This is a genomic window from Sphingomonas sp. PL20, assembly GCF_017875905.1.
Classification (GTDB): Bacteria; Pseudomonadota; Alphaproteobacteria; order Sphingomonadales; family Sphingomonadaceae; genus Sphingomonas; species Sphingomonas echinoides.
Map to the genome: position 1 here is coordinate 2,076,094 of NZ_JAGINH010000002.1, position 115,343 is coordinate 2,191,436.

Consider the following 115,343-nt stretch of genomic DNA (forward strand, 5'->3'; position numbering starts at 1 on the left):
GCCGCCCATGTCAGGCCGCGCATGGTGAAGATGCCGGCACCATCATAGACTGAAAGTTGCACATCGCGTGCTTCGCTCGCGGGGTCCGTGGCGACCGCGTCGGCTGCGCTGACCCCGCCCGCCGCTTCCACGCGCCGGATCAAGGGTTTTGCCAAGATGCGGGCCCCCGCCGGCCCAGCCCCAGCGGCCCCGCCTTCCTGGATCAAGGCGAAATTGTAGTAAGCCCGTGGCCCGCCATTGAGCATGGGAGCGGAGGTGCCGACGATCGTGCCGAAGCTGAAAATCCAGTCCACCCAATCGCCGTCCGCCGCCAGCGCCTGCAATCGGGCAATCGTGCGCTGGACATCGTCGGTCTGATAGGCCTGCCGGGCGCTGTAAAAGAAATATTCAGGTGCCATGAACACCTTCAACACCGGGCCCGCCGACGGTGGCGGGGTCGCAGCCAAGGCATCGCGGGCAGTTTGCATCGCGCGCGCCATCAAGGCGCAGCGTGCCTCAACATCGCGGATGGAACCGTCCGAGGATTGAATTTGAAGGTCATCGCTTTCAAAATCGGACTGCACCGTATTCGTAACGTAGGACACAAACTGAACGCCACTATAATGCATTTTAAATACCCAAAATAACATTATTATCGTTATTACGTAATGATCACATAAACTCTGCGATTTTTATAGTATTGATCCGCATATTACGTAGCTTAAGTGGTATAGGATTGATTGTCGTTGGTTCCAGCGATGACAACGGGATCACCGTGACGCATATCCGTACGGTCCGATCGGCCACTTGTCGGGAAACGCACCCGATCTGCGCTTTGCTCGGTCAGCGCCACACTCGGGCAGGCAACCATGCCGCCGTCGAAATGAAACAGATGCTCCTGCCCCGGCTGTCGATAATAGATGTCGGCAAAAATCGTGAGGCAAGGCGTTCCGTCGATGCGAATATCGCCGATTTGCCGCAGCGTGCCGTGCACATGGTAGCCGGACGAAAAATCGACCGCGAACCAGCTTGGCCGATCTTCGTAAATCGCGACCTCATGCCGCTCATCGAGCGATGAGGCGCAGCGTACGATGGCGACGGCAGGCGGATCGAGATCACCCGCACGCCAAGCGCGATCGAAAATGATCTCGAAGACGAGGCAGCCATCATTTGCGGTCCAGAACCGGGTTATGTTGCGAAGCAACGGCAGCCCCTTCCCGCGCGAGATTTGTGGATCGCTACTCACGCCATCACGACGTTTTGCAGGGAAAAGCGAAACGGCGTGGCCAGGACATCCCCGCCGCCGCCGCTCATCACAATGTCGGCACTGGCCAGCCCGAGGAGCGACAGCTCCGTTTTGACGTTTGAGAGCGTTTCGGGGTCAAGCGCCTGCCCTTCCGAAACCGCCGCTGCCGCGCCCACCCAAAGCGAGGGCTTGAGCTGGAATACCGCCATTTGCTGCGGCGGGACGCCCGCCTTGACGGCCAGCAGTCTGCCGTCGCGGAAGATGTTTGCCGTAATGCTGGTGTCCGGCAAGGCGTTGCGAACCTGAACCTCGCCGGCAGCCGCTTCCGCCGCGCCGAACGCCGCTGCGGACTCCGCGCTTTTTGGCCCGACGACGAAATAGTGCGAGTCCCAGCCCGACACCGGGCCGGCGATCGCGCCTTCGGCATCGGTGGCGACCACGTCGATCGTGGTTGGGAAAACAAAGCGATGGGTCAGGCCTGGCGCGCTGTCCGGAATGACCTTCCACGCAATGGGCGCGTCGTCAGCCGCGCTGGCAAGGTTCTTCTGGAAGAGAACAATGGCGGATTTGTTCATATCGTTGGAATTGTTGATGAAATTCAATTCTATCGCCACCGCGCTTCCCCGCATCGACCCGCAGACGCCGATGGCCGACAGCGGTCACGCTGCAGCATCGGCGGGAGCGCGGCCCGTTGAGCAGGTACGGGGGAATCGGGCAAAATATGCATGTCGAACCCCCTTCCGTCGTCCGGGCAACCGGCCGTTCGAGAACACGATCTTCTGGGGGTCCCGTGCCTGTTACGGCAACGAAAGGATGTGCAAAATCACACAGATTTCGCAGCTATCTCGCGTAGCTCCGCATATCGCCTCGCTCGCGACGCACGAGATTGAAGATCGAAAGCGGGTCGAAGTCGCGCCGTGCTTTGGTCCGCCCGACATAGCCACAACGGAAGCGATCCGCGTGAAAGGTCGCGAGCGCACCGGCCAAGGCTTCGCTGACATAGACCGATCCGGGGGCGACATTCGGTTCGATCCGTGCAGCGACGACGACATGCGCGCCCACCACGGCTTGCGTGCCCAAGATCGGGTTCATCAACAAGTGCACCGGGCCGTAATGCCCGCCGATCCGCAAGGCGAGCCAGCGCGGCAGCCCGTGCGCGCGCAAGTTCAACCGGCGATGCGATGCCAGGATCGTCAACGCCGCCTCTGCGGCGTCGGCCGGCTGGTCAAACACCAAGAACACCCCGCCCCCCCATGTCTCGACATGTTCAGGCGGGTGGGCGAGCTTCATGACCGCTTGGGCGATCTGCGCCATCACCACGCTGAAAAAGGCCGGAATCTGATCGTCGCGCAAGCTGCCAAAGCCGCGCACATCGACGAACAGCATGGCTTTCATCACGGTGGGCGGACGCGCGGTCTGCGCCCGCGGCACTGGTCGAAGCGGCGCTCGGTCGAGCGTCAGGATGATCTGCCGTCGCGGTGCGCCCGCCCAATATGCCAGATCGGCAGCGACCGTCGATTGCGCGTCTCCGCCGGAGACGGCCAGCTGCACCGCTTCGGTTGCCAGCGCCTCGGCGCGCAGGATGGCACAGCCGATCGCAAATTGACTCGAATAGGTGAACACCTGATCGTCCCCGGCATAGGGATCTTTGGTGGCCAAGCGAACCGACTGGGCGCACGCCAGACACGCCTCGAAGCGCCGCACCCAGGCCTGGCCAAAGGGCGCGACCGATGTGGCGACGAACGACGCCACGGCAGTCGGCAACACGACATGCAGTTCGGCGCCACACGCAATCAGCGCCTCCGCCCACAAAATGTCCGCGCCTGCCGCCAGGCCGCCATAAGCAAAACCGACACGATTGCTTCTCAAGACACTCTGCATTTCCGCAGCAAGTGCTGCGGTGCGGCGCGTGCTGGGATCGGCTCGCTGATCGGGCGATTCAGGCCAGTTGAAGATACGCCCCGTGAAATGCGCGACTCGTGGCGGACGCAGCGGGTCCAGCCACGCGTTGGAACCGCCCAGTTCCTGCAAAATAATGTCGATCTGGCCAAGCGTCGACGCGTGCGCGGTATAGTCCTGAGGAGATCGCGCGATCGCCTGCGCCAGGGTTTCTGCCGCTGCCTCCGGCGCGCCGAGCAAGACCTGAGCTTCGGCGCGACTGGCCAACGCATAATAGGATTCGGTGGCGTCGCCCTCGTCGACCGTGCTCGACAACACCTTTTCGGCCGCCCGGCGCGCGCGCTCGCCGTCGCCCGCGATCAGACTCATCGTGGCGACATTGATCGCGCTGTATAAACCGCCATGGCGCGCGTTGCTCGCCGCGTAGCGCAGCGCCGACGCGCGAGCGAAAGCCCGGCGCCGTGCGCCCGACGACGCCAACGCCACGTCCTTCAACAGGCGCGCGCCAAGCGTTACCGCCTCCGCATCATCCGGGTCACCGCCAAGCCGCCAGCGCGCATATTCAAGCCGCGCAAAATCCGTGGCTCCCGATCGCGCCAGACACAAAACCGCCGCATGGGCAACGGCGGGAGAAACGCCATCCCGCTCGATCCGCCGATAGGCCAGATCGTATGCGGCAAGATGCTCGCCGCGCCGGATGAGTGCGGCGAGACGAGCATCCTCAATACCTGCATCACGCAAAAGCGGTGGCCGTCTTACTGACCGCCGCCATTTTCAATCTTAGGGTCCAGTCCGATTTTTTGGCCATGGCTGTCAACGAACATCAAGCTATATTCATAGATACCAAGGCGCGCGCATTGAAAAACGATACGAAATTTGGACTTGGGGGCAGGAGCGTCGCCGACGCTGTTTTCAAGCCAGCTATAGCTGGAGAAATTGATACTGTAATCGGCACCCACAACGAAAGGCCGATCCTGAAACATCCAACCGGAATTGATCAGATCGTCTTTCAGAGAAAAGATAATCGTCGTCGGCTGGTCTAGTGAAAGGACCAAAGGAACCGGATTTTCCGGATCGATATAATTCATAAAATTATAGGTCGAATCGATTCCGACAACAATTTCTGTCGTCAGCGCAGGCCAAACTTGAGTCATAATGATCCCCCCTTTTCACTGACTGACAGTTAAACCCGATTTCTTCCAAAAGGCAAGAAACTCCGGCCGCCGATACCCTGAATTATACAGGCTGCGCGCGGTTTGCTGCGCATGAGCCGCATCGCCGCGTTTCAGCCATGCCCGCGCGAGGGTGTCGCGCCCTTCGGGTAGCAGAACGGATTCAAGCGGGGCCAAGGTGGCGATCGCCAGATCGGCTTCCCCGCGTGCGAGCCGCGCGAAACCGACCAACATGGCGACTTGCCCGGGCTCCTTACGCAGCGGATGCGCTGCGGCCTCGACCAACAGCACAGACGCCGCACGCGAAGCCCCGCCCGAGTCGCCCACGCGCTGTGACCGCTCAATCGCTTGCCGCTGCCATCGCCCCTCAATCAGTGGCTTCCAGCGCCACGTGGCTCCGCCAATCGACCGTAACCTGGCAATCCGTTGCCGGGCCAGGTCATGCGCCACCCGCGCGCCGGTAACATCTCCCCTGGCGATCGCAAGGTCGACCGCATCGAGATCCGCAAGCGCCGCATCCGCCAGCCACACTGCGTTGCCGGGATCAAAGGCGACAAGCTTGGCAAGCCCCGCTCGTGCCCGCCCCAATACGGCTGCACTCTCGTCCAGCTTGCCAAGGTCAAGCGCCCGCCGCGCCAAAGCGAGATCGGCCGCATACACCTTCTCTTCCAAAGGGCGATTGGCCGAATCGCTTGCGAATTGGGTGTGCAATATCGTCGAGGCGGTCGCGCGCTCGACATAGGCCTCGCGCACATTGCCCAGCAGGAATTGGGCGTCGGCAACCCAGTTTTGCGCGTCGACCAGATCGGCCAAGCGATCGCTGTCCCCGGGTGCCTTTTGGCTTGCGTCCTTAAATCCCGCGCGGGCCACCTCAAAAGCGGCAAGCCCATCCCGATATCGCCCTTGCTCAAGCAGGAGCGTCCCCAGATTGCTCCGCGCATAAGCGGGCTCCAGCCGCCAGTCCGCACGCTTGGGGTCGATCTGCACCAACATGTCGGCAAGCCGGGCATATTCCCCGAAACCATGCTCTGCCGCCGCGACATGATCGAGCTTCCACTCTACGAACGCCAGCCAGTAGATGTTCTGCGCATGGTCAAACAGACGAGTGCCATCCTGCGGCGCACGCGCGACGAGCCGCGCCGACGTCGCCGCCGCGTCGGTGAAGGCCTGCGCGGCACCTGGCAAGTCCGCTCGTTTGACCCGGATCGAACCGATCAGCGTCAGCGCCTTGGCTTGCTGCGCCAGCGCGGGATCATCCAACCGGTCATCGTCGAGGCGGGCATAATGATCGAGCACTTTGCGACCGACTCCGTCGAGCACATCCAGCCGCCCAACCGGTTCCAGCTTGCCGCGCAGATCGCCCAGCATGAACGCCACCAGGTCCTCACTTTCGGCGGCTTGCCGCTGGGCGAGCCGCCGCGCGTCGATCGCGGCGAGCGCCAGCGCGCCAAAGGCGACGCTGAGCAGCATTGCAGCTGCGGTAATCGCCGCCATCAGGCGCGTGCGACGCCGGGCATCGCGCTGGATCAGAAGATCGAGCCCCACGCCCAGCAATCCCGCCGCCAGTTTCAAACGCGCGAGACGCCGCCCATCGCCTCCGGGGCGCAAATCTGCGGCGAGCGGCTCCTGCCCGGCCGGCAGCGCCTCGCGCAGTGCTTGCGGCAGGCATTCCAGCAGCGACAGATCCGGTTGCGCCTCCCCGACAAGGACGCACAAAACGCGGTCCGGCGAATGCGTCGTCAGAAAATGCGCCAATTCCGCATTGACCCAGCGCGACGCAAGCGCGGCGGGAGAACACAGCAAAATCAGATAGGAAGAGCGATCGAGCGCGCTTCGGATCGAATCGCCAAGATCCGGGCCGGCCGAGAGTTCGGCCTGATCGCGAAAGATCGGACGCAGCCGCGTCGGCTTGCCCGGATCTGCGCCCAGGCGGCGCGGCGGCCGATATCGTTCCAGCGCGCGATGCAGCCACTCCGCCCAGTAACGATCACTATGGCTGTAACTGATAAACGCTATATAGTCCGCAAACTGTGCCACGTACTCGCCCCCCGGCTGGCCAACGCAGAATGCCTAGGGCATTGAGCGTTTGATGCAAGATGTTGGTGGATCGAAACAAATCTCGTCGGCCGCCATGGCGGCCGTGGAGCGCTGTGCGCTGTTCCGCCACATGAGCCAGGCGGAACGCGCGCATGTGGCAGCGCACACTGTGTGGCGGATTTATCAACGCGGAGAACAGGTTGTGCGGGCGCAGGAACCCGGCGAAGACGTCTATATCGTTGCCGCCGGAACCCTGTTGGCGAATCAATTTTCGCGGGCGGGACGTGAAATCGGGTATCGCCGATTGGAAGCGGGGGCGCACTTCGGTGAACTGGCCGCGATTGACGGTGCCCCGCGATCGGCCAATGTTTTCGCGCTGAGCGTGGCGGAGATCGGACGGCTGCCCCAAGCGCTCGTCAAGACGCTGCTGTCCGAGTGTCCGGGCTTCACCCAAGCGTTGCTCGAAGATCTGACCGCGATGGTCCGCAGCCTGAGCGCGCAAGTCTTCCGATTGGGTGCGATCCCCGCCCCCTGCCGCTTGCAAATGGAATTGCTGCGAATGGCGCGAGCGAGCGGGGTCGCGGAGGACCAGGCCCGCATTACCGGCATCCCCACCCATGCCGAAATGGCCGTCTTGGTGGGAACGCAACGCGAAGTCGTGAGCCGCGAGTTTGCACGACTGGCCGCGCTTGGCCTGATCGCTCGGACCGGGAGGGATCTCCTGATCACCGCCGTTTCCGCGCTCACCGCAGAAATCGAGCGCCAGGGCGGCGACCCTTCTTTGTCCGAATAGCCATGTCCGAAACTGCGCGCGGCGGCGCGTCCCCTTGTCCACGGTCCTGTTGCGTGCCGCGGTCGGCCTCATGGGAAGAGGAACCCGCCGAGACAGGCTAGATCACCCGATCATCCCGTCGCCCGCGCCTTTGGCGAGCATCCGGCCGATCGCATCGAAGAGCGAATCCATCGCGACGGGTTTGAACAAGACCTCGTCAGCCCCTTGGGCGATGCACCGTTCGCGCAAATCGACCGCAGTATCCGCCGTCACGACGATCACCGGCAAATGGGCCTTCGCGTCGCTGCGCGCCCGGATGTGGCGCAGCGTTTCAAACCCATCCATCCCCGGCATCCGCAAATCGAGCAGAACAATCTCGAAATCCTGCGCGTCGATCAGCGCCAGTCCGATTTCCCCGCTTTCCGCGCCCGTCATGGTCGCGCCAGCCACGTCGAGCATGTCTTTCACGACGCGCCGATTCATCGGGTCGTCTTCGATGAACAGGATGTTCACCGGGGGCAATCCGTTATGGAATCACGAGAGGAAAAATACGCCATGATGTGCATCTCTATCGTGTCATGCCGCTTGCGTTACAAGCACCTCCGATGCGGATTTCGCAGCCGGTACCGCGTTGCCGAACATCGCCGCCGCCAACGCCGCGCCCGCGATAGGCTTGGCGATCACGCGGTCAATCCCCATCGCCGCGAAACGGGCGCAATCTTCGGCACTCGGCGCGCGCCATAGCAAGGTCGTTATCGCATCGCTCGCTCCCAGCGCGGCCAGGCCAGCGTCCACATCGCTCTCCGCTTGTGCCGTCGCATCGTCGATCAGGACGCGGGTAACGCCGCCCTGCACGATCCGGGCGACAGCCTCGTCGACACTCCCCGCGAACAGCACCACGCCAGCGCGCGCTTCGAGGACCGCGCGCAACATGCTGCGCGAGATTGGGTTGCGATCCAGGATCAGCAATGCGTCTGGCGTGGCCTCGGCGGAGGCCATGGTGACGGTTGGAGCCGGTGCCAGCGCCAATGGCAGCGAAAGCGTAAAGGTCGTTCCCGTGCCCACCACGCTCTGCACCGTCACATCGCCGCCCATTGCGCGCGCGAGATTCTGACAAATCGCCAAACCAAGCCCGGTGCCACCATATTTGCGCGTTGTGCCGGCATCAACTTGGCGAAACGATTCGAAAATGATGCCGATTTTGTCGTGTGGGATGCCGATCCCGGTGTCGTTGACGCTGATCCGCAGCGCCGATCCCTCGCTAAAAGCGCGGACGGTGATCTGGCCCCGCTCGGTGAATTTCAAGGCGTTGGAGAGCAGGTTGAACGCAATCTGCCGCATCCGCGCGGGATCGCCTTCGATAAAATCGGGGCAGGCTTCAAGATCAAGGACAAAGCCCAATCCCTTGCCCCGTGCCTGCTCCTCCCACATCCGCGAAACATCGCGCAGCATCGCTTTGAGGTCGAACGGCACCTGTTCGATGGTGAGGTTGCCCGTCTCCATCTTGGCGACGTCCAGAATGTCATCCACCAGCGCGCGCATCGTGACGCCCGCGCTGTGCACCACGCCGATGCGATCGCGCAGCGGTTCCTCCAGGCTGCGATCCGCCAGCATCACTTGCGTCATGCCAAGAATGCCGTTGAGCGGCGTGCGGATCTCATGGCTGGTGGTGGCGAGGAACTCGGTTTTGGCGGCCAAGGCACGCCCCAGCGCTTCGTTGGTTTTTGCGAGATCGACGTTGGCCGCGCGCACTTCGTTGCGGCTGCGCCGGATCGTAATCAAGCCGAAGGCAAGCATCGAGACGATGATGACTGTCGCCACGGCCAGCCCGCCAAAGATGGTTTGCTGGGTCCGCGCACGATTGCGCGCATCTTCGATGTTGCGGAGCAACTGAGCGCGCTTCAGCTTTTCGATTTTCAGCTCCTGGTTCGCGAAATCGAAGCGGGCGGCGGCGAGCGCGGTGTTGGCCGATGCGGCGAGCTTGGAGGTTTTGTCGTCGACCTGTTTTAGAGCCTCCAGATGGACCAGGGCCTTGGCTTGGTTGTGAGTCTCTTTGTAAATATCGTACGCAACGAGATGCCCCTCCCGCATGTCGAGCGTGGAGGCGTTGGGGTCGACATTGGCGAACGCCCGCTCAATCAGGCGTTGGGCCTCGGGCAGGTTGCCGCGCAGCCGAGCCGCCCAAGCCGAAAGCACCAGAAAATGGTTTCGTGACGCCGCCGCATCGGCTCCGCGTTCGGCCTGCAACCCAAGCGCGATGCTGCGCTCGGCGGCGGCGCGTTGCCCCGCAAACAGCTGCGCCCGCGCGATATTGCGCAGCGTACTCGCTTCCAGGGTTGGGGTCTTCAAATCGTGCGCCAGCGCCAGCGCCTTCCGAAACGCTGTTTGCGCTTGTGCGATTTTATTGAAATCCATCAAGCAGATGCCGCGGTTCGTGTAGATCGAAAACAAAAGCCGCTGATCGCCTTTGTAAATATCCGCCGACTGATCGAAATATCGCAAGGCGCTCTTAAAATCGCCCGCTTCCTGATACAGGAAACCGATGCTGACGATGGCGATCGCGCGGCTGCGCGCCTCGCCAATGTCCCGGAAAATGTTATGCGCTTGTTGGTAGGATGCGAGAGCGCCCGCCACATCGGCTTCGGCCAGTCTCAAGCCGCCCCGCGACAGCAAGAGATCGCCGTACAGTTTTGTCGGCTGGGCAGGTTTCGCAACCAGCGCGAGCGCGTGTTCGATCAGCGGCTCGGCACGGGCCGTGTCGTTCAGCCGCAAATAGGCTTCCCCCTGCAGCCATTGCGCGGTTGCCACGGCCGTGTTTCGGCGCGCCGGCGCGAGGTGATCAGCGATCCCCTCGGCCGCCCGCGAACGATCAATCGCGATCAAGGGGTCGCCAAACATCTGCGCTTTGGCATCCGCCACCAGCGCATCATAGCGAACGTCCCATTGTGCCGAAGTTTGGGCGAATGCCGGTCGAGCAAGCCCGCACGCGCTAAGCGCGATCAGGAACAGCATCACGATCCGACGGAACATCAGGTGCCTCATGGCACCACTCCTGTCAGAACAGTCCTTAAATTCGCGCTAATTCGTCAAAAATAGCGCTCAGGCGCTTTTCCAAAACGTCGCCGGCCGCTTGAACATCGATTGCCGCGCATCCTCTGCGGGGCGCGCGCGGTATTCGTGCAGGAAGCGCCGAAAAGCGTCGATCGAGATCGGTCGGCTGATCAAATATCCCTGAACCATGTCGCAGCCCATCACCGAAAGCAGCGCCATTGCGGCTTGGGTCTCCACGCCCTCTGCGGTCACTTCCATATCCAGCGCATGGGCGAGATCGATGGTGGAGCGCACGATCAGCGGATCGCGATTGCTGCTCGTCAATTGCAGCACGAACATCTTATCGATTTTCAGTTCCCGCGCGGGGAGTTGCTTGAGATATGCGAGCGAGGACAGACCGGCCCCGTAATCGTCGCTCGCGATGACGATACCACGATCCGCGAAAATCTGAAGGTTGGCGATCGCGCATTCCGGATCGCGGATCACCGCCGTTTCGGTAATTTCAAATCCGATTTTTGCACCGCAATTGTGGATCTTGGCGCAGGTCGCTTCGACAAAGTCTTTGTCGCTGAGAAGCTGACCCGAGATATTGATGAAGATCGTCAGGTCATGTCCGTCCGTCGCCAGGATCTTTTGATCCCGGATCACCTCGTCGAGCGTCCAGAGCGTCAGCGCGGCAATTTGCTGCGCCTGCTCTGCCACCGTGATGAAATCCCCCGGGAGGATCAGGCCGCGTTTAGGATGCTGCCAGCGCACCAGGGCTTCCGCGCTGGAAATCTGTTGTTCGCGAACGTGCACTTTCGGCTGATATTGCAGGAACATCTCACCATTGACGATCGCCGCGGGCATCTCACGCGTGAGCGTCTGCCGGTCGAAGGTCGGGGTGCACACCGATAGATCGCGCACCACCGGCTGATGCGCCGAACGCGCATCTTCCAAAGCACCTTCAGCTTCTTCGATCAGCCGCACATTTTCGATCGTTCCGAACGGTGCCGCCGCACCGCCAATAACGATTTGAAAAGCGCACGCCTCCTCCAAATCGGGCGGACCATCGGCAGCGCTCCGCAGCGCGGCCAACGCCGTTTCGAACTCGCCAAAACTCGCCCGCTCGAACGATACCTCAATCACCGTGCGGCTGACGACCATCGTCGAACTGTCGGGCAGGATCGCGCCAATGCGCCGTTCCAGATCAAAGCCCAGGCTGTCCGCGCCGACCCGCCCGATCTTGCGTCGCAGTGCCGAGAAATTCGCGATTTCGACCAGGCAAACGATCTGCCACGCGCTTGATCCGCTCGCTCGCCGGGCATTTTCCAGACCGCGCTGTAAGATTTTGCCCGGCGCATCGGGCACACCCTTTCGCTGCTCCGGAGGGCGACGACGCGGATTCGGGGGTTGCACGGCACGCACCATAGATTTCGAGGTAAACGGGAGCATTAAACGAACCGTTAATCGTCCCCGCCCGGGCTCGTTGCGTCGCCGAAACGCGATTGCATTATCGTTAAGATTCAATTAATAACCCCGAGCACCCAACTGGGTGTGTAAGGGAGAAAACGTGATGTTGAGCTTCATCCTCGATGTGGTTTACGGCGAGGGCAGCCGCCCCTGGTAAATCGTTCTATCGACCCGATGCGGGGGTGATCCGTTCGCTATTTGAGTGGGTTAGCTCCGTGTCGGGTCGGTGTTTTACCGAGACCGCTCGAAACGTTCCTGTCAGCGGCATTACGCGCACAGGGTTTCGCTGTCCCGATTCGGGACTGGGGCAGTGTGTCCCAATATGGTTAAGACGGCTATGCAAATAAAAGAGCGGCACCTGACAGCGTAATCAGGTTTATCGTTACGCCATTGCCTCAACCAGCCGCGCCATAAACGCCGCGCCGCGTTCAAATTGCGCGATTTCCAGATATTCGTCCGGCTGATGCGCCTGCTCAATCGAGCCCGGCCCGCAAATCACCGTCGAAAATCCAGCCCCCTGAAACTGGCCGGCCTCTGCGGCATAGGGTACCGCGCGCGCAGGCCCGTTATCGCCAGCCAGGCGGCGGGCGAGTGTTTCGGCGGCTCCGTCCGCCTCGGGCGCAAAGGAAGGTGTTGCCGATCGCCGCACGACCGCCACCCCGGCATCGGCAAAACGCGCGCGCAACGCGCGGTCCTCGCGGGTGCAGGCCTCGAGAAACGGGGCGATGATGCGGTCGGGATCCTGGCCGGGCGGTGTGCGCAGATCGAACACGAAACTGCATTCGCGGGCGAGAATATTCACCGCCGTCCCGCCCTGCATCAGCCCGATCGTCAACGTCACATGCGGCGGGTGATAGAGCGATGCGGGGTCGCCATGCTGTTCGAGCGCCTCTGCCAAGGCGCGCAGCTGCGCCATAAGGCCGATCGCAACCATATTGGCCGACACACCCAGATGCGTCAGGCTCGAGTGCGCTTCGTGCCCCTTCACCGTCACCCGCCAGGTCGAGATGCCTTTGTGGCCGCTGACCACCTCCATATTGGTCGGCTCCCCAACGATCACGGCGAGCGGTGCGGGAAGCTCGGAGACGAGTTCGCGAATCATCGACGGCGCGCCCAGGCACCCCACTTCTTCGTCATAGGAAAAGGCCAGATGCAACGGCCGCGCGGCAGCGCCGGTTGCAAACCGCGGCACCACCGCCAGCGCGAGCGCGAGGAATGCCTTCATGTCGCACGTTCCGCGACCATAAAGCCGCTCACCACGTTGGGTCAGGACGAACGGGTCGCTGGTCCAGGCTTGCCCGTCGACGGGGACGACGTCGGTATGGCCGGAAAGCACCACGCCGCCTGCCACCGCCGGGCCAATCGTCGCGTACAGATTGGCCTTGGTCTGGTCGGCATTTGCTACCCGTCGACTGGTCACGCCGTGCCCACGCAGAACGTCCTCAACATACCCGATCAGCGCAAGGTTCGAATCGCGCGAGGTGGTGTCGAAGCCGATCAGCGTTTCCAGATGCCGCAGACCGGCGCTTTTCAAGTCATCGCTCGGGGTCATGTAACGCACCTTAGGCGTACCTGCGCGCGCTTGCCAATCACCCGGCGACTGAGTCCTCCCATCCGCCGCCAATCGCCTTGAACAACGCCGCACTGTCCTGCCGCAATTGCGCATCGCTCGCGACCAGCTGCTCGCGCGCGCTGAGCACCGCGACTTGCGCATCGATCAAGCTGTTCTGCGCGACAAAGCCGGTGCGATACTGCGCCTCGACCGCGTGCGCGGTCGCTTGCGCGTCGGCGACCGCGCGCTGCAACGCCGCATTGCGGCGACGCTCGGCATCTATCCGCGCGAGCGGATCCTCGACATCGCGCAACGCCCCAAGCACGGTGGTGCGATAGCGCAGGTACGCTTGTTCCCGGTCCTCCTTGCGCAGGCCGACCGTCGCCTTGCGCCGCCCCCAATCGAGCAAGGGGAAGGTTACCCCCCCTACCCCCGTCGCCTGGATACTGTCGCCGGACACGAGCGATCCAAGCGAGGTGGAGATGAGTTGCGCCATCCCGGTCAGTTTGAATTTCGGGTAGAGGTCGGCCACCGCCACGCCGATATCTGCGGTCGATGCCGCCAATTGGCGCTCGGCCGCGCGAATGTCGGGGCGGCGGCGCAGCAGATCCGACGGCAAACCGGCGGGAATGACCGGCACCGGCTGCAATGCCGGGAGCGGCCCGGTCAGTTCAGCCGTCAGACTTTCCGGCTCGGTCCCCAGCAAAATGCCCAGCGCGTGAATCCGCACCCGCACATCCGCGCGCAACGGCTCAAGCCGTGCCTCGATGCTGGAAATAGACTGCTGCTGTCGTTTCACGTCGATTTGTGGACTGAGCCCGACCTTGGCGACATTGCCCGCGATCTGCAGCGCGCGCCGCTGCTGGCCGAGTTCGTCCTCGACCACGGCAATTTGCGCCTGGTCCAGTCGTAGCGCGAAATACGCTTGGGCGACTTCGGCCCCCAACGTCACCGCCGCATCGCGCTGGGACCAGATCGCCGCGTCGGTGCGTGCCAGCGCACCCTCCACACCGCGTCGCCCGCCGCCGAACAGATCGATCTCCCAACTGGCATCGAACCCGGCGGTGTAGGTGGTAATTCCGCTACCGGGCAGCGCAATGCCGCCGCTCGAGCTCCCGCCGCTGCTGCCACCCGAGAACAGGCTGGCGAGCGATGAAAAGCCGGCATTCTTGCTGAATTCGACATGCGTCACATTGCCAGTGGCGTCGACGGTCGGCTTGCCCACGGCATGCGCGGCGATCTCGTCCAGCCGCGCCTGCCGCACGCGCGACGCCGCGATCGCGATCGTCGGGCTGTCCTTCAGCGCCCGCTCGACCAGCGCCGTCAGCGTCGAATCGCCAAAGGCGGTCCACCAACGGGCAGGATCGATCGCGGCACCCGGCACACCGGTCTGCGGCTCGGCAAAGGCCGCAGGGACCGCCATTGCCGGCGCATGATAATTGGGGCCGACGGTGCAACCGCCAAGCAAGGTTGCGCCAAGCAGCGCCGCCGTAACGAGAGAGCGGGTCAATGCGCCATGCCTCCACCACCGCCACCGGATTTGCCGGAGCGCATCAAGAAAACGACGGGCGCGACGCACAGCACCACGACCATCAACGAATGAAACACGTCGAGAAAGGCAAGCATCGCCGCCTGCCGCTGCACCTGGCTGTAGAGCACGGCGAGCGGCGTGATGGTGTCGCCCGGCCCGCCAAAGGTGCTTCCGGCCTTGGCTAGCCAGTCGTTATAATTGGGGTTGAGCGGATTGAGCCCATTGACCAGATCCGACTGATGCCGCTGCAGGCCCGATGCCAGCATCGTTTGCGATGCGGAAATGCCAATCGATCCGCCGAGATTGCGCGCCACGTTCAACATGCTCGACGCTTGCGCGGTCTTGTTCTGCGGCAAGCCGACATAGGCGACCGCGCTGATCGGGACGAACAGGAACGGCAGCCCCATCGCCTGATACAGCCGCGCCACGCCCGCATCGAGGAAGGTGATGTCGGCGTTGAGATGCGTCATGTTCCACAAGGCGAATGCCTGGACGAGCAAGGCCGGAAACAGCAACAAGCGCACGTCGACGACGCCCGACAGCCGCCCGGCAAACGGCACAGCGACCAGCGTCGCCACCCCGCCAAAAGTCAGCGCCAACCCGGCCTGGAACGAGGTATAGCCAAGCACCTGCTGCAACATTTGCGGGATCAATTGGGTGGTGCCGAACAGGATCATGCCGGTCACGCCCATCACCAGCAGCGTCAGCGAGAAATTCCGGCTTTTCAGGAGCTTGAGATCGAGCACCGGCTCGGGATGCCGCGTTTCCCAAAAGCCGAGCGCGATCAGCGACACGGCCGAAATCGTTGTGGTCGCGATAATCAAGCCGCTCGCAAACCAATCCTCCCGCTCGCCGCGATCGAGCGTAAGTTCGAAGAACCCCAGCCCCAATGCGATCAGGATGATGCCGATATAATCGACCCGGATGCCGCGCTTGAGCAGCTTCGCGCGGTCATCCTTGATCGCCTTGGGTTCGTCGACGAACAGGTTGACGAGGAATAGCGACACGATGCCGATCGGCACGTTGATGAGAAACACCCAATGCCAGCTCGAATTCTCGGTGATATAGCCGCCCAGCGTTGGCCCGAGCACCGGCCCCACCACCACCACAATCGCAAATGCCGCAAACGCCATCCCGCGCAATCGCGGCGGGAAGGTATCGGCGAGCATTGATTGCTCGACCGGGGCCAGTCCGCCGCCGCCAATTCCCTGCAAAACGCGCGCTATAACGAGCGTCGAAAGGTTGGGGGCGAGACCACACATGAGCGAGGACAGCGTGAACAGCGCGATAGAGATCATGAAATAGCGCTTCCGCCCGATCACATCGGACAGCCAGCCGCTGATCGGGATGATGATCGCGTTGGCGACCAGGTAGCTGGTCAGCACCCACGTCGCCTGATCGTTCGAAACCGACAGGCCGCCCGCGATATGATCAAGCGCGACGTTCGCGATCGACGTGTCGAGCACCTCCATGAAGGTCGGGATCGAGATGATCGCGACGATCAGCCACGGGCTGAAACTGCCCGCTGCGGACCGGGTCGGATCCCATCCGTCCGCGCGCGCTGCGGCGCTCGCCATCTTAGCGAACCTTGACCGTGGGGATTACCGACATGCCAGGCCCCAGCGGATATTTGCGGGGATCGGGCGCATTTTTGGTATCGAACTCGATCCGCACCGGCACGCGCTGCACCACTTTGACATAGTTTCCGGTCGCGTTCTGCGGGGGCAGCAAGGCAAATGCCTGGCCCGCGCCGCGTTGGATCGAGTCGACATGGCCCTTGAACTTGACGTTGGGATAAGCGTCGACCTTGATGTCGACCGGCTTGCCTGCGGTCATGTCGCGCAGCTGGGTTTCCTTGAAATTGGCGGTCACCCAGATGTGATCGGGCACAATCGCCATCAACTGCGTGCCCGGCCCGACATAAGACCCGATATTGACCTGACGATTAACCACTTGCCCCGCGACCGGCGCGACCAGCCGGTTGTCGCCGAGCGTGACATTGGCCTGCCGCACCGATGCCTGCCGCGCCTCGATCACCGCACGTGCGGCGGCAACCTGGCGGCGCGCAACCGCGATATTGGCAGCGGCGCTATCGATCTGCTGCCGCGCCGCCGCCGCTTCTGCAGCGGTGGAACGCGCCGTTGCCCGTGCCGCATCAAGCTGCTGCCCGGCAACGGCGGCAGGGTCGATCCGGCGTAGCGCTTCGTAACGCACGAGATCCTGCTGCGCCTTGGCGGCGGTGGCGATCGGTGCCCGCGCTTGTGCGACCGCCTGATCGCGCGTGGCCTCCGAGGCCAGAACTTGCGCCCGCGCCTGCTCGAACTGGGCTTGCGCCTGCTTCACATTGGCGTCGGCCTCGGCGACCTGCGCTTCGGGCCCTGACGGCTCGATCACGGCCAGCACCTGGCCTGCTTCGACATGGCGGTTATCGATGTCCGCGACCGACTTCAGCGTCCCGGCGACTTTCGGCGCGATCCGCACGATATGCGCATCGACAAAGGCATCGTCGGTCGACTCATATTGCCGTGCGTCCAGATAATATAGCACCGCTGCGATCACGATCGCGCCGACCACCAGGACGAAAATGATCCAGAACAGCGGCTTGCTGAAGATCGACGGCTTTGCGGGTTCTTCGGCTGCCGAGGGATCCTCCCCGGATTTCGCTTCGGGCTGGGGCGTGTCGCTCATGAAAGCTCCTGTCGTTCGGCGATCAGTCGGTCGAGAATGGCATCGGTATTGGCGGCGATCCGGCCCCCAAGCGCGGAGATCGCGGAGGCATCAAGGTCGGGGCACTGCATCAGCTTAAGAACCGTCGCGCGCGAAGCCCGCAGCGTCACGACCTGCCCAATCAAGGTGACAACGGCCACGCGTGCCGTATCGCCATCGTCGCGACCGGTTGCGATCTGGACAAGGTGGGCAAGCGTGCGGAGCATGGTCCCCAGCATCCCGCCATAAATGCGCTCGAATGCAGCGGTCGGCTCCATCTGCTCGCGCATGATAAAGAGCGAGTAGGACGTGTTTTTTTGACCCGTCATCTTCTCGACCAGACTGGCCAGGATGGCGTGGATCAGCGTGCGGGCGGCCGCTGGCGTCATGCCTTCGGGAACGCCGCCGTCAATCAGATGCGAGAGCGTACCGCCCATTTGCGCGGCAATATGGTCGGCCGCGGCAAGGTATAGCCCTTCCTTGCCACCAAAATGATAGGTGATCGAGGACATCGCCGTGCCTGCCGCAGCGGCGATGCTGCGCGTGCTCGCGCCTTCCAGCCCCTTGCTGGCAAATTCCGCGATCGCGATTTCAAGGAGTCGTTGCTGGACCACGCGACGCCGATAATTCGTTCGAACGAACAAGGCAATCTGCAATTTGTGCAACGCCGCAAAAACGCGGTTCTTGCGGTTAGGTTGCGTGGCTCACGCGTTTATCGTGTGCTGCGTCGCTTGGGCGGCTTCGGGAATTGCGGGATTGGAAAACTCCATCCCGTCATCGACCGATCCGTAGCGCAGCGCGAGCAAGTCGCGCGCATAATTTTGATGGACGCGCCACGGCGTCTTGCTGCCCTGCTTCGGGAATTTCTCCATCGCGCGGGTCACATAGCCCGAGCTGAAGTCCAGAAACGGCGCTGGCGTTAGCGCGGCATCGCCAACGCGCGGGGTTGCCTGTCGCAACCCGCGCTTCTTCATGGTGTTGAGCAGCCGACAGACATAGGCGCAGGTCAGATCGGCCTTCAGCGTCCACGAGGCATTGGTATAGCCGAACGAGGTCGCCATGTTCGGCACGTCCGAAAACATCATCCCTTTGTAATTGAACGTCTTTGAGAGATCGGCCGGGGCACCGTCCACGCTGAACGCCACGTCGCTTAGCAATTGCAATTCCAGCCCGGTCGCGGTCACCACTACGTCGGCGGGCAGCTCCGCGCCCGATTGCAACGTAATGCCGTCGCGGGTGAAATGCGCGATCGTGTCGGTCACCACCGAAGCCTTCCCGCTCTTGATCACCGCGAACAGATCGGCATCGGGCACCAGGCATAGCCGCTGGTCCCACGGATTGTAGCGTGGGGTAAAATGCGTCGCGACGTCGTAATCGGCACCAAGCTCGCCCCGCACCATTTCGATGAGCCGCTCCTTGGTCTTTTCCGGGCGCTTGCGGGCAAGGTTGAAGAAGAACATCTGGAACAGCACGTTGCGCCAGCGCACGAGGCTATAGGCCAGTTTCGCGGGCAATTTGGCGCGCAGCCAGTTGGCCGTCGCATCTTCGGCCGGTCGCGACACGACATAGGTGGGCGAGCGTTGCAGCATCGTGACGTGCGCCGCGCTCTCGGCCATCGCGGGCACCAGCGTCACCGCAGTCGCCCCGCTGCCGATTACCACCACGGTCTTGCCCGCATAATCGAGATCGGCGGGCCAGAATTGCGGATGGACGATCCGGCCGCCGAAATCCTCCATGCCCGGCCATTCCGGTGCATGGCCGCGCGCGTAATTGTAATAGCCGCTGCACATGAAGAGGAAATTGCAGGTGAAAGCGACGGGCCCGTCCGGCCCCTCCGCTTCCACCGTCCAGCGCGCCTCTGCCGTCGACCAGGCCGCGCGCTTGACGTGATGGCCAAAGCGGATGTGGCGATCGATACCATAGTCGCGCGCGGTGTCGCTAACATACTTCAAAATCGAGGGACCATCGGCGATCGCTTTCGCCTCGGTCCACGGCTTGAACGCATAGCCCAGCGTAAACATGTCCGAATCCGAACGGATGCCGGGGTAGCGGAACAGGTCCCACGTCCCGCCCAATGCCGCTCGTCCTTCGAGAATCACATAGCTTCGGTCGGGGCATTGGGTTTGCAGATGATAGCCCGCGCCGATCCCGGAAATCCCCGCACCGACAACGACGACGTCGAAATGTTCCATGCTCATAATCGCTCTCCGTAGGATACCCGATATTCGATTTTCGGGCTCACGGGAAGCGATCCGTTGCGATTAGAAATCTTTCTTGTAGCGCACCGTGACGTTGGACCCACCGAACGACCCGGCTTGCGACAGCACACTGAGCGCCTTGGTCAGCGAAACCTCCAATTGCGTGGCGGTGAAGCCGCGCGCATCGGTGATTACCTCCACATAGATGTTGTTGGTGATGTATTTGCCCGCCGCCAGCGACGTGCTGCGCCCGGTGGCGCTGTCCGCCCCGAGAATGCGCAGCCGATCGATCCCGGCGACCGAGCGCAATTTGCCAAGCGGGTTGAGCCCGCCGCCGGAGCCGCGCAACGAGTTGAGCGCGGCGGCGAGCTGGATTGCCTGGATCGCCGACAAATTGGTGACCGAGCTGCCGAACAGCAAGCGGCTGAGCACCTCATCCTGCGGGAGAGCCGGCGTCGAGTTGAACGCGATTTGCGGCTTCTGGCCCGTGCCCGAGACATCGATCACCACCGTGATGCCGTTGGTGGTGGTCGTGGCACTCAGCGCGATTTGCGGATCGATTAAAGCGCCGCCGTCGAAACGGATATCGCCCTTGGTTACGTCGAAGCGCTTGCCGGCGAAAGAGTAGGTGCCGCGCACGATCTCGAGATTGCCGGTTACGCGCGGGGCGAGCGAAGTGCCGACGACGCGCAAATCCGCTTGCCATTCGGATTCGAGCCCCATGCCCGACACGAACAACTGATTGTCCGCACGCACGCGCAGGTCGAGCTTGAACAGCCCGGCCGGTTCGGCAGGCGCGGTCGCCTGCGCATTGGCCTTGGTGAGGTCGCTCTTGCGGCGCACCCCGGTCAGTTCCGCAACATCGGCCTGCCCCTGGCGAATGATCTCATAGCGCGCATTGGGGATGCGCAAATCCCCCGTGATCAGGCCGCCATTGGCCTTGCTGTTGGTGATCGCGATCGTGCCGGTCGCAGTCGCGCCGAGCGCGTCGCTGCTAGCGAGGCGCGCATTGTTGAGCGTCGCGCGGACATCAATCGGGAAGCCCGCTGCCGCCGAGAAGCCGACCGATCCCTGCCCCTGCACGGTCCCCTCGCCCGCCCGCGCCGACAGCTGCGTGATCTCCAGCCGGTCATTGGTGAAGCGCCCGGCGAGCTTCATCTGGGTCAGCCGCGTGCCATAAACTTCATTGTCATAGGTCAGCGAATCCGCCCGGAGCAGGCCGGTCAGTTGTGGAGCATCGACGGTGCCTGCAAAATCGGCCGCCACCGCGATTGGCCCCGACAGTTGCTGCCGCGACAGGCCCGCAAAGGAGAACAGCACGCCCGACGGACCATTATAACGAATGCCGCCCGACAAGGGGGCCGCCATCAGCCGCTGCGTCCAATCGCTACCGCCGCCGAGCGACCCCAGCGTGACGACCAACCGCCCGATCGTGGTGCCCCCTCGCTGCACCAACGCGCGCAGATCGCCGCCATTGGCGTTCAGGCCGATCTGCGTGACCAGATCGACGGGTTCGGAGACGCTCGCCAGGCTCGATCGGGTGAACCGCGCGACGCGGAATTGCCCGGCGATGGTCGGCACAGCAGCCCCGCGCGGCTGGGTATAATCGAGTGCGCCGGTGGCCGATCCGCCAAGACCGAGATCCGGCACGATCGCGTTGGCGACCGACAGATCGAGCGCATCGAGCCGCAGCTTGGCAACGAGCCCCGCACCATAATCGGCGGCAATGCGCGCACTGCCCTTGTCGAAATCGATCCGCGTCGGCTGGAGATGATAGGTCCCCCGCTCGATCGCGATCCGCGCAGGCGTGCCGGTCTTGAAGCCGATGCCGTTGGCCTGCCCCTGCGCCGCGACCAGCCACAAAGTCGGGCTCAGCCGCGCATTGGCGGCAATATGGAACGGCACCCCGTTCGAGCCCGATGCCACCGCCTGCGCGGTGCCATTGCCATTGACGTAATTGATCTTCGCGCGTGCGCTCGACAGCACCGCCGCGCCGTAGCGCAGATCGGCAACTTGCGCGTCGGCAACGATCTGCGGCGCGTTGGGGTAGAGGATCGCCTGTGCATTGACGATCGCGCGTCCGATCGTGAAGTCGACCGCGCCCGGAACCTTGGCGTTGCTCGCGCGGGCGGCGACATCGATGCGCTGCACCTTGCCCTGCGCGGCGAGCAGCGCAGCACCGCTGATGCCCGATCCGGCGAACTGAACACGCCCGGCGAAAGGCCCGGCCGGAAGTTGCTGCAGCTTGCCGGTGAAATCGACCCCGGCGAAACGCGCCTTGCGGATGTCGACCGTCAATTGCGTGCCGGGCGTGACGTTTAGGTCGGCGGTGAACGGGCCATATTGCGTGCCGCCCTTGGCGAGCACGGCATAAGACGACCCCGTGCCGCGCACCGTCGCTTCCAGATCGACCAGCCCCACCCCAACGCCGGGGCGCGGCGCGCGCAGCAGCACGACCGGCTTGGTCGCAGTGCCCGTGACGCGGGCGAAGAGCGGGCCATATTGCGTCGAATACGCGTCCGCTTCGACCAGTAATGGGCCCTTTGGGTCATAGCGCCCCTGCCCGCGCGTCACGCGGAATTGCGGCGCGGCCAAATGCAGGTTGCGGAAGGTGACGATGCCGTTCGGGTCATAGCCGACATCCGCCGTCACCACCGCATTTCCACCGAGGAAACTGCGCGCGCCGTCATTGAAGATTTGCGAGGTCCTGGCCGCGACATGGCCGGTGATGCCGAAACCGCCGCTCGCCACCGTCACCACTTTGGCGTCGGTGCGCAGCGAGACGATGCCGACGCCATCGATCCGGTAATCATTCACCCGCCCGTTGAGCGCACCGCGATAGAGGCCGGTCTTCAAATTAGCGACGACCAAGGCGGTCGCGTCGATCTTGTTCGAACGGATCCGCAGATTGTCCGACAGCAGCGTATTGCCGGTGATGGCAATATCGCCATTGATCGCGACAGTGTCGAACAGGCCACCCGCCGCCGCATTGAGTCCGGTCACGCGCGCAGCGCGGGCGGAGAGCGGCACGATGATATGGTCGGCATTCACCCGCGCCAGCCCCGACGCGTAGAGCTTCTCAACCTGCGTCTCGCCAAAGCCCAGCACGGCGGCCGTCACGACATAATTGACGGTTGGCGTCGCGAATTTTCCATCGAGCACGACGCGCGCCGCCACATCGCGCCCGCGCAAATTGGGGGCGATCGCGCCGGGGGTCAGCAACTTCGCATCGACCGCGAATTGCCCAAAACGGCTCTCGGCAAGGTCGAGCAGGCCCTTGGCATTCAGCGCCAGCGCATCGGAGCGCAGCGCCCCCGACAGCGTCACGCGCCGCTGATCGAGCGTGGCGGTGAGCGCGACCTGCACGCGCGGCGCGGTCAGCCGGGCGAGCGGATTGGCCGCGCTCGCCTCCGTCTTGGGCGCGCCGCCGGGATACAGGCCCGGATTGGCGAAGCCGCGCACGGTGAAGGTGCCGCTGTTCGCGGTCAGCGCCAGATCGGTGAAGGACGCGCCGCCCAGCGTGCCGGTCGCCTTGCCCTGCCACGCCTTCCAGCTACCCTTGCCGCCAATGCTGAAATCGAGCGGGGCCTTCAGCCCGCTCATGCTGGCGACCACGCCGGTTGTCGGGGCAACCAGATGCGCATCGAGGTCCAGCCGGTTTGCATCGGGCACGGCGTCGAGCTTGAAGGTCAGCCGATCGCCGCCCGCAATACCGCGCCCGGCCAGCGCCGAGACGCTGGCGGTCACTTGCGCGCGCCGCTCGGCAATGTGGGTCGCGCCGTCGATCTTGAGGATGTGGACCGCCCCCGTCACCGGTTGCGCGAGCACCATCCGCGCGACCGTCAGTCGCCCGATATCAATGTCCAGATCGGGCAGAATCGGCGCATTGGGGTCGGTCGGCACCGCCTTGAACGCCGGGGAGCGTTGCATCGTCACCAGCGCCGCCTGCGCCGAGCGCACGTCAATATGGTTGTTCAGATAGGCGAACGGCCGCCAATCCACCGCGATGCGCGGCGCGGTCAGGAACACGCCCTTGGGATCGCTGACGCGCACATCGGTCAACACCATTGCGCCGTACAGCGAACCTTCGATCCGCCCGACCTTGATGTTGAGGCCAGACGCCGTGGTGTACCCGCCCAGTGAATTGGCGATGATCCGGCGGCCCGGCGCGGTGTTGAGACCAAGCACCAGGAGCCCGGCCAGAACGATCAGCCCCAACAGCGTGAGCCCAACCCATTTCAGCGCTCGCTGCCAGAGGGGTGCACGCGCGATGACGACAGTCTGTTCGGTCATCAAAAGGCCTGCCCAATGGAAATGTAGAGCGCGATCTTGCCGTCGCCCTTGCGCGGGTTGAGCGGCGTCGCGACGTCAAAGCGCAGCGGCCCGAAATTGGTATAGAAGCGCCCGCCAATCCCGGCCCCGAAGCGCAAGTCCGTCGCCTTGGGCAAGACGCTCTCATAGGCATTGCCGCCATCGAGGAAGGGCACGATCCCGAAATTGCCGAAGCGGTAGCGCGCCTCAAGCGCGAATTCGTTGATCGAGCGGCCGCCGACCGGATCGCCATTGGGATCGAGCGGCCCGAGCCGCTGATAGCCATAGCCGCGCACCGATCCGCCACCGCCGCCATAATAACGCCGCGACGGTGCAAGATCGTCGCGATCCGTCCCAGCAATCGACCCGGCGCGCACCCGCCCGGCCAGCACGATACTGTCGCCGATCGGATAATAGCCGCTCGCTTCGACCAGCGTTCGCGCATAGGGGCGCACCGCGCCGCGCACCGAAGTTTCGGGGCTGAGGCTGAGCTTCAGGCGATAACCCTTGGTCGGGTTGAGCAGGCTGTCCGAACGATCAAATTCCACCTGCCCGGGTAGTGCCGCGATAAAATAGGTCGCGCGCCGCCGCGCGCCACGCCCGAAATCATAGACGCTTTCATTGGTGCCGGTCAGCTCGAACCCATAAGCGTAGGTAAACTTCTTCTGCCAGATCGGCGTGGAGTCATACGAAATTCTCCCCGAAAACGTGGTCGTGAAGGCGTCGAAGGCGTCGTAATTGGAATGGTCGGCCCCAGCCGTGAAGGTCACCGTCCGGTCGCGCCGCCCGGCATTGGAGCGGCGGAAGGTGGCAGTGGCCCCTTGCTCCTGCGTGCCCGCTACCGCCGTCACGATCAGCGCGCCTTCGGGCGGGAACAGGTTGCGATGCGTGAACGATCCTTCCAGCCGGATGCCCTGCCCGGTGCTGTAGCCGCCGCTGACCGCCATCGAACGCGCCGGCCCGCGTTCCTGCTCAACCAGCAGATTGACCTGCTCGGTCCCATCGGGGCCGATATTGCCGGTGCGGACCGGCTCCACCGACACGGTCGAGAACAACCCCGTCGCGACCAACGCCGCGCGCAGATCGTCGACCTTGCGATTGTCATACAGGTCGCCAGGCTTGAAGCGCGTCAGCACGCCGACATGCGCCGCGCCGAACGCCAGCCGCCCCTCAGTAGTAAAGGTGCCGAACGAGGATCGCGGGCCGACATCGACCGGCAAGGTATAATCGCCCGTTCCCGCAACGTCATCCAGCAGGATGTCGCGCTGCCCGACCTTGGCAAAGGGATAACCCCGCTGCGGCAGCACCAGCGCAACATTGGCTTCCGCGCCCTGCACCCGCTCGGCCTCGATCGCTTCGCCGGTGCGCAGCGGGAGCAGGCTTTCGACCAGTCCAGCGGGAAGCGTCGGTGCCGCCTGCACCGTAATCGTGCCGAGCTTATACTGTTTGCCCGGCGTGGCGGAGACGATCGCGCGGACGCGTGCGGTGTCGCCGGGGATCTGCTCGATCGTCGAGATGGCGGTGCCATCATAATAACCGAGCGACTTCATCAGGCGGATCGCCAGATCTTCATCCTCATGCCCGCGCGCCGAGACCACCGTGGCATTGGCCGCCTTGCCGTCGCCGCCCCTGAGCGCCGACAGGCCGTTGAACTTGCCGGTCAGCCCGAGCGTATCCAGCCCGCGTATGACAGTGTCGTAGCGGATGTCCGGGGCCTTTGCGTCCTTGACGGTGACATCCACAAGCGGCGTCGAGTCGAACGCCTGCAACGCCGGTAGCGGCTGCGTTAATTCGGGCGGCACCGCTTCCGCTGGAGCAGCCAGAGTGGGCATGGCGATGGGTGAAAGTGGTTCCAGCGGGGCGTTGATGTCGTTCGACAGCGGCGGCAGCGCCTTGTTGAACGTATCATCCGGGACGATCGGCGGTTCGGCGGTTTGCGGATCCCCTACCTTCGGCATTGGGGCGGGAACAGCGGACGGCGCTTGCTGCACGCCGCCAGCGGCCACAGCGATCAGTCCCGTTGAAAATAGCAGCAAACCCAAAACCCGCGCTTCCCCGCTTCATGTCAGAGGGTCTCGCGATCCCAGCCCCCGCCTTACCGTCTAACGCGCAACGGCGAATAGGTTTCCCTAAACCGCCTTCGCCCGCAATCGATAGGCGTGCAGCAACGGCTCCGTATAGCCATTGGGCTGGTCAATCCCTTCAAACACCAACGCGCGCGCCGCCTGCCAGGCGAGGCTTTCGGGGTGCCCGCTCATCGACCGGTACAAAGGATCACCGGCATTTTGCGCATCGACCTTCGCCGCCATGCGCGCAAAGGCTCCATCGACGTCTTCGGTTGTCGCGACACCGTGCAGCAGCCAGTTGGCGATATGTTGCGAGGAAATCCGCAATGTCGCGCGATCTTCCATCAGGCCGATATCGTGGATGTCGGGCACTTTCGAACACCCCACCCCCTGATCGATCCAGCGCACGACATAGCCGAGAATGCCCTGTGCGTTATTGTCCAACTCGGCGCGCACTTCCTCGGGCGTCCAGTTGCGGCCGACCGCGACCGGCACGGTCAGCAGCGGCCCCAGCCCTGGGACAGCCTCCTTGGCAATTTCGCGCTGCCGCGCGAACACATCGACCTTGTGGTAGTGGATCGCGTGCAGCGTAGCCGCCGTCGGCGACGGCACCCAGGCGGTGTTCGCGCCCGCCATGGGATGGCCGATCTTCTGCGCCATCATGTCGGCCATGCGATCGGGTGCGGCCCACATGCCCTTGCCGATCTGCGCCTTGCCGCTCAGCCCCGCCGCCAGCCCGATGCGGACATTGCGATCCTCATAGGCCTTGATCCAATCGCTCGACTTCATCTCGACTTTGGGGATCATCGGGCCCGCACGCATCGCGGTGTGCATCTCGTCGCCGGTGCGATCGAGGAAACCGGTGTTGATGAAGACGATGCGATCCTTCACCGCCGCGATGCAGGCGGCGAGGTTCGCCGAGGTGCGGCGCTCCTCATCCATCACGCCAACCTTGATCGTGTGCCGCGTCAGACCCAGCAGATCCTCGACCGCATCGAACAGGGCGTTGGTGAAGCTGCACTCGGTCGGCCCGTGCATCTTGGGCTTGACGATATAGACCGATCCCGCGCGGCTGTTGCGGAAGGTACCCAGCCCGCGCAAATCGTACAGCGCAATCGTGCTGGTGACGATCGCGTCGAGAATGCCCTCGGGCGCATCGCTACCATCAGCGAGGCGGATCGCCGGCGTCGTCATCAAATGCCCGACATTGCGCACGAACAACAGGCTGCGCCCGGCGAGCACCAGCCCATCGTCATAGACGCGGTCGGGGTTGAGCCGCCGCGTCACCGACTTGCCGCCCTTCTCGAACGTGTCGGACAGATCGCCCTTCATCAGCCCGAGCCAATTGGCATAGGCCGCAACCTTGTCCTCCGCATCGACCGCCGCGACCGAATCCTCCAGATCGCAAATCGTGGTCAGCGCGGATTCAAGGATGACATCGGCGATGCCAGCCCGATCCTCGCGCCCGATTGGATGATCGCGGTCGACCACCACCTCGATATGCAGCCCATGATTGACGAACAGCCACGACGCGCCCTTGCGCCCCACCAATTGCGCAGGATCGCGCAACACTGGCTCCGCATCGTGAAAATCCGCCCAAGAGCCCGCCGCCAGCGGCACAGCCTCATCGAGAAACGCCTTGGCGGCCGCGACCACTTGCCGCCCGCGCACCGGATCGTAACCGCCCGGCACTGCCATGCCCGGCAACGCATCGGTGCCGTAAAAGGCATCGTACAGGCTGCCCCAGCGGGCATTGGCGGCGTTGAGCAGGAAGCGTGCGTTGAGGATCGGCACCACCAGTTGCGGCCCGGCCATCGTCGCCACCTCGGCATCGACATTTTCGGTGCCGATGGTGAACGGCGCAGGCTCGGGCACAAGATAGCCGATCTCGCGCAGAAACGCCTCGTCCACCGCTCCGCCTGCCTGATAGCGCGCGTCGATCTGCGCCTCCAGTGCATCGCGCACGCCCAGCAACGCACGGTTTTGCGGGGCAAACGCCTCGTAGATCGCGGCGACGCCCTGCCACCAGCCGCCGGGTTCAATGCCGAGCCCCGGCAACACGCGCTCCTCGATGAAACCAGCCAGCGGCGCTGCAACCGAGAGTCCAGCGCGGTCGAGCATGGCGGGGACGGGCGAAGCGGTCATGGGAACATCCTCCTGAAAAGCGTCTCGGCCTGGGGAGGGCTATGCCGCGCTTAGGCCACGAGCCCCCCGCCCTTCAACCCCCATCGTTCACCCGCGATCCGCATCGAAGGGTGCCGCCGACGCCTCGATCCGGTCGAGCATCTCGCGAAAGCTGGCAATTTCCTCCGCCGTGAAACCCTCGAAAACCTGCGCTTCCAGTTCGAGCGCCTTGGGCGCGACATCCTCGTACAGCGCCCGCCCGGTGCTGGTCAGCATCAGCAGATGCGAGCGCTGGTCGCCCGGATTGGGCCGCCGCGCGACCAGCCCGCGCTCGACCAGCGCGGTCGCGGCGCGGCTCACCGTCACCTTGTCCATGCGCGTCGCAACGCCCAGCGCCTGCTGCGTGATCCCGTCATGCTCGGCGATGATCGCGATCAGCCGCCACTCGGGAATCTTCAGTCCGAACAGTGCCTGGTACGTGCTGGCGATCGCTGCCGACACGCGGTTCGACGCGATCGACAAGCGATAGGGCAGGAAGTGATCGAGCTTCAGGCCTGTCATGCCGGGCCCTTGGCGGTCGCCACACCGAACAGCACTTCACCCCGAAAAATCGTAAATACCGCCAGCGCGACCAGAACCGCCGATGCGATCCACAATCCGCCAAAGCCGAGCAGCGGGAAGGTCGCCGCGCCCGTGATGGCACCCCCGACCAATCCGATCCACAGATAGAAATGCGGAAGCCATGCCCAGCGGGGACCGCCCTGTAACGCCAGCGCCAGCCTTTGCCCCAATTTGACCAGCGTCCCGGTCATATACGTCAAACCGAGCCGCACCTCGCCATCCTCCTCGAACACGGTGTTTTCCGCGCCCATCGCCAGCGCCATCAGGCTCGCCGCCGCCCACACCGCGCCGGATTCCCCCGCCGTTCCCGCCAGCGCGAGCAGCACCGCCATCCACGCCAGGATCAGCGGGTGACGATACCGCCCCGCTATCCGCCCGATCATCGATCCGATGACCACGCCGCCGACAAAGGTCGCGATCAATTGCAGCGCCAGCAAAGCCGCCGCGTGATGCTGCGCAACCCCGACCGCGAGCCGGGTCGAGTTGCCGCTCATGAACGACACGAAAAAACCGCCGGTCGTAATGAAGCCGATCGCATCGACAAAGCCCGCGAGGGCGGACAGGCAGACGGCAAAGCTGCGTTGGCGGGCATCGTAACGGATCACCGGCTTTGTGTATCGGTCCGGCGCGGCCCCGTCATCCCCCGCTGGACCTCGCTTCCGATCATCGGTATAGTTTCATTTGTTACCAGTTTCTCCGGAGCAGCACCGATGACGACACCTGAGACCAAGCCCGAAAACCCGATGGGCCTGAATGGCTTCGAATTCGTCGAATTCACCTCGCCCGATCCGGAGGCGCTCGCCGATCTGTTCGTCAAGATGGGCTTCACCCACACCGGCACGCACAAGTCGAAGAACGTCCGCCGCTATGCGCAGGGCGACATCAACTTCCTGCTCAACATGGACGAGGCCGGCCAGGTCGCGGGCTTCCGCAACGCGCACGGCCCCTCGGCCAATGCGATGGCGTTCCGCGTCGCCAATGCCGAGGCTGCGTTGAAGCTCGCGCTGGAGCGCGGTGCGACGGCGGTGTCGGGCGCGCACGGTCCGGGCGAGCTCGAGATTCCGGCGATTGAGGGGATTGGCGGGGCCAACCTCTATCTGGTCGACAAGCATGGCGACGAGACGATCTACGACACCGATTTCGTGCCGACCGGCGCGACCGCTGAAGACCATAGCGTCGGCCTGCACACGCTCGACCATCTGACGCACAATCTCCAGCGCGGGCGGATGGACTATTGGGCGGATTATTACGAGCGGATCTTCAATTTCCGCCAGATCCGCTATTTCGACATTGAGGGGCAGTCGACCGGCCTATTCTCCAAGGCAATGACGGCGCCCGACGACAAGATCCGCATCCCGCTCAACGAAAGCCAGGACGAGCATTCGCAGATCGAGGAGTTCATCAAGGATTATAAGGGCGAAGGGATTCAGCACCTTGCACTGTCAACCGACGACATCTTCGCCACGGTCGACGCGCTGCGCGCCAACGGCATCCGCTTCCAGACGACGCCGCAAACCTATTTCGACCTGATCGACAAGCGCTTGCCCGGTCACGGCCATGACGTCGCCGAAATGCGCAAGCGCGACATTCTGATCGACGGCGCGCCTGAGACGGGCGGGGGCCTGCTGCTGCAGATCTTCACCGAGAATATGGTCGGGCCGATCTTCTTCGAGATCATCCAGCGCAAGGGCAATGACGGCTTTGGCGAAGGCAATTTCAAGGCGTTGTTCGAAAGCATCGAACTCGACCAGATCCGCCGCGGCGTGGTGCCGGGCAAGGTCGAGGCGTAAAACTTTCTCCCTCGCCCCTGGACAGGGGAGAGGGATACCGCAGCTTGGTCCCGCTTCTTCAGCGGGGCCTAGCGAAGGTTGGGAGAGGGGTCGATCGCGCGAGGCCGCACACTTTGCCGCCCCTCTCCCCAGCTTCGCTAGGCAGCAAGCTGCCAAGCTGCGCTACCCTCTCCCCGCCGGGGCGAGGGAGAAAGGGAGATGATGACCCACTACATGACCGGCTTCGGCAACCATTTCGCCACCGAGGCGGTGCCCGGTGCCCTCCCCATCGGGCGCAATTCACCGCAGCGCCCGGCGTTCGGGCTCTATGCCGAGCAACTGAGCGGCACCGCCTTCACCGCGCCGCGCCACGAAAATCGCCGGTCGTGGCTCTATCGCCTGCGGCCTTCCGCCGCGCATCCCGCTTTCACCCGCTATAACGGTGCCCCGCTGTTCGCGACGGCTCCTTCGGACGCCCCGCTCGCACCCAATCGCCTGCGCTGGGGGCCGCTCGACGGCGTGGATGCCGACTGGCTCGATTCGCTCACCACGATGATGGTCGCGGGCGATGGCCCGCGCGCGCAGACCGGCGTCAGCATGCACCTCTATCGCTGCGCCAAGGACATGGTGGACCGCGCCTTCGTGTCGGCCGATGGCGAATTGCTGATCCTGCCCGAGCAAGGCGCGCTGACGCTGCTCACCGAACTCGGCCGGATCGACGTCAAGCCGGGCGAGATCGCGCTGATCCCGCGCGGCGTGCGCTTCCGTGTCATCCTGCCCGATGGCCCGGCGCGCGGCTATGTCGCCGAGAATTTCGGGGCCCCGTTCCGCTTGCCCGATCTCGGGCCAATCGGTGCCAACGGCCTCGCCAATCCGCGCGATTTTGCGACGCCGGTCGCCTGGTATGAGGATGTAGAGGGCGACTATCAGCTCGTTCAGAAATTCCTCGGCACGCTCTGGCAGACCGATCTCGGGCGCTCCCCGCTCGACGTGGTCGCCTGGCACGGCAATTACGCGCCGTGGAAATATGATCTGGCGACCTTCAACACGATCGGCAGCATCAGCTTCGACCACCCCGACCCCTCGATCTTCACCGTGCTGACCTCGCCCAGCGACATGCCCGGCACCGCGAACGTCGATTTCGTGATCTTCCCGCCGCGCTGGCTAGTGGCGGAAAATACCTTCCGTCCGCCCTGGTTCCACCGCAACACGATGAGCGAGTGCATGGGGCTGTTGCAGGGCGCGTATGATGCCAAGGTTGGCGGCTTCGTGCCGGGCGCGCTGTCGCTGCACAATCAGATGAGCGGGCACGGGCCGGATGTCGCCAGCTGGCAGGGCGCAAGCGCAGTTGATCTCGCCCCGCACAAGCTGAACGACACAATGGCCTTCATGATCGAAAGTCGCTGGGTGTTCCGGCCGACCGATTTTGCGCTGGAGGCAGGCGCGCTGGACGCCGATTACGATGCGGCGTGGGGCGGCTTTCCCAAGGCGGTCCTTCCCTGATGGCTTGATCCCGATCAGTAGGATTTTCGGGAACTTAGCGGGAGGTTTGCTCGTCTTGACGGGCATGCCAACGCCCATCACCCCCTTATTCCCCTGGCAGCACCGCGCGCAGGGAGATTTCCAGGCCCTGCTCGACGCGCATGTCGCGGCGGCGGACTTTCCCTGTGTCGGGGCCAAGGCGGCGCTCGCCAAGGGCACACTCTCCGTGCTGGCCTGCGACCGGATCGACAGTGCTTGGGACGATCTGCGCATCCATGACGGGTTGCTGCATTTCGCCAAGGCGTATCGCGAGGATCCTGGGCTGTTCCGCAGCTTTGCGGTGATTTTCGACGGGCCCGACGCTTTGTCCGAGGAAGCGTTCGAAGCGGCGCTGTGGGAGCGCGCGCAATCCTTGTCCGACAAGGATGTATGGCGCGGCCAGGGCTATGACACTGCGGTCAGCGCCGACCCGGAAAGCGCCCATTTTTCGCTGAGCTTTGGTGGCGAGGCGTTCTTCATCGTCGGGCTGCACCCGCGCGCCAGCCGCCCGGCGCGCCGCTTTGCGCGACCGACCATGGTGTTCAACCTGCACGACCAGTTCGAAACGCTGCGTGCGCAAGGCCGCTATGAAGGCATGCGCGAGAAGATTCTGGTGCGCGACGAAGCCTTGGCCGGATCGCGCAACCCGATGCTCGCTCGCCACGGGGATAGCAGCGAGGCGCGGCAATATAGCGGGCGCGCCGTCGAAGACGGGTGGAAATGCCCGTTCCAGTATTCGGGATCGCCCGAATGAGCGCAACGATCGAAATTCCCGAGCGAAGCGGTACGGCCTTCCGGCTCGCCGAAGGCCAAACGCTGACGGTGATCGACCCGCGTGGGCGCCAAGTCGCCGATTTGCTGGCGTTCAACGCAGCCGATGTTGACGAGGTAATCTCCTCGGGCCGGACACTCGATTATGCCGAGACGATCTACCTCACCACCGGGCACACGCTCTATTCCAATCGGTCGAACCCGCTGCTCGAGATCATCTCGGACACGGTCGGACGCCACGATTTCCTGCTGACCCCCTGTTCGCACGACACCTTCAATCATTTCTATCCTGATCTGCCGACGCATCGCGGGTGCTTCGGCAATTTGGCGGAGGCGCTGGCACCGTATGGCGTGACCGAGGATCGGATCCCGGTCGCGTTCAATTGCTTCATGAATGTGCCGGTGAACGGCACGACGGGGAAGCTCGAAGTGCTGCCGCCGATCAGCCAGGCGGGTGACCACATCGTGTTTCGCGCGGCGATGGATCTGGTGATCGGCCTCACCGCCTGCTCGGCCCCGGCGAGCAATGGCGGGAGTTTCAAGCCGATCCATTATCGGGTGGATTGAGGGGGGCGAGAATAGGGACTGGCCTGGCCGGGGCCTGCTACCCCCGGGTCCGAGTTAGTGGCCGCCCCCCAACCGTTCGTTTCGAGCGAAGTCGAGAAACCCGTCACAGCGCAGGTTTCTTGCATGTTGCGGCTGGCCTGATCTGGTGATCCAGAAGGGTTGACCTGCAGGGGTGGCCGCCCCTGCAGGTCGGACGGGCGGGACCGTGGGTTTCTGGGCTATGTGCCGCAGTCGAGCGTGGTCCGTCCGTCCTCTTTGTCTGGCCTGAACAGATGATGGGGAGCAAGACCCGAATGCAAGAAAAGGCCGAGGCAACGCCGACGATCCATGTCGGCATCGATGTGAGCAAGGCGCATCTCGATGTGCATCTGCACCCGCTGGGCGAGCGGTTGCGCGTGACCAACGATGCGCACGGCCACCGCCACCTTGTGGCGCTGCTCACCCAGCACGCGGTGGCGCTCGTGCTGATGGAGCCGACCTCGCGCTATCACCGCGCCGTCCATCGTCGGCTGCATGAAGCCGGTCTGCCGGTCGCGCTCGCCAATCCGCTGCGCGCGCGGCTGTTCGCCCAGGCGTCCGGCACGCTCGCCAAGACCGATGCGATCGATGCCGCGATGCTGGCGCGCATGGCCGAGCGGCTTGGCCCCGATCCGGTCGCCCCGCCGACACCGGCGCAAGAGGAGCTTCAGGAACTCGCCAGCGCCCGCCAGGCCGCAATCGCTGAACGCACCGCGCTCGGCAATCGTCTCGCCGCTGCCACCAGCGCCTTCCTGCGGCGCGAACTCGCCACCCGCCTGCGCATGCTCGAGCGCCATATCGCCCGGCTCGATAGCACGATCGACACCATGATCCGGGCCGATCACGAGCTCGACCGCAAGGCCCGTATTCTGCGTTCAATCCCCGGCGTCGGCCCCGTCACCTCGCTCGTCTTCCTAGCCCAGCTCGGCGAACTCGGCCGCATCACCGCCAAGCAGGCCGCAGCCCTTGCCGGGCTCGCCCCCTTTGCGCGGGATAGCGGGACATCCCAGCCAAAGCGCCGCATCCATGGCGGGCGTGCCCAGCTCCGCTGTGCCCTCTACATGGCGGCGCTGAGCGCCAGCCGCCGCAACGCCGATCTCAAACGATTCTACCAAGGCCTCATCGAACGCGGCAAACCCGCCAAACTGGCGCTCGCTGCCTTCGCCCGCAAAATCGTCGTCCTTGCAAACACCCTCATCACTGAAAATCGACACTGGACGCAAGTCACCCCTTGACCGACAACACAGATGCTCGACTTCGCTCGAAACGAACGGATGGGGCGGGTAGCCATTCTTGAATCGCGGCACACACCGCGAGCCGCTCACTTCATCTGCCGCTTCACGCTCGCCATTGTTGCCTTGCCATAAGGCGGCTTGAGGCCTGCCAGTTTCGCGACATCGAGCTTGGCTTGCTTGAACACCGCTTTGCCGTGGCTGAAGGTCTTGAAGCCGTCAAAGCCGTGATACGAGCCCATGCCCGATGGCCCGATGCCGCCAAAGGGTAGCTCTTCCATCGAGACATGGAACACCACGTCGTCGAGCGTCACCCCGCCCGAAATCGTGCGATCGAGCACGCGCCGCCGCTCCGTCTCGTCCGGCCCGAAATAATAGAGGCCGAGCGGGCGGTCGCGGCGATTGACCTCGGCGATCGCGCTGTCGATGCCGGTGTAGCGGCGCACCGGCAGGATTGGTCCGAACAGTTCCTCCTGCATCACGATCATGTCGTCGGTCGCGTTGCGGACGATGTGGAGCGGCATCTTGCGGGCGTTCGACCCGGCGAAATCCTCGCCCGCCGGGTTGACCGTTTCGACCGTCGCGCCCTTGGCGCGCGCATCCGCGACCCAGTCTTGCAGGCGCTGGTGGTGACGGTCGTTGATGATGGCGGTATAATCGGGATTAGCGAGCAAGGTCGGATACATGCTCGACACCGCCGCTTTCAGCCCGTCGACCACTGCCTGCTCCTGTGCTTCCGGCACCAGCATGTAATCGGGTGCCAAGCAGATTTGCCCGGCGTTGAGCATCTTGCCGATCGCCACGCGCTCGGTCGCGCGCGCGATGTCGGCGTCCTTGCCGATGATGACCGGCGACTTGCCGCCGAGTTCCAGCGTCACCGGTGTCAGATTGTCGGCCGCGGCGTGCAGGATATGCCGCCCGATCCCGGTCGCGCCGGTGAAGATCAGATGGTCGAACGGCAATTCGGAAAAGGCCTTGCCCACCTCCGGCCCGCCGCTGAAGAACGCCAGTTCCTCGGTTGCGAAATATTTGGGGCTCACTTCTTCGAACAACGCCGCCGTGCGCGCGGTGAATTCGCTGGTCTTGACCATCGCGCGGTTGCCCGCCGCGAAGATGCCCGCGATCGGCCCCATCACCAGATTGACCGGGAAATTCCACGGCGCGATCACGCCGACGACGCCCTTGGGCTGATATTCGACCCAGGCGCGCGCACCGAGCAGCCCGAGCGGAAATTGCACCGCGCGATTGTCGCGCCGCGTCCAGCGATCCAGCGATTTGATGGCGTGCTTGATCGGCGCGATCGACGAAGCGATGTCGGTCAGCATCGATTGTTCGCGGCTGCGATGCCCGAAATCCTCGCTCAGCGCGTCGCAAAAGGCATCGGCATTGTCAGCGATCATCGCCGCCGCGCGCGCGAGGCGATCCTTGCGCACCGCCAGCCCAACCGGGAGTTCGGCCATGAACGCCGCGCGTTGCCGCGCCAGCACATCCTGCATCGTCATCCTCATCCCCCTTTTGGAGTGTTATCGTGTCACGTCGCGCAGCCGATCAAACCTCCGACCGGAACCACCACCGTATCCTGCCCGGCGCGATCCAACTGCAGCAAGCCTTCGGTTACCACCGCGCCACTGCTGATCGACTCGCGCGTCTCGATCTTCATCGTCAGCTTGGCAGATATGCCCGCGGCACCATAGTCATTGCTCTCGCCAAAGCCGAAGCCGCCCGCCCCGCTCTGGGCACTGCGGTCGAGATCGGTCATCGTCCCGCCGATCGACAGCCGCAGCCGCCCTGGATCGGCCTGCGCCATCGCCACCAGCGCGCGCGTGCCGCTGACGGTCCACAGATAGGCAGCACAGCCCTTGGCCGGGAGATCCTGCCGAGGGATCGCGCCCAGCGGCAAACCATCGATCGACGACGGCAGCGGAGTCGGTGTCGGGGCGCTTTGCGGGGCGGCGGCGAGCAGCAACGGAGCGAACGGGAGAAGCGCTTTCATGGCGCAGAGCCTAACAGGAACAGCCACGCCGGGTAAGCCGCGATCGCCAGCAGCGCACCGAACGGCAACCGATCGCCAAGCGCGGCGGTGCGCCCGCGCATCATCCCCAACAGCACCGCCGCCAACCCGGTCAGCGCCGCCAGCAACACCACCACCGGCAACATCCGCCAGCCGAGCCACAGCCCGATCGCGCCAAGCAGCTTGGGGTCGCCGCCGCCCAGCCCGTCGCGGTGGCGCAGCGCCTTATAACCAGCCCCGACCATCCACAGAGCCGCGAACCCGCCGAGCCCACCGATCAGCCGATCGGCCAAAGACGGCGCAACCCCCAACAGTCCGGTGGCCAGCCCCGCCCCCGCCAGCGTCGCGGTCAGCGCATCGGGCAGCCAGAAGGCGGCAATGTCGAGCGCCGCCAGCGTCAGCAGCAACCAGCCAAACACCGCTCCGGCCAGCCCCACCGGCCCCGGTACGGCGAGCCCCGCCAAAACGCCGATCACGACGCAGCCAAGCTCGATTTGCCAGTGCCGCGAGTCGATCGAAGCACCGCAGGCGCGACACCGTCCGCGCGCGAGCGCCGCGCTCAGCAACGGGACCAAATCGCGCGGGGCCAGCGTGACTCCGCAGGCGTCGCACTGCGACCGCCCGCGCGCGACCGATCGCCCCTCCGGCCAGCGCACGACGATCGTGGCCAGAAAGCTCCCGACGAGCGCGCCCAGGACGCCCAATGCCAACGGCCAAAGCCAGTCGGTCATGGGATCGCGTCGGATCCGGGCATAGCGGCCCTGCACCGCCACGCCCGCTGCTCGGTTGGCTCCATGCTCACAACGCTCGGGTGAAATAGGTGGAGAAGGCGACGTCGCTATAGCCGTTAAACGGCCCGCACACGGTAAAGCCAGCGCGTCCATAGAGCGCGCGTGCCGCCGCGAATGGCGCGTTTGAGCCCGTTTCCAGGCTCAGTCGCTGATAACCGCGCCGCCGCGCCGCCGCGATGACATGATCGAGCAGCGTGGCCGCAACGGCACGGCGCTCGTGCCCCGGTGCGGTGCGCATCGACTTCACCTCGCCATGCTGTGTATCGAGTTCCTTGAGCCCCGCCATGCCAAGCAGGTCTTCCTGTTCCCATGCCGTCCACAGCGTCACATCAGGGTGCCGCAAACCGCTGAGATCGAGCGCGAACACGCTCCCCGGCGGGGAATTTTCGTGCGCCGCGCGCAAATGCAGTTCGATCAGCGCGATCACAGCGGGGTTCGTCAGATCATCCTGGACGATCCGCCACGTTGACCCGGTCTCGCTCAATTCAGCGTCTCGCCCGGCTCCACGCCCCACAAATGCACCGCCTCGACAAAGCCGCCGCGGCCGCGCACGTCGAAATAGCACCAGCCCTGCGCGCATTTGCTGATCCGACCGACCACGCCCGGCGCTGCACGCCACAGCACGCGCCCGGCATCGCGCGGCGAATCGCGTAACTCGGCGACGGTGCCCATCACCAGCGCCGTCCGCGTCTCGCGGATCAGCGTGCCCATCATCCAGCCCTGCGTACCGTCCGGATCTTCCACCTTATACCATTGCCCACGACCATAGATGTCGAGCACCTTCACCGGCAGATCGGCACGCTGGTACAGCCAGCTTGAGGGATAGCTGCGCGCCGGCCCGGTCCGCATCCGCGCCTTGCCCGCGCCAATCGAGGCGAAAAAGGGCGGCTTCTTCTGCACCAGCCCCGCCACCGACGGCACCGCCAGCGCAATCCCCATCACCGCCAGCAAAATCCTGGCTCGAAACCGCATCTCAGTCCCCCACAAAATCCATCGTCGTTTACAGTGGAAGCGCGGCGCGCTTCAACACCCGTTGACGCCGCCAGACACCTCCGCCAAGCCTTCACCATGCCCGAAATGACACGTGCCGCGAACCCGAGAGTGCCCAACCCAAAGGTTTGGGTGACTCGCGAATTGCCCGCTGCGGTAATGGACCGCATGGAGCAATTGTTCCACACCAGCATCCACCGCGGCCCCGCCGCGCTCACACGCGAGGAGCTCGCCGCCGCGATGGCGGAATGCGATGTGCTGGTGCCGACCGTCACCGATGAAATCGATGCCGAGTTGATCGCGGGCGCTGGCCTCGCGCTGAAGCTGATCGCCAATTTCGGCGCGGGCGTGAACCATATCGACCTGAAGGCAGCGCGGGCGCGCGGCATCATCGTCACCAACACACCGGGCGTGCTGACCGAGGACACCGCCGACATGACGATGGCGCTGATCCTGTCGGTGCCGCGCCGCCTGGCCGAGGGCGAAAAGCTGGTGCGATCCGGCGAGTGGAAGGGCTGGACGCCGGGCGGGATGCTCGGCCACCGCATCGGCGGCAAGGCGCTCGGTATTCTCGGCATGGGGCGGATCGGCCAGGCGGTTGCGCGGCGCGCGCGCGCCTTTGGGCTGACGATCCATTATCACAACCGCCACCGCCTGCCGAAGGTGGTCGAGGCCGAACTGCAGGCGCAGTGGCACCCCAATCTCGACGAGATGCTGTCGGCGATCGACATTCTGACGATCCACACCCCGCGCAACCCCGATAGCGAAGGGCTGATCGACGCAGGGCGGATCGCGCTGTTGCGGCCGCATGTCTATGTCATCAACACTTCGCGCGGGGGGATCGTCGACGAAGCGGCGTTGATCGCTGCGCTGGAAGGTGGGCGACTGGCCGGGGCTGGCCTCGATGTGTGGCAGCACGAACCGCAAATCGACCCGCGCCTGCTGGCCTTGCCCAATGTCGTGATGACCCCGCACATGGGCTCCGCCACCTTCGAGGGGCGGCTGGCGACAGGCGAAAAGGTCATCACCAACATCCGCATGTGGGCCGACGGCCACCGCCCACCCGACCAGGTGCTGGAAGGGTGGGCGTGACGCTTTACTGCAGCGGCAGGAACAGATCGGTGATCGCTTCATGCTCGGGCACATCGGGGAAGAACCTTACGCGCTGGGCATAAAGCGGAAAATCACGCAGCTCTTCCCCGCTCGCCGGTAGCCAGGTGCCATAGAGAAACGCAGCGGCGGGCCGCAGATCATCGCTCCCGCCAACGATGCGCAACACCGCACACCGCCCGGCCGGAATAAGCCCGGCCTCGATACCGCCGTCGGCAGCGGTGATCGTCCGGTCGGTGGCAGCGGCCAGGTCCACCTGATAGTCCTCGGGCGCTACGCCGTCGGGATCATTATGGAAAATAGTGTAGGTAGCATGGGTGGCCGCGCGCACGCCGCTCGCCTTGCGCCAATCGATAAAGCGGCGGATCGTCTCGCCCAGCCGCTCCGGTGCCCCCTTATGCGACAGGAACGCGACGGGAATGTCGGCTTGTTCTTGCACTACCACGTCGTCGATCGAGAAATTCTGCGTCATCATCAGGCTCCGTGCTTCGGCCAGCGGCACCATTGCCGCCGTCCATGCCGCCCAGTCCGGATCCTCGCGAAATGCCGTCGGCGCTTGCCCCAACCGCTGGCGAAAGGCGCGGGCAAAGCTGTCCGGTGCCTCATAGCCAGCATCCAACGCGATCTCCGTGACCGAATCCGCGCTGCGATAGGCGAGCCGCCAAGACGCCCGTTTCATCCGCGCCAATTGCACGTAGCGATGCAGCGACAGTCCGAAAATGGCACTGAACTGCCGATGGAAATGATAGGGTGAGAACGCCGCCACGGCGCTCAACGTCTCCAATCCCACATCTTCGTCGAGATGAAGGTCGATATAGGCCAGCACGCGCTGTATCCGCGAATGATAGTGTGCTGGATGGGTCGGGCGCTTCGACATCGCTTGGTCCTTATGGGTGGCCCAGCCGAAATAGCGGACAAGCCAATCGCGACGCTCGACCGATGTTGCGGTTGTGCGCAACGCTGCGCAAGGGATCGCCGTCGACATGTCCATCACCGCTCGACATCAGCGCGCACCGCCCGTCAACTTTCCGATTGACGGCCGTCACGGTGCATTGCAGCTTGTCGTCAAGAATAAAAAATCGAGGAGAGTGATGATGGACCGTGCTGGGTCGTTTATCGTTGGTGCCGCACTCGTCTTGTTTTCGGCTTTGCACATCGTGAGTGCACCCGATTATCTCAATATCCTCCCCGCTCTGGTACTGCTTTACGGGATCTTCCGCCTCGTCACCAACCGCAGCATCGCCGCGACGCTCGCCGACGAAGAGCTGTCGTTCGCACCGCCTGCCGAGGGCTGATCGGGATCGCGTCACGCGAGACCCACCGCTCCGTTCGTTTCGACCGAAGTCGAGAAACAGCCACACGCGTTGTGCCCGGTTTATCGCCTTCGGTCGAAACGAACGGGCAGAAGTACCCTGAGGCCGCTCTCAGCGCGCGTGAAAGAAGTCGTACAGCTGTTGCGCGACCGCCGCGCTGACACCGGGGGCCTTCTGCAGATCCTCCAAGCTGGCGTTGCGCACCGCGCGCGCGGTGCCGAAGTGCATCAGCAATGCCTTCTTCCGCGCCGGGCCGATGCCGGGCACGTCATCGAGCGGTGACGCGCCGATCGCCTTGGCGCGCTTGGCGCGGTGCGCGCCGATCGCGAAGCGGTGGACTTCGTCGCGCAACCGCTGGAGATAGAACAGCACCGGCGCGTTGACCGGCAGCTGAAACTCGCGCCCGTCGAGCATGTGGAACACCTCGCGCCCGTCACGCCCATGGTGCGGGCCCTTGGCAATGCCGACCAGGCACACATCCTCGATCCCCAATTCCTCGAGCACGCCCTTCACCGCATTGAGCTGCCCGCGCCCGCCGTCGATCAACACCAGATCGGGCCAGTCGCCCGCATCGCGATCGGGATCCTCATTCTGCGCGCGCGCAAAGCGGCGGGCGAACACCTCGCGCATCATGCCGAAATCGTCGCCCGGAATGGTGTCGGGGTTCTTGATGTTGAACTTGCGATACTGGCCCTTGCGGAAGCCCTCCGGTCCGGCGACGACCATCGCACCCAACGCATTGGTGCCTTGGATATGGCTGTTGTCGTAAATCTCGATGCGGTCGGGCGGTTCGGGCAAGTCGAACAGGTCTGCCACTTCGCGCAGCAGCTTCGCCTGCGTGGTGCTCTCGGCCAGACGCCGGTCGAGCGCTTCTTCGGCATTGCGTTTGGCCTGATCGAGCAATTTTCGGCGCGTGCCGCGCTGCGGCATCGACAGCGTGACCTTGAACCCCGCCTGCCCGCCCAGCGCCTCGCCGAGCAGAACCGCCTCGTCCAGCTCGCGGTCGAGCAATACGGTGCGCGGCGGTGGGACTTCCTCATAAAATTGCGCGAGGAAACCCGCCAGAATTTCATCCTCGGGCACATCGGCGGTGTGCGCCGGGAAGAAGCTGCGATGCCCCCAATTCTGCCCGCCGCGAATGAAGAACGCCTGGATGCCGATCACGCCATTCTTATTGGCCATCGCAAAGATATCGGCATCGCCCAACCCCTCGGCATTAATCGCCTGGCTGCCCTGAATGAAGGTCAGTGCGCGCAGCCGATCGCGCAGGATCGCGGCGAGTTCGAAATCCATAGCCTCGGCGGCTTCCTGCATCTGGCCGCCGAGCTTGGCTTGCACTTCGGTCGACTTGCCAGCCAGGAACGCCTTCGCATCGGCGACGAGTTCGGCATAACCACCCGCGTCGATCCGACCGACACAGGGGGCGGAGCAGCGCTTGATCTGATAGAGCAGGCACGGGCGGTCGCGGTTCTTGAAGAAGCCGTCGGTGCAGCTGCGCAGCAGGAACAGTTTTTGCAGCGCATTCAAGGTGTTGTTGACCGCACCCGCACTGGCGAAGGGGCCGTAATAATTGCCCTTGGCCCGCCGCGCGCCGCGATGTTTCTGGATCCGCGGAAAGTCATGATCGGCGCGCAACAGGATGAAGGGAAAGGATTTATCGTCGCGCAGCAGGACATTATAGGCCGGGCGATAGCGTTTGATCAGTTGCGCCTCGAGCAGCAGCGCTTCAGCCTCATTATTGGTCGTAACGATCGTCATTGCGCGGGTTTGCGCCACCATGCGCTGCAAACGCCGCGAAAGGCGCTCGACCTGCGTATAATTGGTGACGCGATTTTTGAGCGCGCGCGCCTTGCCAACGTACAGCACGTCCCCGCGCGCATCGAGCATACGATAGACGCCGGGCCGCGCCGGCAGCGTCGCCAGCACATTGCGGATCGCAGCGACCCCGGCATCGAGATCGGGCGTATCGCTGCCGCGAACGGTGAAGGTGGCCTTGTCTTCGTTGAAGCGCGTCGGGGCGTTGGGATCGGACATTGTCGATGATCTAGGCATTCGCGCGCCGGGACGCCACGGCTTCGTTGCTGCGCACGCCACCACACACGAAAAAGCGGCGGTGGGTTGCCCCACCGCCGCTGATAGAGGCGTTAGAGAAGGTTACTTGATCGCGGCGAGGTCGGCCTTGACCTTGGCCAGCGCGGCGTCGGTCAACGCACCCTGCGACAGCGGTGCGACCTGGTTGAGCGACATGCCCTTGAACGATTCGTACATCGGGTGCGCGGTGATGTTCTGCAGGTCGGTGTCGAGCACGGTCTTGCCGGCCGCGTTGGCGGCAATCGTCTCGATCGGCGTGTCGAGATCGAACTTTGCCGCGCCGGTTGCGGTTGCGGTCGTTGCGGGTGCAGCGACGGCGGGAGCCGAGGCGGCGGCCGGCGCAGGCGCCGTCTGGGCGGCGAGCGGCGCTGCAATAAAGGCGACGGCTGCGGCGATAACGACAGACTTCATGGGGACAGCCTCTTTCGAAAGGTAAGCGGCGCGAATCACCGCAAGACCGACGATACCCCGATCAGTGGCGAAACGAAATGCACCCGCGATACCGGGCGCATTTCCGTCAGTTGAGCTTGCCCAGCCCGGCAATGGTCCGGTCGACCAGCGCCTTGTCGGCATCGGCACCGTGACGCTGCGCGATGATCGTCGCGGCGGCGCGGGTGGCCGCGTCAGCGGCGCGGGCGCGGACCTCGGCGATGGCGGTGCGTTCGGCACCGGCAATCTTGTCTTCGGCCATTGTCTGGCGGCGTGCGATCAAATCGGCGAGATCGGCCTCGGCCTTGGCCAGCATCGCGGCTGCTTCGGCTTCGGCATGGGCGACGATAGCGGCGGCATCGCCGGCGCTCGCCGCGTTACGCGCCTTGGCCTCGGCAAGCTGTGCCTCGGCTTCCGCGCGCAGTTTGGAGGCTTCCTCCAACTGGCCACGGATGGTGGCAATACGGCTGTCGAGCATGCCCGCGACCATCTTTGGCACTTTTTGCCAGATCATGATCGCGATGACGACCAGCATCGACAGCGCGACGAACATCGGCGGGGTGATGCCCATGAACGCCATTTCGTGATGCAGCTCGGTGGCCCCGGTATGCTCCATCGTCTTGACTGCTTGACCGTCAGCCATGTGCCAGCTCTGCCTTAACCTGCGTTTCGATGGTCACGCGGTCGACCGCCACGCCCGAAAGCTTGGCGACGATCTGTTCGACCGCGTCGACCGTATTGGTCTCGATTTCGGCGAGCGCCTGCACCTTTGCGGCCCCGATGCGACCGGTGGCGGCATCGAGTTGCGCGGCCAGCGCGGCGTCGCTGGTCTTTAGCTTGGCCTCGGTGCCGGCAACCGCCCGCGCCTTGGCTTCGCCGAGGGCGACGGTCGCCTTGGCACGCGCGGATTCGAGCCCCGTTTGATAATCGCGCTCGGACGCGAGCGCAGCAGCGCGCGCCGCCTCCGCCGCGGCGATGTCCCCCGCGATCCGGCCGTTACGATCTTCGATCGTCGCCTCGATCTTGGGGACCATCGCCTTGCCGATCCCGAAATAGATCAGCGCGAATACGATCGCGAGCCAGAACAGCTGCGAGGCGTAAATCTCGCCAATCTGGGAAATCTGCGGCATCGGGTGCGCTCGCTCTTACTTACTTGACGACGAAGAGGATGAGGATCGCGACGACGAACGCGATCAGACCCAGAAGTTCCGAAGCCGCGAAGCCGATGAACAGGCGGCCCTGCTGGCCGTCTGCGGCACCCGGGTTGCGCAGCGCGCCTTCGAGGAACGAACCGAACACGTTGCCCACGCCGAGCGCGGCCAGACCAACGCCGATCGCCGCGAGGCCGGCACCGATGTACATTGCAGAAGTATGATCCATGATAGGCTCCTTGAGAATTACGTAGTGAGGGTATTGAAAAGATTAGTGCAGGTGCACCGCGTCGTGCAGGTACAGCGACGTCAACAGCGCAAACACATAGGCCTGGATCGCACACACCAGCAACTCCAGTGCGCTGACCCCGACGATCATCACGAAGCTGAGCACGCTGACGACGGGCCCAAGCGCGCCGCCCGCATTGAGGCCCTGCACCACGAAGCTGCCGAACACTTCGAGCAGGATGTGCCCTGCCGTCATCGCGACGAACAATCGCAGACCGAGCGAGAACGGGCGCACCATGAAGGAGACGAATTCGACCGGGATGATCACCGGCATCAGCCAGGCAGGCGCGCCGTGCGGCACGAACAGGCTGAAAAACTTCAGGCCATGCGTCGCAAATCCGACCACCAGCACGATGCCGAACGACAGGAACGCCAGCACCGCCGTGACGGTTATGTGGCTGGTGACCGCGAAGGTGTGCAGACCCGGCAGGATCGCCAGGGGCAGCACGCCGATAAGATTGGCGAACAGGATGAAGAAGAATAGCGAGAAGATGTAGGGCGCGAATTTCTTGCCACCCGAGCCGATGTTCACCGTCACCATATTGTCGATGAAGCTGACCGCATCTTCTGCCGCAACCTGCCAGCGGCCGGGCACGAGCTGGCGCTTCAGGCCACCGGCCATGAACACAGCGAGCAGCACGAACACGACGATCATGAACAGCGCCGAGTTGGTGAAGGATACGTCATAGCCGAACAGATCCAGATGCCGGCCCAATACGGGCTCGACCTTGAACTGTTCCATCGGATCGATTTTGCCGGCGCTCACTCCGCGCGCTCCTTCGAAATCTTGATGATGTTAAGGAACGCCCCGATCACCGCGAGCGTCAATACGATCAGCAACGCCCAGGGCGAGGTTCCCAACCAATGGTCGAGTGCCCAGCCCATGACCCCGCCGCCAAACAAGGCACCCAGCAGCAGGGTCAGCACGCGCGCGCCCTGCGAATAGCCTTTCGCCGGCGGCACCACCCCACCAGCACGCACCTGGCCAGCCGCCTTCGCCGAAGCGATGCGGGCATCCAGGTCGTTCTTCTGGTGTACGTCGGCCAAGGGGCGCTTATCCTGATAAGAAAACGCCGCCGTGCCTTTGGCACCGCGACGGTGAACATCGGGGATCGTGGGGAAAGAGCCCCGTTCACGCGCCGTTTAGGAAGGTGACCGGGGGGTGTCAACTCTTGTGGCCGATCCGGACGCTGCCCAGCCCTCTGCCCAGCCCTCTGCGTTGCCTATCGTCTCGGCGCGCGATACTCCTTTACGTCGATGAACACGCCCCTCCCCGATCATGCCGGACACCGCGCACGACTGCGCCAGCGCTTGATCGAACAGGGCGGCGACGCGCTGCTAGACCATGAATTGGTGGAATATCTTTTGGCGCTGGCGATTCCCCGGCGCGACACCAAACCGCTGGCCAAGGCCCTGCTTGCCGAATTCGGCGGGGTTGGCGGGCTGTTCAGCGCCGATCCGGAGGCATTGCTGCGCGTCCCCGGCATGGGCGAGACCTCGGTCGCGGCGATCAAGATCGTGCAAGCGACCGCGCTTCGGCTGCTGCGCGTACACGCCAGCGCGCAACCGGTGCTGGCGAGCTGGCAAGCGCTGATCGACTATCTCCACGCCGACATGGCCCACCGCACCAACGAACGGGTCCGCGTGCTGCATCTCAACACCCGCAATATGCTGATTCGCGACGAGGCGATGAGCGAAGGCTCGATCGACGAGGCGGCCCTCTATGTGCGCGAAGTCATCCGCCGCGCGATCGACCTGGGTTCGGCCGCGATCATTCTGGTGCACAATCACCCGAGCGGAGACCCCGCCCCCAGCCGCGCCGACATCGAAGTCACCCGCAAGGTCGCCGAAACGGGCAAGCGCCTGGGCATTGCCGTGCACGACCACATCATCATCGGGGCGAACGGGCATTCCAGCCTGCGCGCGATGGGGCTGTTGTAAAACGCGAAGCGCCCGCCGCTCCGGGGTGGAGAGCGGCGGGCGCGCGTGCGGCAGGCGGGGAATTAACCCTGCTGCGACAGGAAGCCGGTCAGCTCCGATTTGCTGACCTTATTGTTCTTGTCGGTATCGGCCTGAGCGAAGGCCTTGTTCAGCCATGCCTTGGTGGCGGGCGACGTTGCCTTGGTCGAAGGATCGCTCGCGCTTTTCAGCGCAACCATCCACGTGTCGAACTCCTTGGCGCTCAGCACGCCGTCGCCATCCTTATCATAGGTGGCAAATTCCTGGTTCACCACTTGCGCCACCTGCGTACCCGTCGCTGGCTGGGCCGCCACCGCCGAATCTGGGGCTGGGGCAGTAGCCGAATCGGCGGGCGCTGCGCTCTGCGGAGTCGCCGGAGCGGGCTGAGCGGGAAGCGCTTGATCAGTCGTCGTTGGCACAGACTGCGACGTTTGCGGGCTAACCGGAGGGGTCTGGGCCTCCTGGGCAAATGCCGGGGCCGACAACATCATTGCGCCAGCAAGTAAAGCATATTTCAACATCGGATTTCTCCTTCAGCGTGTTCATCAATCTCGTCGAACGCGACGCTTTGCATCGTCAATGGCGTTCACGGTATCAACACGCTTGCTTCCGGATCGGTCCCTTTATCGCCGATTTGAACCATCGGCTTGTCCCTGCTAACGCGCGTGTCATCGCGGACCCGTTGCGATTCCGCGATGGCCCGACTCTGCCGCATTCAAGGAAATCCGATGGTCCCCCGCTATTCCCGCCCCGACATGGTCGCGATCTGGACGCCCGAAGCGCGTTTCCAGATCTGGTTCGAGATCGAGGCGCATGCGACCGATGCGCTGGCCGAGCTGGGCGTGGTGCCCAAGGAAGCCGCCGCCGCGATCTGGGCGAAGGGCGCGTTCGAGGTCGAGCGCATCGACGAGATCGAGCGCGAGACCAAGCATGACGTGATCGCCTTCCTGACCAACGTCGCCGAACATGTCGGCCCCGAAGCGCGCTTCATGCACCAGGGCATGACCTCGTCCGACGTGCTTGATACCTGCCTCGCGGTGCAGCTGGCGCGCGCGAGCGACTTGCTGATCGCCGATCTCGATGCGTTGCTGGCGGTGCTCAAGCGCCGGGCGATCGAGCACAAGCTGACCCCGACAATCGGCCGCAGCCACGGCATTCACGCCGAGCCGGTCACGTTCGGGCTCAAGCTGGCGCAAGCCTACGCCGAATTCTCCCGCAACCGCGCGCGCCTGGTTGCGGCGCGCGCCGACATCGCCACCTGCGCGATTTCGGGCGCGGTCGGCACCTTCGCCAATATCGATCCGTTCGTGGAGGCGCATGTCGCCGAGAAGCTCGGCCTGACCGTCGAGCCGGTGTCGACCCAGGTCATCCCGCGCGACCGCCATGCGATGTTCTTCGCGACGCTCGGCGTGATCGCCTCGTCGATCGAGCGGCTCGCGACCGAGATCCGCCATTTGCAGCGCACCGAGGTGCTGGAGGCCGAAGAGTTCTTCTCGCCCGGCCAGAAGGGCTCCTCGGCGATGCCGCACAAGCGCAACCCGGTGCTGACCGAAAACCTCACCGGCCTTGCCCGGATGGTGCGCGGTTATGTGACGCCGGCGCTGGAGAATGTGGCGCTGTGGCATGAGCGCGACATCTCGCACTCCTCGGTCGAGCGCTATATCGGCCCCGACGCGACGATCACGCTCGATTTCGCGCTGGCGCGGCTGACCGGCGTCATGGACAAGTTGGTCGTCTATCCGGCGCGGATGGACAAGAACCTCAACAAGATGGGTGGCCTGGTCCATTCGCAGCGCGTGCTGCTGGCGCTGACGCAAGCCGGCGTCAGCCGCGAGGACGCCTATCGCCTGGTCCAGCGCAACGCGATGAAGGTGTGGGATTCGGACGGCGCATTGTCGCTGATGGAATTGCTCAAGGCCGATCCGGAAGTGACGGCGGCGCTGTCAGTTGCGGAGATCGAGGACAAGTTCGACCTTGGCTACCACCTGAAGCATGTCGACACGATCTTTGCGCGGGTGTTCGGCAACGACTGATCGACAGATTTGCACGCTTCAACGTGCAAATGCTGCACTTGCGAATGCGCGTAATAATATTGCGCGCATAAGCAACAATCTCCAAATGCTTCCCTGCCGGAACGGTCCGGCAAGGAGATCCTACCATGCGCATTCTGCAAAGCCTCACGAGCGGCCTCATCGCCGTTGCAGGCGTCGCGCTGGTGGTTGAGGTTCTTAGCCTCTAACCCATCGGCCCACCCGCCCCTTCTTCTTGATGGGGCGGCCAGGGCCGTGGGGTTGAGAGCAGATGTTCACATCTTTAGCGGAAGGCGTCCGCCAAACGTCCCACCGTCACCCCGGCCCCGTGCCGGGGTCCACCGTGCCGCAAATCCTGCGCGTGCGGTGAATATTCCCGGTGGACCCCGGGACAAGCCCGGGGTGACGGGTGATCGCGTCGGGTCCGTCCCTTAACCCCAGGCGCTTTTCATCTTCTTGAAGAAGCCGCTGGTCTGCGGGCATTCCTTGCCGGTTTCGGTCGCGCGGAATTCCTCGAGCAATTCGCGCTGACGCGAGCTCAGGCTGGTCGGAGTTTCCACCTCGATGCGGATGACCAAGTCACCGCGCCCACGCCCCTGCAGCACCGGCATCCCGGCACCACGCTGCCGCAATTCGCGCCCCGACTGCGTACCGGCTGGGATCTTGATCGTGTGCTCCACGCCATCGGGCCCGGGAATGGTGATATCCCCGCCCAGCGCTGCCGTGGTGAAGCTGATCGGCGCACGCGCGAACAACGTCGTGCCCTCGCGCTGGAACAGCGGATGCCGCGCGACGTGCAGGAAGATATAGAGGTCGCCCGGAGGGGCACCGCGCATCCCGGCCTCGCCTTCACCGGTAAGGCGCACGCGCGTACCCTCATCGACGCCGGGCGGAATGTTGACCGTGCGCGTCTTGGTCTTTTCGACGCGGCCTTCGCCCCGGCAATTGCCGCACGGATCGGAAATGGTCTGGCCGGCACCGTGGCAGGTCGGGCAGGTGCGCTCGACCACAAAGAAACCTTGCTGGGCGCGGACTTTGCCGTGGCCGTGACAGGTATTGCAGGTCTTGGCCGCCGTACCCTTGGTCGCGCCGGTGCCGTTGCACACGTCGCACACACCGGTCACGTCGATCGTGATGTCGGTGGATCTGCCGTGGAACGCTTCCTCCAGCGTGATTTCCATGTCGTAGCGCAAATCGGCACCACGCCTTGGGCCGCTGGCACCGCCACGCTGGCCACCCATGAATTCGCCGAAGATATTCTCGAAGATATCCGAAAAGGCGCTGAAATCCTGCGCGCCGCCACCACCGCCGCCCTGTTTGAACGCGGCATGGCCATAACGATCATAGGCCGCGCGCTTTTGCGGGTCCTTCAGGCAGTCATAGGCTTCGCTGATCGCCTTGAAGCGCGCCTCGGAATCGTCGCATCCCGGATTCTTGTCGGGGTGATAGCGCATTGCCAGGCGACGATACGAGGACTTGAGCGTGCCTTCATCGGCATCGCGCTCGCATTCCAGCAATTCGTAGAAATCGACTTCAGTGCTCATCTTGCGCCTCTAGGCCCTGTCCCGAGCGGGAGAGGGTTTGGGAGAGGGAATTATGAGGAAGCCGCAGTGCGATCTGCATCGCAGCACGGCCCCTCTCCCCGACCCTCTCCCCACACATGGGGAGAGGGAGATAGTATCTTACGCCTTGTGATCGTCGACTTCGGAGAATTCCGCGTCGACCACGTCTTCCTTGGGCGCTTCGGCTGCGTCAGCGCTTGGCGAAGCTTCGGCTTGCGCCTGCTTCTCGTAGATCGCCTGGCCCAGCTTCATCGCGACCTGCGCGAGTGCGCCTGCCTTTTCCTTCATCGCTTCGGGATCGCCACCTTCGACGGCGGTCTTGGTCGCGGCGATCGCGGCCTCGATCTCGCCCTTCAGCGCGGCGTCGACCTTGTCACCATTTTCGGCGAGCTGGCGCTCGGTCGTGTGAACCAGGCTCTCGGCGTTGTTCTTCGCTTCGGCGGCATCGCGGCGCTTCTTGTCGTCCTCGGCGAACTGCTCGGCATCGCGCACCATCTGCTCGATGTCGCGCTCCGACAGACCACCCGAAGCCTGGATGCGGATCTGCTGCTCCTTGCCAGTGCCCTTGTCCTTGGCCGACACATTGACCAAGCCGTTGGCGTCGATGTCGAAGGTGACTTCGATCTGCGGCACGCCGCGCGGTGCCGGCGGAATGCCGACCAGGTCGAACTGGCCGAGCAGCTTGTTGTCCGCCGCCATTTCGCGCTCGCCCTGGAACACGCGGATGGTGACCGCCTGCTGGTTGTCGTCCGCGGTCGAATAGGTTTGCGACTTCTTGGTCGGGATCGTGGTGTTGCGATCGATCATGCGGGTGAACACGCCACCCAGCGTCTCGATGCCGAGCGACAGCGGCGTCACGTCGAGCAGCAGCACGTCCTTGACGTCACCCTGCAGCACGCCTGCCTGAATGGCAGCGCCCATCGCCACGACCTCATCGGGGTTGACGCCCGAATGCGGTTCCTTGCCGAAGAAGTCCTTCACCACCTGGCGCACCTTGGGCATGCGGGTCATGCCGCCGACCAGCACCACTTCGCTGATGTCCGCCGCCTTGACGCCGGCATCGGCCATCGCCTTGCGGCACGGCTCGAGCGTGCGCTGGATCAGGTCATCGACCAGACGCTCCAGATCGGCGCGCGAGATCGACTTGACGAGATGCTTGGGGCCCGTCGCGTCGGCGGTGATGAACGGCAAATTGACTTCGGTCGTGGCGGCCGAGGACAGCTCGATCTTCGCCTTTTCGGCCGCTTCCTTCAAACGCTGGAGCGCCAATTTGTCCTTGGTGAGATCGATGCCTTCGGCCTTCTTGAAATCATCCGACAGGAAGTTCAGCAGCTTGTTGTCGAAATCTTCGCCGCCGAGGAAGGTGTCGCCATTGGTCGCCTTCACTTCGAACACGCCATCGCCAATCTCGAGGATCGAGATGTCGAAGGTGCCGCCGCCAAGGTCATAGACCGCGATCGTCTTGTTGGTGTCCTTATCGAGGCCATACGCAAGCGCGGCGGCCGTCGGCTCGTTGATGATGCGGAGCACTTCGAGACCGGCAATCTGCCCGGCGTCCTTGGTCGCCTGGCGCTGCGCGTCGTTGAAGTATGCAGGAACCGTGATGACCGCCTGGGTCACCGTCTCACCGAGATAGGCCTCGGCGGTTTCCTTCATCTTCTGGAGCGTGAAGGCCGAGATCTGCGACGGCGAATATTCCTTGCCACCGGCACCGACCCATGCGTCGCCATTGTTGCCGCGCACGATCTTGTACGGGACCAGTTCGGTGTCCTTCTTGGTGATCGGATCGTCGAAGCGACGGCCGATCAGGCGCTTCACCGCGAAGATGGTGTTTTCAGGGTTGGTCACCGCCTGGCGCTTCGCAGGCTGGCCGACCAGTCGCTCGCCATCCTTGGCGAAGGCGACGATCGACGGCGTGGTGCGCGCGCCCTCGGCGTTTTCGATGACCTTGGGCTTGCCGCCCTCCATCACCGAGACGCAGCTGTTGGTGGTGCCGAGATCGATTCCGATTACTTTTGCCATTGGTCCTCTGGGGCCCCCGTCTGTCAAAAAAATTGCCGTTCCGCCGCGCCCTTAGGATAAGCGACGCGACACTTCACTCCGGCGATATAGGGGGGCTTTCGCTTGTCGCAAGATTTCGCCGCACGTAGAGTGGCGCGATAAGTTCCCAAAGCGGGAGAAGGTGGTTGCAAATGCGAAAAATTCTGGTGTTGACCGCGCTTGCCATGGGGGGGTGCAGCCAACCGCCGGTGCTGTCGGTCGATAAGGGGTATGTGCGGCTCGCGGCGATTCCCAGCCGTCCCGCTGCCGCCTATTTCACCATCCATGGCGGCCCCGCCGACACCACGCTCCTTTCGGTCAGCAGCGATGTCTCGGTGAAGAGCGAACTGCACGAATCGATGACGTCGGGAAACATGGCGACGATGAAGCCGATCGGCGACCTGGCGATCCCCGCTGCCTCCACCACCGTGTTCAAACCCGGCGGCAAGCATGTGATGTTGTTCGATATGAATCCGGGGATCAAACCGGGCCGGGCGGTCACGCTGACCTTCACCTTCTCCAACAACCAGCGCGTGCTATACGACGCGCCGACCATCGCCGCAGGGGCCCCTGCCCCGACCGAGTGACCAGCCGTACCCTGACGGCGGGCGAGGTCGCGCTCGCCCGCAGCGTGTTTGGCGATGCGATCGATTATGCGCCGATACGGCTGGAGCAGCGCAAATGGGCGTTCTTCCAGCCGCGCGAAACGGTGATGGCGCCGACCGGCACAATCCACTTTCATCCGGCAGGCACACGCTACCGCGCGGACTTCTCGTGCGGTGACCTCGACGATCAGGGGCTCCTGATCCACGAATTGACGCATATCTGGCAAAGCCAGCGCGGGATTTTCCTGCCGCTGCGCCGTCATCCCTTCTGTCGCTACCACTATGCCATCCGGCCAGGCCTGCCGCTGCACCGCTACGGTATCGAGCAGCAGGCGGAGATCGTGCGGCACACCTTCGTGCTGCGCCACGGCGGCTTCGTGCGCGGGGCGCTCCCGCTGGCGACCTATGAGAGTATTTTGCCGTTTAAAGTTGGCTTCGCTCAAACGTGACCACCCAGACTCCGTTCGGGCTGCGCTTGTCGAAGCCGCTTCCCCACCAACGCGCACATCTCTTGCAGAAAGCGCCCTTCGACAGGCTCAAGCCGAACGGGAAAGGCTTGATCCGTAGATAAAACGCCGCCGGACCGCGCGGCGGATCAGGCCGCAATCTCGCTCGCAGCGCGCGGGGCGAGCCCCAGCGTCAGCACGGCGACAGCCCCCCGCCCCGGACCTTCGCTTTCCAGCCGGAGCGTGCCGTGCATTGCCGCCATCGAATTGGCACACCAATGCAGGCCAAGCCCCCCCGATTTGTGGCGGCGCGTCGAAAATCCGCGCTGGAACAGCGTCGGCGTCGCATCTGCGGCAAAACCCTCGCCATCGTCGCAAATCGCGATTCGCGCGGTGTCGCCTTGCTCCTCGATCGAAACCGAGATCGAACCGCTGGCGGTGCCTTTGGCGGCAATCGCATCGGCGGCGTTGGAGAACAGGTTGCCGATCACCTGGCTCAAGATGATGCGGCTGGCGAGCACGTAACAGGGCTGGGCCGGAAAGCTGAATGCGATCGAGACGCTGCCCGAATAGCGCGCGATGGTCGCGTTCTTGGCAATGATTTCGGTGACGTCGCACGGCTCGACCGCCGGGCGCTCGTGCGCGGCGCTTTGCTGTTCGCCGATGATTTCCAGCACATGGCTCATCGCCTCGCGCCCGATCTGAAGTTGGTCGCGGCGGTGCGCGCGATCCGCGCTTTCCGCTTCGATCGCCGCCGAGACGAAGGCGATCAGCTTCGCGCGGCGCGGCGCGGGCAGGTCGTCCTTGGCCAGTTCCGCCACCGCGCGCTCCAGCACCGCGCGATCGACCGGGGCCGGTTGCGCCATGCCCTGGCTCAGGATCGTGCTGATCGGATTGAGCGCGTTGCGGACATTGTGCATCACCGCCACCGCGCTTTCGCTCTTGCCCAGCGCGAAGCTCTGCACTTCCAACTGCTCGCGCAGATCCTTCAATTGCTGCAGCATCGCGTTGAAACTCTTGCCAAGCGAGCCGATCTCGTCGCGGCGCGCCTCATCGGGCAGCAATCCCAACGTGCCCGAGGACCGCACCATCTGCATGTGCCCCTCGACCCGCGCGAGCGGGCGCAGCACCAGCCGGGTGATCATCCGCCGCAGCATCACCAACACGCCCAGCAGCAAGACGATCGCGCCGGTCACCGCGAGCAGCAGCATCCGCTGTCCCAGCACCGACACATCGCGCGGCACGGTGAAGGCGGCGCTGGCGACGGCATGCCCGTCCGCGCCCTGGATCGGCACGGCGATGCGCATCGTCGCGTTGGCGGCGACGATGCGGTTGGCGTCGGGCGCATTGGCAAGATCGATCGTGGCGCGCAATTGCAGCACCTCCGACAGCGCCCGCGACGTGATGCGCCGCGCCATCACCACATAGCCGTGCGGATCGCCAGTGCCGTCGCTGCGCCGCACCTTGGCCACGCCGATCGCCGCCAGTTCATCGCCCAGGCGGAGGTAATAATGGCCAGAGCTTTTCGCCCCCAGAAACCGTTTGAAATCGGTACGGACCAGCGCCGCCGCAAAGGCATCGCGGCGATCGAGCCGGTCGAGCCCGCGCGCGAGATCGCGCCAGCGCGCGATCACGATCCGCCCGTCATTGCCGATATAGGCCATGCCATCGACATTGAGATTGGCCATCGCCAGCGTCGAGAAACTCTCGCGCTCAAATTCCGGCGTCGGATGCGCCATATAGGTGTAGCTTGCGGTCCAATCGCCATAATCGCGCACCGCATTCTCGACCTTGGTCGCGAAATCGCTCAGCGCGGCATGGGTCCGCTCGACCTGGGCATCGATCGACTTCGCCTCAAGCTGGTTGAAGCTCGGGACAATAACGCTGGCGAGCAGCAAGGTAAGCGCCAGCGAACCGGCGAGGCCGACCGCAGTCAGGATCAGGACGAGCTTGACACCGAGCGAGCCGCGCCCGCGCCATCGTCCGATCCGGCCGCGCGCGGCACGGATCATGCTGCCCGTCATCCGTGCGTCCCGTTACCCAGCTCGGGTATGTCGGCCGACACGTCGAGCACGCCGGGAACCGCGATGAAGCGCGCCTCGGCAATCTCTTTCGCGCGCTCTTGCGCGACCGGACGCGAGAAGAAATAGCCCTGCATATGGCTGCAGCCGGCAACCCGCAGTGCCTGCAACTGGGTTTCGGTCTCGACGCCTTCGGCAACCACACCAAGCCCGAGCGCGCGGCCGAGGTGGATGATCGAATGGACGATCGCGGCACTCTCGCGCTCGCGGCCCATGCCGTCGATGAAACTGCGGTCGATCTTGAGGCAATCGAGCGCGAATTTGCGGATATTGTACAGGCTCGAATAGCCCGTTCCGAAATCATCCAGCGCGATGCGAAAGCCCATCTGGCGCAGCTTGTAGAGCGTGTCGGCGGCGCGATCGGCATCGTCGAAAATCGCGGTCTCGGTAATTTCGATCTGCACGCGGCGTGGGTCGATGCCGGCGTGCTGCACGCTTTCGACCAGCCGTCCAACGAAATTGTGACGACGGAACTGACGCGGTGAAAAGTTCACCGAGACATATTGGCCCGGCCATTCGGCGAGCACCTTGAGCGATTCGGCCAGCACCCAATCGCCCAGTTCGTGAATGAGGTTCGATTCCTCGGCGATCGGGATGAACACGGCGGGCGAAATCGGCCCGTGATCCTCGGTGTTCCAGCGCAGCAGCGCCTCGAAGCCGACCACCTCGAACGCTTCGCGCCCAACGATCGGCTGGTAAACGAGGCTCAGTTCGCCCTTGGCAATCGCTTGCGAAAGACCACCCTCGATCGCGCGGCGCAGGCGGATGTTTTCATCCATGCTTTCATCGAACACGCGCACCACGCCGCGCCCGTCGCGCTTGGCGTCGTTGAGCGCCAAATCGGCGCGGCGCATGAGATCGGTCGGGTCGCGCGATTCACCGGCCTCGGTCACGATCAAGCCGATCGATGCACCGCCCTGCACCGTATTGCCCAGCACCTTGAACGTGCCCGAACAGGCCTTCAGCACGCGCGTACAATCCATTTCCGCAGCCTGGACACCGGGCGTATCGAACATCAGCCCGAATTCGTCCCCGCCAAGCCGCGCGACCATGCCGCCCGCTGGCACATTGGCCTGCAGCACCGAGCAGATCTTGCGGATCAGTTCGTCGCCAGCCAGGTGGCCGAGCGTGTCGTTGACCAGCTTGAAACGATCGAGATCGACCATCGCCACCGCAAAGCGCGAATCGGTGCGCGCGCGATCGGTCAGCGCGCGGCGGAACGCCAGCCTATTGGGGGCCTCGGTCAGCGAATCGTGGTTCGCCATATGGATCGCGCGGCTTTCATTCGCGGCGAGTTCGTGCCCCTGCTCCTGCAACTGCACGACTTGCGCCGCGAGCACTTCGCGCGCTTCGGCCAGTTCGCGGTCGCCCTGCCAGCGATGCGCCAGCGCGCTCGCCATTTGCGTCACCTCGGCGACTTCGAACGGCTTGGCGATGTAGAAGATCTTGTCGGCCGGCCCCGCCGCCTTGGAGATTTCGACCGGCGAAAAGTCGGAATAGCCGGTCACGATGACGAGATTGATATTGGGGTCGAGCGCGCGGATGCGCACGGCGGTTTCCTTGCCGTCGATGCCCGGCGGCATCCGCACGTCAATAAAGGCGACCGCAAACGGATCCCCGTCGCGAATCGCGGCCTCGACCGCCGCGACGGCATCCAGCCCCTGCATGCAGTGCGTCAGCGTGAAATCGGGCCCGGCCTCGTCCGGCGCGGTCGCGTCCTCATCGTCGCCGAACAATTCCGCCGCCATTGCATCGAGCAGGCCTGTGGCAGCGGCGACCGGCGCGAAGCTGCGCCGGTAGCTATCGTGCATGGCCGGTTCGTCATCGACGATCAGAATTCGCATGTAAGCACCGCCAGTCGCAAAATCACCGGGCATAACAGCCCGCTGCAACGACCTAAGCGGACACGGTTAAAGGCCCGTAAACGACGTTGCCGACATCAGGCCCCAGCGAGGGCGCGCGCGCCCAATTCGATCGCGCCGAGCGGCCCGGCCATGCCGCCCAGCGCGGCCGGCACGACATAGGCGTCGATCGGCAGCAGCCCGCGCGCCGCCACATAGCCACCAAGGCTCGCTTCCAGTCGGGTGCGGATCATCGGGAGCAAATGCGGAATGCCGACGATCACGCCGCCACCCATCACGATCCGCCGCGGGATGCCGGTCAGCACCAGCGTGTGGCACAATTGCGCGAGCGTGTGGGCGACGCCCTCCCACACCGGATCATCTTCGGCCAGCGTCTCCGCACCCGCGCCGGTACGGGCGCGGATCGCGGTGCCCGAGACCAGCCCTTCAATACAATCACCGTGGAACGGGCAACTCCCGCCCCAGCTATCGCCTGCCAGACGAACCGGGCGAATATGGCCGAGTTCAGCATGGGTCAGCCCGGCAACGGGCGCGTTGCCCAGCACCAGGCCGACGCCGACCCCGGTGCCGACAGTGATATAGGCATGGTCGGCGACATCCTGCGCCGCGCCCCAACGCCCCTCCCCCAGGGCCGCGCCGTTGACGTCGCTGTCGAAACCGGTCGGCACCAGGCCAATGCTGGCGAGCCGTTTGCCGACGTCTGTGTTGGACCAACCCGGCTTGGTGGTCGCGGTAATCGAGCCGTAATCGGGCGCGGTGTGATCGAGCGAGACGGGGCCGAAACTGGCGATGCCGAGCGCATCATAATGCGACCAGCCGCGCAGCACGTTCTCCACAGCACCAAGCGTTTCCTCGGGCGTGGTGGTCGGGATCTGGACGCGATCGCGCACATCATCGGGGCCGCTGGCGAGCACGCAAATGCACTTGGTCCCGCCCAGTTCCACCCCGGCAATCAACGGTGCCGTCATTCCACGGTCACCGACTTGGCGAGGTTGCGGGGCTGATCGACATCGGTGCCTTTGGCAACGGCGACATGGTAAGCGAGCAATTGCACCGGCACGGCGTAGACGAGCGGGGCGATGATGGGATGAACCTTGGGCATTTCGATCGTTGCAATAGTGTTTTCGCCTGCCTGCGCAATCCCGTCCGCATCCGAGATGAGCACGACCAGCGCGCCGCGCGCCTGGGCTTCCTGCATGTTGCTGACGGTCTTGTCGAACAACGGGCCTGATGGCGCGAGCACGATCAGCGGCACGGTGTCATCGATCAAGGCGATCGGCCCGTGCTTCATCTCGCCCGAGGCATAGCCTTCGGCATGGATGTAGCTGATTTCCTTCAGCTTCAGCGCACCTTCCAGCGCCAGCGGGTAATCAGGACCACGCCCCAGATAGAGCACGTCGCGCGCGACCGCGATCTTGGGGGCCATAGCGGCGATTTCTTCGTCATGCGCAATCGCGCGGCTCATCGCCTCCGGCACTTCCTGCAGGTGATGGACGATGTCGCGCTCGGCCTCGGGCGTTAGCTGCCCCTTGGCGCGCGCGAGATTGACCGCGAGCGCGGCCATCACGGCAAGCTGGCAGGTGAAGGCCTTGGTCGAGGCGACGCCGATCTCGGGGCCGGCATGGGTCGGCAACAGCAAATCGACTTCGCGCGCCATCGAACTGGTCGGCACGTTGATGATGCCCGCCGTGGTCAACCCCGCCGCCTTCATGTGGCGCAGCGCCGCCAGCGTATCGGCGGTCTCGCCCGATTGCGAGATAACCACGCCCAGCATGTTGGGGGTGAGCACCGGATCGCGATAACGGAATTCGGAAGCGACATCGACTTCGACCTGCACGCGCGCGAGCTGCTCGATCCAATATTTGCCGATCATGCCAACATAAGACGCGGTGCCGCACGCAACGATCGCCACGCGCTCGACCGAGCCGAGGTCGAATTCCATGTCGGGCAAAGCGACGCGCTCTTCCAAGGGACGCAAATAGCTGCGCAGCGTCTGCGCGACCACCACCGGCTGCTCGTAAATTTCCTTGAGCATGAAGTGGCGGTGATTGCCCTTGTCCATCAACTGGCCCGAGGCACCCGAATTGACGATCGGGCGCGTGACCGGATCGTTATTCTTGTCATAGACCTGCACCGCTGCGCGCGTAACGACGGCCCAATCGCCCTCTTCGAGATAGGCGATGCGCTGGGTCAGCGGGGCGAGCGCGAGCGCGTCCGAACCGATGAAATTCTCGCCATCGCCGTACCCGACGGTGAGCGGTGCACCAAGCCGCGCGCCGATCAGCAAATCGGGCTCGGACTTGAACATCACGCCCAGCGCGAACGCGCCGTGCAGGCGCGGCAGCACGTTGGCCACCGCCTCGCGCGGCTTGAACCCGCGCGACAGCTCACGGTCGATGAGGTGGGCGACGACTTCGGTGTCGGTCTGCGACTTGAACTGCCGCCCCTCGGCGATCAGCTCATCGCGCAGCGGCTTGAAATTCTCGATGATGCCATTGTGGACCAGCACCACGTCGCCCACGATATGCGGGTGGGCGTTGTCGACGGTCGGCGCACCGTGCGTCGCCCAGCGGGTGTGCGCGATGCCGCTGTCACCGGGCAGCGGATCCTTGGCCAGTTCGGCGGCGAGATTGACGAGCTTGCCCGGCGCGCGGCGGCGATCGAATTCGCCATCGTGCACGGTGCACATGCCCGCCGAATCATAGCCACGATATTCGAGCCGCTTGAGCCCGTCGAGCAGCCGGTCCGCAACCGCGCCCTTGCCGAGAATGCCTACGATACCGCACATAGTTTCGTCTCTCCGTTGCCCGCTCGGGGGCTATTTCTTGGTGGCGGCTTTCTTCGCCATCATTGCGTCGCGGAACCGCTTGCCCCAGCCGGGCCGCGCTTCCTGCTTGCCGCGCGCGAGCGCGAGCGCGTCGGCCTCGACATCGCCGGTGATCACCGACCCTGCCCCGACGATCGCGCCCGCACCGATGGTGACCGGGGCGACCAGCGCCGAGTTAGACCCGATGAACGCGCCCGCGCCGATAACCGTTTTGTATTTGAAAAAGCCATCATAATTGCAGGTGATCGTGCCTGCGCCGATATTGACGCCGGGCCCGACCTCGGCATCGCCAAGATAGGTCAGGTGGTTGGCCTTTGCACCCACGCCAAGCACAGCCTTCTTCATCTCGACGAAATTACCGATCTTGGAATGCTCGCCCAGCACCGCGCCGGGGCGCAACCGCGCGAACGGACCGACCTCCGCGCCCACACCGACCGTCGCCCCTTCGATATGGGAGAAGGCGTGGATCACCACGCCATCGGCGACGCTGACTCCGGGGCCGAACACGACATTGGGCTCGATCACGACATCACGCCCCAGCACGGTATCATAAGCGAACCAGACGGTTTCGGGCGCGATCAGCGTCGCGCCATCGGCCATCGCCTGTGTGCGCCGCGCCTGTTGCCAGGACAGTTCGACGACCGCGAGTTCGGCGCGGCTGTTGACTCCGGCGACTTCCGCCGCGCTCGTTTCGATCACCGCCGAGGCGCGCCCATCGGCGGCGGCGAGCATAACCACGTCGGGCAGATAATATTCGCCTGCCGCATTATCATTGCCGACGCGCGCCAGCAGCGCGAACAGATCGGCGCTGCGCACCGCCATCAGCCCGGAATTGCACAGGTTAATCGCGCGTTCGGCCTCGCTTGCGTCCTTATATTCGACCATCTTGGCGATGACGCCGGCTTTGTCTGCGATGATCCGGCCATAAGCGGCGGGATCGGCAGGGCGGAAGCCGAGCACCACCACGGCGGGCGAATCGGGCGCGTGGAGCCGCGCGACCATCGCCTGCATCGTCGCCGAGGACACCAAAGGCACATCGCCATAGAGAACCAGCACGTCGCCTTCGAACCCCGCCAGCGCAGCTTCGGCTTGCGCGACCGCATGGCCGGTGCCGAGCTGTTCGGCCTGCAATGCCGTGACGATGCCGAGCGGCGCGACGGCTGCCTCGACCTGCTCGCGCCCCGCGCCCGTCACGACGACGGTGCGCTCCGGCTTCAGCGCGGCGACGCTCTCCGCCAGATGCAGCAACATCGGATGCCCGGCGATTGGATGCAGGACCTTGTGGAGATCCGATTTCATGCGCGTGCCCTTGCCGGCAGCGAGGATGACGGCGGCGATATTCGGTGCGGGTGCAGTGGCCATGCGGACTGCCCTGCCACGACGCTCTTGTCATTTCCAGAGCAACGCTGTCAGGCAATCGCTCATGACAAAGAATTCCTTCGCCATCGTCGGGTTCGATCTCGACGGCACCCTGGTCGATAGCAGCGGCGATCTGACCGACGCGGTCAACCACACGCTCGCTTTTGCCGGGCGACCGTTACTGAGCGTCGAGCAAGTCAAGACGATGGTCGGCGGCGGGGCCAAGCACATGTTGACGCAGGGGCTGGACGCGACCGGCGGCTGTACGCCCGACACCTTCCGTCCGCTCTACAAGCGCATGCTGGCTTATTATGGGGAGCATCTGTCGGTCCACACGCGGCCCTTCCCCGGCGTGCTCGACGCTCTGGACCAGCTTGACGCGATGGGCGTGACGGTGGCGATCGTCACCAACAAGTTCGAAGATTTTGCGCTGCGCTTGCTCGACGATCTCGGCCTGCGCGAGCGGTTCGCGACGATCATCGGGGGCGACACGCTGGGCCCCGGCCTGTCCAAGCCCAACCGCGCCCCGATCGACGAAATGATCCGGCGCTGCGGTGGCGGCAGCGCGGCGTTCGTCGGCGATTCGATTTACGACATCATGGCCGCAAGGAATGCCGAAATCCCCGGGATCGCGGTCAGCTTTGGCTTCCTGCTCCACCCGGTCGAGGAGATGGGTGCCGACGCGGTGATCGATTCGTTCGACGCGCTGGTGCCGACGCTCGAAAAACTCAGCCTCAGTTGAGGATAAGCGCGTCCGAATTGATGTTATAGCCAATCAGCACCGGCTTGCCGTCCACCACACGAAACGCGAAGGTTTCGGCCGCTTTGCCGCGCGCATAGTCAGATGCATAGTTGAGGGTGATGAAATGCCCGCCCGTCGTCACCTGGTCGTTCCAGCCGACTTGCTTGGCCGCCTTGGGCTGGCCCAGTTTTTTGACGACCACCGCCAGCAATTGCGTGAAGCGTGGCTTGGTCTCGGGAGCCGAGAGTTCCGGGCCGGAACTGGCGACGATCGCGTCGATCTGGCCCGCCCCCAAACGGTCGTGAAAGGCCTTAACGCTCGCCTCTGCCGCGGGGACATCCTTACCGGTCGAGCACGCCGCGACCGCCAAAGCGAGGCCGAAACCCAAAGAACGCCACATCTTCATGCCGTTATCCCCCAATTGCGGGCGGTCTATGTCAGCCCCGCCCGGCGAGCCTAGCCTTTGCGCCACTTGGTCCACAAGTGCCGCGCCAGCATCGCGGGTGGCATGCGCAGCCAGTGCGAACGGATGTAGAAGGCCATGCGCGTAAAGGGCCGCGTCGCCCTGCCCCAACCATCGCGCGCGGTGAGGCGGCGGAGATAGAGACGGTCAGCCGGAGTCAATCGCGCGCCCTCGCCATACAGCGCCGCCGCCAGCCGCAGCGCCCGCGCAACTTCGTGCGACAGGCCATGCTGCGCCGCCCGTCCGGCGAGGCCATCGGTGCCGAACTCGGCGACCAGGCAGTGCACGTCCCACAAATTGCGCATGCCGCCCGCCAGATCGCCATCGGCGAACAGGTGCGCTGCTGCATGGACCAGCATATCATTAGGCGAAAGCGCCCACAGACCGGGCTTCAGTTCCACCGCGTCCGCCAGCAGCGCGCCCGCATCCGGGGTAATCCGCGCGGTCAGCGGCAGGATGGTGTGGTGGACGTCGATCATCCGGTCACGGTCGCGGTGGATGAGCGGGGGCAGTTCGTGCATCCATTGCCGGTAATAGGCATCGTCATAGGGATCGGGCTTTACCCATTCCCAGCCAGCCTCGAGCAGCGCCGCCTCGACCGCATCCAGCGTCGCGCGCGGTACGAGGATGTCGAGATCGCCGATCGAGCGCCCCTGCCCCGCGTGCAAGCCCGCCGCGACAAAAGCGGTGCCCTTGAGCAGAACCACACGCACGCCGAGCGGCACCAGCACGCGCCGCGCCGCCTCTGCCTCCCACAAAGCCGCCACCCGTCCTTGTTCGGCGGACGCCCGCGCGTCGGCGAGGATACGCGCGACCGATGGCGGCACCGCTAGACCATCGAGCCGCCATGCCAGCGTCCCGATCATCTGTTCGGCGCGGGCAAGGGCGAGCAAGGCAGTCCATGCCTCCGCACCCAACGCCACCGTGCCGCCGGGATCGCGCAGCGCCTGTGCCAGCAGCCAGCCGTTTAGCGCGCGGCCCATGCCGCCTCCACCAGCGCGATCGCGCCATCGGTATCGGGATAGTCGATCGCGCGCGCAGGCACGCCCTGCACCAGCGCGGTCAGCGCATCGAAACCGCGCTCGCCCATTGCGACATAATTGGTCGAGGCCTGGGTAAGGCGCACGAACACTTCGCTTTGCGCCACATCGCGCGTCGCCGATTCATAGCCAAAGGTTGGGAACAGGATCAGCGCGGGTTTCGCCGGAACATCCATCGCCGCCAGTGCCGCCGCGTCGGGAACAAGATGGCGGATGGTGCCCTTGGGCGTGCCTTCCAGCACCGGCCCGAGCCGATCGGCCGGCACTTCGGCAGCGACGGTTGCGACGCTGGCGTTCTTGAGGCTCACGAGCCGGGGAAACGCGTGCAGCAAGCCAGTCGCGGGATCGAGCAAGGCGAATTCGTCGCCCATCAAGCGCCAGCCCCGCAGCGACAGCAACGCCGCCAAGGTCGATTTGCCCGCACCCGATACGCCGGTGAGGATCAGCGCCTGCCCGTCGCGCTCGACCACGGCAGCGTGGAGCAGCAGGAAATGGCGCTGGCCCAGCGCCATCTGCAAATTCATCCCCATTTCGGCGGCGAGCAGCCCTTGCGCGAGCGGAAGCGGTGCCGCCTCGGGCAGAACATAATCGCCGCCGATCATCACCGCTGGCCGCACGATCAGCCGCCACGGCCGCGCCGCGAACAGGCGCACGGTGAAATCGGGCACACCGTCCACAGGCTTGGGATAAGCGGCATAGAGCGTTTCGAGCTGCGCGATGGGCGCGCGCCAGTCCGAGCCGATGCGAAATCCGACCGGACCAATTCGCACCTGAAACACATGCCTCATGCGACCGCGACCAGACCGGCTGCCACCAGTTCGTCGAGCCGCGCGTCCAACGCCGCTTCGTCGGCATCGCCCAGCAGATAATCCACCGACAAGCGCGCCATCAAATCGACCCGCCGCATCCCCGCTTCGCCCAAGGCCGCGAGAATCTCCGGTACGGGCGAGGTGACCAAATGCGTGATGCCCGACGCGCGGTGAAACACTGCGGTGAAGCTGTCGAGGTGCGTGATCTTCAGCGTTTCCGGCCGCGCCATGCGATACACGATATCGCCACGGGAATCGTCCACGGCGTCAGCCGCGCGGCATTTGCAGCGATGCGAAGCAGGTGAACCCACTCGTCCCCGATTGCAGCCGCCGGATATAATTGGTGTAGGCGCGGCTCTGCTCGTAATTGGTGCCGGGCAATTGACCGCCCGCCAGCGCGGTCTTGACCTCTTCGCCTTTGAACGGTCGGCCAGGCGGCGCGAACGCACCCCGCGTGCCGGCGGGCACCACCGTCCCGTCGGCGGCGATATAGCTGCCCGCGCGCCCCGAATCCGGGACCGGAATCTCACAGGTCGAAATCGATGCCGCTGTCGACGCCAGCGCCGGGCGGATCGACACCACCGCCGCTGCGCCGACCGCGCCAAGCATCAACGCCCGGCGGCGCGTGGTGTTCGGAAGTTCAGGCGTATCATCGTTCATTGCACTAGCCCTTTCACATTCGCAAAAGACTGGCAAGCAAGGCTATCGGGGTTAACGATCTTTAGGCTAAGGCCCGGCGCATGCTCCAAGGTTTCGGCTCTCGAACGATTACTGCCATCGCTCTCGTGGTCGTGGCGGCGATCGCGGTCTTTTTGCTCGATTGGGATCTGCAGCCCGCGATCATCACGCTGGTCGGTGGCATCGCCGCGGCGTTGGCGGCAACGGGCACCGGCGACGGACCGATCGAAATGCTCCGCCCGGTCGAAAGCGTGCGCCAGCCCAGCCCCCCGGACGTGCAGGAGATTATCCAGGCGATCGTGCAACCCGTGCTGATCGTGGCGGACGGGCGCGTCACCCACGCCAACACGGTCGCCCTGGCGCTGCTCGGCAAGCATATTGTCGGCGAGGACGTCCGTGTCGCCATCCGCCACCCCGGAGCGGCAGAGCGCCTGGCCAGCCCCACCACCGGGGTTCCGCAAGGGCCGATCAACCTGGTCGGGCTGGGCACGAAGGACCAGCATTGGGAAATGCACGTCACCCGCGCGAGCGGTGGGCAACGGATCGTCCAACTGGTCGACCAGACCGGCAATTATGCCGCCGAGCGGATGCGAGTCGATTTCGTAGCCAATGCCAGCCACGAACTGCGCACCCCGCTCGCGTCGATCCTCGGCTATATCGAGACGCTGGGCGACGACAAAGCGGGCGAGGATGCGCAAGTTCGCGGTCGGTTCCTGAAGATCATGTTCGACGAAGCGCGCCGTATGCAGCGCCTGGTCGAGGATCTCATTTCGCTCAGCCGGATCGAGGCCGAAAAATACCGCTTGCCCGATCGGGCGGTCGATCTGGGCGCGTTGATCAGCGAGGTCCGCTCCGAATTGCTGGATGCGCAGGACAAACGCAGCGGCGACATTGTCACCGATATCGACCTTGGCGTCCCCCCGGTCGCGGGCGACCGTGCCCAATTGAGCCAGGTGCTCCACAATCTGATCGGCAATGCCATGAAATATGGGCGGCCAGGATCGCCGATCACCGTAAAATTGTGGCGCGATGCGGCGGGCACGGTGCGCATCAGTGTCGGCGACGAAGGCGACGGGATCGCCCCCGAGCATCTTCCGCGGTTAACCGAACGGTTTTACCGCGTCGATCCGGGCCGCAGTCGCGCTGCGGGTGGCACCGGACTTGGTCTCGCCATCGTCAAGCACATCATCGAACGCCATCGCGGAAGGTTCGACGTCACCAGCACCTTGGGCAAAGGCACGACCGTCACCGTCATGCTGCCCGCGCACGTTCAGACCTATCAGGCCAAAACAGCATCGACATCCGACCCCAAAGCCACTGTCATCAAACGGTAACGTCAATGTCACACAGGCAGCCGGTCGCCGTGGTAGCCCGAGTCCGGGGCCGTCCAGTGCCCGAGGGGAGATTCCATGATCAGGAAATGTGCGATACTCGCTCTTGCCACGAGTGCTGCAGCGCTGACGCTGGCGGGCTGTCAGGATCAGGCGAATGGCGGCGGCGCGGGCTCGCGCGACCACATCACGGTGGTCGGGTCGTCAACGGTCTTTCCGTTCACGACGATTGTTGCGGAACAGTTCGTCAACAAGACGCCGGGCACCAAGTCTCCTGCGATCGAGTCGACCGGTACGGGTGCCGGGATGAAGCTGTTTTGCGCCGGCGTAGGTGCGGCGCATCCCGACATCGAGGACGCGTCGCGCCGGATGAAGGCCAGCGAATACAACACTTGCAAGGACAATGGCGTCAGCGACATCATCGAGGTGCAAATCGGCCTTGACGGTATCGCCTTCGCCGAATCCAAATCCGGCCCCAAGCTGCAACTGACGGCCGTCGACATCTACAAGGCGCTCGCCGCCTCGCCGATGGGCCAGAAGAACACCGCCAAGACGTGGAAGGATGTCAATCCGTCGCTGCCAGCGGTGCCGATCCAGGTCTATGGTCCGCCCTCGACCAGCGGCACACGCGATGCGCTGGCCGAACTGATCCTCGCCAAGGGCTGCGACGCGATCAATCCGTCACTGGCCGATCATAAGGACAAGGATCCGGCGGCCTATGCCAAGGGCTGCACCGCGATCCGCGAAGACGGTGCCTATGTCGATGCGGGCGAGAATGACAATCTGATCGTGCAGAAATTGCAGTCCAACCCCAATGCGATCGGCATCTTCGGCTATTCCTATCTCGAAGAGAATAAGGACAAGCTGAACGGCGTTCCGATCAACGGGGTCGAGCCGACCTATGAAACGATCGCACGCGGCGCGTATCCGGGATCGCGTCCGCTGTTCCTGTATATCAAGCAAGCCCATCTCAGCGCGATCAAGGGCCTGCGCGATTTCCTCGCGCTGTACGCCACCTCGTGGGATCCCAAGGGTCCGCTCGTCGCCAAGGGCCTGATTGCGGCTCCAGACGACGTCCGCAAGCGCAGCGCGCAAATCCTGAAGGACGAGACCCTGCTCGACCCCAAGAAGCTGCTCTAGTCCAACACTCTTACGCGAAGTCGAACCCTCGCTTTGTCCATGCTCGCTCTTTTCCTGGTCATCGCCGGGCTCGGCCTCATCGGCTGGCTGACGGCGCGGTTACGCGCCGTCAGCTTTCGCCGTGGCAGTACCGCGCGCTTCAGCTCGCTGCCTTCGCATTTCGGCGGATACGTCGCCTTATGGACGGTCCTCCCTGCTGCCTTGTTTCTCTGCGTCTGGTCGGCAACGTCACCGGCCTTGGTCACCGACCGTGTGCTGCACGACCCTGCGGCTGCGCAATTGCCGCCACAGGGCTTCAACCGCGCAGCCATTCTGTCGGAGGCGCGTAGCCTCGCCTCCGGAAACAGCTTTGGCGCGTTCAATCCCTTGTCGAAGAAGCTCGCCCCGGCTTATGCGGCGGCGCAGACGCGCAATGACTGGATTGGCGCTGCCATTGCCTTGTTGCTGAGCTTCGCGACCGGCGGTTTCGCCTATACCCGCGTGCGCCCGGATTTTCGCGCGCGCACCAAGATCGAACGGTTGATGATGGCGGGGCTGCTGGCCGCCTCGCTGATCGCAATCCTGACGACGATGGGCATTGTCGCCTCGCTCTTGTTCGAATCCTGGCGCTTTTTCAATATCGTACCGATCGGGGATTTCCTGTTCGGCACGCATTGGAGCCCGCAGGTGATCGACCCCGCCGATCCGGGCAAGACGCTGGGTGCGGTGCCGCTGTTCTGGGGCACGTTCTTCATCGGCGCAGTGATCGCGATGCTGGTGGCGATCCCGTTCGGGCTGATGAGTGCGGTCTACCTCACCCAATATGCCACCCCCACCGCGCGCCGCTGGATGAAGCCGATCCTCGAGGTGCTGGCGGGCGTTCCGACCGTGGTCTACGGCTATTTCGCCGCGCTGACGGTGGCCCCGGCGGTGCGCGATTTCGCGGTGTCGATCGGCATCACCTGGGCGAGTTCGGAAAGCGCGCTCGCCGCCGGGCTGGTGATGGGGGTGATGATCATCCCGTTCGTCTCGTCCATGGCCGACGATTCGCTTGCTGCCGTGCCCGACGCGATGCGCGATGGCAGCCTGGCGATGGGCGCGACCGCGTCGGAAACGATCCAACGGGTGTTGCTCCCGGCGGCGCTGCCCGGCGTGGTCGGCGGCGTGCTGCTCGCGGTCAGCCGCGCGGTCGGCGAAACGATGATCGTGGTGATGGCCGCCTCGGGCGTCGCCACGCTGACGCTCAACCCCTTTGCCAGCGCGACCACGGTGACCAAGCAAATCGTCGACTTGCTCACCGGCGAAGCCGAGTTTGACAGCCCGAAAACACTCGCCGCCTTCGCGCTCGGGCTGACGCTGTTCATCATCACCCTGCTCCTCAACATCGTCGCGCTGACGGTCGTGAAACGGTATCGCGAAGCTTATGAGTGACATCGCCGTCGCCCCGCCGACATCCTCCACCCCTGACCGCGTGCCGACGGATTGGCGTACCCAAGAGATGCAGCGGCGCATCCGCCGCCGCTACGGGGCCGAGCAACGCTTTCGGCTGCTCGGCCTGGCAGCGGTGATCCTCTCCGCCGGGTTTCTGGCCGTGCTGCTCGTGACGATGGTGATGAACGGTGCCAGCGGCTTCCTGCAAACGCGGATCGCGCTGCCCATCGACTTTCCAAGCGCCGGGCTGATGCTCGATCCGGCCCGGCTGCACGGGCCGGGTGCGGACTTGGCGCTGGCTGGTGCCGGGATCGAGCGTGCGACCGACGCCGCCGCGATTACCGCTTTTGGCAAAGGCGGGGACAAGTGGCTGTCCGACGGTGCCTGGCTCAACGTCCGCGAGGCGGTGAAACGCGACCCCGCGATCCTGCGCGGGCGCAGCATCGTCTGGGTGCCCGCTGCCGACACGATCGATGTCGCCGCCAAGCGACAGGGGGATCCCGCCGCCGAAGCGATCGTCACCAAATTGCAGGCACGCGGCGCGATTTCGACCGGGTTCAACCTCCCCTTCCTCACCGCGTCCGATTCCAATGACCCGACCCGGGCGGGGATCTGGGGGGCGTTCAAGGGATCGCTGTTCACGATGCTGGTGACGCTGCTGATCGCCTTTCCGATCGGCGTCCTCTCCGCGCTCTATCTCGAGGAATATGCCCCACGGAACCGCTGGACCGATTTGATCGAGGTGTCGATCAACAACCTCGCGGCGGTGCCCTCGATCATCTTCGGTCTGCTCGGGCTGGCGGTGTTCCTCGGAACCTTTGGTATGCCGCGTTCGGCCTCGATCGTCGGCGGGCTGACGCTCGCGTTGATGACGATGCCGGTCATCGTCATCGCCGGACGCAACGCGATCAAGGCGGTACCGCCGTCGATCCGCGATGCTGCATTGGGGATTGGCGCAAGCCCGATCCAGGTGGTGTTCCACCATGTCCTACCGCTTGCCTTGCCCGGCATCCTCACCGGCACGATCATCGGCATGGCGCGCGCGCTCGGTGAAACGGCCCCGCTGCTGATGATCGGGATGCGCGCCTTCATCGCGTCGCCGCCCGCGCGGCTGACCGACCCCGCGACCGTCCTGCCCGTGCAGATCTTCCTGTGGTCCGACCAGATCGACCGCGGCTTTGTCGAAAAGACCAGCGCCGCGATCATCGTGCTGCTCGTCTTCCTGCTCGCGATGAACAGCTTCGCGATTTACCTCCGCAACAAATTCGAGACCCGCTGGTGAGCATCCCCAACCAATCCAAAATCTCCGCGCAGCACGTCAACGTCTGGTATGGCGCGAAACAAGCGATTGCCGACGTGTCGCTCGACTTCGGGCAGGATCACGTCACCGCGCTGATCGGCCCGTCGGGGTGTGGCAAGTCGACCTTTTTGCGCACGCTGAACCGCATGAACGACACGATTGCCGGGGCAAAGGTCGAAGGCGACATCACGCTCGATGGCGAGAATATCTATTCGCCCGATATGGACGTGGTGCAACTCCGCGCGCGTGTCGGCATGGTGTTCCAAAAGCCCAACCCCTTCCCCAAATCGATCTTCGAAAACGTGGCCTATGGTCCGCGCATTCACGGCCTTGCCGCCAACAAACCGCAGCTGGCCGAGATCGTCGAAAAATCGCTGCGCCGCGCCGGCTTGTGGGACGAGGTCAAGGATCGCCTGACCGAAAGCGGCACCGCGCTGTCCGGCGGCCAGCAGCAGCGCCTGTGCATCGCCCGCGCGATCGCGGTCGACCCCGAGGTGATCCTGATGGACGAGCCCTGCTCGGCACTCGACCCGATCGCCACCGCCAAGATCGAGGAACTGATCCACGAGCTCAAGGGCCGCTACGCCATCGTGATCGTCACGCATAACATGCAGCAAGCGGCCCGCGTGTCGCAGCGCACCGCCTTTTTCCACCTGGGCACGCTGGTCGAATATGGCGCGACCTCGGACATCTTCACCAATCCTCGGCAGGAGCGCACCAAGGATTACATCACTGGCCGCTACGGCTGAACGCAGGACCATGCCCTTGAACGATCATACGGTGAAAGCCTTCGACGAAGATATTGGCCAATTGCGCGGGTTGATCGCGCAAATGGGCGGACTGGCGGAGCACGCCATCGCGGCTGCGATGGAAGCGCTGCGCCGTCACGACCTGGAAGGCGCGCGCGAGATCGTCGCGGGTGACAAGCGCATCGACGCGCTGCAGATCGAAGTCGAACAGCTCGCGGTGCGGATCATCGCGTTGCGCGCGCCGCTCGCGGACGATCTGCGCGAAGTCGTCGCTGCGCTGAAGATCGCCGGTGTGGTCGAACGGATCGGCGATTACGCCAAGAACATCGCCAAGCGCGTTCCGATGATCGAAAGCCATGGCGAGATCGAGCCCCTTTCGGTGTTGCCCGCCATGTCGGCGCTGGCGGTGCAGATGGTGCATGACGCGCTTGATGCCTTCGCCGCGCGCGATGCGACGGCGGCCGTCGAAGTGTGCGACCGCGACCGGCAAGTCGACGATTTCTACAACAGCCTGTTCCGCGTGCTGGTGACGCACATGATGGAAAACCCCAAGACGATCGGTCAGGTCGCGCAATTGCTGTTCATCGCCAAAAATCTCGAACGTGTCGGTGACCATGCCACCAACATCGCCGAGATGATCTATTTCGCCGCAACCGGCACGCACATGGCCGAACGCGACCGCGGCGACATCCCTACCTCGTAACGGAGTAAACGATATGGCCCGCGCCAAGATGTTGCTGGTAGAAGACGATGCCGCGCTCGCCGAACTGCTGATCTGGCATTTCAAGCGCGAGGATTTCGAAATCGCGCAGACCCCCGATGGCGAGGAAGCGTTGCTGCTCGCCAAGGAGAATACTCCTGACATCGTCCTGCTCGACTGGATGGTCGAGGGGCTGTCGGGCATCGAAGTGTGCCGCCGCTTGCGCCGCATGCCCGAGACGGCGAACGTGCCGATCATCATGCTGACGGCCCGTGGCGAGGAAGAAGACCGGGTGCGCGGGCTGGAGACGGGTGCCGACGATTATGTCACCAAGCCCTTCTCCCCGCGCGAACTGGTCGCGCGGGTCGGGGCGGTGCTGCGGCGCGTGCGGCCTGCCTTGGCGGGCGAGCAACTGACCTATTCCGACATCGAGATGGACACGGTCGGCCACAAGGTGCGCCGCTCGGGCGAAGTCATTCCGCTGGGGCCGACCGAATTCCGGCTGCTGAAGCATTTCCTCGAGCATCCGGGCTGGGTGTTCTCGCGCGAGCGTTTGCTCGATGCGGTATGGGGGCATGACAGCGACATCGAAAGCCGCACGGTCGACGTCCACATCCGCCGCCTGCGCAAGGCGATCAATCGCGGCGACCGGCCCGACATCATCCGCACCGTGCGATCGGCGGGTTACGCGCTCGATTCGGGAGCGTAAAGAAAATCGGGAGCCATGCGGGGGAATGTGCGTTGGACCGGACGAGCAGCACAGATTGCTGCCCGTTTGCAGGAGACCCCGCATGAAGCTCATGATGATCGCGGCGCTCGCCGCCGCCGTCGCGACGCCGACTCTGGCCCAGACCACGCCAGCGCCGATGCCGGCACCCGATCCCGCCATGGCGCAACCCGCGCCCCCTCCGCCGCCGCCCCCCGGCCCGCCGACGCCGCCGCCGCCGCCTCCGGCTGCTCCGATGATGGCACCGCCCGCCGCGAACCCGGCTCCGCCACCGCCCGAGAGCTATCCGATGTGCTCGCGGACGGTGACCGATGGCTGCCGCGAACGCTCCAACGCGGCGGGTGCGCGGCTGCATTCCACCCCGCGCCCGAAGCGCTAAAGTACCCCTAGCCTTTCCGTTACGGCCGACGTGCACAGCTCCCGCACGTCGGCCGTTTCGTAAGTTCAGTATGGCGATCGTGGCTTGCACCGCGCGCGCAATCGCCTAGGACGCGCCTCAAATCACTTGGAGGAGTCCTGCTATGTCCATTCGTTTCGACGATAAGGTCGCCATCGTTACCGGCGCTGGCGGTGGTCTGGGCCGTGCTTACGCGCTCGAGCTGGCGCGGCGCGGCGCGAAGGTCGTGGTCAACGATCTCGGTGGCGCGCGCGATGGCACCGGCCATTCCGACGCCGCGCTGAAGGTGGTCGAGGAAATCAAGGCGGCCGGTGGCGACGCGATTTCGAATGGCGGCAGCGTCACCGAATATGAGCAGATGGTCGAGATGGTCGCCAAGGCCAAGGAAGCGTGGGGCGGCGTCCACATTCTGATCAACAATGCCGGCGTGCTGCGCGACAAGAGCTTCGCCAAGATGGAGCCCGCCGACTTCAAGTTCGTGATCGACGTGCACCTCAACGGGTCGGCCAACTGCACCAAGGCGGTGTGGGAAACGATGCGCGCGCAGAATTACGGCCGCATCCTGATGACCGCGTCCTCGACCGGGCTCTACGGCAATTTCGGCCAGGCCAATTATGGCGCGGCCAAGCTCGGCCTTGCCGGTCTCACCAAGACGCTGGCGATCGAGGGGGCCAAGAACAACATCAAGGTCAACACGATCGCGCCGACTGCAGGCACGCGGATGACCGAGGATCTGTTCCCGGCCGAAGCGTTCGCCGCCTTCGCGCCCGAGAAGGTCGCCCCCGCCGCGCTCTATCTCGTGTCCGAAGAGGCCCCGACCAACATGATCGTCGGCGCGGGCGCAGGCGTGTTCCAGGCGGCCTATGTCACGCTGACGCAGGGCAAGCTGCTGACCGGTGACGATCTGTCGCCCGAGGGCATCGCCGCGCATTGGGCCGAGATCACCGACCGCACCGGCGAGCTGACCCCGCAGAACGGCGCGGAGCAGTCGATGAGCATCCTCAAGAAGCTGCAGGGCGGCTGATTGGCCTAGAGACTCGCTGTATTGCTACAGCGATACACTCATGATAGCCTCCTGCCACCAACAGGAGGCTTATCATGTATAGCGAAAGCGACATTGACGGTGCGGTGACGGCAGGCGCGATCTCGCGCGATGCCGCTGCCGCCCTGCGCAACCACGTGGCGGCACGCAGCGCGGTGCCTGCGGTCGATGAAGAGCATTTCCGACTGCTCACCGGGTTCAACGACATTTTCGTGTCGATTGCGCTGGCGCTGGTGCTGGTTGCGGTGGCGTGGATCGGCAAGTCGATCACCACGCCGCTGGCGGGCGCGCTGGTCGCGGTCGCCGCCTGGGCGCTGGCCGAATATTTCACGCGCGTGCGCCGCATGGCGTTGCCGAGCATCCTGTTGCTGCTCGCCTTTGTCGGTGGCGTCGCGGCGAGCTTGATCGGCGTGATGGTCGAACTCCATCCTGACCTATCCAACCAGGTCAACGCCGCAATCGGCGCGGGCATAGCGCTCACCGCCACAGCGGCGGCATGGACGCATTGGCGGCGCTTCATGGTGCCGATCACCGTCGCTGCGGGGGCAGCGGCGGGCGTGGGTGTCGTGGTGGGGCTGACCTTCGCGGCATTCCCGACGATGCAGGAGCTGGTCTATCCGCTGGTCTTGCTGTGCGGCATCGCGGTGTTCGCCCTCGCCATGTGGTGGGACATGTCCGACCGCGAACGGCGCACGCGCCGCGCCGATGTCGCCTTCTGGCTGCACCTCGCCGCCGCGCCGATGATCGCGCATCCGATCTTCCACATGCTCGGCGTGTTCGGTGGCGGCATTGCGATCGGCACCGCGCTGATCGTGTTGGGCCTGTACCTCGCGTTTGCCTTCGTTGCGCTCGCGGTCGACCGGCGCGCGCTGCTGGTGTCGAGCCTCGTCTATGTCCTCTACGCGATGTACGCGCTGTTCCAGAATGCAGGCGCGATCGAGCTTGCCTGGGCGTTCACCGGGCTCGCGATCGGCTCCGCTCTGCTGACGCTATCGGCATTCTGGCCCACCATGCGCCGGATGGTGATCGGCACACTCGGTCAGCTGGGCGAGCGCTTGCCCCCGGTCGGCACCATGGTAGCCGCCTAGCCCTGATCCAAGCCCCACCCGGCCGCGAGCGGGGCTTGGACGTTAGTCCACCAGCTTCATCAGCCGCCGCTCGACCGGGGCCAGCACCGGGCCCAGTTCATGGCCGCGCTTCAGCACCACGCCCGCTTCGTTGACCAAGGCCCACATGCCCTGGCGGTTGCGCAAGGCGGGGCGCTTTTCGATGCGGAATTCGGGGCGTTCGGCGGCACGGCGGAAGGCGGCGAAGATTGCGGCATCCTGCCCAAGCTCGATCGCATAATCGCGCCACATCCCCGCCGACACCATCCGCCCGTACAAATCGAGGATCCGCGTCAGTTCGATCCGCTCGAACCCGATTTGCGTCGGAACGCCGCGCGGGCTTGGAACGTATGGCTCGCCCCGTCGGCAAGCGGTTTGTGTCTGATGTTCTGAGCAGTCTGCGAAAACGTATCCGGCCTTTCGACGCGAGGTCGTTGGCCAAGATGGAGATCCGCGCGTCCTGGTCCTCATAAAGGGGCCGGCATCGAGTGCCATTTTAAGCCATAGGGTTCCAGGTCACCGGTCGACTGTCAGGCCATCTTTCACTTACCTCCCGCAGACATCATCCAGCCGGTGCAAGGTGCATCGGCTGATCTCGTTCACGCCGCTTGTGCGGCTGGATCGTAAGTACGCTCATGACGCAGCAGCGCCCAGACGATGCGCGCCATCTTGGCCGCTAGCGCCACCACGACGGTGTTGTGATGGGAACGCGACAAAAGGCCGCGTAGCCAGGCGCCAAGTCGTGTGTCGCTCTTGCTCATCGTCGGTAGTGATGCCCGGGCACCCTGGATCAGGTTTTTCCGCAGATAGCGGCTTCCGCGCTTGGTAATGCCGAGCAATCGCGGTTTACCCCCGGTCGTTGCTTGACGCGGCACGAGCCCAAGCCACGCGGCAAGATCCCTGCCCCGTCCGAATGTTCGAGCGTCGCCAACTGCAGCTACCAGCGCCGTCGCGTTCAGCGCGCCGATACCAGGAATAGTCAGGAGGCGCCGCGTTCGCTCATCCGAGCGGGCAGCCTCGGTAAACTCGGCATTGAGATCTGCGATCCGGTCATCAAGGGCAATCCAGCGCAGACGCATATCACTGACGAGCCGGTGGATACGAGAGCCCAGCACTGGCTCGTCACCATCGAGCATCTCACCCAGCCGGACGGCAAGCTTTGCGCGTCCTTGCGGGACTATGTAGCCGCGCTCCAGAAGAAGACTTCTGATCTGGTTCATCAACGAGGTGCGATCACCGACAAGCTGGTCACGGATGCGATGCAGCGTTTGCATGTCGAGTTGTTCCTCGGTTTTCAACTCGACGAACCGCATGGTCGGCCGTGTTGCCGCTTCCGCGATCGCCTCAGCGTCGCGGTCGTCGTTCTTCTGCGCCTTAACGTATGGACGGACATATTCCGGCGACATCAGCCGAACGGCATGGCCTTGTCGTGCCAGCGCCCGTCCCATGTGATGAGCTCCGCAGCAGGCCTCCATCGCCACGACGCAAGCCGGCAGACCTGCGGCGTATGTGATGACCGTGTCGCGGCGCATCCGTCGGCGGACGACGACCTTGCCGGTCGCATCCAGCCCAACCACGCTGCAGCTGTTCTTGCCTAGATCAATTCCCAGAACCGATACGTCCATGACCTTCGCTCCTTCCTCAAACGACCTGCTGTCGTAGGATGACAACGATTCGGATAAGGGGCGAGCCATCCATAAAGGGGGTTACCGTCCCCATCAGGCCCGGTCGCGTTCCTCATGATGTTCCGCGACCAAGGCATCGAGCCGCTTGCGCATCGTCTCGAGTTCACAGCGCAGCAATTCCACCTTCTGCGTCGCGGGGTCGAACATGTCGCTGCACGGCGTGCCGTAAGCGAGGAAGCCAGCCGGCTTCTGCCCGCCCTCGACCATCGTCGCGCGCGCCGGGATGCCGACCATAACCGCGCCCTCGACGACATCCTTGGTCACCACGGCATTGGCCCCGACACGGGATCCCTTGCCAAGCGTGATCGGCCCCAGCACCTGCGCGCCCGAACCGATGATAACATTATCGCACAAAGTCGGGTGGCGCTTGCCCGCCACACCATTGTCGGGGCTGGTGCCGCCCAGCGTCACGCACTGATAGATGGTGACATTGTCGCCGATTTCAGCCGTCTCGCCGATCACGACAAAACCGTGGTCGATAAAGAAGTTGCGCCCGATCGTGGCACCCGGATGAATGTCGATGGCAGTGAGGAAGCGCGAGAAATGGTTCACCGCGCGCGCCAGGAAGAACAGCCGCGCCTTGAACAAGCGGTGCGCGATGCGGTGATAGCCGAGCGCCCACACGCCTGGATAGGTAAGGATTTCAAGTCGCGACCGGGGAGCCGGATCGCGCGCCTTAATCGAGTCGAGATAGGCGAGCAATCGTCCCATCATGGCCTTGTCCCCTTATTATCGACGATAATCTAGGGGCTCGCTACGCCGAATAAAAGGACCCGCTTTTCAGGAAGATCGCGCGGTAAACTCCTACCATCTTTGTAGGATTTATAAAAGCGCCGTGGCAGGCGGCGTTACGAAACCTTCGGGCAGCGGCCCGATCCCCCGGGCGAACGGCGAGGGATCGGTCCGCTGTGCGATGACAAGCGCCCTTCCTGATGGGGCCAACGCCTGTCTCGCCGAAGTTAGTTTACGGCGGCGTGAACCGTCGCAACCGCTTTCATCACCGCCCCGATCCGTACCGCGGTCTGGATCGCCTCGGCGGTGGCACCGGCTTTTTTCAGCACTTGCTCATGGCTGTCGATGCACATGCCGCAGCCGTTCATCGCGCTGACGGCCAGGCTGAACAGCTCGAAATCGACCTTGTCGATCCCCGGTGCGCCGATCACGTTCATGCGCAGCTTGGCCGGCATCGTCTGATATTCGGCATTCCCGGCGAGGTGGGTGAAGCGATAATAGACGTTGTTCATCGCCATCACCGCCGCCGCCGCGCGCGCCGCATTGGCCGCTTCGGGGGTGAGCTTGGCGGCGACTTCGGTCTCAGTCACGTCGACCAGCGGCTTGTAGCCGGTGGCGTGCGCGCAGGACAGGAACAGGCCATATTTCTGCTGGTCGGGCAAATGCGCCTCATTGAGCAGCGAGCCCACGTTGAGGCGAATATCCTTGGCAAAATCCGGGAGCGTCCCGGCGAAATCCTTGAGTGACATGGGGTTCCACTTTCTAACTCCCCTCCCGCCTGCGGGAGGGGTTGGGGGAGGGCCTGACATAGAAAAGGGGCGCTCCGGACTACGGCACGCCCCTCCCCTAGCCCCTCCCGCACAGCGGGAGGGGAACTTGATTGGCTTACGCCGCGATCTTCAGGACGTCGTCGCCCTTGTTCCAGTTGCACGGGCACAGTTCGTCGGTCTGCAACGCGTCGAGCACGCGCAGCGTTTCCGCCGGGTTGCGGCCGACGTTCAGGCCGTTGACCTGGACCGCCTGGATGACGTTGTCGGGATCGATGATGAAGGTCGCGCGGAACGCGACATGCTCGTTCTTGTCGAGAATGCCGAGCTGCGAAGCGAGCACGCCGCCATTGTCGGCCAGCCACGGGAAATCGGCCGCCGCCAGATCGGGATCGGACTTGCGCCATGCCAGGTGGACGTGCGCGGTATCGGTCGAAGCGCCGATCAGCACCGCGTCACGATCTTCGAAATCGCCCTTCAGGCCCGCATAACCGACGATCTCGGTCGGGCAGACGAAGGTGAAATCCTTCGGCCAGTAGAACAGCACCTTCCACTTGCCCGGAAAGGCGTCCTGGCTGAGCGTTTCACCGGCGGGCAGCGCGTTGACGCCCTGCTGGACGGGAACGGTGAAATCGGGGAGCTTATCGCCAATGGTCAACATAGTCTGGGCCTCCTAAAAATTGGGGCCTCTTCTGGCATCCTCACACGCGGCGCTTTTTGCACCGTCTGTTGCAAGGGCCATATAGGGCCTGTTCTTATCGATCCAATGGGTTATTTACACTCTGTTGATCGAGTGGAGCGATAAATGGCGACCTATCTGCCGACCCTGAAACAGTTGCAATATCTCGCGGCCTTGCAGGATCATGGCCATTTCGGGCGGGCTGCCGAGGCGTGTTTCGTCACCCAATCCACGCTGTCTGCCGGCATTCGTGAACTCGAAACCTTGATCGGGGTGACACTGGTCGAGCGCACCCGCCGCGTCGTCCGCTTCACCCCGTTGGGCGATCGCATCGCCGACAAGGCGCGGCGCGTGCTGCGCGAGGCCGATGAGCTGGGCGATATGGCGCGTGCCGCCGGACGCCCTTTGTCGGGCGAGATGCGGATGAGCGTGATCCCGACGATCGCGCCCTTCATGCTGCCGCGCATCCTGCCGCGCTTGCGGCGCGATTATCCCGACCTCAAACTGTTCCTGCGCGAAGAGCCCAGCGGCGCGGCCTGTGAGGGGCTGCACCACGGGCGCGCCGATTGCGTGCTGCTGGCGCTCCCGTTCGCGTGCGGCGAGGTGAGCGCGCAGGTGCTGTTCGAGGATCGTTTGTTTGTGGCGGGGCAGCCGGGCGAGATGGGCAATATCGCCCATGCTATGCCGTCTGCCGAAATCGACGAGACCCGGCTGTTGCTGCTCGAGGATGGCCATTGTCTCAAAGACCACGCGCTCTCCGCCTGCGCGCGGCCCGAATTGCGCGCCGAGGCGACGATGATGGGCACGTCGCTGCACACGATCGTGCAGATGATCGACAATGGCCTGGGGCTGACGATGCTGCCCGAAATGGCGTTGAAGGCCGGGATCCTGGATCATACCGGTTTGGTCTCGCGCCCGCTCGATGCCGCCAATCCCGCCCGCAAGATCGCGCTCGTCTGGCGGCGCGGGTCGCCGCGCGAGAAGGACTTCCAACTGCTGGCGACAGCCTTGGCGGAACCGGCTTGACGAAACTATTCTGCCGCTCGACCGTAGTTTGGGGGTGCCTCCTGTAATCGAGGTTCCCTGATCCAGTGGAGAAACTGATGACGTTCAAGACCAACCTGTATCTGGCAACCGTTGCTGGTGCGCTCGCCTTTGGTGCAGCAGCAACCGCACAGACTGCGCCCGCCGCACCGGCAGCGCCCGCAGCCCCGGCAGCAGCCCCCGCGCCGAACCCGACGGTAGGCGGTGCCGTAATGGATGCGACCAAGCCGATCGCCACCAATGCCGCCGCGGCTCCAAACCTCACCACCTTGGTATCCGCAGTGAAGGCAGCGGGCCTCGCCACCACGCTGGCGGGCCCTGGCCCCTTCACCGTCTTCGCGCCGACCAATGACGCGTTCAGCCGCCTTGCCCCGGGCACGGTCGACACGCTGCTGAAGCCTGAGCACAAGGCGACGCTGGCCAAGGTGCTTACCTATCATGTCGTACCGGGCACGCTGACCTTGGCCGACATCCAGGCCAAGGTGACCGCAGGCGGCGGCAAGGCCGTGCTGACCACAGTCGAGGGGGAACCGCTGACGATCGAACTGGTCGGTGGTGGCGTGCAGTTGACCGACGTCAACGGCAATAAGAGCTATATCGAAACCCCCGATGTCGCCCAGTCAAACGGCGTGGTCCATGTCGTCAACGGCGTGCTGTCGCCCAAGCTCGGCTAAACCGTCCACCGCGCGGCGGCGGCATCGTCGCTGCCGCGCGGTTCGACCCAGCGGGTTTCGCCACCGCGCGTTTCTTTCTTCCAAAACGGCGCGTCGGTCTTCAAACGATCGATCAGGAAGGCGCAGGCCTCCAGTGCGGGCGCGCGGTGCGCCGCTGCGGTGCCGACAAACACCACCACGTCGCCGGGGGCCATCGCGCCGACCCGGTGTGTGATCCGCGCATCGATCAGCCCCCAGCGCTCGCGCGCTTCATCCACCAGCCTTTGTAGCGCCGCCTCGGTCGCGCCAGGATAATGTTCTAGCTCGAGCGTGGCGACACCATCGTCGGCACGGACGAGACCCACAAAGGTGGCAATGCCCCCTGCCCCGCCTGCAGACAAAGCTGCGAACTGTTCGGCGGCATCGATTCGGGCTGGGTCGACGACGATCATCCGCCAGTCACCGGCGGGAAAATGGCAACCTCGCGCGCCGATCCCAACACAGCGTCCGGCGGCACGAACACCTGATCGAGCGCAGCCCTCAGGCGCGCCCGGTCGGCAAAGGCCGCGCCGTGCACCGCGCTGCCGTCCGCAAGCCAGCCGATCAGATCGGCGACCGTCACCACCTCGCCCGGCGGATCGACCACCTCGCTGCCACGCCCGATGCGCTCCCGCACCCACGCGAAATAAAGCATTTCGATCGCCACCGTTCAGTCCATGTGCTTCAGGCCAACGCGCAGATAATCCCATCCGGTAATGACCGTCAGCACCGCCGCGAGCCACAGGGTGAGGAGGCCGACCTGGGCCACCCAGGGATAAGCGGGTACCGCGCCCCCCAGAATCAGCGCGCCCAGCGACACCATCTGCAACGTCGTCTTCCATTTGGCGAGGCGCGACACCGGCACCGACACTTGCAACTGTGCCAGAAACTCGCGCAGGCCCGAGACCGTGATTTCGCGCAGCAAAATGATGAGCGCGGCAATCTGATGGACGCCCTGGATCACCGCCGGGTGCGCATCGCGCGCGCCCACCAGCAGCAGAATCACCGCCGCCACCATGATCTTGTCGGCAATCGGATCGAGAAACACGCCGAGCTTCGAGACCGTTCCGTTGGCACGCGCGAGATAGCCGTCAAAATAATCGGTGATGCCCATCAGGCAATAAAGCGCGAATCCGGCGGCATAGCCCTCCGCCCAGCCTGGCCACCACAGGAACCAGGCGAGCAGCGGCACCGCGACAATCCGCGACAGGGTGAGCAGGTTGGGCAAGGTCAACACAGCCCCGCTCTACTCGCCCGATCCCGCGCGCGAAACCCCAACATGACCTCAACATGACAAGCGGGTTGCTGGCCCTATCCCCGCTGGTCTATGGGCGGTCCTTATTTCGCCATATCGAGGCCTCGAAACACACCATGCTCAATGCGCTCGGCTTGCTGAAAGAGCGCCGGTTTCTGCCCTTGTTCGTCACGCAGTTTCTCGGGGCGTTCAACGACAATCTGTTCAAGACGGTGATGGTGCAATTCGCCATTTATCGGATTTTCGCCGATCAGCGGCTGGAGCAGAATTTCACGGCATTCGCGACCGCGCTTGGCATCCTGCCGTTCTTCTTGCTTTCCGCGCTCGCCGGGCAATTGGCCGATACGCACGACAAGGCCAAGATCATCCGGTTGGTGAAAACCGCCGAGATCGGCATCATGATCGTCGGCGCGAGCGGGCTGATGATCGCCTGGGCAGGCTATACCACCGCCGGGCTGGTGCTGATGCTGGCGGCCGTGTTGTTTCTTGGCGTGCACTCCGCGTTTTTCGGGCCGATCAAATATGCGATCCTGCCGCAGCATCTGCACGAAGACGAAGTTCTGGGCGGCACGGGACTGGTCGAATCGGGCACCTATCTCGCGATCCTGATCGGCACCGTGCTTGGCGGCTTCATCGCCGTGCAGCACGCCGCGATCGTGGTGCTGGTGGTCGCGGCGGTCGGATGGGTCGCCTCGCTGCAAATTCCGCCTGCACTGCGCGAAGGCCGTGAACTGGTCGTCAGCTACAATCCCTTCACATCCTCCTGGCGGCTGATTTCGGCGACGATGCACATCCGCCGCCTGTTCCTCGCCATTTGCGCGATCAGCTTCTTCTGGACGATGGGCGCGGTGTTGATCATCATCTTCCAGCCGCTCGCCAAGAACGTGCTGACGGCCGACAAGCATGTGCTCACGCTGATGATCGCGCTGTTTTCGATCGGTGTCGCGGTTGGGTCGGTGCTGATCAACGCGCTGCTAAAGGGTCATACCTCGGCCAAATATGCGCCGGCGTCGGTGCTGGCGATGGGCGCGTTTATCGTGGCTTTCTCGTTCCTCTGCCGCCACTGGCCGGCTGCACCGCACGGCACGCTGTACGACGTGATGACTTTCATCGAGATCCCGCGCGCGGTGCTGGTGATCGTGGCGTTGATGGGGATTGCGGTGACCGGCGGCATGTTCGTCGTGCCGCTTTACGCCTTCCTCACCACCACGGTGACCAAGGACCAGACCGCCCGCACGGTCGCCGCCAACAACGTCGTCAATGCCGGCGCGATGACGATTGGTGCGGTGGCGGTGCAAGGCCTGGCCGTTGCCGGGCTCTCCCCCGAAAACATGCTGCTGATCGTCGCGGCGATGTGCCCGGTCTCGGCGTGGCTCGCGCAGAAGCTGCACCTCGCCTGCGACTGAGCGCCGCGATCAAACGACGCCGTGCCGTCGCTTCAGAAAATGAACGTATAGAAGCACACGAAGAACGCGGCGAAGCTCAGGGCGAACAGCCTGACGTCGCTTTCGTCGCGGACGCGCGCGCGTTCCACCTGCCCGGTTACGACGGAGCGGCGAAACGGGTGACGGGCGCTGGGCGCGGCGAGCAAAAGGGTCCGTTGCATGGCAACAGGTTAACGCCGCGTTTACGATTTCGGCCAGTGCTTCTTTTGGTTACCGCCGTCTAAATCCGGGACACCTGCGCAGCGCGGGCGCGCAAGCGGCCTTAGACGAACTCGACGTTCGCGCCGGTCAATGCTGCAAAGGTGGTGTCGTCGAGCGGTTCCTGGAACTGGCAACCGGCTTCGAAATCATCGGCCCAGACGATCGTGGCGATGACTTGCCCGATCCGCGGCAAGGTCAGCCAGATCCTGGCACCCTTTTTCATCGGGGAATATGTGTGCAATTTGGCACCGTGCAGCGACACGTTGGTCACCTTGCACAGCGCACGATCCAGACCGCCTCGCCCCAGCTTCGCGTCGAGCGAGATCGGCGCACGCGGGCTGCGGCGGCGATCGGTCTGGACGACGGGTTCGAATTCGGCGGCGATCATGAAACATCCCTCCTCGCGACAAACCGCGAGGAGGGAAGATTTAGGCCACTATCGCTAATGCGCCGTTAACGACGCGGAAAAGCTTACTTTTTGCCGATCGACGACATCGCGCCGAAACGCTTGTTGAAGCGCGCGACCTGGCCGCCTGCGTCAAGCATCGTGCCGCGACCACCGGTCCACGCCGGATGCGCCAGCGGGTCGATGTCGAGCGTCATCAGATCGCCTTCCTTGCCCCAGGTCGTGCGGGTCTGGAACTGCGTGCCGTCGGTCATCTGCACCGTAATGGTGTGATAATCGGGGTGAATGCCTTTTTTCACGTCGTAAATCTCCGAAAGGCCGCTGGTTACCGACCAGCAGCGAAGGCGCGGGCCCTATCAGAGCCCGCGCCGTGTAGCAATGCATCTTGTGCGGCGATTAGGCCTTGGGCGGATCGGCGATCATCGCGGTGAAGTTCGCCTCCGCCGCCAATTGACCATCGATCATCGCGCGTCCGGCGAATTTGCACACGCTGGAGCGCTTCTGGACGAATTCCACCTCGAGCTTGAGCAGCACGCCGGGTTCCACCGGCTTACGGAACTTCGCCCCGTCAATCGCCATGAAATAGACGAGCTTACCCGAGCCCGCGAGCCCGAGTGACTCAACCGCGAGGATGCCCGCGGCCTGCGCCATCGCCTCAACGATCAGCACGCCCGGCATAATCGGACGTCCCGGGAAATGCCCCTGGAAGAACTGCTCGTTGATCGTCACCGCCTTGATCGCGGTGATCGACCGGTCGAGGATCAGATCCTCGACACGGTCGACCAACAGCATCGGGTAGCGATGCGGCAGTGCCGCCATCACCCGCCCGATGTCGAGCGGACCGATCGCGCCCCGCCCTGCTTCGTCTGCATCCGCCATCGTGTCGCTCAGCGGCCCTGCGGTGCCTTGCCGGTCGGTGCCGGAGCAGCAGCCGCAGCACGGCGTGCCTGGATCGCGGCCGCATATTGCTGCTGCTGCAAATATTGCTGGAGCAGCTGCTGGGTCTGCTGGCTCGGCTGCCAACCGGCCGGCGGCGTGATCGGAACCGACGGGTTGGTCCGGTCGAGTTCGGCCTTAATGTCGTCGGTCACGTCGACGGCGGGGGTGCTGAACTGCACCGTACCAGCCGACAGCAACAGGCTGATCTTCTTGGCGGTGACAACCGCGTTCATCGCTGCCGAATATTTCTGCGAGATCTGCTCGATCGCATAGGCCTGGGCGAGGATCGCCGGGCCGCGCAGGCGGGCGAGATCGGTCTGGGCCGACTTCTGTGCCGCTTCGATCTTGGCCAGTGCCGGGTTCTTCGCGGCTTCGGCAGCGGCGATTTCGGCGTCGTCGAGCTTCTTGTCCTTGTTGAGGTCAAGCGGCGCGTACAGCGTGTTCAGTTCGGTCTGCAACGCCTGCTGACGGGCATTGGCCTGGTCGAGCTGCGCCTTATAGGTGGTCGCGATCGAGGTGTTGGCCGCGTCGAGCGCCTTGGCGGTGAGGATGACGGTTTCCGGATCGGCAATCGCAACACCCGAAACCTGCGCCTGCGCAGAGCTCGCCACGACAAGCGTCGGCGCGATCAGAGCGCAACCGAGCATGAACTTTTGGTACATTTTCATCAGAACTGTGTCCCTACGTTGAAAGTAATGAGTTTGGAGTCGTCGCTCTTGTCCTTGAGGACAGCGTAAGCAAGGTCGATACGCAGCGGCCCGAACGGCGAGTTCCAGTTGACGCCCGCGCCGACCGAAATGCGCGGCCGCGCCGAGTTACCGCCGAAGACTTCTTTGAACGGAGCCTGCGACGTGGTGTAGGGCGTGTTGGTGGATGTGCCGACGCAGGTGCCGCCGATCGTCGCGGAATAGCCGGTCTGGCAGGTCGTGGTTGCGCCCGGGTTGGTGGCATCGGTCGTCGGCACCATGTAATATGGCTGGCCGTTGGTCGCATAAACCGGCGAGATGAGCGGCTGATAGGTTACGCGCCCGGTCACCGGGTCCACCGTGGTGGGGAACTGGCTGCCCGACAGGACCGGCGAGGTGATGCCGAACAGCGCACCCGCCTGAACATAGATGGACGGCCGCAGCCCAAGCTCGCGCGCGCCCGCGCCAAGCGGGATCTCGATTTCGAACTTGCCGAGATAATAGGCGCGGCCACCCAGTGCGTCATCGACGAACTGAGTCCGGTCGGTCACCAGCGTCTGGTTGCCCGCCGCGTCGGTCGTATAGCCGATACGCTGGACGCGCGGCCCGACGCCGCGAATGTCGAAGCCGCGGAAGTCCGGTTCGCCCAAATAGAAGCGGTCAGTGATGCGGACATTGTCGATCCCGACGCCGCGGCTCTTCTCCAGCGAATGGATATAGCCGCCCTCCGCCTTGAGCGAGCCGATGAAACCGCTGCCAATGTTGAAGAACTTCGACCCTTCAAACTTGGTGCGGATATACTTCACATCGCCACCAAGGCCGGCAAAATCCTGGCTGAAAATAAGCTGGTGGCCAGCGGTCGGGCGCAGGCGGCTGTTGAGGCTGTCATAGACCAATGAATAGCCAACCGACGACGTCCAGCGATTGCCGATCGCGTCGCACAAATACCGCCCGGCCAGCAACGGTTCGCAGGTGTCGGCGCTCGAATTGCCACGGATGCCGTCGTTATTCTTGTCGGTAAAGTACGTGCTCTTGTCGAGACCGACTTCGTCATAGCTCAGGCCATAGCGCCCGGCGAGCTGCCAATATTCGGTCAACGGCACGCCGGAACGCACCTGGAAGCCGGTCGATACCTGCGTGTAGGTCGTCTGACGCGTGTTGCCGAGATAATTGAACGCGTTGTAATCGCGCCGGAAAATGTCACCGCCAATCGCGATATTCTTGTTGAACAGATAGGGCTCGGTGAAGCCCAGTTCGACCGATTTGGAATAGGTCGAATAGTTCACGCTGGCGCGCAATTCCTGACCCTTGCCACGGAAATTGCGCTGCTTGATCGACGCCTGGATGATGAACTGTTCAAGGCTGGAATAGCCCGCCGACAACGACAATTCGCCGGTCGATTTCTCTTCGACATCCGCCGTCAGCACCACGCGGTCGGGGGCCGAGCCTTGGGTCTGCTTGATCTCGAACTTGTCCTGGAAGAAGCCGAGCGAGTTGATGCGGTCCTGCGAGCGCTTGACCTGGAAGCTGTTGAACGCATCGCCTTCCGACAAGCGGATTTCGCGACGGATAATCTTGTCCTGGGTCTGCGTGTTGCCGTTGATGTCGATCCGCTCGACATAGGTGCGCTTGGCTTCGGCGATGTGGAAGTTGAGCCCCATCGTCAGCGTGTCCTTGTCACGCGCATAATCGGGGTTCACTTCGGTGAAGGCGTAACCGAACAGGCCTGCCGCTTCGCTGAGCGAATCGATCGAGGTCTCGACCTTCTTGGCGTTGTACCAGTCGCCCTTCTTGACGCCGAGATTGGCAGCGAGGCGCTTATTGTCGAAGTCGCGAATGTCGCTGTCGACCGTGATGTCACCGAATTTGTAGCGCTTCCCTTCCTCCACCACATAAGTGATGATGAAGTCCTTCTTGTCCGGAGTCAGCTCGGCCACAGCCGAGGTGACGCGGAAGTCGGCATAGCCTTCGGTCAGGTAGAATTGGCGCAGCTTCTGCTGGTCATAGGCCAGGCGATCCTGGTCATAGCTGGTGTTCGAGCTGAGCAGCGTCGTCAGGCGCGCTTGCTTGGTCGCCATCTGCTCGCGCAGCTTGCTGTCCGAAAACACCTCATTGCCGAGGATATTGATCTGTCGGACCTTGGACTTCGGGCCCTCGCTCACCTCGAAGATGACATCGACGCGGTTCTGGTCGAGCGACACCATCTTGGGATCGACCACTGCGGCGAAGCGGCCCTGGCGGCGATACAGTTCGATGATCCGCGCCACGTCCTGGCGCACGGCAGTACGGGTGAAGATCTGGCGGGGGGCGAGTTTCACCTCCTTCTTGATCTTGTCTTCCTTCAGCCGCTTATTGCCCTCGAAGATGACGCGGTTGATGATCGGGTTTTCGCGCACGCGCAGCACGATGTCGCCGGTCTCCGCCCCGCCGATCGTCACGTCGGCGAACAGGTCGCTGGCGTAAAGATCCTTGATCGCCTGATCGAGCGTCTCGTTGGTGAAAACCTGGCCGGTGCGCAGCTTGGTATAGGACAGCACCGTCTCGGGCTCGAGACGCTGCGCACCTTCGACGCGGATCGCCTTGATCGTGCGGGTGACCGGCGCGACGGCTGGGGTCGGCGCGGGCGCCGGGGCCGGCTGCGGCGTTGCAGCGGGCTGGCCCGTCGTCTGCGCGACTGCAACGGCCGGCACGCCGGTGAGCATCGTGCCTGCGAGCAACACGGCGGTGGCCCGTGCGCCGTATTTGGAAACCTTGATTGCTGTCACATCCCACCCCAAATCGGAGAAAATTCCGCGTGGCCGAAAACTCGTCGGCCCGCCCTGCCTCACCTGCGTCAACCGATCAAGCCGGTCAGAGCCTTCCACAGACCGAAAGCGCCGAGATCGTTAAACGTTACCATCACCATCAAGGCGAGAATCGCCGCCAATCCACCCCGGAACGCCCATTCCTGCACATTCGGCGCGACCGGCCTGCGCCGGATCGCCTCGATTGCGTAGAAAAACAAATGGCCGCCGTCCAACAGAGGGACTGGCAAGAGATTGATGAATCCCAGATTAATCGACACCCCGGCGATGAAATAGATCAACACCGGCCAGCCAAGCGAGAATTGCTCGCCCGACACTTTGGCGATGCGCAAAGGGCCGCCAAGTTCGTCGGTGGAGCGTCGGCCGCTCAGGATCTGGACCAAACCCTCGACCGTCGAACGCAGGATTCGACCGGTCATTTCGATGCCGACCACCGGTGCTTCGAACAGGCCCACCCGATGCGGCACCGGCGTGGTTGGCGCGATGCCCAACAGGCCCTTTTTGAAGGTATTGCCGAAACTGTCATTCTGAACAGCGGTGCCCAGGACCGTCGCGCGCCGGATCCGGCTGCCAGCATGGTCATAGTCGATCACGACCGGATAGCCCGGCCGTAACACCGCATATTCGTAGACGTCTTCGAACGTATTGATCGTGCGCCCGTCGATCGCGGTAATCCTGTCGCCGGTCTGCAACCCGATCGCGGCCGCCGTGCTGCCGGGGCTGACGCCGCCAACGATGGAAGGGGTACGATCGACGCCATAGGCCATCGCAAACGCTGCGAGAATCACCACCGCGACGACGAAATTGGTGATCGGCCCCGCCGCCACGACGATCGCCCGCTGCCACACCGGACGCCCCTGCAACGTCCGGGCGCGCTCCTCAGCGGGCAATTCCAACCATGCCGGGTCGGGCGTGCTGGCGGCGTTGAGATCGCCTGCAAATTTCACATAGCCGCCCAGCGGCAGCACGCTGAACTTCCAGCGCGTTCCGCGCCGGTCGGTCCAGCCGAACAGTTCCCGCCCGAAGCCGATCGAAAAGGCATCGATCTTCACGCCGAACATCCGTCCAGCCAGATAATGCCCCATCTCATGCAGGAAGACGAGCGGGCCGATCACCAGCGCGAAGCCGATTAGGGTGACCAGCAATCCCGGAGAATGGCTCAAGCGACGATATCCTTCACATTCGTCCCTCTTAATGCCCCGCCCCGAACCGTAATCTGCCTGCGCGCCATGCTGCGCGCTTCGGCATCGACCGCCAGGACCTCATCCACGCTTTCCGGTGCGGCCGGATCGTATGCCGCCAAGGTATCTTCGACGATTGCGGCAATTTCGAGGAAGCCGATTTCGCGGTCCAGGAAAGCCGCGACCGCTACCTCATTCGCAGCGTTCAATATTGCCGGACGCGCGCCGCCTGCATCGAGCGCCGCGCGCGTCAGCCTGATCGCGGGGAAGCGCTCGGCATCGGGAGCCTCGAAATCGAGCCGCCCGATCGCCACCAGATCGAGCGGAGCCATCGGCGTCGCCATGCGGTCGGGCCAGGCAAGGCAATGCGCGATCGGCGTGCGCATGTCAGGCGGCCCCATCTGCGCCAGTACCGAGCCATCGATATAATCGACCAGCGAATGGATCACCGATTGTGGATGGATGACGATTTCGATCGAATCATGCGCCACCGGGAACAATCGCGCCGCCTCGATCAGCTCCAGCCCCTTGTTGAACAAGGTTGCCGAATCGATCGAGATCTTCGCCCCCATCGACCAGTTGGGATGCGCGACCGCCTGTTCTGGGGTGACCGAGCGCATCGCCTCGGTCGTCCAGGTGCGGAATGGGCCGCCACTGCACGTCAGGATGATGCGGCGCACACGCTCGGGCCGCGCGGCATCGAAGCATTGGAAGATCGCATTGTGTTCGGAATCGGCTGGCAGCAGGGTCGCTTTATGCCGGGCCGCCGCCGCCAACACGACGTCGCCTGCCGACACCAAAGGTTCCTTATTGGCGAGGATGACGGTCTTGCCGCCCGCAATTGCCGCCATGACCGGCTCAAGTCCGATGCAGCCGACGATTGCGCCCATGGTGACATCGGCCCCAAGGCTCGCCGCCTCGACCACTGCCGAACGCCCGCCAGCCGTGCCGATATTGGTGCCTGCCAGCGCCGCGCGCAGTTCGGGCAGGCACGCCTCGTCCGCCACCACCGCCAGCTTCGCGCGCGTGCGGATCGCTGCCGCCGCCAGCCCCGCCACATCGCGATTGGCGGTCAGCGCCAGCACTTCGAAGCGGTCCGGCTCGCGCTCGACCAGATCGAGTGTCGAGGTACCGATCGAGCCCGTCGCCCCAAGGATCGTTATCGTCTTCACCACCAATATACCTTCGGTAACAGCACCAGCAATGCAGCGACGGGCGCGACCGGCACCAGCCCGTCAAGGCGGTCCAGCACGCCGCCATGCCCGGGCAGCAGCGTTCCGCTATCCTTTACCCCTGCGCGACGCTTCAGCCAGCTTTCGTAAAAATCCCCGCCTTGCGCCAACACCGCCAGCACTGGCGTCGCCAGCGTCATCCGTAGCGGCAAACCATAGCGATAATGCAGGAACGCCGCGAACAGGCTTGCCGCCAAAACGCCGCCGACCAGCCCGGCCCAGGTCTTGTTGGGGCTGATGGCAGGCGCAATCTTCGCCCCGCCTATAACGCGACCCGCCGCATAGGCACCGATGTCACACGCCCACACCAATGCCAGCGCCCACAGCGTGAAGAGAATGCCCGCATCCTGCCGCCGGATCACCAGCAACGCCATGATCGGCAGTCCGACATAGAAAATGCCCTGCGCGAGCCCGCGCCGTCCGGTCACGATCACCACGAAGAAGGCGGCACCGATCAGCAACCCAAGCGTGAGAAACCCCGCACCCGCGCCGATCCCGGGGGCCATGATCGCCAGCGGCACCGACAGTGCATATTGCGCGAGGCGCTTGGTCTCGTGCCGCGTGGATTGCAGGCCGGCCCACTCCCCCATCATGACGATGCCGAGCACGACGCAGAGCAGCCAGAATACGATCCCGCCCAGGAGCACGCCCGTCAACGCGACCGCGACCAGCGCAATGCCGACAATGATGCGCAGCGTCAGATTGGACGGGCCACGCGGCTCGGCAGGCGGCGTCACAGGAAGTGGCGTCACAGGCCCCCGAACCGGCGCTGCCGTTGGCCGAAGGTTTCGACCGCAGCGGCCAGCGTATCGGCATCAAAATCGGGCCATAGCGTGTCGACGAACAGCAATTCGGCATAGGCCGCCTGCCACAACAGGAAGTTGGACAAGCGAACTTCCCCTGAGGTGCGAATCAACAGGTCGAGCGGCGGCAAGTCGCGCGTGTCGAGCTCGTCCTCGAACACCGCTTCATCGATCGTTGCCGGATCGAGCGTGCCGGCCTGCGCACGTTCGGCCAGCCGCCGCGCGGCGGCTGCAATCTCCGCCTGCGCGCCATAATTGAGCGCGATCACCAGGATCGGCCCGGTGTTGACCGCAGTCCGCGCGACGGCCGTATCGATCAACGCGACAAGATCGGGTGCGAACCGACGATAATCGCCAATCACCCGCAGCTGCACATTGTCGCGCACCATCTCGTCGAGGTCGTTACGGATGAATAGCCGTAGCAACCCCATCAGGTCACTGACTTCGCTCTCGGGGCGTCGCCAGTTTTCGCTCGAAAAGGCATAAAGGGTCAGCGCCTCAATCCCCATCGCGCGGGCGGCGCGCGCGATGCGGCGTACCGCCTCTACCCCTTGTTTATGTCCGGCAAAGCGCGGCCAGTGGCGCTGCTTGGCCCAGCGCCCATTGCCATCCATGATAATCGCGACATGGCGCGGCAACACCCCCGCGCCTTTGCCGGTCACCAGTTCGGGAGCAGAGGCGGCAAACGGCCTCACTTGCCCAGGATTTCCTTTTCCTTGGCGCTGGCGGCCGCGTCGATCTCGGCGATCGTCTTGTCGGTCAGCTTCTGCACTTCGGTTTCGAGCTTCTTGCGCTCGTCCTCGCCGAACAGGCCCTTCTTTTCGTCGACCTTGAGCGAATCCATGCCGTCACGGCGCACGTTGCGCGCGGCAATCCGGGCATCCTCGGCATATTTGCCGGCGAGCTTCGCCAGTTCCTTGCGGCGCTCCTCGGTCAAATCGGGGATCGGCAGGCGCAGCGTGGTGCCATCGACGATCGGGTTGAGACCCAACCCAGCCGAGCGAATCGCCTTGTCGCACGGGCCGACATTGGCCTTGTCCCACACCTGCACCGACAGCATGCGCGGCTCGGGCACCGACACGGTCGCAACCTGGTTGAGCGGCATTTGCGCGCCATACACCTCGACCGTGACGGGATCGAGCAGCGATGTCGATGCACGACCGGTCCGCAGACCCCCGAGATCGCCCTTCAGCGACTCGACACTACCCGCCATGCGGCGTTCGAGATCGGCCTTGTCATAAGCGGCCATGACTTAATCTCCTGCTGTGGTTTGGACGACCGTCGACACGCCTTCACCGCGCAGAACCGCAGCAAGATTGCCGGGCTCGCGGATATTGAAGACGACGATCGGGATTTTGTTGTCGCGGCAAAGGGCGATCGCGCTCGCGTCCATCACCTTGAGATCCTGTGCCAGGACTGTGCCGTAACTGACGGTTTCGAAACGCTTGGCGGTCGGGACCAATTTGGGGTCCGCATCGTAGACGCCATCGACCGAGGTGCCCTTGAACAGCGCATCGCATTTCATCTCGGCGGCGCGCAAAGCGGCACCGCTGTCGGTGGTGAAGAACGGGCTGCCGACGCCCGCTGCGAAAATAACGATCCGGCCCTTTTCGAGATGGCGCTCGGCCCGGCGGCGGATGAAAGGCTCGCACACCGACGCCATCGGGATCGCGGACTGGACGCGCGTCTCGACGCCGATCTTTTCCAGAGCGTTCTGCACGGCGAGCGCGTTCATCACGGTCGCCAGCATCCCCATATAATCGCCGGTGGCGCGGTCCATGCCGCGCGCCGCGCCGGAAATACCCCGGAAGATGTTACCCCCGCCGACGACGACGCAGAGTTCATACCCCTGGTGCTTCACATCGGCGATTTCGGCGGCCACACGGGCGATGACGTCAGGGTCGATCGACAGGCCACCGGCCCCCATCAGGACCTCGCCCGACAATTTTAGCAGGATACGTTTAAAGTGCGGGGTGGTCACGGCATTCCAGACTGCAAAGGGTCATGATCGCCCTGGGGGCGTGCGGCGCGGACCTTATCGGGCACGCACCACGATTGGAAGCGCGGAAACCGTGCAGATCGAACACACGAAGGGCCGCACCTCATCGGCACGGCCCCTCGGCATTTTGCTGGCCTCGCGCGCTGGCGTGGCCGGACGTTACGCAGTCGCCTGCGGCACGCCCGAAGCGGCGGCGACTTCGGCTGCGAAATCGCTCGTTTCCTTCTCGATGCCTTCGCCGAGCTGGAAGCGGACATAGTCCTTGAGCACGATCGCGGTGCCGGCTGCCTTGGCAGCATTGGCGACGACGTCCGAAATCTTGGTCTTGCCGTCCATCACCAGCAACTGGCTGACGAGCGCGTTTTCCTTGCGGTACTTGGCGATCGCACCGTCGACCATCTTGGCAACGATGTCAGCGGGCTTGCCGCTTTCGGCTGCCTTTTCGGTCGCGATCGCGCGCTCACGCGCGACGATCTCGGGGTCGAGGCCGTCTTCGTTCAGCGCCAGCGGGAAGGCCGCTGCGATGTGCATGGCGATCTGCTTGCCGAGCGGCTCGAGCACGTCCTTGCCCGCTTCGCTCTCGAGCGCGACCAGCACGCCGATCTTGCCAAGGCCGGGGGCCTGCGCGTTGTGGATGTACGGAACAACCGCGCCAGCCGACACTTCGAGGCGCTTGGCGCGACGCAGGTTCTGGTTCTCGCCGATCGTGGCGATGTTGTTGGTGAGGGTTTCCTCGACGGTCTTTTCACCCAGCGAGGTGGCCTTGATCGTCGCGAGATCGTCACCCAGTTCGAGCGCGACCGAGGTCACGTCGCGAACGAAGGTCTGGAACTGCTCGTTCTTGGCGACGAAATCGGTTTCCGAGTTCACTTCGACCGCAGCACCCTTGGTGCCCGACACTTCGACGCCGATCAGGCCCTCGGCCGCGGTGCGGCTGGACTTCTTGGCGGCAGCCGCGAGGCCCTTGGCGCGCAGCCAGTCCATCGCCACCGTCATGTCGCCATTGGCTTCGGTCAGCGCTTTCTTGCAATCCATCATGCCCGCGCCGCTCTTTTCGCGCAGATCCTTTACCGCAGCTGCCGTGATCTCGGCCATCTTGCTTATCCTTATGCTAAAATCCGTTCGCCCTGAGCCTGTCGAAAGGCTGCTTGCACTCGCCCCATAAGGGAGGAGGCGAGCAGTGCTTCGACAAGCTCAGCACGAACGGCAATGGGAAGGCCGCTAGGCGACCCTCGTTACAATTCAGCGACGCTTACGCGTCGATCTGGCGCTCGGTCTCTGCGGCCAACTCGGCCTGCAGCGCCGCATCGGTTGCCGGCGTGATGTCGGCAGCAGTGGCCGGAGCAACGCTCAGCGCTTCCTCTGCGGGCGGCGCTTCCATCGAACCGATGTCCTGGCGGCGCGACAATTGCTCATTGCCACCACGAGTCGCCGCGATCGCAATCGCTTCGCAATACAGGCGGATCGCGCGGCTAGCGTCGTCATTCGCGGGAACCGGGAAGGCGATGCCATCAGGCGAAACGTTCGAATCGAGGATCGCCACGACGGGGATCCCCAGCGTGTTGGCTTCCTTGATCGCCAGCTCTTCCTTGTTCGCGTCGATCACGAACATGACGTCGGGAATACCGCCCATGTCGCGGATGCCGCCGAGCGACAGCTCGAGCTTATCGCGCTCACGGGTGAGCTGCAGCACTTCCTTCTTGGTCAGGCCGTGCGTGTCGCCCGAAAGCTGCTCTTCCAGCGTCTTGAGGCGCTTGATCGAACCCGAAATGGTCTTCCAGTTGGTGAGCATGCCGCCCAGCCAGCGATGGTTGACGAAATGCTGGCCCGAGCGACGCGCTGCTTCTGCGACCGGCTCCTGCGCCTGGCGCTTGGTGCCGACGAACAGCACCTTGCCGCCAGCAGCAGTCGACGCTGCGACGAATTCGAGCGCACGCGCGAACAGCGGAACGGTCTGCGACAGATCGAGAATGTGGACGCCGTTGCGGTCGCCAAAGATGTAGGGCTTCATCTTCGGGTTCCAGCGATGCGTCTGGTGGCCGAAATGCGCGCCCGTTTCGAGCAATTGCTGCATGGAGACGACAGGTGCCGCCATAAGATAGTTCCTTTCCGGTTGATCCTCTGGGAAGCGAGTAATCCGACAGGGCGAACCCTGCGCAGACACCGGTGATGTGTGCTTCCCATGCGGTGTGAAGGCGCGCCCTTTATCCGAGACGCCCCGGCAAATCAAGTCCGTCAAAGCGCTTGACGATGGAACGCAATGAGAACATAACGTGTCTCAGAACGGAACGTGGAACGGAACACGGCCCGTATATGTTGCGACTTTGTGACTCTTCACCGTGAATGACGGAGTTGAACGATGGCTGTTGTCGGGTTTTTGGTCTTTGCGAGTGCGTTCGCCGCAAGCATCGCTGTTTTCTGGTTCACCTTGGCACCTGCATTGCCGCGGATCCTCGCAATCCTGCGCGATGGGGCCGATCCGCTCGCAGCCCCGCGAATCCAGGCAACGGTCAGGGAGCCGCGTCTGCGGGTTCGGGTGACGTCCGCGCCGACGCTGGCCCGGGCACAGCTCCGCGCAGCCGCTTGATCCGGGCGTAAGCGGCGATGCTGAACGGTAGTGTCGCCAGATAAGCGACGCACAGGAAACTGAGCGTATGCCAGGGTGCGGAGATGAGCGCCGCGCCCAGCAGAACGACCACCGCGATCGCCTCGAAGCGGATATTGTTGCGCAGGCGCAGCGATGACCAACTGAAGGTGGCGACGCTCGACACCATCAACGCCGCCATCAGCGCAACCCAGGGCGCAACGATCAGCGGCGATCGCCACCAGTCGAGCCCGGTCCAGAACCACAGATAAAGCGGCAGCATTGCCAGCCCGGCACCGACCGGCGACGGCGCGCCCGTCAGGAAACCCGCCGATTTATGCGGTTGGTCGACAACATCGATCGCGGCATTGAACCGCGCCAGGCGCAGCGCGCAAAACACCGCGAACACCAGTGCGCACAGCCAGCCGACGCGGGGCAACTCCTTCAGCGACCACAGATACAGGATCAGCGCCGGCGATACGCCGAACGAAATGGCATCCGACAGCGAATCGAGTTCGGCCCCGAAGCGGCTCTCGCCGCGCACCATGCGCGCGATCCGGCCATCAATCCCGTCGAGCACGCTGGCGATCATCACCATCACGACAGCGGTTTCCCACTGCCCGGCGATGGCAAAGCGGATCCCGGTCAGGCCGGAACACAAAGCGAGCGCAGTAACGGCATTGGGTGCGACCGCGCGCAAGGGGAGCCCGCGTGCTGCGGCCCTGCGAGACGGCGACCTCATACGCCCGCAATCCGCAGCGTCACTGCGCGATCCCGGTCGCCGCTGTGCCGCCGATTCGACCAAGGATGGTCTCGCCCGCCACGCTGCGCTGGCCGAGCACCACCTGACAGGTGCAATCATCGGGCAAATAGACGTCAAGGCGGCTGCCGAAGCGGATCAATCCAATACGCTGCCCGGCTGCAACCATGTCGCCCGGCTTGACGAACGGCACGATCCGGCGCGCCAGCAGCCCGGCGATCTGCGTGAAGCCGACCCGACGCACGGTGCCGTCGGCACCGGGACGGCCCTCGACCACGATATGCTGGCGCTCATTGTCCTCGCTCGCTTTGTCGAGCTCGGCATTCACAAACTTGCCCGAGATATAAACGACCTGCTTGACCGTCCCCGCAATCGGCGTGCGGTTGATGTGGACGTCGAACACCGACATGAACACCGACACGCGCACCAGCGGCGCGTCGCCCAGGCCATTCGGCCCGGCCAGTTCGCGGGGCACCGGAACGCGCTGGATCATCGACACCAGACCGTCGGCAGGCGACACGATCAGCCCCTCGCCGCTCGGTGTCACCCGCACCGGATCGCGAAAGAACAACGCGACCCATAAAGTGATGCCGATCAACGGCCACGCCGCGAACCAACCGAACCAGATCAACGCAACCAGCGCGATCACCCCGGCGATCGCGACATATTTGCGCCCTTCCGGGTGCAGATCGGGGATACGCCATTTCACGGCTTCGGCGGATGAATTTGGTGTTTCGGGTGGAAGCATCCCCCTTCCCTACCCCACGCTTCCCCGCGCCACAATCATCATACCGCGCACCTGTCGTTCCGCGCCGGGTTGATCGCCGCGCGCCATGCTCCTAGACGCACCTCGAAACTCCCATAGGAAAGATCGTGATGGCGAAGATCAAGGTGAAGACGCCCGTCGTGGAAATCGATGGCGACGAGATGACGCGGATCATCTGGCAATGGATCCGCGAACGGCTCATTCTCCCCTATCTCGACATCGATCTGGAATATTACGACCTCGGCATGATGAGCCGCGACGCGACCGACGACAAGATCACCGTCGACAGCGCCAAGGCGATCCAGAAATATGGCGTCGGCGTGAAGTGCGCGACGATCACCCCCGACGAGGCCCGCGTCGAGGAATTCGGCCTGAAGAAAATGTGGAAGTCGCCCAACGGCACGATCCGCAACATCCTCGGCGGCACCATCTTCCGCGAACCGATCGTGATCAAGAACGTGCCCCGCCTGATTCCGGGCTGGACGCACCCGATCGTCGTCGGCCGCCACGCTTTCGGCGATCAGTATCGCGCGACCGACTTCCTCGTTCCCGGCCCGGGCAAGCTGCGCCTGGTGTTTGACGGTGATGACGGCGAAGTGATCGACCGCGAAGTGTTCCAATTCCCGTCGGCCGGCGTCGCGCTGGCGATGTACAATCTCGACGATTCGATCCGCGATTTCGCGCGCGCCTCGATGCACTATGGCCTCAACCTGAAATGGCCGGTCTATCTCTCGACCAAGAACACCATCCTCAAGGCCTATGACGGCCGCTTCAAAGATCTGTTCGCGGAAGTGTTCGAGACCGAGTTCAAGGACAAGTTCAAGGAAGCCGGCATCGTCTACGAACATCGCCTGATCGACGACATGGTCGCATCGGCGCTGAAGTGGCACGGCGAATTCGTCTGGGCGTGCAAGAATTATGACGGCGACGTGCAGTCGGACCAGGTTGCGCAGGGCTTCGGCTCGCTCGGCCTGATGACCTCGGTGCTGCTCACCCCCGACGGCAAGACGGTCGAGGCGGAGGCCGCACACGGCACGGTCACGCGCCACTTCCGCCAGCATGAGCAAGGCAAGGCAACCTCGACAAACCCGATCGCGTCGATCTTCGCCTGGACCGGTGGCCTCAAATATCGCGGCAAGTTCGACGGCACCCCCGAGGTGACCCAGTTCGCCGAAACGCTCGAGCGCGTCTGCATTCAGACCGTCGAGAATGGCCACATGACCAAGGATCTCGCGCTGCTGATCGGCCCCGATCAGCCTTGGATGACGACCGAGCAGTTCTTCGAACAGGTTCGCGTCAATCTTGAGCAGGCAATGGGCGCTTCGGCCTAAGCCAGTCCTGAAATGTGCACGGCGGCTACCGCCTCCGATCCAACGGACCGGTGGCTGCCGACTGCTCCGTCGACGACCAAGCGTCGTTTTTGTCAGGGAAAAGCTGACAAGCCGCCGCTGTGCTGCGTACAGTAGCGCCATGGCATCTCCCTTAAACTCCACCGGTTTTAGCGACGCGCTCGTCATCCTCGGCGCAGCGGGTCTCGTGATCCCCGCCTTTGCGCGCGCAAAGATCAGCCCCGTCATCGGCTTCATTCTGGTCGGGTTGCTGGTCGGTCCATCAGGCCTCGGCGCGCTCGTCCCCAGCTATCCCTGGCTGTACCACATCACCATTTCCGATCCGCACGCGATCGAGCCGTTCGCGGAATTCGGCATCGTCTTGTTGCTGTTTTCGATCGGGCTGGAATTGTCGTTCAAGCGCCTGTGGTCGATGCGCCAACTCGTCTTCGGCACGGGTGCGGCAGAATTGATCGGCTCGGGCCTCATTCTCGGCACGGGCCTACACTTGCTGACGGATGTGCCATGGACCGGGTCGTTCGCGCTGGGCATTGCGCTCGCATTGTCGTCGACGGCGCTGGTGCTGCCGATCGCCGGCACGTCCAGCCCGGTTGGGCGTACGGCCTTCGCGATGCTGCTGTTCGAGGATCTGGCGCTGGTGCCGATCATCTTCATCCTCGGCGCGCTGGGTCCGATGGCGGCGGCGGGCGGCTGGATGGGGTTCGCGCGCGTTGGCGGCGGCGCGATTCTGACCGTCGCGATTCTGTTCGTTGGCGGGCGCTTCTTCCTGCCCAAATTGTTCGCCCAGGCGGCGCGCACCAAAAGCCCGGAGTTGTTCCTTGCCGCGTCGCTACTCGTAGTGATCGCCGCCAGCCTGGCGACGACGGCGGCGGGCCTGTCGCCGATCGTCGGCGCGCTGATCGCCGGGCTGCTGATCGCCGAAACCAATTATCACAGCGAAGTCGAAGTGATGACCGCGCCGTTCAAGGGCCTGGCGCTCGGCGTGTTCCTCATCACCGTCGGCATGAGTGTCGATCTCGGCGCGATCCTCGCCAATTGGGGGTCGTATTTCCTCGCCATCGTCGGCGTGGTCGCGGTCAAAGCGCTGGTCACCTTCGGCTTGCTGCGGCTGGCCGGGATCCGCGGCGGCGTGGCGGCGGAGACGGGTATGTTGATGGGCAGCCCGTCCGAAACGACGCTGATCGTGCTGGGTGCGGCGGGCCAGGCGCAATTGCTCGCGCCGGGTCTCGCCAGCTTCTGGCAGACCGTTACCGCGATCGGCCTGACGATCACGCCCTTGCTCGCCTTGCTCGGCAAACGTGCGGCCAAGCGAATCGAGCGTCGCCAGGGCGATTCACCGGAGGCGTCGATCCCGGAGGAAGGCCCCGGCACCGTCGTGATCGGCTTCGGTCGGGTCGGGCGGATGGTATGCGACATGCTGAAGGTCCACGGCCAGCCTTATGTCGCGGTGGAGGCCGATATCGACGCGGTGAAGGCAGCGCGTGCCGATGGCTATCCGGTGATCTTCGGCGATGTCGTGCGCCCGGAACTGGTCGACCGGCTCAATCTCGGCCGCGCGCGCGCGCTGATCCTGACGATGGACGATCCGGTGCTGAGCGTTGCGCTTACGCGGCGGGTCCGCGGCTGGGTGCCCGATCTGACGATCATCGCGCGCGCACGCGACACCGCCCATGCCGCCGAACTCTACAAAGCAGGCGCGAGCGACGCAGTGCCCGAGACGCTGGAAAGCTCGCTGCAATTGGCCGAGGCAGTGCTGACCGACCTCGGCGTCGCGGTCGGCCCGGTAATCGTCTCGATCCACGAGAAGCGCGCCGAACTGCGCCAGGAGATCAAGGCCGCCGCCGATCTGGAGGTTGCGCCGCGCCTGATCCGCGCGCGCCTGAGCAAGGACTAACCGCCGCAGCCAACCGAGACTGCGGCGTAAGCGCTTAGCTTGCCAGCGCCCCCTTCACCGCCGCGACCGCTTCGGCCCCCTTCGCGCCGTCCGGTCCACCGCCCTGCGCCATGTCGGGACGGCCACCGCCACCCTGCCCGCCCAGCGTCGCCACCGCGATCTTGAGCAGATCGACCGCGCTGCGCGTCGCGACCAGGTCCGCCGTCACGCCGACCGCGACCGACGCGCGGCCCTCATTGACCGCGACGATCATCGCAATGCCAGAGCCGACGCGCTGCTTCATCTCGTCCACTGCGCCGCGCAGCCCCTTGGGATCGAGCCCCTCGACCACCTGACCGAGGAACGACACGCCACCAATCTCTTCCGGCCCCGCCGCAGCCGCACCGGCCCCGCCGCCCAGCGCCAGCGCCTTCTTGGCCTCGGCGAGTTCACGCTCCAGCCGCCGCCGATCCTCGACCAAAGCGGCCACGCGCGCGGGCACTTCGTCGGGCGAGGATTTCAGCGCCGTCGCCGCCTCGCGCAATTTCTCGTCGCGCGAGGTGAGGTAAGACCGCGCGGCCTCACCCGTCAGCGCCTCGACCCGGCGCACGCCGCTCGACACCGCGCCTTCGCTCACCACGGTGAACAGGCCAATGTCGCCCAATGCGCGGACATGCGTGCCGCCGCACAGTTCGAGCGAATAGATCTCATCGCCCTCGCGCCCCATCGACACGACGCGGACCTCATCGCCATATTTCTCGCCGAACAGCGCCATTGCGCCCTCGGCGATCGCCTCGTCGGGCGTCATCAACCGCGTGGAGACCGGGCCATTGGCGCGGATCTGGTGGTTCACGTCGACCTCGACCTGCGCCAGTGCGGCGGGGTCGATCGCGGTCGGTTGCGAAAAGTCGAAGCGCAACCGCTCGGGCGCGACCAGGCTGCCCTTTTGCGCGACATGCAGGCCGAGGCGCTGGCGCAGCGCCTCGTGCAGCAAATGCGTCGCCGAATGGTTGGCGCGGATGCGGTCGCGCCGCCCGCTGTCGATCGTCAGATGCAGCGCATCGCCAACCGCGATCTCGCCCTGCTCGATCTTCGCCTGATGCGCGAACAGGCGACCCAGATATTTGCGCGTATCCTCGACATGCGCCAGCACGCCGCTTGCCGTCAGCGTGCCGGTATCGCCGACCTGCCCGCCGCTCTCGGCATAAAAGGGCGTCTGATTGACGACGATCTCGACCGTCTCGCCCGGCCCGGCGCGCTCGACCCGCGCGCCATCCTTGACGATCGCGACGACCTGCCCTTCGCCCTCTTCGCTGGCGTACCCGATGAATTCGGTGCTCCCGCTCGCTTCGGCAATGTCGAACCACACATCGTCCGAAGCGCGCTGGCCCGATCCCTTCCACGCGGCCCGCGCTGCGCGCTTCTGCTCCGCCATGGCGGTGTCGAACCCGGCGCGATCGATGCCGAAACCTTCGGCCCGCAGCGCGTCCTCGGTCAAATCATAGGGAAAGCCGTAAGTATCATAAAGTTTGAAAGCCACGTCACCCGGCAAGGTATACAGCTTGGAGCCAACGCCAGCGCCCATTGCCATAGGGGCTGTATTCCGCAACTTTTCAATCTCGTCGGTAAGTAGCTTCAACCCTCGATCGAGAGTCTTCCGAAAGCTATTTTCCTCCTGCAGCAAGGTCGATTCGATCGACGCCTGCGCGCGCACCAGCTCAGGATACGCCGCGCCCATTTCGGAAACCAGCGCCGGCACCAGCCGGTGCATCAACGGCTCCTTCGCGCCCAGCAGATGCGCATGACGCATCGCGCGGCGCATGATCCGGCGCAGCACATAGCCACGCCCCTCATTGGCGGGCAGCACGCCATCGGCGACGAGGAAGCCCGACGAGCGCAAATGATCGGCAATCACGCGGTGGCTCGCCTGTGTCTCGGCCGTCAGCGGCGCCCCCGACAGCGCAACCGAGGCCGCGATCAGCGCCTTGAAGGTGTCGGTATCATAATTGTCGTGCACGCCCTGCAGCACGGCGGCCACGCGCTCCAGCCCCATGCCGGTGTCGATCGACGGGCGCGGCAGCGGCGTGCGCGTGCCATCGGCGGCCTGGTCGAACTGCATGAAGACGAGGTTCCAGATCTCGACGAAACGGTCGCCATCTTCCTCGGGGCTTCCCGGCGGGCCACCATAAATATGGTCGCCATGGTCGAAGAAGATTTCCGAGCACGGCCCGCACGGGCCCGTGTCGCCCATCGACCAGAAATTGTCGTTGGTGGCGATGCGGATGATGCGCTCTTCCGGCAATCCAGCGATCGTGCGCCACAAATCAAACGCTTCGTCATCGGTGTGATACACGGTGACGGTCAGCCGGTTGGGGTCGATCCCCCATTCCTTGGTCAGCAAATTCCACGCGAGCGTGATCGCGCGCTCCTTGAAATAATCGCCGAACGAGAAATTGCCGAGCATCTCGAAAAAGGTGTGGTGCCGCGCGGTATAGCCGACATTGTCGAGGTCATTATGCTTGCCGCCCGCGCGCACCGATTTCTGCGAAGACGTCGCGGTCGAATAAGGCCGCGATTCCAGCCCGGTGAACACGTTCTTGAACGGCACCATCCCGGCATTGACGAACATCAGCGTCGGGTCGTTCTGCGGCACCAACGGCGCGGACGGAACCTTCGCATGGCCATTGGCCGCGAAATATTCGAGGAAGCTGCGACGAATGTCGTTGGTCGAGAGCGAGAGCTGGGTCATGCGCGGTGCTTAGGCGAGGCGCGAGCGTATCTCAAGCATGGCTCGGTTTGTCGCGATCCGCTATCGCGCAGGGAACTTACCCGGGGACCCATGATGCGCGTGTTGAAGATTGCGCCACTGCTGCTGTTGCTCGCCCCCACGGCGGAGGTGACGCGCGCCACCGCCAGCGCGCCGCCGCACGCGATTTGCGGCGACGACACCATCGCTCCCAGCGTCGCGCGCCTCCTGCCCGGCTTCGGCGCGGGCGCGCTCCCGATCCGCACCGCCAAGCCGCAAGCCCAGGCGTTTTTCGACAACGGCCTGCAACTCAGCCACGCCTTCGCGCACGACGCCGGGCGCGCCGCCTTTGCCGAGGCCGCGCGACTCGACCCGACCTGCGCGATGTGCCGGTGGGGCGAAGCCTGGTCGGGCGGCCCGACGATCAACTTCCCCGTCGATGCCGCCACCCAAGTGAAGATGGGCAAGCTGGTCGACGCGGCGATCCCGATGGCTGCGACCGGCCCGCTGCTCGAGCGGCAACTGCTCGCAGCCCTCGCGCTGCGCTACCGCGATGGCGGCGGCAAGGGGAAGGGCGACATCGCCTACGCCCGTGCGATGGAGGCGATCACGGTCGCCCATCCCGACAGCGACGAGCTGCTGACGCTCGCCGCCGATGCCTGGATGATCCCGGCGGCGCTGGGCGAGCGCAGCGACACGCTGCCGCGCGCGGTCGCGCTGCTGGAGACGGTGCTCAAGCGCAATCCGGCTTTCACCCCTGCCATCCATTTCTACATCCACGCGACCGAGATGAGCGGCTTCCCGGCGCGCGCCGAACCCTATGCCGACCGCCTCGCCGCGCTCGCCCCCGCCGCCAGCCATTTGATCCACATGCCGAGCCACACTTATTACTGGATCGGCCGCTATCAGGACGCCGCCGACGCCAATGTCCGCGCGGCCGCGCTGGGCGTGGCCGATGCGAAGGCCGCGCATGCGCCCGAGCCAGACGGCGTGTTCCGCCAGCCTTACCACGCGCACAACGTCCATTTCGGCATTGGCGGCGCGTTGATCGCGGGCGACGCGAAAGATGCGCTGGCGCTGTCCGCGCCGGTCCTCGGGGCGCTATCGCGCGCGCCCAAATCCGATCCGTTCCAGCAAATGGTCGGCGGCACCGCTTATTTCGCGCAAGGCCGCTTCGCCGATCCGGCGGCAGTGCTGGCGCTGCCCGAACCCGGCGCGGCGTACGGTTTCCTGCGCGCCTATCGCCATTATGCGCGCGGCGAAGCGTACGCGCGCCTCGGCAATGCGGCGGCCGTCCGCGCCGAAGCGGCGGCGATCCCGCTGCGGGCTGGCCCTGCCGATAAAGAGGATGCCAGCCTGCAGGCAACCGCGCTGATGCGCATCGCCAAGGCCGTGCTGGAAGGCCGCGCAGCCATGCTGGAACACCGCCCGGCCGACGCGGTGAAAGCGTATCGCACGGCGGCCAGGATCGAGACCTCCAAGGTCCTGACCCATTTCGACGATCCGCCCGTGTGGTGGTATCCGACCGAACGCAGCCTCGCCGCCGCTTTGCTGGCCGCAGGCGACGCCCAGCAAGCGCTAGCGCAAGCCAACGCCGCCCTCACCCGCCGCCCGCTCGACCCGGTGAGCCTGTCGGTAAGGGCCGACGCGCTGACCGCGCTGGGGCAGACGGCGGCGGCGGAGAAAGACCGCGACGCGGCAAAGGCGCGCTGGCATGGCGACAAGAGCGCGTTCGCAGCGGCGTTGATCTGATGAGAGCGGGCCGCCCCAAGACGCGCTTCCCCGGCGAAGGCGAGGCGCAGTCGCGAGGACGGACTTGGCTGAAAGCTCAATGGAAGCGCTAGGGTAGCGGAGTAACCGATGTATCTTGCTCGTACGACGATCGCATCGTTAGCGCTGCTTTGCGGCTGCATTTATCAGGCCCAAGCCCAAGCTTTTCCACGACAGACGGTTCACGAGAAGATAGTCGCACGTGCGTGCTGGGCGCGGGCGGATGCCCGCACGGGCGATATTTTTGCCTACCCCTTGCGCATAGGCATTCTGGACGGCTCCAAGAACCTCGGCGTCTACGTCCTGCCGGATAAATGGACGACGCTGTCACCCGTGGAGCGCACCGCTTTGATGAGGAACATTGCCTGTGCATATGCGGGAGGGCGCACAGACAAGCGATATTGGTACACGTTTTCGGTGGCGGATGCGGCAGGCCGAGTCATCGAGACGTTCCCGGCCAGCCTGTGGTCTCAGCCTTCACCTCGAAAATAAAGGTTTGCCTCAGCCCGTGCTTATTGCCGCAGATCGGCCTCAACGACAGTAAGATGCCGCGAATTTATAGGCTTTTCGCTCACCGGATCGGTGATCTCGCCCGTTCCCCGGTCCACGTGAACCCAGCCGATCAGACAAGATTGCAAAACACAGTCTCGGGCGAACAGCCGGAAGGTCCATCCGTCACCATCCTTCGTCCCCTTTCGCGTGGCGACGCGAGCACCCCTTCTCTCGGCTTCCGATGCATAAGGCGCTTGAAGCGCGAGCGCGCGGGCTTCTTGGTAGGTCAGGGGCCTCGAAAATACGGCAAGGCTCGCCAGCAACAACAGCATGGACCGGTCTCCAACACGCCTTACCGTTTTACTCATCCTTTCCGAAAGTGGACAGAGTAAAACCCCCTCACCCCAACGGCGCATCAATCGACGTCGGCGGCACGCTGAACCATTTCGGCCCGGTCGCGGTCATGTGGAAGCAATCCTCCAGCCGCACGCCGAACTTGCCTGGCAGATAAAGCCCCGGCTCATCCGAAAAACACATGCCCTCGGCCAGCCGCATGGTTTCGCCGTGGACGAGGTTGACCGGCTCATGCCCGTCAAGCCCGATGCCGTGGCCGGTGCGGTGTGACAGGCCGGGCAAGCGATAGCCCGGCCCATAGCCGAGCGAGGCATAGAAGCCGCGCACCGCATCATCCACCGCCCCCGCCGGCGTGCCGATTTGCGCGGCGGCGAAGGCCTTGGCCTGGCCAGCGCGGACCTGATCCCACACCGTGCGCTGTTCCGCGCTCGCGCTGCCGAACACGAAGGTGCGCGACACGTCGGATTGATAGCCCTGCACGGTGCAGCCGCAATCCATGAGCACGATCTGCCCGTCCGCCACCACTTGCGGCTCATGGCTGCCATGCGGCAGCGCTGCCGCCGGGCCGATCAACACCAACGCGAATTCGGGCGCGCCGCCCAATTGCCGCGTGGCGGCGTTCATCAGCGCGGCGATGTCGGCGGGCTTCATGCCTTTTTCCACGCGCGGCCAGGTCCAGCGATAGGCGGCGATCGTCACGTCGGTCGCGGTCTGCATCAGCGCGATCTCGGGCGCGGTCTTGCGCATCCGCACCCCGCGCACGACCGGATTGGCCGAGACGATCTTCGACCCCGGCCCCGGCAGCGCGCGCGCCAGGCCATCGACCGCGAAATAGCGCACCGTTTCCTCGATGCCGATCGACCGCTCCGCTAGTTTGCGTTCGCGCAGGAAGCCCGCGACCAGCTTCAGCGGATCCTCATCCTCCTGCCAGACGCGAACATCCGCCGCGACCCCCAGCGTCTGGCGGACCGAGGGTTCCTCGAAAAACGGCGTGACGATGCACGCTTCGCCCTCGACGGGCAGGATCACGGCGGTCAGCCGCTCGCTGCGAAACCAGGTCACGCCGGTAAAATAAACCAGGCTCGACCCCGATTCGATCAGTACCGCCCCAATGCCCTGCGCCTTCATCAGCGCCTGCGCGCGGGCGATGCGCGCGCGGCGCTCGTCCGGCCCGATCGGCGTTGCGCCACTGGCGAGGTTGCGCAAGCCACCGAGATCCGGTTCGGCCGCGCGCAGAACGCCACTGGACGAAAGCACCGGCAGCACCGCCGCTCCAGCCGCAAACCCACGCCGCGTCAGCGTCTTCATCATCTCGCGCCCCTTTGTCCTTGGCGTAGCTGTGCCAGCGGAAAGCGGCCGCCGCAACGCAGCATCGCGGCACTTCGGCTTGACCGCTCGCACTTTCTCCCGTTGATGACACGAACGACAATAAGGGGTGACACGTGGCGAAGCGATTGACGACCTATATCCTGATCGCGCTGGTGCTTGGCCTCGCCGTGGGATGGACGCTCAACGCCACGATCAATGACGGCACCCCCGCCAGCGCAGCGAAGCTGAAGGAGATTGCCGGCTATATTTCGATCATCACCACGGTGTTCCTGCGGCTGATCAAGATGATCATCGCGCCGCTGGTGCTCTCGACCCTCGTCGTCGGCATCACGCATATGGGCGGCACCGGCGCGCTCGGGCGGATCGGCCTGCGCGCCGTCGCCTGGTTCGTCGGCGCGAGCCTGTTGTCGCTCTCGCTCGGGCTGGTGCTGTTCCATGTCACCGCGGCGCTGGGTGAAGTGCTCGGCCTCACGCCGCATCTGGTGGTGCCGCCCGTGACCGAGGGCACCGGGCTCGACAAAGCCGGGTTCGATCTCGCCAAGTTCGTCACCCATGTCGTGCCCTCGTCGATCTTCGATGCGATGGCAACCAATGAGATCCTGCAGATCGTGGTCTTTTCGGTGTTCCTCGGCGTCGCGATTTCTGCGGTCGGGGAGAAAGCCGCGCCGCTCGTCCGCGCGACCGAGGCTTTGGTCGCGGTGATGCTGCAAATCACCAATTATGTGATGATGTTCGCGCCGATCGCGGTGTTCGCCGCCGTCTCCGCCACGCTGACCGAGCAGGGCCCCGGCGTCATCAAGAACCTCGCTTACTTCATGGGCAGCTTCTATTTCGGGCTGGCGGTGTTGTGGGCGCTGCTGTTCGGCCTGTGCTACCTCATCGTGGGGCCGCGCACGCGCAGCTTGCTGCGGTACATCGGCGCGCCGTTGATGATCGGCTTTTCCACCGCCTCGTCCGAAGCCGCGCTGCCGCGCGTACTGGAGGCGCTGGAGCGCTTCGGCGTCCCGCCCAAGATCGCGGGCTTCGTCGTCCCGCTAGGCTATTCGTTCAATCTCGACGGCTCGATGATGTACATGACCTTCGCGTCTTTATTCATCGCCCAGGCGTACGGCATCCATCTCTCGATCGGCGCGCAGGTCACCATGTTGCTGACCTTGCTGATCACCTCCAAGGGCATTGCCGGCGTGCCGCGCGCCAGCCTGGTGGTGATCGCCGCGACGCTGCCGGTGTTCCACATCCCCGAGGCCGGGCTGTTGCTGATCCTCGCGGTCGATCATTTTCTGGACATGGGGCGCTCCGCCACCAACGTCGTCGGCAATGCGATCGCCGCCAGCGTCATCGCCAAATGGGAGGGGACGCTGGAAGCGCCCGAGCCACCTGAGATCGGCTTGAACGAACTGCCTCGGGCGGATCACGCGTAGCAGGGTCGCGGAAAGGGCGCGGCTTTCTAACATTCCGTACGCAGACCAGCGGTGGTGTCTGCAGGCAGGTCTGCCCAATCACCGTTCGGGCTGAGCCTGTCGAAGCCCCGTCGTCACGAAGCGAACGCATGCCTGTGGCGGGGTGCCCTTCGACAGGCTCAGGGCGAACGGTGGGCGGGGAGCAAAACATCCCGCGTCGCCGCGCTACGCCGTCTCACGCATAGGCATAGGGCCCGCCCTTGGCGAGCGCGGCCTGATAGGCCGGGCGCGCGTGGATCTTGTCGAGCCAGGCGATCGTCGCCGGGCGCGACGCATCGAGGCCCGCGCGGCTGCGTGCGGCTTCCAGCGGGAAGCTCATCATGATGTCGGCCCCCGTGATCGTGTCGCCCGCAAACCAGGGACGGCTCGACAGCTCGGCTTCGACATAATCGAGATGGACGTCGATCATCGGCTGGATGCGCTTGGCGGCGGTCTTGCCGAGCAGCGGGATGCGGTTGACCACCAGCAATACCAGCAGCGGCGGCATCATCGATCCTTCGGCATAGTGCAGGAACTGGCGATAGCGCAGCACCGCATCGCGGTGCGCGGGCGGCCCCAGCCGACCATCGCCACGCTCGACCAGATACTCGACGATCGCGCCGGTTTCGACGATCACATCGCCGACTTCGGTGTCCTCAAGCACCGGCGACTTGCCCAGTGGATGAATGCGCTTGAGTTCCGGCGGGGCCAGCATCGTCTGCTTGTTCCGCTCATAGCGCTTGATCTCATAGGGGAGCCCGAGTTCCTCCAGCATCCACAGAATCCGCTGCGAGCGCGAGTTTTCGAGATGATGGACGATCAAGGTCATGAGAGCTCTCCGGGTCGGCTTGGTGCCCCATCCTAGCAGGCGCGCGGCAGCCAAGCCACACACTGGCTTTGGGTGCGCAATGCGTCGCTTCGCCACCCGGCAACTCTGCGCAGGCCACAGCCCGCCATATGAAAGGCCCGCCATCGCTGGCGGGCCTTCCCGGTCTCTGCGACGGAACCGAGAGCGCTCGATACCGCCATCGTGGGTGGGGACGCAGCCGTGCACTGCCGCCATCCCCGGCTCCGGTCCGCCGCAGCAGACCGGGGCGAAAGTCACATCTCGTCGTCACCCTCATCGGGTTCCGCGCCTGCCATCATTTCCTCGGCAACCTTGTCGGTCCGCGCGCGGATCGCCTTTTCCAGACGATCGGACATCTCGACATTTTCCTTGAGGAAGGTCTTGGCGTTCTCACGCCCCTGCCCGATGCGGACGCTGTCATAGCTGAACCACGCGCCCGATTTCTCGACCAGCCCGGCTTTGACGCCCAGGTCGAGAATCTCGCCGATCTTGGACACGCCCTGGCCATACATGATGTCGAATTCGACTTGCTTGAACGGCGGCGCGACCTTGTTCTTGACGACCTTCACCCGCGTGGTGTTGCCGATGATCTCGTCGCGATCCTTGATTTGCCCGGTGCGGCGAATGTCGAGGCGCACCGAGGCGTAGAATTTCAGCGCATTGCCGCCCGTCGTCGTCTCAGGGTTGCCGTACATCACGCCGATCTTCATGCGCAGCTGGTTGATGAAGATCACCATGCAGCGCGAGCGGCTGATCGAGCCGGTCAGCTTGCGCAGCGATTGCGACATCAGCCGCGCCTGCAAGCCGACATGGCTGTCGCCCATCTCGCCTTCGATTTCCGCGCGCGGCACCAAAGCCGCGACCGAATCGACCACCAGCACGTCGATCGCGTTGGAGCGCACCAGCGTATCCACGATTTCGAGCGCCTGCTCGCCCGTATCCGGCTGCGACACGATCAGCTCATCGATATTGACGCCCAATTTCTTGGCATAAACCGGATCGAGCGCATGCTCGGCATCGACGAATGCCGCCGTGCCCCCGCCCTTTTGCGCTTCGGCGATGACATGCAGCGCCAGCGTGGTTTTACCCGAGCTTTCCGGCCCGTAAATCTCGATCACGCGGCCACGCGGCAAGCCGCCAACGCCCAAAGCGATGTCGAGCCCCAGCGAGCCGGTCGAGATCACCTCCACCTGCATCGTCTGCTTGGAGCCGAGCTTCATCGCCGACCCCTTGCCAAACGCCCGGTCGATTTGTGCGAGCGCCGCTTCCAGCGCCTTGGCGCGTTCTGCGGTGGCTTTGTCTGCTTGCTTGTCTGAGGCTGCCATTTTGCTGTCGATGACCTTCAACGATACCGCCATTGGTAGCCTCCTGCGCTAGACCGAACGCCGGGTGCGTTCAATGCGTGATGCAGTGTGTATCGCGTTTGTTCTTTCGGAACAAGAGTAGAACGACAGCCTCTTTCAAAAAATTTGCGCGGTTACGGCATCCCACTACCGCCCGCTGCGCCATAGACTTGGCCGGTGGCGTAGCTGGCGCCACTTTCGGCCAGCAGAACGTAAATTCCGGCGAGTTCGCCCGGTTGTCCGGGGCGTCCGAGCGGTGTCTGGCCGCCAAACTGCTCGAGCTTTTCCATCGTCGCGCCACCGGACACTTGCAAAGGCGTCCAGATCGGTCCGGGTGCAACGCCGTTCACGCGGATCCCGCGCGATGCCAATTGTTTGGCGAGGCTGCGCACATAATTGGTCGTCGCCGCCTTGGTCTGCGCGTAGTCATACAGGTCTTCGGAGGGGTCGGTTGCCTGTTCCGACGTCGTTCCGATGATCGCCGATCCTGGTGCCAGATGCGGCAGCGCTGCCTTGATCAGCCAGAACGGCGCGTAGATGTTGGTCTTCATCGTCCGGTCGAATTCCTCGGTGGAAATATCCAGGATCGAAGCGTGCGTTTGTTGCCGGGCGGCATTGCTGACTAGAATGTCCAGCCCGCCCAGCGCATCGATGGCGGTCTGGACCAGAGTCTTGCAGAACTCTTCGCTGCACAGATCACCCGGGATTGCGACGCCCGTGCGGCCCGCCGCGTGGATCAGGTCGATCACCTCCTGCGCATCCGCCTCTTCATCGGGCAGATAGTTGATCGCAACATCGGCCCCTTCGCGCGCATAGGCGATGGCGGCAGCGCGTCCCATCCCCGAGTCTCCGCCCGTGATGAGCGCCTTGCGACCCGCCAGGCGACCGGAGCCGCGATAGCTCGATTCGCCATGGTCGGGCCGGGGCCGCATATCGCGCGCGAGGCCGGGCCATGGCTGGCTCTGGCGCTCGAACGGCGGCTTCGGCCCCACCGTTTGCGGGTCCATCAAAGCAGCGGGGGAAAGGTCTGTACTGGAAAATGCCACGATCGGTCTCCGTGCCGGGATTGTGGCAGGAGAAACGGCGCAGCCTCGCTATGGGTCCGCGATCAGCCAGCTTTGTTTGGGTAATCCAGATCAGGCCAGGGCGGCCAACGCCTTGGAAACCCCGTCCATGGTGAAGGGCTTGGCCAGGGTCGGACGATCCCGATACGCGTCGGCGACGCTATCGTGCGAGCCGCCGGTCGCAAAAACGAAGGGAATGCCCTTTTCCGCGAGCGCCGCCGCGATCGGAAAGCTCTTTTCGCCGCCACGCAAATTCACATCGAGGATGGCGGCGTCGATACCGCCGGCTTCGATCAACGCCAGCGCCGCCACAACCGTATCGGCCGTGCCGCCATGACGCTTTCCCAAGACATCGAGAAAATCCTCGATCATCATCGCGATCAAGGGTTCGTCCTCGACGATCAAAATAGTCTGTGGCCCGCTCATACTAGGCCCTTAGCCGGGCATGCCGTAATGCACCAAATCATTTCGCACCCAATACCGCCCGCACCGCTTCTGCAAGCTGTTGCACCGAAAACGGTTTTGCCAGAAAGGCGACATTGTCGAGGTCGATCGACTTGCGGATCGTTTCCTCGGCATAGCCGGACATGAACACGATCGGCAGATCGGGATAGCGCGCGCGTGCCTGACGCACCATGGTCGGCCCGTCCATCAGCGGCATCATAACGTCCGATATGAGCAGATCGGGCTTTGGGCCGGATGCCAGCAACTCCAGCGCCGCCTCGCCATGTTCGGCGCAAAGCACGGTATAGCCCTGCCGCGTCAGCGCCCGCTCGGCGACGGCGCGCACCATATCCTCATCCTCGACCAGCAGGATCGTGCCCGTACCCCAAAGATCGACCGGCTTCTCGCGCGGCAAAATCCGCGCCGGTGGTGCCTCCGCCAAGGTGCCCGCCGTATGGACCGGCAGATAGATGGTGAACACCGCCCCCGCCGGTCCGCGCGACCCGGCCTTCACATTATCGGCGAAGATATAACCGCCCGATTGTTTGACGATCCCGTAGACGGTGGACAAACCGAGGCCCGTCCCCTTGCCCACTTCCTTGGTAGTGAAGAACGGCTCGAAGATCTTGGGCAGCACGTCGGGCGGGATGCCGCCACCGGTATCCGCCACTTCCAGCACGACATAATCGGCCGCCGGGAGGATATCGGAGGCCAGCTTGCGCACTTCGGCGGTGGTGACCGCATAGGTCTGGATCGCCAGCGTGCCGGTGCCGCGCGGATCCTTCGACATCATCGCATCGCGCGCGTTCACCGCGAGATTGACGACGACCTGTTCGAGTTGCCCGGGATCGGCGCGCACCGGCCCGAGATTGCGCCCATGCTTGACGGTGAGCGTCACGCTCTCGCCCAACAGGCGCTTGAGCAGATTGGTCACTTCCGAAATCACGTCGGGCAGTTGCAGCACTTGCGGGCGGAGCGTCTGCTGGCGCGAAAAGGCGAGCAATTGGCGCGTCAGGCTGGCGGCGCGGTTCGAATTGGCGCGGATCTGCTGGATGTCGTCATAATCGCTGTCGCCGGGCGAATGGCGCATCAGCATCAAGTCGCAATGGCCGATGATCGCGGTCAGGATGTTGTTGAAATCATGCGCGACACCACCGGCGAGCTGCCCCACCGCCTGCATCTTGGTCGCTTGTGCCACTTCGCGCTTGAGCCGCGTTTCCTCGCTATTGTCCTTCAGACTCAGCAGCACCGCCGAATTGCCGAGCCCGCGCGCGCCCGCGATCGACAGGGCCACCGGTTCGTCGGGATGGTCCTTCAACCGCACCGCAAGATCGGTCGAATGCGTCGCGCCTCCGGCAAAGCGCCGGATCGCATCGGCGACAACGCCCTTGTCTTCGCGCACCAGCAGATCGCCGGGATAGATGGGCGGGCTGTGCGGATCGACCGCCGCCGCCCGCGCAAAGGCATCGTTCATCTGCACGAAGCGGCCATCGGCCCCAATCAAGGCAACGCCGAACGGCATTAACGACACGAGACTCTTGATATGCGCAGCGGCGCTTTCGCCGATGGCGGGCTGGCTGTTCTCTTCCTCGTCGATCAGCGCGACCAGCATCGGCGCGTCTTCGCCATCGAGGAAGGGAATTTGTAGAACGCGCAACGGGTTGCGGGCCAACCCTTCGCGTTCGAACCGCGCCATGCCGTGCGAATCGGTGATCAGAAAGCGCGCAAAGTCGCGTCCGACGATCGCGCCTTCCTCATGCCCCATCGCGCGCGCGCGCAGTACCCGATTGGCCGCCCGGATCCGTCCATCGGGATTGATCAGCGCCGCCATGATCCCGGCACTGCCGAGCCGATCGCCCGTTCCCCCGGAGATCAGATTTTCCATGGTCTGAGCGAGATCCAGGCCCTGCGTGGCGTGGAAGCGCCAGACCAGCAGATTCCCGTCTTCCCCGGCCCGCGTCACTTCGGCGGACAATTGCGCGCCTTTGATCAGGAGACGCGCGACGCCAGCGGTCCCGTCGCGCCACGCGGCACGCCCGGCCGCCCCCAGAAGCTCCACCCCTGTGGCGTCGAAGGGGAGGCCCGGTGGCGTCGCAAAACCGCCGAACAGCGTTTCGTATCTATTGTTGGCGCATACCAGCCGCCCGGCACGATCGGTCACCGCAATCGCATCGGGGCTGCTTTCGGCGACCGTGCGCGCGACGCTCCAGTCCGGCTCGGCAGCGAGTTCGGTCGTGCGCGGGAACAGGCGACGGAACAGCAGCATCGCCCCCGTCGCGACGAGTGCGGTCGCCAGAAACGCTGCCGCAATCGGCGCGCTGCCTATCACCACCAGAATGATCGCCGCAGCCGCGCAGCCGCAGGTGACCGCGATCAAGGCTGCGCCGCGCGACGCGGTCGGGGACGTTGGAAGCGATGCCATCGTCCCCTGCATTGGGCGATGCGCCGGGAGCGTCAAG

The 115,343-nt window shown here is 64.2% G+C and carries 109 protein-coding genes (1 of these 109 running past the window's edge); 31 read left to right on the forward strand and 78 right to left on the reverse strand.

The window, feature by feature from the left end:
• The 6 genes from H4W01_RS09610 to H4W01_RS09635 all read right to left on the reverse strand — a co-directional run.
• Positions 1-467, reverse strand: the 5' end (the start) of a protein-coding gene (locus H4W01_RS09610; protein ID WP_209610831.1) for a hypothetical protein. It extends 691 nt beyond the left edge of the window; only the first 467 of its 1,158 coding nucleotides appear in the window; it begins with the start codon at positions 465-467; its stop codon lies off the left edge, out of view.
• A gap of 233 nt (positions 468-700) precedes the next feature.
• Complete coding sequence (locus H4W01_RS09615) at positions 701-1,183, reverse strand: hypothetical protein (RefSeq protein ID WP_209610832.1); 483 nt, start codon at positions 1,181-1,183, stop codon at positions 701-703.
• A gap of 38 nt (positions 1,184-1,221) precedes the next feature.
• Positions 1,222-1,827, reverse strand: coding sequence for a hypothetical protein (locus H4W01_RS09620; protein WP_209610833.1), 606 nt, complete (start codon positions 1,825-1,827; stop codon positions 1,222-1,224).
• Positions 1,828-2,065: 238 nt separating this feature from the next.
• Positions 2,066-3,865 (reverse strand): adenylate cyclase, encoded by a 1,800-nt coding sequence (locus H4W01_RS09625; protein ID WP_209610834.1) that lies wholly within the window; start codon positions 3,863-3,865, stop codon positions 2,066-2,068.
• 14 nt (positions 3,866-3,879) lie between these two features.
• Positions 3,880-4,278, reverse strand: coding sequence for a hypothetical protein (locus tag H4W01_RS09630; protein ID WP_209610835.1), 399 nt, complete (start codon positions 4,276-4,278; stop codon positions 3,880-3,882).
• 15 nt (positions 4,279-4,293) lie between these two features.
• Entirely contained in the window at positions 4,294-6,333 is a 2,040-nt protein-coding gene (locus tag H4W01_RS09635; protein ID WP_209610836.1) for a toll/interleukin-1 receptor domain-containing protein, read from the reverse strand.
• 52 nt (positions 6,334-6,385) lie between these two features.
• Between H4W01_RS09635 and H4W01_RS09640 the strand changes: the two genes are divergently transcribed.
• Positions 6,386-7,126: a Crp/Fnr family transcriptional regulator gene (locus H4W01_RS09640; RefSeq protein ID WP_154651267.1), complete on the forward strand. Its 741-nt coding sequence runs from the start codon at positions 6,386-6,388 to the stop codon at positions 7,124-7,126.
• A gap of 102 nt (positions 7,127-7,228) precedes the next feature.
• On the opposite strand, the gene H4W01_RS09645 is transcribed toward H4W01_RS09640, so the two are convergent.
• The 14 genes from H4W01_RS09645 to H4W01_RS09710 all read right to left on the reverse strand — a co-directional run bounded on the left by H4W01_RS09645 (position 7,229) and on the right by H4W01_RS09710 (position 29,322).
• On the reverse strand, positions 7,229-7,618 hold the full coding sequence (locus tag H4W01_RS09645) for a response regulator (RefSeq protein ID WP_010403049.1): 390 nt from the start codon (positions 7,616-7,618) through the stop codon (positions 7,229-7,231).
• 63 nt (positions 7,619-7,681) lie between these two features.
• Entirely contained in the window at positions 7,682-10,147 is a 2,466-nt protein-coding gene (locus H4W01_RS09650; protein ID WP_209610837.1) for an ATP-binding protein, read from the reverse strand.
• Positions 10,148-10,204: 57 nt separating this feature from the next.
• Positions 10,205-11,125 carry an EAL domain-containing protein gene (locus tag H4W01_RS09655; protein WP_334685217.1) on the reverse strand — a complete coding sequence of 307 codons (921 nt, stop codon included), beginning with the start codon at positions 11,123-11,125 and terminating at the stop codon, positions 10,205-10,207.
• Positions 11,126-11,990: 865 nt separating this feature from the next.
• Positions 11,991-13,160, reverse strand: coding sequence for an acetylornithine deacetylase (gene argE, locus H4W01_RS09660; RefSeq protein ID WP_209610838.1), 1,170 nt, complete (start codon positions 13,158-13,160; stop codon positions 11,991-11,993).
• Between the two features lie 37 nt (positions 13,161-13,197).
• Positions 13,198-14,670: an efflux transporter outer membrane subunit gene (locus H4W01_RS09665; protein WP_209610839.1), complete on the reverse strand. Its 1,473-nt coding sequence runs from the start codon at positions 14,668-14,670 to the stop codon at positions 13,198-13,200.
• A complete protein-coding gene (locus H4W01_RS09670; RefSeq protein WP_010403056.1) occupies positions 14,667-16,268 on the reverse strand; it encodes a DHA2 family efflux MFS transporter permease subunit in 1,602 nt (533 codons plus the stop codon). Before H4W01_RS09670 ends, H4W01_RS09665 begins: the two co-directional genes overlap by 4 nt.
• Position 16,269: 1 nt before the next feature.
• Entirely contained in the window at positions 16,270-17,379 is a 1,110-nt protein-coding gene (locus H4W01_RS09675; protein WP_209610840.1) for an HlyD family secretion protein, read from the reverse strand.
• Positions 17,376-18,041, reverse strand: a complete 666-nt coding sequence (locus H4W01_RS09680) for a CerR family C-terminal domain-containing protein (protein ID WP_334685218.1) — start codon at positions 18,039-18,041, stop codon at positions 17,376-17,378. Before H4W01_RS09680 ends, H4W01_RS09675 begins: the two co-directional genes overlap by 4 nt.
• Positions 18,042-18,101: 60 nt before the next feature.
• Complete coding sequence (locus H4W01_RS09685; protein WP_209610841.1) at positions 18,102-19,595, reverse strand: flavin-containing monooxygenase; 1,494 nt, start codon at positions 19,593-19,595, stop codon at positions 18,102-18,104.
• A gap of 63 nt (positions 19,596-19,658) precedes the next feature.
• Positions 19,659-23,888 carry a translocation/assembly module TamB domain-containing protein gene (locus tag H4W01_RS09690; RefSeq protein ID WP_209610842.1) on the reverse strand — a complete coding sequence of 1,410 codons (4,230 nt, stop codon included), beginning with the start codon at positions 23,886-23,888 and terminating at the stop codon, positions 19,659-19,661.
• A complete protein-coding gene (locus H4W01_RS09695) occupies positions 23,888-25,864 on the reverse strand; it encodes an autotransporter assembly complex protein TamA (protein WP_334685219.1) in 1,977 nt (658 codons plus the stop codon). Before H4W01_RS09695 ends, H4W01_RS09690 begins: the two co-directional genes overlap by 1 nt.
• Positions 25,865-26,035: 171 nt before the next feature.
• A complete protein-coding gene (locus H4W01_RS09700; protein WP_334685220.1) occupies positions 26,036-28,117 on the reverse strand; it encodes a malate synthase G in 2,082 nt (693 codons plus the stop codon).
• An 87-nt stretch (positions 28,118-28,204) separates the two neighbouring features.
• Positions 28,205-28,657 carry a MarR family winged helix-turn-helix transcriptional regulator gene (locus H4W01_RS09705; RefSeq protein WP_010403063.1) on the reverse strand — a complete coding sequence of 151 codons (453 nt, stop codon included), beginning with the start codon at positions 28,655-28,657 and terminating at the stop codon, positions 28,205-28,207.
• Positions 28,654-29,322, reverse strand: coding sequence for a YoaK family protein (locus tag H4W01_RS09710; protein WP_209610843.1), 669 nt, complete (start codon positions 29,320-29,322; stop codon positions 28,654-28,656). The genes H4W01_RS09705 and H4W01_RS09710 overlap by 4 nt, the downstream gene beginning before the upstream one ends.
• Before the next feature lie 105 nt (positions 29,323-29,427).
• On the opposite strand from H4W01_RS09710, the gene hppD reads away from it, so the two are divergent.
• The 5 genes from hppD (at position 29,428) to H4W01_RS09735 (ending at position 34,598) form a co-directional block, all read left to right on the forward strand.
• Positions 29,428-30,507 (forward strand): 4-hydroxyphenylpyruvate dioxygenase, encoded by a 1,080-nt coding sequence (hppD, locus tag H4W01_RS09715; protein ID WP_209610844.1) that lies wholly within the window; start codon positions 29,428-29,430, stop codon positions 30,505-30,507.
• A gap of 201 nt (positions 30,508-30,708) precedes the next feature.
• Positions 30,709-31,989, forward strand: coding sequence for a homogentisate 1,2-dioxygenase (hmgA, locus tag H4W01_RS09720; protein ID WP_209613312.1), 1,281 nt, complete (start codon positions 30,709-30,711; stop codon positions 31,987-31,989).
• Positions 31,990-32,053: 64 nt separating this feature from the next.
• Positions 32,054-32,761 carry a guanitoxin biosynthesis heme-dependent pre-guanitoxin N-hydroxylase GntA gene (gene gntA / locus H4W01_RS09725; RefSeq protein WP_209613313.1) on the forward strand — a complete coding sequence of 236 codons (708 nt, stop codon included), beginning with the start codon at positions 32,054-32,056 and terminating at the stop codon, positions 32,759-32,761.
• On the forward strand, positions 32,758-33,345 hold the full coding sequence (locus H4W01_RS09730) for a DUF1989 domain-containing protein (RefSeq protein ID WP_209610845.1): 588 nt from the start codon (positions 32,758-32,760) through the stop codon (positions 33,343-33,345). Before gntA ends, H4W01_RS09730 begins: the two co-directional genes overlap by 4 nt.
• A 293-nt stretch (positions 33,346-33,638) precedes the next feature.
• On the forward strand, positions 33,639-34,598 hold the full coding sequence (locus H4W01_RS09735; RefSeq protein WP_209610846.1) for an IS110 family transposase: 960 nt from the start codon (positions 33,639-33,641) through the stop codon (positions 34,596-34,598).
• 86 nt (positions 34,599-34,684) lie between these two features.
• On the opposite strand, the gene H4W01_RS09740 is transcribed toward H4W01_RS09735, so the two are convergent.
• From H4W01_RS09740 to H4W01_RS09760, 5 genes are all read right to left on the reverse strand, one after another.
• Entirely contained in the window at positions 34,685-36,097 is a 1,413-nt protein-coding gene (locus tag H4W01_RS09740; protein WP_209610847.1) for a coniferyl aldehyde dehydrogenase, read from the reverse strand.
• A gap of 29 nt (positions 36,098-36,126) precedes the next feature.
• Positions 36,127-36,588 (reverse strand): hypothetical protein, encoded by a 462-nt coding sequence (locus H4W01_RS09745; protein ID WP_209610848.1) that lies wholly within the window; start codon positions 36,586-36,588, stop codon positions 36,127-36,129.
• Positions 36,585-37,337, reverse strand: coding sequence for a prepilin peptidase (locus H4W01_RS09750; RefSeq protein WP_209610849.1), 753 nt, complete (start codon positions 37,335-37,337; stop codon positions 36,585-36,587). Before H4W01_RS09750 ends, H4W01_RS09745 begins: the two co-directional genes overlap by 4 nt.
• Positions 37,338-37,404: 67 nt before the next feature.
• The gene (locus H4W01_RS09755; RefSeq protein WP_209610850.1) at positions 37,405-37,881 is read right to left on the reverse strand and encodes a GNAT family N-acetyltransferase; all 477 of its coding nucleotides are present in this window, start codon (positions 37,879-37,881) and stop codon (positions 37,405-37,407) included.
• Complete coding sequence (locus H4W01_RS09760) at positions 37,878-38,369, reverse strand: SH3 domain-containing protein (RefSeq protein WP_029622387.1); 492 nt, start codon at positions 38,367-38,369, stop codon at positions 37,878-37,880. The genes H4W01_RS09755 and H4W01_RS09760 overlap by 4 nt, the downstream gene beginning before the upstream one ends.
• A 105-nt stretch (positions 38,370-38,474) precedes the next feature.
• On the opposite strand from H4W01_RS09760, the gene H4W01_RS09765 reads away from it, so the two are divergent.
• Positions 38,475-39,479, forward strand: coding sequence for a 2-hydroxyacid dehydrogenase (locus H4W01_RS09765; RefSeq protein WP_435804109.1), 1,005 nt, complete (start codon positions 38,475-38,477; stop codon positions 39,477-39,479).
• A gap of 4 nt (positions 39,480-39,483) precedes the next feature.
• Here the strand turns inward: H4W01_RS09765 and H4W01_RS09770 are convergent, their stop codons facing one another.
• On the reverse strand, positions 39,484-40,482 hold the full coding sequence (locus H4W01_RS09770) for an AraC family transcriptional regulator (protein ID WP_334685221.1): 999 nt from the start codon (positions 40,480-40,482) through the stop codon (positions 39,484-39,486).
• Here H4W01_RS09770 and H4W01_RS09775 point away from each other — a divergent pair.
• Positions 40,481-40,792, forward strand: a complete 312-nt coding sequence (locus tag H4W01_RS09775; protein WP_154651269.1) for a hypothetical protein — start codon at positions 40,481-40,483, stop codon at positions 40,790-40,792. The genes H4W01_RS09770 and H4W01_RS09775 overlap by 2 nt on opposite strands.
• Positions 40,793-40,921: 129 nt before the next feature.
• On the opposite strand, the gene uvrC is transcribed toward H4W01_RS09775, so the two are convergent.
• The 7 genes from uvrC to H4W01_RS09810 all read right to left on the reverse strand — a co-directional run bounded on the left by uvrC (position 40,922) and on the right by H4W01_RS09810 (position 45,816).
• Positions 40,922-42,844, reverse strand: a complete 1,923-nt coding sequence (gene uvrC / locus H4W01_RS09780) for an excinuclease ABC subunit UvrC (RefSeq protein ID WP_209610853.1) — start codon at positions 42,842-42,844, stop codon at positions 40,922-40,924.
• Positions 42,845-42,964: 120 nt separating this feature from the next.
• Positions 42,965-43,312 (reverse strand): hypothetical protein, encoded by a 348-nt coding sequence (locus tag H4W01_RS09785; RefSeq protein ID WP_209610854.1) that lies wholly within the window; start codon positions 43,310-43,312, stop codon positions 42,965-42,967.
• Between the two features lie 106 nt (positions 43,313-43,418).
• Complete coding sequence (locus H4W01_RS09790; RefSeq protein WP_010403080.1) at positions 43,419-43,973, reverse strand: F0F1 ATP synthase subunit B family protein; 555 nt, start codon at positions 43,971-43,973, stop codon at positions 43,419-43,421.
• Entirely contained in the window at positions 43,966-44,460 is a 495-nt protein-coding gene (locus H4W01_RS09795) for a F0F1 ATP synthase subunit B family protein (protein WP_209610855.1), read from the reverse strand. Before H4W01_RS09795 ends, H4W01_RS09790 begins: the two co-directional genes overlap by 8 nt.
• A gap of 19 nt (positions 44,461-44,479) precedes the next feature.
• Positions 44,480-44,710, reverse strand: a complete 231-nt coding sequence (locus H4W01_RS09800; protein ID WP_029622390.1) for a F0F1 ATP synthase subunit C — start codon at positions 44,708-44,710, stop codon at positions 44,480-44,482.
• 42 nt (positions 44,711-44,752) lie between these two features.
• Positions 44,753-45,535 carry a F0F1 ATP synthase subunit A gene (locus tag H4W01_RS09805; protein WP_010403083.1) on the reverse strand — a complete coding sequence of 261 codons (783 nt, stop codon included), beginning with the start codon at positions 45,533-45,535 and terminating at the stop codon, positions 44,753-44,755.
• Positions 45,532-45,816: an AtpZ/AtpI family protein gene (locus tag H4W01_RS09810; RefSeq protein WP_010403084.1), complete on the reverse strand. Its 285-nt coding sequence runs from the start codon at positions 45,814-45,816 to the stop codon at positions 45,532-45,534. The genes H4W01_RS09805 and H4W01_RS09810 overlap by 4 nt, the downstream gene beginning before the upstream one ends.
• 210 nt (positions 45,817-46,026) lie before the next feature.
• Between H4W01_RS09810 and radC the strand changes: the two genes are divergently transcribed.
• On the forward strand, positions 46,027-46,710 hold the full coding sequence (gene radC / locus H4W01_RS09815) for a RadC family protein (protein ID WP_209610856.1): 684 nt from the start codon (positions 46,027-46,029) through the stop codon (positions 46,708-46,710).
• A gap of 62 nt (positions 46,711-46,772) precedes the next feature.
• Here the strand turns inward: radC and H4W01_RS22825 are convergent, their stop codons facing one another.
• On the reverse strand, positions 46,773-47,042 hold the full coding sequence (locus H4W01_RS22825; RefSeq protein ID WP_334685222.1) for an EF-hand domain-containing protein: 270 nt from the start codon (positions 47,040-47,042) through the stop codon (positions 46,773-46,775).
• 414 nt (positions 47,043-47,456) lie between these two features.
• Here H4W01_RS22825 and purB point away from each other — a divergent pair, with 414 nt between their 5' ends.
• Positions 47,457-48,761, forward strand: a complete 1,305-nt coding sequence (gene purB / locus H4W01_RS09825; protein ID WP_209610858.1) for an adenylosuccinate lyase — start codon at positions 47,457-47,459, stop codon at positions 48,759-48,761.
• Positions 48,762-49,189: 428 nt separating this feature from the next.
• Here the strand turns inward: purB and dnaJ are convergent, their stop codons facing one another.
• Both dnaJ and dnaK read right to left on the reverse strand, forming a co-directional pair.
• Positions 49,190-50,302 (reverse strand): molecular chaperone DnaJ, encoded by a 1,113-nt coding sequence (gene dnaJ, locus H4W01_RS09830; protein ID WP_209610859.1) that lies wholly within the window; start codon positions 50,300-50,302, stop codon positions 49,190-49,192.
• Positions 50,303-50,440: 138 nt separating this feature from the next.
• Entirely contained in the window at positions 50,441-52,342 is a 1,902-nt protein-coding gene (gene dnaK, locus H4W01_RS09835) for a molecular chaperone DnaK (protein ID WP_209610860.1), read from the reverse strand.
• Between the two features lie 170 nt (positions 52,343-52,512).
• Here dnaK and H4W01_RS09840 point away from each other — a divergent pair, with 170 nt between their 5' ends.
• Together H4W01_RS09840 and H4W01_RS09845 are read left to right on the forward strand one after the other, a co-directional pair.
• Positions 52,513-52,947 (forward strand): copper chaperone PCu(A)C, encoded by a 435-nt coding sequence (locus H4W01_RS09840; RefSeq protein ID WP_010403091.1) that lies wholly within the window; start codon positions 52,513-52,515, stop codon positions 52,945-52,947.
• Positions 52,944-53,414, forward strand: a complete 471-nt coding sequence (locus H4W01_RS09845) for a vgr related protein (RefSeq protein ID WP_209610861.1) — start codon at positions 52,944-52,946, stop codon at positions 53,412-53,414. Before H4W01_RS09840 ends, H4W01_RS09845 begins: the two co-directional genes overlap by 4 nt.
• Positions 53,415-53,560: 146 nt before the next feature.
• Here H4W01_RS09845 and H4W01_RS09850 read toward each other — a convergent pair whose 3' ends face one another.
• The 5 genes from H4W01_RS09850 to glmU all read right to left on the reverse strand — a co-directional run bounded on the left by H4W01_RS09850 (position 53,561) and on the right by glmU (position 61,543).
• Entirely contained in the window at positions 53,561-55,435 is a 1,875-nt protein-coding gene (locus tag H4W01_RS09850) for a CHASE4 domain-containing protein (RefSeq protein WP_334685223.1), read from the reverse strand.
• Positions 55,432-57,336 carry a putative bifunctional diguanylate cyclase/phosphodiesterase gene (locus H4W01_RS09855; protein ID WP_209610862.1) on the reverse strand — a complete coding sequence of 635 codons (1,905 nt, stop codon included), beginning with the start codon at positions 57,334-57,336 and terminating at the stop codon, positions 55,432-55,434. The genes H4W01_RS09850 and H4W01_RS09855 overlap by 4 nt, the downstream gene beginning before the upstream one ends.
• Positions 57,337-57,431: 95 nt before the next feature.
• Positions 57,432-58,322: an ROK family protein gene (locus H4W01_RS09860; protein WP_209610863.1), complete on the reverse strand. Its 891-nt coding sequence runs from the start codon at positions 58,320-58,322 to the stop codon at positions 57,432-57,434.
• Complete coding sequence (gene glmS / locus H4W01_RS09865; RefSeq protein WP_209610864.1) at positions 58,319-60,142, reverse strand: glutamine--fructose-6-phosphate transaminase (isomerizing); 1,824 nt, start codon at positions 60,140-60,142, stop codon at positions 58,319-58,321. The genes H4W01_RS09860 and glmS overlap by 4 nt, the downstream gene beginning before the upstream one ends.
• A gap of 30 nt (positions 60,143-60,172) precedes the next feature.
• Positions 60,173-61,543 (reverse strand): bifunctional UDP-N-acetylglucosamine diphosphorylase/glucosamine-1-phosphate N-acetyltransferase GlmU, encoded by a 1,371-nt coding sequence (glmU, locus tag H4W01_RS09870; RefSeq protein ID WP_209610865.1) that lies wholly within the window; start codon positions 61,541-61,543, stop codon positions 60,173-60,175.
• 61 nt (positions 61,544-61,604) lie between these two features.
• Here glmU and H4W01_RS09875 point away from each other — a divergent pair, with 61 nt between their 5' ends.
• Positions 61,605-62,282 (forward strand): HAD-IA family hydrolase, encoded by a 678-nt coding sequence (locus tag H4W01_RS09875; RefSeq protein ID WP_209610866.1) that lies wholly within the window; start codon positions 61,605-61,607, stop codon positions 62,280-62,282.
• Here H4W01_RS09875 and H4W01_RS09880 read toward each other — a convergent pair.
• Genes H4W01_RS09880 through H4W01_RS09900 form a run of 5 tightly spaced genes read right to left on the reverse strand, consistent with a single transcriptional unit; the run spans position 62,275 to position 65,254 of the window.
• On the reverse strand, positions 62,275-62,688 hold the full coding sequence (locus H4W01_RS09880) for a hypothetical protein (protein ID WP_209610867.1): 414 nt from the start codon (positions 62,686-62,688) through the stop codon (positions 62,275-62,277). The two genes, H4W01_RS09875 and H4W01_RS09880, sit on opposite strands and share 8 nt — an antisense overlap.
• A 50-nt stretch (positions 62,689-62,738) precedes the next feature.
• On the reverse strand, positions 62,739-63,728 hold the full coding sequence (locus H4W01_RS09885; RefSeq protein ID WP_209610868.1) for a nucleotidyltransferase domain-containing protein: 990 nt from the start codon (positions 63,726-63,728) through the stop codon (positions 62,739-62,741).
• Positions 63,713-64,573 (reverse strand): HprK-related kinase A, encoded by an 861-nt coding sequence (locus H4W01_RS09890; RefSeq protein ID WP_209610869.1) that lies wholly within the window; start codon positions 64,571-64,573, stop codon positions 63,713-63,715. The genes H4W01_RS09885 and H4W01_RS09890 overlap by 16 nt, the downstream gene beginning before the upstream one ends.
• Positions 64,570-64,857, reverse strand: a complete 288-nt coding sequence (locus H4W01_RS09895) for an HPr-rel-A system PqqD family peptide chaperone (RefSeq protein WP_010403103.1) — start codon at positions 64,855-64,857, stop codon at positions 64,570-64,572. Before H4W01_RS09895 ends, H4W01_RS09890 begins: the two co-directional genes overlap by 4 nt.
• A 4-nt stretch (positions 64,858-64,861) precedes the next feature.
• Positions 64,862-65,254, reverse strand: a complete 393-nt coding sequence (locus H4W01_RS09900) for a hypothetical protein (protein ID WP_010403104.1) — start codon at positions 65,252-65,254, stop codon at positions 64,862-64,864.
• Positions 65,255-65,334: 80 nt separating this feature from the next.
• Here H4W01_RS09900 and H4W01_RS09905 point away from each other — a divergent pair, with 80 nt between their 5' ends.
• From H4W01_RS09905 to H4W01_RS09950, 10 genes are all read left to right on the forward strand, one after another.
• Positions 65,335-66,606: an ATP-binding protein gene (locus H4W01_RS09905; protein WP_010403105.1), complete on the forward strand. Its 1,272-nt coding sequence runs from the start codon at positions 65,335-65,337 to the stop codon at positions 66,604-66,606.
• Positions 66,607-66,681: 75 nt separating this feature from the next.
• On the forward strand, positions 66,682-67,743 hold the full coding sequence (locus H4W01_RS09910; RefSeq protein WP_010403106.1) for a substrate-binding domain-containing protein: 1,062 nt from the start codon (positions 66,682-66,684) through the stop codon (positions 67,741-67,743).
• A gap of 39 nt (positions 67,744-67,782) precedes the next feature.
• Complete coding sequence (gene pstC, locus H4W01_RS09915) at positions 67,783-69,153, forward strand: phosphate ABC transporter permease subunit PstC (protein ID WP_010403107.1); 1,371 nt, start codon at positions 67,783-67,785, stop codon at positions 69,151-69,153.
• 67 nt (positions 69,154-69,220) lie between these two features.
• Positions 69,221-70,435, forward strand: a complete 1,215-nt coding sequence (gene pstA, locus H4W01_RS09920) for a phosphate ABC transporter permease PstA (RefSeq protein ID WP_209613315.1) — start codon at positions 69,221-69,223, stop codon at positions 70,433-70,435.
• Entirely contained in the window at positions 70,432-71,202 is a 771-nt protein-coding gene (gene pstB / locus H4W01_RS09925; protein ID WP_010403109.1) for a phosphate ABC transporter ATP-binding protein PstB, read from the forward strand. Before pstA ends, pstB begins: the two co-directional genes overlap by 4 nt.
• A gap of 10 nt (positions 71,203-71,212) precedes the next feature.
• Entirely contained in the window at positions 71,213-71,905 is a 693-nt protein-coding gene (gene phoU, locus H4W01_RS09930) for a phosphate signaling complex protein PhoU (RefSeq protein WP_126845658.1), read from the forward strand.
• Positions 71,906-71,918: 13 nt separating this feature from the next.
• Positions 71,919-72,611: a phosphate regulon transcriptional regulator PhoB gene (phoB, locus tag H4W01_RS09935; protein ID WP_010187105.1), complete on the forward strand. Its 693-nt coding sequence runs from the start codon at positions 71,919-71,921 to the stop codon at positions 72,609-72,611.
• Between the two features lie 82 nt (positions 72,612-72,693).
• Positions 72,694-73,008, forward strand: a complete 315-nt coding sequence (locus H4W01_RS09940; protein WP_209610870.1) for a hypothetical protein — start codon at positions 72,694-72,696, stop codon at positions 73,006-73,008.
• A 142-nt stretch (positions 73,009-73,150) separates the two neighbouring features.
• The gene (locus H4W01_RS09945) at positions 73,151-74,050 is read left to right on the forward strand and encodes an SDR family NAD(P)-dependent oxidoreductase (protein ID WP_209610871.1); all 900 of its coding nucleotides are present in this window, start codon (positions 73,151-73,153) and stop codon (positions 74,048-74,050) included.
• A gap of 74 nt (positions 74,051-74,124) precedes the next feature.
• Entirely contained in the window at positions 74,125-75,156 is a 1,032-nt protein-coding gene (locus H4W01_RS09950; protein WP_209610872.1) for a hypothetical protein, read from the forward strand.
• 42 nt (positions 75,157-75,198) lie between these two features.
• Here the strand turns inward: H4W01_RS09950 and H4W01_RS09955 are convergent, their stop codons facing one another.
• From H4W01_RS09955 to H4W01_RS09975, 5 genes are all read right to left on the reverse strand, one after another.
• On the reverse strand, positions 75,199-75,492 hold the full coding sequence (locus H4W01_RS09955; protein WP_209613316.1) for a DUF2794 domain-containing protein: 294 nt from the start codon (positions 75,490-75,492) through the stop codon (positions 75,199-75,201).
• A 281-nt stretch (positions 75,493-75,773) separates the two neighbouring features.
• The gene (locus tag H4W01_RS09960) at positions 75,774-76,799 is read right to left on the reverse strand and encodes an IS110 family transposase (protein ID WP_159513066.1); all 1,026 of its coding nucleotides are present in this window, start codon (positions 76,797-76,799) and stop codon (positions 75,774-75,776) included.
• Between the two features lie 93 nt (positions 76,800-76,892).
• A complete protein-coding gene (gene epsC, locus H4W01_RS09965; RefSeq protein ID WP_029622399.1) occupies positions 76,893-77,573 on the reverse strand; it encodes a serine O-acetyltransferase EpsC in 681 nt (226 codons plus the stop codon).
• 245 nt (positions 77,574-77,818) lie between these two features.
• Positions 77,819-78,340: a carboxymuconolactone decarboxylase family protein gene (locus tag H4W01_RS09970; protein ID WP_209610873.1), complete on the reverse strand. Its 522-nt coding sequence runs from the start codon at positions 78,338-78,340 to the stop codon at positions 77,819-77,821.
• Between the two features lie 136 nt (positions 78,341-78,476).
• Positions 78,477-79,019, reverse strand: a complete 543-nt coding sequence (locus tag H4W01_RS09975; protein WP_010403117.1) for a peroxiredoxin — start codon at positions 79,017-79,019, stop codon at positions 78,477-78,479.
• A 144-nt stretch (positions 79,020-79,163) separates the two neighbouring features.
• Between H4W01_RS09975 and H4W01_RS09980 the strand changes: the two genes are divergently transcribed.
• Positions 79,164-80,063 (forward strand): hydrogen peroxide-inducible genes activator, encoded by a 900-nt coding sequence (locus H4W01_RS09980; RefSeq protein ID WP_010403119.1) that lies wholly within the window; start codon positions 79,164-79,166, stop codon positions 80,061-80,063.
• Between the two features lie 77 nt (positions 80,064-80,140).
• On the forward strand, positions 80,141-80,755 hold the full coding sequence (locus H4W01_RS09985; protein ID WP_010403120.1) for a fasciclin domain-containing protein: 615 nt from the start codon (positions 80,141-80,143) through the stop codon (positions 80,753-80,755).
• Here the strand turns inward: H4W01_RS09985 and H4W01_RS09990 are convergent.
• The 3 genes from H4W01_RS09990 to pgsA are packed head-to-tail and all read right to left on the reverse strand — an operon-like array spanning position 80,752 to position 82,010.
• The gene (locus H4W01_RS09990) at positions 80,752-81,186 is read right to left on the reverse strand and encodes a molybdenum cofactor biosynthesis protein MoaE (RefSeq protein ID WP_209610874.1); all 435 of its coding nucleotides are present in this window, start codon (positions 81,184-81,186) and stop codon (positions 80,752-80,754) included. The genes H4W01_RS09985 and H4W01_RS09990 overlap by 4 nt on opposite strands.
• Positions 81,183-81,440 (reverse strand): MoaD/ThiS family protein, encoded by a 258-nt coding sequence (locus H4W01_RS09995; RefSeq protein ID WP_209610875.1) that lies wholly within the window; start codon positions 81,438-81,440, stop codon positions 81,183-81,185. Before H4W01_RS09995 ends, H4W01_RS09990 begins: the two co-directional genes overlap by 4 nt.
• A gap of 3 nt (positions 81,441-81,443) precedes the next feature.
• Positions 81,444-82,010 (reverse strand): CDP-diacylglycerol--glycerol-3-phosphate 3-phosphatidyltransferase, encoded by a 567-nt coding sequence (gene pgsA, locus H4W01_RS10000; protein WP_209610876.1) that lies wholly within the window; start codon positions 82,008-82,010, stop codon positions 81,444-81,446.
• A 134-nt stretch (positions 82,011-82,144) separates the two neighbouring features.
• Between pgsA and H4W01_RS10005 the strand changes: the two genes are divergently transcribed.
• Positions 82,145-83,434: an MFS transporter gene (locus tag H4W01_RS10005; RefSeq protein WP_010403124.1), complete on the forward strand. Its 1,290-nt coding sequence runs from the start codon at positions 82,145-82,147 to the stop codon at positions 83,432-83,434.
• Positions 83,435-83,466: 32 nt separating this feature from the next.
• Here the strand turns inward: H4W01_RS10005 and H4W01_RS10010 are convergent, their stop codons facing one another.
• The 16 genes from H4W01_RS10010 to H4W01_RS10085 form a co-directional block, all read right to left on the reverse strand.
• Complete coding sequence (locus H4W01_RS10010) at positions 83,467-83,634, reverse strand: hypothetical protein (RefSeq protein ID WP_010403125.1); 168 nt, start codon at positions 83,632-83,634, stop codon at positions 83,467-83,469.
• Between the two features lie 101 nt (positions 83,635-83,735).
• Positions 83,736-84,062, reverse strand: coding sequence for a PilZ domain-containing protein (locus tag H4W01_RS10015; protein ID WP_010403126.1), 327 nt, complete (start codon positions 84,060-84,062; stop codon positions 83,736-83,738).
• Positions 84,063-84,145: 83 nt separating this feature from the next.
• Positions 84,146-84,379 carry a 50S ribosomal protein L31 gene (rpmE, locus tag H4W01_RS10020; protein WP_010186706.1) on the reverse strand — a complete coding sequence of 78 codons (234 nt, stop codon included), beginning with the start codon at positions 84,377-84,379 and terminating at the stop codon, positions 84,146-84,148.
• A gap of 97 nt (positions 84,380-84,476) precedes the next feature.
• Positions 84,477-84,959: a 3-hydroxyacyl-ACP dehydratase FabZ gene (gene fabZ / locus H4W01_RS10025; RefSeq protein ID WP_209610877.1), complete on the reverse strand. Its 483-nt coding sequence runs from the start codon at positions 84,957-84,959 to the stop codon at positions 84,477-84,479.
• An 8-nt stretch (positions 84,960-84,967) separates the two neighbouring features.
• Positions 84,968-85,687: an OmpH family outer membrane protein gene (locus H4W01_RS10030; protein WP_209610878.1), complete on the reverse strand. Its 720-nt coding sequence runs from the start codon at positions 85,685-85,687 to the stop codon at positions 84,968-84,970.
• Complete coding sequence (gene bamA, locus H4W01_RS10035) at positions 85,687-88,470, reverse strand: outer membrane protein assembly factor BamA (protein ID WP_209610879.1); 2,784 nt, start codon at positions 88,468-88,470, stop codon at positions 85,687-85,689. The genes H4W01_RS10030 and bamA overlap by 1 nt, the downstream gene beginning before the upstream one ends.
• A gap of 68 nt (positions 88,471-88,538) precedes the next feature.
• Entirely contained in the window at positions 88,539-89,672 is a 1,134-nt protein-coding gene (locus H4W01_RS10040; protein ID WP_209610880.1) for a M50 family metallopeptidase, read from the reverse strand.
• Positions 89,669-90,862, reverse strand: coding sequence for a 1-deoxy-D-xylulose-5-phosphate reductoisomerase (locus H4W01_RS10045; RefSeq protein WP_209613317.1), 1,194 nt, complete (start codon positions 90,860-90,862; stop codon positions 89,669-89,671). Before H4W01_RS10045 ends, H4W01_RS10040 begins: the two co-directional genes overlap by 4 nt.
• Positions 90,859-91,659: a phosphatidate cytidylyltransferase gene (locus H4W01_RS10050; protein ID WP_209613318.1), complete on the reverse strand. Its 801-nt coding sequence runs from the start codon at positions 91,657-91,659 to the stop codon at positions 90,859-90,861. The genes H4W01_RS10045 and H4W01_RS10050 overlap by 4 nt, the downstream gene beginning before the upstream one ends.
• Positions 91,660-91,670: 11 nt before the next feature.
• Positions 91,671-92,420, reverse strand: coding sequence for an isoprenyl transferase (locus tag H4W01_RS10055; RefSeq protein WP_334685225.1), 750 nt, complete (start codon positions 92,418-92,420; stop codon positions 91,671-91,673).
• Positions 92,417-92,974, reverse strand: coding sequence for a ribosome recycling factor (frr, locus tag H4W01_RS10060; protein WP_010403137.1), 558 nt, complete (start codon positions 92,972-92,974; stop codon positions 92,417-92,419). Before frr ends, H4W01_RS10055 begins: the two co-directional genes overlap by 4 nt.
• 3 nt (positions 92,975-92,977) lie before the next feature.
• Complete coding sequence (gene pyrH / locus H4W01_RS10065; RefSeq protein ID WP_010403138.1) at positions 92,978-93,706, reverse strand: UMP kinase; 729 nt, start codon at positions 93,704-93,706, stop codon at positions 92,978-92,980.
• A 177-nt stretch (positions 93,707-93,883) separates the two neighbouring features.
• Complete coding sequence (tsf, locus tag H4W01_RS10070) at positions 93,884-94,819, reverse strand: translation elongation factor Ts (protein WP_010403139.1); 936 nt, start codon at positions 94,817-94,819, stop codon at positions 93,884-93,886.
• A gap of 157 nt (positions 94,820-94,976) precedes the next feature.
• A complete protein-coding gene (rpsB, locus tag H4W01_RS10075) occupies positions 94,977-95,819 on the reverse strand; it encodes a 30S ribosomal protein S2 (protein ID WP_209610881.1) in 843 nt (280 codons plus the stop codon).
• A 415-nt stretch (positions 95,820-96,234) separates the two neighbouring features.
• The gene (locus H4W01_RS10080; RefSeq protein ID WP_209610882.1) at positions 96,235-97,050 is read right to left on the reverse strand and encodes a CDP-alcohol phosphatidyltransferase family protein; all 816 of its coding nucleotides are present in this window, start codon (positions 97,048-97,050) and stop codon (positions 96,235-96,237) included.
• A gap of 19 nt (positions 97,051-97,069) precedes the next feature.
• Positions 97,070-97,816 (reverse strand): phosphatidylserine decarboxylase, encoded by a 747-nt coding sequence (locus H4W01_RS10085; protein ID WP_209610883.1) that lies wholly within the window; start codon positions 97,814-97,816, stop codon positions 97,070-97,072.
• 128 nt (positions 97,817-97,944) lie between these two features.
• On the opposite strand from H4W01_RS10085, the gene H4W01_RS10090 reads away from it, so the two are divergent.
• Together H4W01_RS10090 and H4W01_RS10095 are read left to right on the forward strand one after the other, a co-directional pair.
• Positions 97,945-99,165, forward strand: coding sequence for an NADP-dependent isocitrate dehydrogenase (locus H4W01_RS10090; protein ID WP_010403143.1), 1,221 nt, complete (start codon positions 97,945-97,947; stop codon positions 99,163-99,165).
• 139 nt (positions 99,166-99,304) lie between these two features.
• Positions 99,305-101,077: a cation:proton antiporter domain-containing protein gene (locus H4W01_RS10095; RefSeq protein ID WP_209610884.1), complete on the forward strand. Its 1,773-nt coding sequence runs from the start codon at positions 99,305-99,307 to the stop codon at positions 101,075-101,077.
• Positions 101,078-101,111: 34 nt separating this feature from the next.
• On the opposite strand, the gene alaS is transcribed toward H4W01_RS10095, so the two are convergent.
• The gene (gene alaS / locus H4W01_RS10100) at positions 101,112-103,805 is read right to left on the reverse strand and encodes an alanine--tRNA ligase (protein ID WP_209610885.1); all 2,694 of its coding nucleotides are present in this window, start codon (positions 103,803-103,805) and stop codon (positions 101,112-101,114) included.
• A 93-nt stretch (positions 103,806-103,898) separates the two neighbouring features.
• Between alaS and H4W01_RS10105 the strand changes: the two genes are divergently transcribed.
• Together H4W01_RS10105 and H4W01_RS10110 are read left to right on the forward strand one after the other, a co-directional pair.
• Complete coding sequence (locus H4W01_RS10105) at positions 103,899-105,554, forward strand: hypothetical protein (RefSeq protein ID WP_334685226.1); 1,656 nt, start codon at positions 103,899-103,901, stop codon at positions 105,552-105,554.
• Positions 105,555-105,662: 108 nt separating this feature from the next.
• Positions 105,663-106,064 carry a hypothetical protein gene (locus H4W01_RS10110; protein ID WP_209610887.1) on the forward strand — a complete coding sequence of 134 codons (402 nt, stop codon included), beginning with the start codon at positions 105,663-105,665 and terminating at the stop codon, positions 106,062-106,064.
• A 20-nt stretch (positions 106,065-106,084) separates the two neighbouring features.
• Here the strand turns inward: H4W01_RS10110 and H4W01_RS10115 are convergent, their stop codons facing one another.
• On the reverse strand, positions 106,085-106,396 hold the full coding sequence (locus tag H4W01_RS10115) for a hypothetical protein (RefSeq protein WP_209610888.1): 312 nt from the start codon (positions 106,394-106,396) through the stop codon (positions 106,085-106,087).
• A gap of 67 nt (positions 106,397-106,463) precedes the next feature.
• Positions 106,464-107,729, reverse strand: a complete 1,266-nt coding sequence (locus tag H4W01_RS10120) for a M24 family metallopeptidase (RefSeq protein WP_209610889.1) — start codon at positions 107,727-107,729, stop codon at positions 106,464-106,466.
• Between the two features lie 131 nt (positions 107,730-107,860).
• On the opposite strand from H4W01_RS10120, the gene H4W01_RS10125 reads away from it, so the two are divergent.
• Entirely contained in the window at positions 107,861-109,168 is a 1,308-nt protein-coding gene (locus H4W01_RS10125; RefSeq protein ID WP_209610890.1) for a dicarboxylate/amino acid:cation symporter, read from the forward strand.
• Positions 109,169-109,382: 214 nt separating this feature from the next.
• Here H4W01_RS10125 and H4W01_RS10130 read toward each other — a convergent pair whose 3' ends face one another.
• The 5 genes from H4W01_RS10130 to H4W01_RS10150 form a co-directional block, all read right to left on the reverse strand.
• A complete protein-coding gene (locus tag H4W01_RS10130) occupies positions 109,383-110,015 on the reverse strand; it encodes a glutathione S-transferase family protein (protein WP_209610891.1) in 633 nt (210 codons plus the stop codon).
• Between the two features lie 272 nt (positions 110,016-110,287).
• Positions 110,288-111,391 (reverse strand): recombinase RecA, encoded by a 1,104-nt coding sequence (recA, locus tag H4W01_RS10135; protein ID WP_010403152.1) that lies wholly within the window; start codon positions 111,389-111,391, stop codon positions 110,288-110,290.
• Positions 111,392-111,510: 119 nt separating this feature from the next.
• Entirely contained in the window at positions 111,511-112,383 is an 873-nt protein-coding gene (locus H4W01_RS10140; protein WP_209613320.1) for an SDR family oxidoreductase, read from the reverse strand.
• Between the two features lie 129 nt (positions 112,384-112,512).
• Positions 112,513-112,866, reverse strand: a complete 354-nt coding sequence (locus tag H4W01_RS10145; RefSeq protein ID WP_010403155.1) for a response regulator — start codon at positions 112,864-112,866, stop codon at positions 112,513-112,515.
• A gap of 37 nt (positions 112,867-112,903) precedes the next feature.
• Complete coding sequence (locus H4W01_RS10150) at positions 112,904-115,306, reverse strand: response regulator (RefSeq protein WP_209610892.1); 2,403 nt, start codon at positions 115,304-115,306, stop codon at positions 112,904-112,906.
• Positions 115,307-115,343 lie beyond the last annotated feature (37 nt).

Excerpts from the sequence above, each read along its gene's own strand:
- H4W01_RS09630 (WP_209610835.1), bottom strand. The coding sequence starts at position 4,278 with ATGACTCAAGTTTGGCCTGCGCTGACGACAGAAATTGTTGTCGGAATC.
- H4W01_RS09640 (WP_154651267.1), top strand. The coding sequence starts at position 6,386 with ATGCAAGATGTTGGTGGATCGAAACAAATCTCGTCGGCCGCCATGGCG.
- H4W01_RS09650 (WP_209610837.1), bottom strand. The coding sequence starts at position 10,147 with ATGAGGCACCTGATGTTCCGTCGGATCGTGATGCTGTTCCTGATCGCG.
- argE (WP_209610838.1), bottom strand. The coding sequence starts at position 13,160 with ATGACCCCGAGCGATGACTTGAAAAGCGCCGGTCTGCGGCATCTGGAA.
- H4W01_RS09670 (WP_010403056.1), bottom strand. The coding sequence starts at position 16,268 with ATGGCGAGCGCCGCAGCGCGCGCGGACGGATGGGATCCGACCCGGTCC.
- H4W01_RS09675 (WP_209610840.1), bottom strand. The coding sequence starts at position 17,379 with ATGAGCGACACGCCCCAGCCCGAAGCGAAATCCGGGGAGGATCCCTCG.
- H4W01_RS09685 (WP_209610841.1), bottom strand. The coding sequence starts at position 19,595 with ATGAGCATGGAACATTTCGACGTCGTCGTTGTCGGTGCGGGGATTTCC.
- H4W01_RS09690 (WP_209610842.1), bottom strand. The coding sequence starts at position 23,888 with ATGACCGAACAGACTGTCGTCATCGCGCGTGCACCCCTCTGGCAGCGA.
- H4W01_RS09695 (WP_334685219.1), bottom strand. The coding sequence starts at position 25,864 with ATGCCGAAGGTAGGGGATCCGCAAACCGCCGAACCGCCGATCGTCCCG.
- H4W01_RS09700 (WP_334685220.1), bottom strand. The coding sequence starts at position 28,117 with ATGACCGCTTCGCCCGTCCCCGCCATGCTCGACCGCGCTGGACTCTCG.
- H4W01_RS09705 (WP_010403063.1), bottom strand. The coding sequence starts at position 28,657 with ATGACAGGCCTGAAGCTCGATCACTTCCTGCCCTATCGCTTGTCGATC.
- hppD (WP_209610844.1), top strand. The coding sequence starts at position 29,428 with ATGACGACACCTGAGACCAAGCCCGAAAACCCGATGGGCCTGAATGGC.
- hmgA (WP_209613312.1), top strand. The coding sequence starts at position 30,709 with ATGACCCACTACATGACCGGCTTCGGCAACCATTTCGCCACCGAGGCG.
- gntA (WP_209613313.1), top strand. The coding sequence starts at position 32,054 with ATGCCAACGCCCATCACCCCCTTATTCCCCTGGCAGCACCGCGCGCAG.
- H4W01_RS09730 (WP_209610845.1), top strand. The coding sequence starts at position 32,758 with ATGAGCGCAACGATCGAAATTCCCGAGCGAAGCGGTACGGCCTTCCGG.
- H4W01_RS09735 (WP_209610846.1), top strand. The coding sequence starts at position 33,639 with ATGCAAGAAAAGGCCGAGGCAACGCCGACGATCCATGTCGGCATCGAT.
- H4W01_RS09740 (WP_209610847.1), bottom strand. The coding sequence starts at position 36,097 with ATGACGATGCAGGATGTGCTGGCGCGGCAACGCGCGGCGTTCATGGCC.
- H4W01_RS09745 (WP_209610848.1), bottom strand. The coding sequence starts at position 36,588 with ATGAAAGCGCTTCTCCCGTTCGCTCCGTTGCTGCTCGCCGCCGCCCCG.
- H4W01_RS09750 (WP_209610849.1), bottom strand. The coding sequence starts at position 37,337 with ATGACCGACTGGCTTTGGCCGTTGGCATTGGGCGTCCTGGGCGCGCTC.
- H4W01_RS09760 (WP_029622387.1), bottom strand. The coding sequence starts at position 38,369 with ATGCGGTTTCGAGCCAGGATTTTGCTGGCGGTGATGGGGATTGCGCTG.
- H4W01_RS09765 (WP_435804109.1), top strand. The coding sequence starts at position 38,475 with ATGACACGTGCCGCGAACCCGAGAGTGCCCAACCCAAAGGTTTGGGTG.
- H4W01_RS09775 (WP_154651269.1), top strand. The coding sequence starts at position 40,481 with ATGTCCATCACCGCTCGACATCAGCGCGCACCGCCCGTCAACTTTCCG.
- H4W01_RS09770 (WP_334685221.1), bottom strand. The coding sequence starts at position 40,482 with ATGTCGACGGCGATCCCTTGCGCAGCGTTGCGCACAACCGCAACATCG.
- uvrC (WP_209610853.1), bottom strand. The coding sequence starts at position 42,844 with ATGTCCGATCCCAACGCCCCGACGCGCTTCAACGAAGACAAGGCCACC.
- H4W01_RS09785 (WP_209610854.1), bottom strand. The coding sequence starts at position 43,312 with ATGAAGTCTGTCGTTATCGCCGCAGCCGTCGCCTTTATTGCAGCGCCG.
- H4W01_RS09790 (WP_010403080.1), bottom strand. The coding sequence starts at position 43,973 with ATGGCTGACGGTCAAGCAGTCAAGACGATGGAGCATACCGGGGCCACC.
- H4W01_RS09795 (WP_209610855.1), bottom strand. The coding sequence starts at position 44,460 with ATGCCGCAGATTTCCCAGATTGGCGAGATTTACGCCTCGCAGCTGTTC.
- H4W01_RS09800 (WP_029622390.1), bottom strand. The coding sequence starts at position 44,710 with ATGGATCATACTTCTGCAATGTACATCGGTGCCGGCCTCGCGGCGATC.
- radC (WP_209610856.1), top strand. The coding sequence starts at position 46,027 with ATGAACACGCCCCTCCCCGATCATGCCGGACACCGCGCACGACTGCGC.
- purB (WP_209610858.1), top strand. The coding sequence starts at position 47,457 with ATGGTCCCCCGCTATTCCCGCCCCGACATGGTCGCGATCTGGACGCCC.
- dnaJ (WP_209610859.1), bottom strand. The coding sequence starts at position 50,302 with ATGAGCACTGAAGTCGATTTCTACGAATTGCTGGAATGCGAGCGCGAT.
- dnaK (WP_209610860.1), bottom strand. The coding sequence starts at position 52,342 with ATGGCAAAAGTAATCGGAATCGATCTCGGCACCACCAACAGCTGCGTC.
- H4W01_RS09840 (WP_010403091.1), top strand. The coding sequence starts at position 52,513 with ATGCGAAAAATTCTGGTGTTGACCGCGCTTGCCATGGGGGGGTGCAGC.
- H4W01_RS09850 (WP_334685223.1), bottom strand. The coding sequence starts at position 55,435 with ATGACGGGCAGCATGATCCGTGCCGCGCGCGGCCGGATCGGACGATGG.
- H4W01_RS09855 (WP_209610862.1), bottom strand. The coding sequence starts at position 57,336 with ATGCGAATTCTGATCGTCGATGACGAACCGGCCATGCACGATAGCTAC.
- H4W01_RS09860 (WP_209610863.1), bottom strand. The coding sequence starts at position 58,322 with ATGACGGCACCGTTGATTGCCGGGGTGGAACTGGGCGGGACCAAGTGC.
- glmS (WP_209610864.1), bottom strand. The coding sequence starts at position 60,142 with ATGTGCGGTATCGTAGGCATTCTCGGCAAGGGCGCGGTTGCGGACCGG.
- glmU (WP_209610865.1), bottom strand. The coding sequence starts at position 61,543 with ATGGCCACTGCACCCGCACCGAATATCGCCGCCGTCATCCTCGCTGCC.
- H4W01_RS09875 (WP_209610866.1), top strand. The coding sequence starts at position 61,605 with ATGACAAAGAATTCCTTCGCCATCGTCGGGTTCGATCTCGACGGCACC.
- H4W01_RS09880 (WP_209610867.1), bottom strand. The coding sequence starts at position 62,688 with ATGAAGATGTGGCGTTCTTTGGGTTTCGGCCTCGCTTTGGCGGTCGCG.
- H4W01_RS09885 (WP_209610868.1), bottom strand. The coding sequence starts at position 63,728 with ATGGGCCGCGCGCTAAACGGCTGGCTGCTGGCACAGGCGCTGCGCGAT.
- H4W01_RS09890 (WP_209610869.1), bottom strand. The coding sequence starts at position 64,573 with ATGAGGCATGTGTTTCAGGTGCGAATTGGTCCGGTCGGATTTCGCATC.
- H4W01_RS09900 (WP_010403104.1), bottom strand. The coding sequence starts at position 65,254 with ATGAACGATGATACGCCTGAACTTCCGAACACCACGCGCCGCCGGGCG.
- H4W01_RS09905 (WP_010403105.1), top strand. The coding sequence starts at position 65,335 with ATGCTCCAAGGTTTCGGCTCTCGAACGATTACTGCCATCGCTCTCGTG.
- H4W01_RS09910 (WP_010403106.1), top strand. The coding sequence starts at position 66,682 with ATGATCAGGAAATGTGCGATACTCGCTCTTGCCACGAGTGCTGCAGCG.
- pstC (WP_010403107.1), top strand. The coding sequence starts at position 67,783 with ATGCTCGCTCTTTTCCTGGTCATCGCCGGGCTCGGCCTCATCGGCTGG.
- pstA (WP_209613315.1), top strand. The coding sequence starts at position 69,221 with ATGCAGCGGCGCATCCGCCGCCGCTACGGGGCCGAGCAACGCTTTCGG.
- phoU (WP_126845658.1), top strand. The coding sequence starts at position 71,213 with ATGCCCTTGAACGATCATACGGTGAAAGCCTTCGACGAAGATATTGGC.
- phoB (WP_010187105.1), top strand. The coding sequence starts at position 71,919 with ATGGCCCGCGCCAAGATGTTGCTGGTAGAAGACGATGCCGCGCTCGCC.
- H4W01_RS09940 (WP_209610870.1), top strand. The coding sequence starts at position 72,694 with ATGAAGCTCATGATGATCGCGGCGCTCGCCGCCGCCGTCGCGACGCCG.
- H4W01_RS09945 (WP_209610871.1), top strand. The coding sequence starts at position 73,151 with ATGTCCATTCGTTTCGACGATAAGGTCGCCATCGTTACCGGCGCTGGC.
- H4W01_RS09950 (WP_209610872.1), top strand. The coding sequence starts at position 74,125 with ATGTATAGCGAAAGCGACATTGACGGTGCGGTGACGGCAGGCGCGATC.
- H4W01_RS09960 (WP_159513066.1), bottom strand. The coding sequence starts at position 76,799 with ATGGACGTATCGGTTCTGGGAATTGATCTAGGCAAGAACAGCTGCAGC.
- epsC (WP_029622399.1), bottom strand. The coding sequence starts at position 77,573 with ATGATGGGACGATTGCTCGCCTATCTCGACTCGATTAAGGCGCGCGAT.
- H4W01_RS09970 (WP_209610873.1), bottom strand. The coding sequence starts at position 78,340 with ATGTCACTCAAGGATTTCGCCGGGACGCTCCCGGATTTTGCCAAGGAT.
- H4W01_RS09975 (WP_010403117.1), bottom strand. The coding sequence starts at position 79,019 with ATGTTGACCATTGGCGATAAGCTCCCCGATTTCACCGTTCCCGTCCAG.
- H4W01_RS09980 (WP_010403119.1), top strand. The coding sequence starts at position 79,164 with ATGGCGACCTATCTGCCGACCCTGAAACAGTTGCAATATCTCGCGGCC.
- H4W01_RS09985 (WP_010403120.1), top strand. The coding sequence starts at position 80,141 with ATGACGTTCAAGACCAACCTGTATCTGGCAACCGTTGCTGGTGCGCTC.
- H4W01_RS09990 (WP_209610874.1), bottom strand. The coding sequence starts at position 81,186 with ATGATCGTCGTCGACCCAGCCCGAATCGATGCCGCCGAACAGTTCGCA.
- H4W01_RS10005 (WP_010403124.1), top strand. The coding sequence starts at position 82,145 with ATGCTCAATGCGCTCGGCTTGCTGAAAGAGCGCCGGTTTCTGCCCTTG.
- H4W01_RS10010 (WP_010403125.1), bottom strand. The coding sequence starts at position 83,634 with ATGCAACGGACCCTTTTGCTCGCCGCGCCCAGCGCCCGTCACCCGTTT.
- H4W01_RS10015 (WP_010403126.1), bottom strand. The coding sequence starts at position 84,062 with ATGATCGCCGCCGAATTCGAACCCGTCGTCCAGACCGATCGCCGCCGC.
- fabZ (WP_209610877.1), bottom strand. The coding sequence starts at position 84,959 with ATGGCGGATGCAGACGAAGCAGGGCGGGGCGCGATCGGTCCGCTCGAC.
- H4W01_RS10030 (WP_209610878.1), bottom strand. The coding sequence starts at position 85,687 with ATGAAAATGTACCAAAAGTTCATGCTCGGTTGCGCTCTGATCGCGCCG.
- frr (WP_010403137.1), bottom strand. The coding sequence starts at position 92,974 with ATGGCCGCTTATGACAAGGCCGATCTCGAACGCCGCATGGCGGGTAGT.
- tsf (WP_010403139.1), bottom strand. The coding sequence starts at position 94,819 with ATGGCCGAGATCACGGCAGCTGCGGTAAAGGATCTGCGCGAAAAGAGC.
- rpsB (WP_209610881.1), bottom strand. The coding sequence starts at position 95,819 with ATGGCGGCACCTGTCGTCTCCATGCAGCAATTGCTCGAAACGGGCGCG.
- H4W01_RS10080 (WP_209610882.1), bottom strand. The coding sequence starts at position 97,050 with ATGAGGTCGCCGTCTCGCAGGGCCGCAGCACGCGGGCTCCCCTTGCGC.
- H4W01_RS10085 (WP_209610883.1), bottom strand. The coding sequence starts at position 97,816 with ATGCTTCCACCCGAAACACCAAATTCATCCGCCGAAGCCGTGAAATGG.
- H4W01_RS10090 (WP_010403143.1), top strand. The coding sequence starts at position 97,945 with ATGGCGAAGATCAAGGTGAAGACGCCCGTCGTGGAAATCGATGGCGAC.
- H4W01_RS10095 (WP_209610884.1), top strand. The coding sequence starts at position 99,305 with ATGGCATCTCCCTTAAACTCCACCGGTTTTAGCGACGCGCTCGTCATC.
- alaS (WP_209610885.1), bottom strand. The coding sequence starts at position 103,805 with ATGACCCAGCTCTCGCTCTCGACCAACGACATTCGTCGCAGCTTCCTC.
- H4W01_RS10105 (WP_334685226.1), top strand. The coding sequence starts at position 103,899 with ATGCGCGTGTTGAAGATTGCGCCACTGCTGCTGTTGCTCGCCCCCACG.
- H4W01_RS10110 (WP_209610887.1), top strand. The coding sequence starts at position 105,663 with ATGTATCTTGCTCGTACGACGATCGCATCGTTAGCGCTGCTTTGCGGC.
- H4W01_RS10115 (WP_209610888.1), bottom strand. The coding sequence starts at position 106,396 with ATGCTGTTGTTGCTGGCGAGCCTTGCCGTATTTTCGAGGCCCCTGACC.
- H4W01_RS10120 (WP_209610889.1), bottom strand. The coding sequence starts at position 107,729 with ATGATGAAGACGCTGACGCGGCGTGGGTTTGCGGCTGGAGCGGCGGTG.
- H4W01_RS10130 (WP_209610891.1), bottom strand. The coding sequence starts at position 110,015 with ATGACCTTGATCGTCCATCATCTCGAAAACTCGCGCTCGCAGCGGATT.
- recA (WP_010403152.1), bottom strand. The coding sequence starts at position 111,391 with ATGGCGGTATCGTTGAAGGTCATCGACAGCAAAATGGCAGCCTCAGAC.
- H4W01_RS10140 (WP_209613320.1), bottom strand. The coding sequence starts at position 112,383 with ATGGACCCGCAAACGGTGGGGCCGAAGCCGCCGTTCGAGCGCCAGAGC.
- H4W01_RS10145 (WP_010403155.1), bottom strand. The coding sequence starts at position 112,866 with ATGAGCGGGCCACAGACTATTTTGATCGTCGAGGACGAACCCTTGATC.
- H4W01_RS10150 (WP_209610892.1), bottom strand. The coding sequence starts at position 115,306 with ATGGCATCGCTTCCAACGTCCCCGACCGCGTCGCGCGGCGCAGCCTTG.